Here is an 88,959-nt window from a genome sequence, read left to right on the forward strand (position 1 = left end):
TAACCATAGACGGTGGTGTTGAACTGGTCGTTGCTGCGCAGGGTCATCAGTCGCAGCACGTCATGCCCGACGTCCGGCATGTCGAGGTCCTCGTCGAGTGCCTCCGGCGTGACGAAATTGGCGCGGCCGGTATCGGTTTGCCATTCGCGCCGCTTGGCGGGCAGGTCGCGCTGGAAACCGCCCGGCTCCCACATGCGCGTCTCATAATCGTGGAAATTGTCGGGCAGGGTGTAGGCGATCTCCCGCCGGATTTCGGCATAGTCGGTCATATAATCGTCCCACCGCACCTTGGGATGGGGCTCGAACACCTGCTTGGCCAGTTCGCACAGCAGACGGATCTCGCTGATGAGATGCGGTGAAGCGGGCGTGCGAAGCCCGCGATTGCCATGGACGCAGCCGGAGGTGTCCTCCATCGACAGCGCCTGCTGCCCGGCCGCCGTCTCGTCGATCTCCAGCCGCCCGATCACCGGCAGGATATAGCTGATCTCGCCGGGGAGCAGTGCGGTGCGGTTGAGCTTGGTCAGGACATTGACGGTCAACCGCATCCGGCGCCAGGCGGGCTCCATCCGGCCCTGGTCGGGGATCGCGCGGGCGAAATTGCCGCCCAGCATGAAGAACGCCTTCACCCGGCCATCGAGGATCGCCTCGCATGCCTCGACCGTGTTGTACCCCGCCTCACGCGGCGGCTCGAAGCCGAATTGCTCGCCCAGACGGTCGAGGGGGAACAGCTCGGGCCTTTCGGTGACGCCGACCGTCCGCTGGCCCTGGACATTGCTGTGGCCGCGCACGGGACAGATGCCCGCACCGGGCCGCCCGATATTGCCGCGCATCAGGAGAAGGTTGACCAGCATCTGCACCGTCTCGACCCCCGCGCGATGCTGAGTCAGGCCCATGCCGTAAATGCCGATGGTCGACGGCGCATGGGCATAGATGAGCGCGGTCGCTTCGAGATCGGCACGATGCAGCCCCGAACGCCGCTCCAGTTCGTCCCAGTCCTGCGCCCGTAACCAGTCGGCGAAGCGTTCGAACCCGTGCGTGTGCGCGTCGATGAAGGCGAGGTCCAGGATAGGTGGCCCACCCGCCGCCAGGGCGTCGTCGTGCAGCGTCAGCACCGCCTTGCAGATGCCCGCGATCGCCGCTAGATCGCCGCCATTCTTGACCTGATGATAGTCCGAGCTGATCCGCGTATCCTTGCCTGTCAGCATCTCGGTCGGGGATTGCGGGTTCAGGAACCGCTCCAGTCCCCGCTCGCGAAGCGGGTTGAAGGTGATGATCGGCACCCCGCGCTGGCTGGCTTCCTGAAGCGGGTGGAGCATGCGCGGCGAATTGCTCCCCGGATTCTGGCCGAAGAACATTAGGCAGTCGGTTTTCGCAAAGTCCCCCAGATCGACCGTGCCGACCCCCTGGCCGATGCTGGCGGGCAGGGCGACCGAGGTCGTTTCATGGCACATGTTCGAACTGTCGGGCAGATTGTTGTTGCCATAGAGCCGGGCGAACAACTGATAGAGATAGCTGCCTTCGTTCGACAATCGGCCGGAGCTGTAGAAGACGGTGCCGTGCTGCTTGTCGTCCACCGCGCGCAGTTCGTGGGCGATCTCCGCGATGGCATGGCCCCAGGATACCGGCACATATGTGTCGGTCGCGGCGTCGTAGCGGAGCGGATGGGTCAGGCGGCCGGGCTGTTCCAGATGGTAATCGTCCCACCCCAGCAACTCGCTGACGGTGTGTTCGGCGAAAAAGGCGGGTGTGCAGCGGTGCGCGGTCAGTTCCCAGGCGACCGCCTTCACGCCGTTTTCGCAGAATTCGAAGGGGAGCGGCGTGGCGGGCTTTACCCAGGCGCAGCTGTTGCACTGATAGCCATCGACCTTGTTATGCCGCGACAGCGCGACGCTGGCGCTGCCCAGCACGCCCTCCCGGCGCAGGATATTGCCGACCGAGCGCGCGGAGCCCCATCCACCGGAGGGGAGGCGATACGGCTTGTACGTGGCTTTCATCGGGCATCTCCGGCCGGGGCGGCGGGCGTTTCCTTGCGAAACATTCGCCGGGTCTTGTCGTTAACCCTGTGGCGGCGGCGGCTATCCCGAATTTGATCTAAGATACGGATTTAAAAAGGAGAAATGCCATGACGGTCGGTCGCGACTATATGCTGAAAAAGACGACGGGTCCTTCGGCCCCCAAATTCTTCATCGACACGCAGATCGTGCCGCGACTGGTCAACGCCGTCGGGCGGGGAGAGGTGCTGCTGGACCGTTCGGCGGTCCGCCTTGGCGTTCGGCCCTCGATCCTCGTTGCCGGGGCGGCGAGTGCCTTGGCCTTGCTAATTCTCGGCACCCGGCGTGGGCGGCCAGCAGCGATCGAGCAAGCGCAGCCGAGCCAAGCAACAGGCTGATCCATATTGAAACCGGGAACTGCGCCTGTCCCCCGATATTGAAGGAGAAAACACAAGGATCATAGAGTGATAGGCGAAATCGAACAGCGGCCGGAAGCGGCCCAGGGCTCAACCGGACCGGCCAGGCAGCGCGAGGGCCTGTTGCGCCTCCTGCAATTGCTGGAGGCACGCGACTATCAGTTCGTGACGCCGACGCCCGCCACCCATGCGCGGGTGCTCGTCAATCGCGGGGATCGACCCGCGAACGATGTGCGGGACATATTGGGCTGGAGCCTGCCCTTCTCGCCGTCGGTGTTGGATGCCGAGCTGCGTGCCGCCTTGGACGCTGCGGAGATGCTGGTCGAACGCGATGACGGGTGCCTGCAAGCCACATTGCGCGTGTCGCGCGTCGAGGGGACGCTGTTCCTCCATTCCGCCTATCCGACCACGGCCACGGACTCGGTGTTTCTGGGGCCGGACAGCTATCGGTTCGCCAGGCTGATCATCGGGCGGATGGATATGGGTGCGCGGCGCATCCTCGACTATGGTGCGGGGGCCGGGGTCGGCGGGATCGTCGCGGCGCGGGTTGCGCGCGGTTCGCATCTGACGCTGGCCGACATCAACCCGCGCGCGCTGTTCCTGGCGTCGATCAACGCCGAACATGCCGGTGTCGCGCACAGCGTCGCAAATGTGTCGGCGCCAAAGGAGCTGACCGACTCCTTCGACCAGATCGTCACCCATCCGCCCTTCATGATCGACGCGGATCGCCGGGCTTACCGCGACGGTGGCGACCTGTATGGCGGCCAGCTTTCGCTCGACTGGACGCTTCAGGCCCTGGCACTGCTCAAGCCCAGGGGACAACTGATCCTGCATACGGGCGCTTCGGTCGTCGATGGGCAGGACGTGCTGCGCATGGCGCTGGCCGAGCAGCTGCCCGCGACCGGCTTCGAGGTCGACTATTCCGAACTCGACCCCGACATCTTCGGCGACGAGCTGGAAAAGCCGACCTATGTCGATGTCGAACGGATCGCGGCGGTGGGGTTGGTCATACGGCGGGTGGGACTCTGACGTCCCCCCTCATGCCGTCTTCTGGATCAGCGGTTCGATCCGCAGGTTGACGATGTCGCAATTGGCCGATCGGCTGAGGACGAACAGGATCGCATCGGCGACATCCTCGGCAGGCAGCATCCGGCCTTCGGCGACAGCGGTCTGTTTCTCCTCCGCGCTGCATTCCTGCATGTCGGTGTCGACCGATCCGGGCTGGATCACGCTGACCCGGATGCGCTTGTCCGCAACCTCCTTGCGCAGCGTCTCGGCAAAGGCCTGGATGCCCGCCTTGGTCGCGGCATAGACGCTTTCGCCCGCCGCCTTGATCTCGGTGCTGATCGATCCGACGAACAGCAGATGGCCGCCGCCCTGCTCCTGCATGCGCAGGATCGCGGCGCGGGCGCAGGCGAGATAGCCGGTCAGGTTGGCGTCGATCACATAGCGCCAGTCCTCCTCGGCCATCTCATGGATCGGCTGCGCGCCGAGTGCGGCACAGGCGACCAGCATGTCGATGCCCCCCAGCCGGTCGTCGACCGCGGCGAAGACCCGGTCGATGCCGTCGCGCGTCGCGGCGTCCTCGACGATCCCGATCACGTCGCCGTCGATCCCGGCCAGCGCGGCATCGAGCGCATCCTGATGCCGTCCGAAGGTCAGGACGCGCGCGCCCTCGTTCGCCAGCGCCTTCAGCGCGGCCCGGCCGATGCCGGTGGTGCCGCCGGTCAGCAGGATGCGGCGGCCGGACAACATGGTGGGGTTCTTGGTCATCGGTTATTCCCAGGTCAGGATCAGGCGGCCTTGCGCGGGCACGCAATAATCGACGCGGTCGGTGCTGACGGCATCGGGGGCGATCGTCTCGCCGCTGGCGGTGGTGACGCGGCTGTCGGTCAGCGTGCGTCGCTTCAGCCGGACGAGGCGCAGCGAGGCGGTGCGCGTCTCACCCCCGTCGAGCACGATCGACAACGCATGGTCGCCGACCCGCTCGACCGCGCGGACCAGCATGTCGCAATAGAGGCGGAACGGCGCGCCCTCGACTTGGTGGAAGGCGCTGGTGGCGAAGATGAACGCCGCGCCTGCGCCGTACACCTCCTGTCGCACCTGCCCGGCGGGCTGGCCATCGGGATAGAGATCCTCCAGCGGGAAGGAGAGGGTCTTGTCGATATGGCCGTTGGCCTCGCGCTGTTCCGCGGCAATGGCTTCGGGAGGCAGCGCGTCGGGATAATAATACCAAGCACGCGACAGGGCATGGCGGCAATATTCGCCGATCAGCATCCGCGCCTCGGGGTCGAGGTCGGGGCCGCCATCGTCCAGATAACGCTCGAACGCGACATAGCTGTCGAAGCACTCGTACATCGCCATATAGGGCGCGTCCTGAAGGCAGGTGACCGCCAGGAACGTCTCGTAATGCGCGGCATGGCCGATGCGGCTGTCCCAGATCACCGCATTGTGCAGGAAGCTGGCGAGATAGACATAGCTCTGCTCGCGATAGGCGTCGCGATTGGTGATCCGCCACAACCGCATGCAGGCGGCGGCGCCCCAGGCGGTCAGATTGGCCTGGTAGTTGAGGTTGAAGCCCAGCCCGATGGCGGCATCGATCGCGGCGCGCGCTTCGTCGAGATAGGTCTTGTCATCGGTCAGCTCGAACGCCTGGAGCATGACCCAGGCATAGATGCCGCCGACATCGGTCTGCCCGCGCCCGTCGACGGGGGCCTCCTTGGTGATGACCGAGAAGTCGGTGACGTCATATTCGATCGGCCAGCGATAGTCGAAATGCCGCGCGACCCGCACGCCATAGTCGATCGCCTTCAGGAACAGCGCGCGCGCATCGTCATCGCCGCCCAGCGCCAGCGTGCCGAGGTTCAGCAGGGGGTGATAGAGATACCAGCTGTCGACCGCATCGGCATTCTTGTCCTTGCCGACATTGGGCAGATAACGGCGGAACGTGCCGAGCTTTTCATCAAAGAAACGTGGCAGCCCCGCCTTGAACGCCGCTTCCAGGGGATGCGGCTCGCCCCGCCAATCGCCCCATCGGCGGAGCGCGGCGATGACCGACATCTGCACCATGATGTCGGGATATTCGGCGCCCGTATAGGGGTGGACATAGCGGTGGCCGTAATGGCGGATCGTGGCGTCTGGCGCTTCGTCCAGATCGCGCGCGGCCCGCTCGGCGCGGTCGATCCAGTCGCGATAGGCGACGGGGGGCGGATCGAGCAGGTCATAGGCGCTGCCCAGCATCTGCACGAACTGGCGGGCGGACTCGCGTTCGTGCGGGGGTGCATGGTGGCGGAAGACCAGGATGGTGTCGGACAGCGTGACGCTCTCGCCCGCCGGCAACGCGACCTCGGCGGGATCGGCATCGGCATCGGGGAGGGGCAGCGCATAGCCCAGCTCAGGCCAGTTCCCCGCCACCGCCTCGCGCGGGACGGTGCCGGTCGTGCGGAAATAGTCGTTCGAAGCGGTGAAATTCTGGATGTAGAGGACATTGCCAAAGGCGGGCGCCTCGATGCGAAAATAGAGGAGGCCGGTGTTCAGCCCGCGCTGCGACGCCTCGACCACGCCTTGCGCCCGCAGGGGATCGTCGCTCGCGCCAAGGGGATAGAGGTCGCGCGGGGCGGGGGGCAGCACCATCGGCCGGGCCGGAGTGAAGCAGGTCGTGATGCGCAGCCGCTCCACCGCCAGCCGGTCGGCGATATAAGAGATGACATGCTCGCCCATCGCGCTGGTCAGGCGGAGCTGGGCAACCTCGCCCTTCTCGGGCGGTAGCACCGCACAGTCGAAGCTCATCGGTATATAGGCGGCCCGCACCGCCAGTCCGCCTGCGCTGCCCTTGCGGCGCACGATCGCGAAGACCGATGTCGCGGTCCGGTGGAGCCGGATGATCAGATCGCCGACGGTGAAATCGGCCAGCGGCGCGGGTTCGTCGCGTAGCAGGTCGCGCAGGTCGAGCAGATGGGGGCTGATCGCGGGCGGCGCTTCGGCCGTCGCTGTTCGGGGCATGGCATCACTCCGAAAGGGGGACGGGGATGAAGGCCAACCCCCTCGGAAAGAACGGAGTTCCGGGCAAATGGCGTTCCGCTAAACTGGGTCAGTGCATTCGTCCCGCCCGCGCCGCTTGTGCGCGTTTCAGCCGGATGCGGGTGCGGGCATCGCGCAGGAGGGCGCCGGGCAGGTCGGTCGCGGCGCGTAGCCCCGCGACCGAGGATATGTTGCGGATGCTGCGCCGTGTCTCGTTCAGCACCTGCCCGACCATGGCCCGCCGCTCGATCTCGCCCTGCTCGCGCACCAGCGACAGGCGGTGGATGGCATAGAGGCCGATCAGACCCGCCAGCAGGAAATAGAAATCCCAGGCGGTCAGCACGATCGGCAGGGTGAAGATGCCGTTGGGGCTGCGCCACCGCGCCACCAGCTCGAACTGGCGCGCGGCGAAGAACTGCGCCAGCAGCCCGCCCAGGATCGGCGCGATCCCGGCCGCGATGGCGGTGGTCATCGCATTGGCCGCGACATAGGCGGTGGCGGACCCCTTGGGCGACAGCTTCAGCGCGATATTGGTGCTGGCCAGCGTCACGCCCGCAATGGTCGCGCCCATGACGAGGTGAAGCCCGATCAGCCACAGCTTCACCGCCCCCCGGTCGCCCAGCTGAGACGCGCCGATCATCGCCACGATCGCCAGGATATAGGCCGGGGCGCACACCGCCAGCACCGACTTGTTGGCGAACCGGTCGCTAAGCCGCCCCCAGAGGCGGAGTGCGAGGATATTGGCGACCTGGCTGGCGACGCTGAGCAACAGCACGAAGCTGACCGCGAAATGCAGCTGGCGGACGATGAAGACGGTGAAGAAGGGCGTCGCGAGGTTGATCGCGAACTGCCAGCTCGCCACGAAGACCAGCAACCGGCGGAAATTGGGGTCGCCCAGCGGCTGGGCCAGCAAGGCGCGCAATGCGATGGAGCCGGGGGCGGGGGGCATCAACGGCTCGGGCATCATCGCGACGATCCGCGCGCTGATCAGCCCGGTGACGCAGCCGCTGGCGAACATCGCGGCGAACACCATGTCCCGTGCAGGCGATCCCGCTGGCGTCCAGTCCAGCGCCAGCGCGGCGACCAGCCCCAGGATCAGGCTGATCGCGGTCAGCCACACCGTCCGCCGGGCAAAGACGTCGCCCAGCCGATCGTCGGGCGCGAGGTCGCGCATCCATGTATTCCAGGCGCATCCGCCGACCGCGCCCAGTCCGCAGAGCAGCATCTGCGCGCCCAGGAAGATCAACAGCGCGGTCGTCCCGCTGAAAAAGGCGAGCACCGCCATCACGGCCAGCATCGTCCGCCCGACCAGGCTGGACAGGACCGCGATCCGCTTGCGCCGCCGCCATCGCTCGACCAGTTGGATAGCGGGCAGTTGCAGCAATTGCGCAAGGAACGGCATCGCCGCCAGGATGCCGACCATCACGTTCGACGCTCCCAGATGCAGCGCGAAGGCGGTCAGGATCACCCCGCTGGTCAGCGCGGCGGCGCCACCCGAAAACCCCGCCTCGACGACGAGCAGCCGCAAGCCGCGTTCGCGGTCGGCGGTGGTCAGTTCGGCTTGCGGGTCGAGAGTCATGAGTGCCGGGGCAACGTTCCGTCGGCGACCCCGGTTTCTGCCGACCAACATAGCACCTGATCTATATCATTGAGTTTTCTGGGTATTGCGGGCGTTTGTACGCCACCATCCGGGCATTTGCGGGTTTGTTGGCGCATGACTCCTCACGTGCCGCCCGATCTCCGCATCGCTCTGGTCCTGGCCGGGGGCAATGCGTTGGGCGCCTATCAGGCCGGGGTCTATGAGGCCCTGCATGAGGCGGGCATCTCGCCCGACTGGGTCGTCGGCACCTCGGCCGGAGCGATGAACGGCGCGATCATCGCGGGCAATGCACCGGCGGATATCCTGTCGCGGCTGTCCGACCTGTGGCGGCCGGACCGCACCGGCGCCATCGGCGCTTTCGCGTGGGACGGGATGATCGACAGCTGGCGGCGTAGCGGTGAGGTGATCGCAACGCTGTTCGGCGGGCGACGGGGCCTGTTCGCGCCGCTGGGCACCGCCCTGGCCGAGCGTGATACGCCCGCGCTCTATGACACGACGCCGCTGGCGCATACGCTGGCGCGTCTCGTCGATTTCGAGCGGCTGAATGACGGCAGGGTCCGCTACATGGTGCAGGCGGTCGCACTGGATACCGGTGCCGAGGTCGTCTTCGACAACGGGCGCGACAGGATCACGCCCGACCATATCCGGGCCAGCTGCGCCATGCCGCCTGCCTTTCCTCCGGTCGCGGTCGACGGGGAACTCTATGTCGATGGCGGCTTGGCCGCCAATCTGCCGCTCGACCCCATGCTGGCCCTGCCCGGTGACGGGCCGCTGCTGTGCATCGCGGTCGACCTGTTGCCATTGGCGGGCCCGCGCGCACCGACCATCGGCGGCATGATCAGCCGGACGCAGGATCTGGTCTTCGCCGCACAGTCGCGCCGGACGCTCACCCGCTGGCAGGACCATTATGCTACCGCTCCCGAGATGGCGCAGGCATCGGTCACGCTGGTGCAGCTTCGCTATGCCGAGCAGCAGGACGAAGTCGCGGGCAAAGCCTTGGACTTCTCGCCCCGTTCGGTGCGGGCGCGCTGGGATGCGGGCTTGCGCGACGCTCGTGCGTTGGTCGCGGCGCTCGGGAACGGGGCGATTCCGCTCGGGGGCAGGGGGCTGACATCGACCACCATCGCGGCGCGGCAGAAGCCGCTCGCCGCCCATTCGGGAGACATGCCGTGAAAGCCGCCCGCAAGACCGCCGATGGCCGTTTCGAGATCGCCGAGGTCGAGGAACCCCAGTTGCCTGCCGACGACTGGGTCAAGGCGCGGGTGCGGATGGCGGGCATCTGCGGCACCGACCTGCGCCACTGGGAAAAGGCGGAGGAGGAACTTCACTGCTGCATCATGGGCCATGAACTGGCGGGCGAAGTGGTCGAGGTCGGCCCGGCGGTCAGCCGCGTCGCGATCGGCGACCGGGTGCTGGTCGAATCCGTGCTCGGCTGCGGTCATTGTGACTGGTGCCGGGTGCAGCAATATAATCGCTGCCCCGATCTCTATCCCACCCGCCGCGCCAGCGTCTCGCGCGCCTATGCCGAATATGTCGTCGGACCGCAGCACAAGTTCCACCGCCTGCCCGACAATGTGGGGTATGACGATGCCGCGCTGCTCGACACCTATGCCGTGGCGTTGCACGCCCAGCATCTGTCGGGCCTGACCATCGGGTCGCGCGTGGCGATCATCGGGGCGGGGCCGATCGGGCTGGGCCAGCTGATGCTCGCCAAGGCCAGCGGTGCGACCGTGACGATCATCGACAAGATGCCGCACGCGCTCGCCCTGGCCGAGCGGCTGGGCGCCGACCATACCCTTCACCCGGACGACGAGGACCCCGAGGCAGCGATCTTCGGCCAGACCGACGATCGCGGCGCCGACATCGTATTCGAATGCGCGGGCGGCGAGTCCATGCCCGACACGCTGCCGCTCGCCACGCGGCTGGTGCGGCGCGGCGGCAAGGTCGTCATCGTCGGCGGTTTCGACGCAGGCGCCATCGCCATCCCGCTGGAGTGGCAGCGTATCCAGATGTCCGAGATCACCCTGATCCCCAGCGCCAGCTTCGCCTTTCACGACATCCATGCCGAACAGGTCGAGGTGCTCGACCTGGTGACGCGCGGGTTGCTCAAGACGCAGGAGCTGATCACCCATCGCTTCCCGCTCGACCAGATCAACGAGGCGTTCGAGGCGGCGCAGGATCGGGCACGGACGGGAGCGATCTTCGTCGGACTGACCATATGACAGCCATGGACGTTTAGACGGATGTTCGAATATCTTTTTCACGTAACAGGTTAGCAGGCTGTCCGGCGACGTGTCGGACGTGATCTTCTGGTCTTTTGCCAGACCTGATCAGCGAGGCGGAGAGATGGTGGCACAAGATCGAAAGGATGTGCCGCCATGGCCCCATGGCGAAACGGGAATGGCGGTCCGCATCCGCGATCGGGCCTGGACCGAGACGCCATTGGGGGCCATCGGACATTGGCCGCAGAGCCTGAAGACGGTGGTCGATCTCATGCTCGCGTCGTCCAGCATGATGAGCCTTGTCTGGGGTGAGGAGGCCATCCACCTCTATAATGATCGCTTCACCGAACTTCTGCGCGAACACCATGTCGACGCGCTGGGACAATCCGCCTTTCAGACCTTTGCCCGGTCGCGCGATGTTTTTGCGGCGGACATCGCGGCGGGAATGGCGGGCAAGTCGGCACGCCTTCAGGCGCAGCGCTATCCCGTACAGCGCAACGGCCGGCTGGAGGATGCGTGGTTCGACGTCGATTATGCCCCCGTCCGCGATGAGGCGGGCAGGGTCGCCGGTGTCCTGTGGACCTTGCGGGAAACGACCGCGCAAGTCCTGGCCGAGCGCACCCTGCGCGAAAGCGAGGCGCGACATCGACTGCTGATCGGAAGCTGGGCGCAGGCGGTCTGGGAAACCGATCCGGACGGCGTCGTCGTCACCGACAGCCCAAGCTGGCGGGCCTATACCGGCCAGACGGAGACGGAATGGCTGGGTTATGGCTGGCTCGATGCCATTCATCCCGACGATCGCGCCTATGCCGAACGCCAGTGGCGCGAGGCGATGACGATACGGGGGCTGGTCGATGCGGAGTTTCGGCTCCGTGCCCCGGATGGCGGCTGGCGCTGGACCAATGTTCGTGCCGGTCCCGTCCTCGATGCCGAGGGGCACATCGAGAAATGGGCGGGGATCAATATCGACATCGACGCGCGCAAACGCGCCGAAACGGCCCTGCGCGACAGCGAAGCCAAATATCGCGCCCTCTTCGAATCCATGGATGAAGCCTATGCCGTGGTCGAGGTCCTTCGCGATGACCATGGCCGCTGGGCCGACTTTCGCTTTGTCGAGGTCAATCCCGCCTTCCTTCAACATACGGGCATGCCGTGGCCGGTCGGCCAGACCGCGACGGAATTGCTGGGCACGCCGAACCCGCATTGGACGAAGCTGTATGGCCAGGTCCTCGATACCGGCCGCTCGATCCGCGTCGAGGAAAGCGAGCCGACCCTGGATCGGCTGTTCGATCTCAATATTTTTCCGCTCGACACCGGGCTTCATCATGTCGCTGTCCTGTTCACCAACATCACCGAGCGCCGCCGTATCGAAGAACGCGTAAGAGCCAGCGAGGCATGGTTGCACCTGCTGGTCGAGGGGATACCGCAGCTGGTCTGGCGCTCGGCCGAACTGGGTCAGTGGAGCTGGGCCAGCAGCCAGTGGCAAGCCTTTACAGGGCAGAGCCTGACGGCCAGCATCGGTCGCGGCTGGCTCGATGCGGTTTGTTCGGACGATCATGATGCCGTCCTGCGCGCATGGGACGGGGCGTCTTTGTCGGGCCGTATCGACGTCGAGTTCCGGGTCCGGCGCGCGAGCGACGGCGCCTATGTCTGGCACCATATGCGTGCCATGCCGGTGCGTGACGATGCCCGGCGCATCGTCGAATGGCTGGGCACGACGACCGATGTTCAGCAATTGAAGGAATTGCAGGAACGCCAGTCGATCCTTGTCGACGAACTCCAGCATCGGACCCGAAACCTGATCGGCGTCGTGCGGTCGATGGCCGACAAGACGGCGCGGTCCAGTGGCGATCTATCGGACTTCCGCTTGCGCTTTCGTGACCGTCTGGAATCGCTGGCGCGGGTACAGGGGCTGCTGTCCCGGCTTCATGACGTCGATCGTGTCATGTTCGACGATCTGATCCGAACCGAGCTGTCGGCGATCAACGGCGGCCTGGACCATGTCACGCTGACGGGACCGACCGGCGTGCGCTTGCGCTCGTCGACCGTCCAGACGCTGGCGATGGCGCTCCACGAACTGGCGACGAATGCGGTAAAATATGGCGCTCTGGGACAAGCGACCGGGCACCTTGCGGTGACATGGTCGCTCGAGCCCATGGGCGATGATGGGCAGCCCTGGCTCCATATAAATTGGCGGGAAAGCGGCGTCGCCATGCCGCCTGCCGGATCGGCCCCGAAGGGTACCGGCCAGGGCCGCGAATTGATCGAGCGGGCGCTTCCCTATCAACTGCGGGCGCGCACATCCTACCAGCATGGCCCGGACGGCGTGCTCTGCGCGATCTCACTGCCAGTTTCCGCGAGCAAGGAGGTGGGGGCGTATGGCTGAACGAACACTAAGCGGCTGTCATATTCTGGTGGCGGAAGACGAATTTCTGATCGCCGACGATCTGCGGATCGAACTGGGCGAGGCTGACGCGGTGGTGCTGGGCCCGGTCGGCACGCTCCGGGAGGCTTTGGAAATGGCCCGGTCCGAACGACGGATCGACGGGGCCATTCTCGACGTCAATCTTGGCGGGAACCTGGCCTATCCGGTCGCCGACATCCTGATCGAACGCGGAATACCGCTGATCTTCACGACGGGATATGATGGAGGGGCCTTGCCGACCCGCTTCGCAACCGTGGCCCGCTGCGAAAAGCCGACAACCATCACCAGGATCGCGCAAGCGATCGGGCGGGTGATCCATCGGGAATGACCTCACTACGGGAGAGCAGCTCGGTTTTCGCTTCGATCCATGGAATCCGAAACTGGCCTGTCACCCATATTGTGGGGTACATCGCAGCCCCGATATCACGAGGTGCAAGTCGCATGATGTACAAAGCCCTGACCATCGCGGTGCTGTTGTCGCCCCTGACCATCGGCGTCGCCCAGGCCGAGCCCGATCCGGGCAAGAAGGCCTGCGTCGCCGAGGCGCGGCGGCTGTGCCCGATGGAGATGAAGTCGATGAGCCGCAAGAAGGTCGAGGCCTGCATGATCCAGAAGATCGATCAGACCTCGCCCACCTGTCACGCCGCGATGCTGCGGATCAAGGCCGAGCGGGAGGCCGCTACGACCCGGCGCTGAGGCCCAGCGCACGGTTCTCCGCGCCGATCCGCACATACAGCATCGCCGCGTTTAGGACGGTGAACAGCGCGGCAATGCCGACCAGTCCGAAGGTGAGGGGCAGCACCGCGATCTCGGCGGTGACGACCGCGTAATTGGGGTGGCGCAGGAAACGGAACGGCCCCCGGGCGACCAGCGACGCGCCCGGCAGGACGATGATCCTCGTCGTCCAGCGCGGACCCAGGGTTGCCAGCACCCAGATCCGCATCCCCTGCAAGACGGCGAAGACCAGGAGCAACGGCCAGGAGACCGTCCGGCCGCCCACGCTGAACCACAGCGCGACCAACCACGCGGTATGCATCGCGACCATCACCGGATAATGGCTCGCCCCATATTCGCGCGCACCCGCCGCCATCAGCCGGGCGGTGTTGCGCCGTGCGATGACCAGCTCGCTCAATCGCTGGAGCGTGACGAACGCCATGATGGCATAGGGCAGGATCATCGATTGCACTCCAGGACCAGCGAAGAGGCGGTAAAGCCTGGCCCCAAGGCGCTCAGCAGAGAGCGGAGCGGCAGGCCTTCCCGGCGATAACGGTCCAGCACGAACAGCACGGTCGGCGCGGACATGTTGCCATGGTCGCGAAGAACCGCACGTTCCTGCGCCAGTGCGCCATGCTCCAGACCAAGGGCGATCTCCAGCGCGTCCAGCACGCGCGCCCCGCCGGGATGGCAGATGAAACGGTCGATATCCGACAGGGCGAACCTCTGCGCCTTCAGCATGCCGGTTACGGCCTGACGCATCTCGCGCTCGACAAAGGTCGGGATCGCGCGGTTCAGGACCACGGCCAGCCCCGTCTGCTCGGTGCGCCACCCCATGATGTCGAGCGTGTCGTTCCAGCTGTGTTCCGCGCTGCCGACGATCTGGGCAAAGCCTTCGTCGCCGGTTCGCAGCAGGCACGCCGCCGCGCCGTCACCGAACAGCGCGGTGGAGATCAGGTCGGCCTTGTCCGCGCCGTTGGTCCTCAGCGCCAGGCTGCACAGTTCGACCGTGACGAACAGCACCGTCGAACCCGGCCGCGCGCGGGCCAGATCGGCGGCAAGCGCCAGCCCGGTGGCGCCGCCCGCACAGCCCAGGCCGAAGACCGGCACCCGCCGCACATCGTTCCGGAACGACAGATGCGCCATGGCCCGCGCCTCCAGGCTGGGCGTGGCGATCCCCGTCGAGGAGACGGTGACGATGGCATCGACGTCGCCGGCTTCCAATCCGGCCTCCTCCAGCGCGCCACCGGCAGCGGCGACGAACAGGTCGAGCGCGACGTCGAGATAGGCGGCGCTCCGCTCCTCGAACGAGCGGGGCGTATGATACCAGTCGAGCGGCATGGCCAACTGGCGCTCGGCGATGCCCGCATGGTCGAAGACGGGCGCCAGCCGGTCGAAATCGGCAAAGCGGTCGCCGATCAACGCCCGCGCCGTGGCGAGGGCCTGATCCTGGGACAGTCGATGATGGGGCGTGCGTGTCGCAAGCGACAAAAGGGCAACCGGTTGAGACATGCACCGTCCGAGTAGCCGGTCAACCGGCGGAAATGGATACCGGAGCGCAACGATCCGCGTCGCGGCTTGTTCAACCTGTCGAAAAATACAGGACGGGGTCGACGGATGGCAGGCGTAGCGACGATATGACACCCGCGACTGCATCGCCCGCCTCCGAGCCGGAGACGGCCGGGTTCGCCGCCTGGGGCGGCTTCACCTTCATGTGCCTCGGCATGTTCATGGCGATCCTGGACGTGCAGATCGTCGCGACCTCGCTGCCGACGATCCAGGCCGCGCTGCGTATCGCGCCCGACCGGATGGTCTGGATCCAGACCGCCTATCTGACCGCCGAGATCGTCGCGATCCCGCTGACGGGGTATCTGACCGACGTGCTGGGGATGCGGCGACTGTTCGTCGGCGCGGTCAGCCTGTTCACGCTGGCCTCGATCGGGTGCGCGATGAGCGGTAGTTTCGAAAGCCTGATCCTGTGGCGGGTCGTGCAGGGCTTTTCGGGCGGCACGCTGATCCCCATCGTGTTTTCCGCCGTCTTCCTGCTGTTTCCGGTGCGGGTACAGGGGCTGGCGACCACCATCGCCGGGGTGGCCGCCGTTCTGGCCCCGACCATCGGGCCGATCGTCGGCGGATGGGTGACGCAATCCTTTTCGTGGCACTGGCTGTTCCGCATCAACATCGTGCCGGGTATCGTCGCGGCGCTGGGCGTGGCGTGGCTGTTGCGCGGGCAGGCGGCGGTCGAGCGATCGGACACGCGCCGTAGCATCGACATCGTGGCGCTGGTCCTGCTCGCCGCCGCGCTCGTCGCGTTGCAGATCGGGTTGAAGGACGCGCCGATGCGTGGCTGGGGCGATGCGCGCGTGTTGGGCTTGCTGGCCGTCTTCGTGACCTGCGGGATCGGGTTCGTCGTACGGACATGGCGCGCGGCGGTGCCGCTGGTCGAACTGCGCTGCTTTGCCGACCGCAATTTCGCGATCGGATGCCTGTTCAGCTTCGTCTTGGGGTTTGGTCTGTTCGGCTCGACCTATCTGATGCCCTTCTTCCTGGGACTGGTGCGCGAGCATGGCGCGCTGCGCATCGGCCAGATCATGCTGGTCACCGGCATCGCCCAACTGGTGAGCGCGCCCATCGCGGTCTGGGCCGAGCGGCGGGTCGACCCGCGCTGGCTGACCGCCTTCGGCTTCGGCTTGTTCGCGATCGGCCTGCTGATGAGCATGAGCCAGACCGCGCAGACCGATTTCCACGCGATGATCCTGCCCCAGGTGGTGCGGGGTGCGGCGATCATGTTCTGCCTGTTGCCGCCGACCCGCATGGCGCTGGGCCGGTTGCCGCGCACGCTGGTCGCGGACGGCAGCGGGCTGTTCAACCTGATGCGCAATCTGGGCGGTGCGGTCGGGCTGGCACTGGTCGACACGATGATCTTCAGCCGCGCCGCGACCGAGGGGCGCCATATCGCCAGCCGCCTTCAGGCGGGTGACCTCGACACGGCGCTGCGCATCGGCATCCCCAAGGACGCCTTTCTGGAACAGCGCGGCCAGCCGCTCGACGATTTCGCCGTCGAGATGGTGCGGCCGCTGGTGGAAAAGGCCGCGCTCGTCCCCGCCGTCAACGCGGCCTGGGCGATGTGCGGGGTGCTGACCGCCATCGTCCTGCTCGCGGTCCTGTGGGTCCGGCGTACCCCCGTCGAATGACGCGGAGTATCCGACCCCTAAGGGCCCGACGCATTTCCCATTATCGATCGGGGTCGACACCGGCGTCGCTGGACGCGTTGCCGATCAGTATCTCCATGGCGTGACGGGCGGCCCGCCCGTCGCCTTCGATCAAAGCGGCGTACACCGCATGGTGATCCGGCATAGGGTCGCGATACTGACGGCGCTCGTCCCTGGCGAAGCGGGTCGTCCACTCGACCGCCGCCGCGATCGAAGAGGACAGGGTCATCAACGGCTCGTTCCGCGTGGCCTCCAGGATCGTCAGGTGAAAGGCCTGATCCGCCGCCCGCCCGGCAGGGTCGAGCAGGCCATAGCGCTCCATCTCTCCCAGGGCATGGCCCATGCGTGCCAGCTGCCGCTCGTCACGCCGCCGGGCCGCGAACATGGCGGCGGACGGTTCGACGATGCTGCGCAGTTCGAAGATGCTGGCGATGAATTCGGGCGTCGGTCCCCCCTCGAACATCCAGCCCAGGACGTCGAGGTCGAGCATGTTCCACTTGGCCCGTTCGGTCACCCGCGTGACACTCTTCACGCGGTTGACGATAAGACCCTTGGCCGCCAGGATTCGCAGCGCCTCGCGATACGCCCCGCGTGAAACGCCGTTCTCGCTGCTGTAGCGCTCTTCGCTGACGAGCGCAGTGCCGGGGGCCATCCTGCCGCTCACGATCGCCACCCCCAATTCATGGGCAATCCCCCCACGTATGTCGGTCGGGCGGCTTTTGCGAACGAAGTCAGGGGCGTCATCGGCAGTCATATCAACACCATGATGACGACAGCCGGTATGCGTCAAGCGCGACCGCTGTCGGGTCCAATGTCTTACAAGATTGCGAACGGATAAGATACGATAAAGTCCCAATTCTTTGTCGTTGTGAAATCTGGTACTACAAGTTATGGTTGCGGCGTGAGGCGGTGGCATACCGCTTGGGGAGAGGGGCTATGGCGAGGCAGGGGATAGGTGTCGCGCTGCTCAAGGCGATCGTGCGAAACGGAACCGCGCCGCTCCGGTTTGCGGTTCGTACGGCGTCGGAAGGCGCAGTGGAGCCGTTCGCCGCCGCTGAGCCCTATTCCCGCCAGTCATCACGCTTTCGCAGCGGACCTTCGTGTCCCCGTTCGATCCCCAACGCCATTATGGAGATAAGGTCATGAGATATTTCAGCGGCTTGTCGGTCGCCATGAGCGCGTTGCTGATGTCCGCGCCGTCGCACGGGCAGTCTGCCCCGGCGGCGGTGGCGGCGCCACGACCCGTGGCCGTCTCGGTGGATGCGTCCAAGACGGTCGGGGCGTTGCCGCCGTCGTGGCGGTTCTTCGGAGCGGACGAACCGAACTATGCGACGATGAAGGACGGCGAGAAGCTGCTGGTGCAACTGGGCGACCTGCGGCGCGGCGAGGTGTATTTCCGGGCGCACAACCTGCTGAACACCGGCGACGGCACACCGGCGTTCAAATGGGGCAGCACCAACATCTATCGGGAGACCAAGGACGGCAAGCCGATCTATGACTGGACCAATATCGACCGCATCATCGACACCTATATCGCGCGGGGCGTGAAGCCGTACCTCCAGATCGGCTTCATGCCGGAGGCGATGTCGACGGCCCCGGCGGGGACGCCGTACCGGCACAACTGGCGTCCGGGCTTCGACTATAAATACATCATCACCGGCTGGGCCTATCCGCCCAAGGATTATGACAAGTGGCGCGAGCTGGTCTATCAATGGACCCGCCACAATGTCGAACGCTATGGCCGTGCCGAGGTCGAACGCTGGTATTTCGAGGTCTGGAACGAACCGAACGGAGCCTATTGGCAGGGCACGCCGGAAGAGTTCTACAAGCTGCACGACTATGCCATCGATGGCGTTCGCCGCGCGCTACCCACGGCGCGGGTCGGCGGCATGGATTCGGCGGGTCCCGGTGGCAGCTTCATGGACGGCTTCCTGCGCCATGTGACCAGCGGCAAGAATTACGCGACCGGCCAGGTCGGAACGCCGACGGACTTCCTGGCCTTCCATGCCAAGGGGGACCCGAAGTTTGTGGACGGCCATGTCCGCATGGGTCTCGACGTTCACCTTCGCGGCGTGAACGGCGGCTTCGACAAGACGCTGTCCATGCCAGCGCTGGCGTCCAAGCCGGTCGTGATCGGCGAAAGCGATCCCGAGGGCTGCGCGGCGTGCCCCGGCCTCAAGAACGGCTATCGCAACGGCACCATGTATTCCAGCTATACGGCGGCCAGCTTCCCGCGCATCTGGGCCCTGGCGAAGCGGCGCAACGTCAATCTGGAAGGCGTGCTGACCTGGGCGTTTGAGTTCGAGGACCAGCCCTGGTTCGCGGGGTATCGCCAGCTGTCGTCCAACGGCATCGACCTGCCCGTGCTCAACATATTCCGCATGTTCGCGAAGCTGGGAACCGACCAACTGGCCGCAACGAGCGATGCGGAGCTGCCGCTGGACGAGGTCATGGCCAAAGGCGTGCGGGGGCAGGCGGATGTCGGCACGCTCGCCACGCGGACCAAGGACGGCCAGGTCGCAGTCCTCCTGTGGCACTATCACGATGACGACGTGCCCGGGCCGAGTGCGGCGATCCGCCTGACGATCCGGGGCGTCCGTGGCCGGGCCCCGACGGCGACGCTGTTCCGCGTCGATGAGGACAACGCCAATGCCTTTTCCGCCTGGAAGAAGATGGGGTCGCCGCTGAATCCCAACGTCACGCAATATGCCGCGCTGGAGAAGGCATCGGCGATGCAGCCGCAGCCCATCACCCTGACGTCCGAGGCGCGCGACACGGTTACCACGTCGATCACGGTGCCCAGACAGGGCGTCGCGCTGGTCGTGTTGAATGCGCGTTGATACCCCGATTGCCACACGGTCATGGGGGATCGCGCTGCTGGTGGCGACGGCGATCGCCATCAGCTATCTCGATCGACAGACACTGCCCTGGGTGATCGGGCATATCCAGAAGGATATCCCGATCGGCAACCAGACCAAGGCGCTGCTCGATTCCGCGTTCCTGGCGACCTATGGCTTGATGTATCTGGGGGGTGGCTGGCTGCTCGACCGGGTGGGAACGCGGGTCGGCTTCGTGGCGATCATGGCGTTCTGGTCGCTGGCCTGCGCCAGTCATGGGCTGGCGGGCGGGGTGGTGGCGCTGGTCGCCAGTCGGCTGCTCCTGGGCATCGGCGAGGGCGGGGGCTTTCCCGCCGCCACACGGGCCATTGCCGAGCGTTTCACGCCCCGCGCCCGTGCGACCGCGATGGGTATCGTGAATGCCGGGACATCGGTCGGCGCGGTCATCGCCCCGCCGCTGATCGCGTTGCTGCTCGCCCAGGCGAACTGGTTCGGCCTGGCGAGCTGGCGCTGGGTGTTCTTCGTGACCGGCGCGCTGGGGCTGGTCTGGGCGGTGTCGTGGGCCGTATCCTATCGCGATCCGCTCCCGGAGGCGGCTGTGCCGGACCATCCCGCGAAGGCGCCGACGGTTCGTGCGCTTCTTGCCCGGCGTGAGGTCGCCGGTATCGTCGGTGCCAAGTTCCTGAGCGACGGCGCCTGGTATTTCTACCTGTTCTGGCTGCCCAAATATCTGTTTGAGGTGCATCATTTCGACCTCAAACAGGCCGCGACGCTGGGCTGGATTCCCTATGCGGCGGCGGGGGGCGGCAGTATCGGCGCAGGCTGGCTTTCGAGCCGACTGCTCGCACGCGGCATGTCCGTCAACGCCGCCCGCAAGATCGCGCTGGCCGCCTGCGCCGCGTGCATGCCCTGGGTGATGCTGGTGCCGCAGGCGCAAACGGTGGGGATGGTGCTGGCCATCTTCAGCCTGGCCTTTTTCGGCCAGCAGGGCTGGTCGACCCTGGTCATGACGCTGCCGACCGACATGATCTCGCGCGCGGCGCTGGGGCGTCTTGCGGGATTGGTCGGCATGGGCGGCGCGTTCGGCGGCATCGTCATGGGCCAGGCAGCGGGGTGGGCGCTCGACCATGGCCATGGCTATGCCCCCGTGCTGGCGGTCACCGCCTCGCTCCATGTCCTGGCCTTCGCGCTGATCTGTCTGGCGGTTCCGCGCATCCAACAACTCGATCGTGAAGGAAACACCGCGTGAAGATCACCGAAGTCCGCACCCGAGTCGTGCAGTGGAAGGGCCGCACACAGGCCCTGCCGCCCCATTTCTGCACCAATCCGATGGATGCCGTTTCGCCCATGCTCTCGCCCGAGACGATGGGCAGCTTCACCTTCCACGGCTGGCTGATCGTCGAGATATTCACCGATACCGGGCTGGTCGGCATCGGCAATGCCGCGCTGGCCCCGATGGTCGCCAAGCAGATCATCGACGGTGCGCTGGCACCGCTGTTGATCGGCTGCAATCCCTGGGACACCGAGTTCCTGTGGCAGCACATGTACCGTAAGACGATGGCGTTCGGGCGCAAGGGCGTGGTGATGGCCGCGATCTCCGCCATCGACATCGCGCTGTGGGACCTGATGGGCAAGGACGCCCGGCAGCCCTGTTTCCGCCTGATGGGCGGACGCACCCGGCCGCATATTCCCGTCTATGCCAGCCGCCTCTATTCCGTGCCGCTCGACGAGCTGGCCGAGGAAGCCCGACGCTATAAGGCGCAAGGCTTCGGCGCGATGAAGCTGCGTTTCGGCTGGGGCCCGGACGACGGTGCGGCGGGTATGGCACGCAATGTCGAGCTGGTGCGTACGGTGCGCGAAGCCGTGGGCGATGAGATCGACGTGATGGCCGATGCCTATATGGGCTGGAGCCTCGACTATGCGAAGCGGATGATGCGGCTGATCGAGCCGTTCAACCTGCGCTGGCTGGAAGAGGCGATCATCCCCGACGATATCCATGGCTATCACGAGCTGCGCCGTTTCGGATCGACGCCGATCGCGGCGGGTGAGCATGAGTTCACCAGCTATGGCTTCCGCCAGCTGATCGAGGCTCGCGCGCTGGATTACATCCAGTTCGACACGAACCGCGTCGGCGGCCTGACCGCCGCCCGCAAGATCCAGGCGCTGGCCGAGGCGCATGGCATCCCGGTCGTACCGCATGCCGGGCAGATGCATAATTATCACGTCGTGATGGCCAGCCTGAACTCGCCGATCGCGGAATATTTTCCAAAGGTCGACGTGGAAGTGGGCAACGAGCTGTTCTGGTATATTTTCAAGGGCGAGCCCGTCGCGCAGGATGGCTATATCAGGCTGTCCGATGATCTTCCCGGCCTGGGGCTGGAGATCGACGAGGCCGCACTCCTGCAATTCGAGGTGACGCAATGACGATCCGCAATGTGGCCCTGCTGGGCCTGGGCATCATGGGCGGCGGCATGGCGCGCCAGCTGCTGGAGGCGGGGTTCCACGTCACCGTGTGGAACCGCTCGAAGGACAAGGCCGCCTCGCTGGCAACCGCCGGGGCGTACGTTGCCGAGACACCGGCCGATGCGGTGGCGCAGGCGGATGTCGCGGTCGGGATGCTGTCGAGCGACGATGCCTCCCGCGCCGTTTGGCTGGACGCGGGGGCGCTGGCGGCGATGCGCCCCGGCAGCATCCTGATCGAGGCGAGCACGCTGACGATCGACTGGGTGCGCGAGCTGGCCGCCGCCGCCAAGGGGCGCGGTATCGGCTTTCTCGATGCGCCGGTCACGGGAAGCAAGGTGCAGGCTGCGTCGGGGCAGCTGCGCTTCCTCGTTGGGGGTGCCGCGTCCGATGTGGAGACGGCCCAACCCGTTCTGGCGGCGATGGGCAGCGAAACCATCCATCTGGGCGATACCGGCAGCGGCGCGCTGTTGAAGCTGGTCAACAATTTCCTGTGCGGCGTGCAGATCGCCAGTCTGGCGGAAGCCGTCGCGATGATCGAGCGGAGCGGGTTGGATGTCGACCGTGCGGTCGGCCTGCTGGCCAGTGGCGCGCCGGGCAGTCCGTTGCTGGGTGCGGTCGCGGGGCGGATGCTTCAGCGTGCCTATGACCCGCAATTCCTGATCCCGCTGATGGCCAAGGACCTGTCCTATGCCCAGGCGGCGTTCGATGCGCAGGGTATCGATCTCGCCAGCGCCGCTGCGGCACGCGCTCGGTTCGAGGCGGCTGCTGCGGCCGGGCGGGCGAACGAGGATATCGCCGCCGTCGTCGAGCCGCTTCGCCCCCGGCATTCCTGACACCCGTATTCCGCGTCTTTGCCAAGGATTTCATCTCCCGTGCTTCATCGCATCCCACCCCTCGTCCTGCCGCTTGCCACGCTGGCGATGACCCTGACCGCCTGCGGCAAGGCGGAGGAAAACGGCCCCACGGCAAGTTCCGCGGAAGCGCCGGTCAATTACGGGAACGCCAAGCCCGCGACGTCCAAGCCGTTCCGTACCGAGGCGATCGCGACGTTCGACGATCCCTGGGCGCTCACCTTTGTCGGCAACGACCGCATGCTGGTCACCGAAAAGCCGGGCAAGCTGTGGCTGGTGACGAAGGCGGGGGCCAAGACCCCGGTCGGCGGCGTGCCGGTGGTTCATCATGAAGGGCAGGGCGGCCTGCTCTTCGTGATCGCATCGCCGACCTTCGCACAGGATCGTCAGGTCTATCTGACCTATGCCGAGCCGGGCGAAGGCGGCGACGGGCTGGCCCTCGCGCGCGCGACGCTGATGGAGGGGGCAGGGGGCGCCTCGCTGGCGGACCTGTCGGTGATCTGGCGGCAACTGCCGCGCGGGGCGGGCGGACAATTCGGCGGCTATATCGCCTTTTCGCCGGACGGCCAGCATCTGTTCCTGACGGTGGGCGAGCGGCAGCGTTTCACCCCGGCGCAAGACCCCGATCAGGCGCTCGGAAAGATCCTGCGCCTGACCCTGGACGGCAAGCCCGCGCCCGGCAATCCGGCGGCGGGCAAGACCGGCGCGACGAGCATCGGCATCATCGATCCGCCCGAGGATACGGTCGCCGCCGCCACCGCCAAGGTCCGGCAGGCGACGATGCCCGCGCCCAACCTGACCCCGGCCGAAACCTGGGTGAGCGGCCTGCGCAATCCCTACGGCCTCGCCTTCGACGATCAGGGGCGGCTGTGGGAAACCGAGATGGGGCCAAAGGGCGGCGACGAACTCAACCTGATCGAACCCGGCGCCAATTACGGCTGGCCGCTGGTCTCCTATGGCGACAATTACAACGACAAGCCGATCCCGCGTCCCGACGCCAAGCCGCAGTTCCGGCAACCGGCGCTCTATTGGAACCCGGTCATCGCACCTGCGGGCTTCACCTTCTATCGGGGCAACATGTTCCCCGAATGGCGGGGTTCGGCCTTTGTCGGCGGGCTGGGATCGAACCTGCTGGTGCAGATCACGTTCGACGGCATCAAGCCACGGGAAGCGGCACGCTGGGACATGGGGGCCCGCATCCGTTTCGTGACGGCCGGTCCGGATGGCGCCTTGTGGGTGTTGGAGGATGGCGATGGCGGCCGGTTGCTGCGATTGTCGTCGCGACGCTCGGCGTAAGTCGCCGGATCGTCGGGCCGGAGGAAGATCGCCCGGCGGTCTTACCCGCGCTTGTTGATGGGCACCGTCCGTTCCCGCTTTTCAGGGCGGGGCGGACGGTCGTCATTCCCCGCTGCCCGGCAGCGGGCTGGGACGTGCGACCCGACAGATGGTCCGTCCTGTCATTCTGCAACCGGTCGCGGTCATAGGCATTCTGTTCCATGAGCACGGTGCCGATAGTGATCGATTAATGAAATCTGTCAGGCCCGAAAAATCGCTTGGACAGCATGTTGTCCGATGCGGCACCTTCGCTCCCATAGGAACACCGGTTGGAAGAGGACACCGACATGGCCGATTACGAACAGCCCAAGGGCAGCGGTTGCCCGATGGGCGGCAAGGGCGGCGGCGAGGTCAAGGCGCGGTCGCTGCTGGGGCGGACCAACAAGGACTGGTGGCCCGATGCGCTGCCGATCGACATGCTGCACCAGCACGGCATCTCGCCCGATCCGATGGGCGAGGATTTCGACTATGCCGAGGCGTTCAACACGCTCGACTATGCCGCGGTCAAGGCGGACCTGCTCGCGCTGATGACCGACAGCAAGCCCTGGTGGCCGGCGGACTATGGCCATTATGGGCCCTTCATGATCCGCATGGCCTGGCACGCCGCCGGCACCTATCGTGTGACCGATGGGCGCGGCGGGTCGTCCTCGGGGCAGCAGCGTTTCGAGCCGCTCAACTCGTGGCCGGACAACGGCAATCTCGACAAGGCGCGGCGCCTGCTTTGGCCGATCAAGCAGAAATACGGCAAGCATATCAGCTGGGCCGATCTGTTCATCCTGGCGGGCAATGTCGCGATCGAGAGCATGGGCGGCCCGACTTTCGGCTTCGCGGGCGGCCGCAAGGATGTCTATGCGTCGGAGGGTGACACCTTCTGGGGCGCCGAGGAGCTGTGGGTCGACGAAGGTGCGCAGACCCGCATCACCGAGGAACTGCCCGAGCTCGAAGGACCGCTCGCCGCGATCCAGATGGGCCTCATCTACGTCAACCCCGAAGGTCCCGGCGGCAATCCCGACCCGCTGACCTCGGCGCGCGACATGAAGGCGACGTTCCAGCGCATGGCCATGAACTCGGAAGAGACGGTGGCGCTGACCGCCGGTGGCCACGCCTTCGGCAAGGCGCATGGTGCCAAGCCTCCCACGGGCTTCAAGAACCCCGCCTCGGAAGCGATCCACCAGCAAGGTCTCGGCTGGCTGACCGACAGCGAGGAGATCGGCCGGGGCCATATCACGACCTCGGGTATCGAGGGTGCCTGGTCGAACAATCCGACCCAGTGGACCGGCGACTATCTGCGGCTGTTGTTCAAGTACGACTATGAGCTGACGCAGAGCCCGGCGGGTGCCAAGCAGTGGACCCCGGTCAACCCTGATCCGGAGGACATGGCCCCCGACGCACGCGACCCGAACAAGCGCGTGCCCACGATCATGACCACCGCCGACATGGCGTTGAAGATGGATCCCGAGTTCCGCGAGATCGCGCTGCGTTTCCGCGACGATCAGTCGGCGCTCGACGATGCGTTTGCCCGCGCCTGGTTCAAGCTGACCCACCGCGACATGGGGCCGAAGATCCGCTATCTCGGGCCGGAAGCTCCCGAAGAGACGCTGATCTGGCAGGATCCCGTGCCCGAAGGCACGGCACCGTCGGATGCGGCCGTGGCCGCGTTCAAGGACGCGGTGCTGTCCAGCGGATTGACGGTCGCGCAACTGGTCAAGACCGCCTGGGCCTCGGCGTCGACCTATCGCCGGTCGGACCATCGCGGCGGCGCCAACGGCGCGCGCATCGCGCTGGCCCCGCAGAAGGACTGGGCGGTCAACGAGCCCGAACAGCTCCAGACGGTGCTGGCCAAGCTGAACGAACTGCGCGGCGACATGTCGCTGGCTGACGCGATCGTGCTGGCGGGTTCGGCGGCGGTCGAGAAGGCGGCGCGTGATGCCGGGTTCGACGTCAGCGTCCCGTTCCTTGGCGGTCGCGGCGATGCGACGCAGGAATGGACCGATGTCGAAAGCTTCAAGTGGATGGAGCCGCAGGCCGATGGTTTCCGCAACTATCTGAAGACCCGCAACCCGGTGAAGACCGAGGAGCTGCTGCTCGACCGGGCGGCGCTGCTGGGCCTGTCCGCGCCGGAGATGACCGTGCTGGTCGGTGGCCTGCGCGTGCTGGGCGCGAATTTCGGCGATGCACCGGAAGGCGTGCTGACCGATCGTCCGGGTCAGCTGACCAACGACTTCTTCGTCAACCTGCTCGACAATGATACCTTCTGGGATCTGGTCGATGCGTCGAGCGACGAGAAGTTCATTGGCTATGACCGTGGCGGTCGCCAGGAAAAGTGGCGCGCGACGCGGACCGACCTGATCTTCGGCTCCAACTCGCAGCTGCGCGCGACCGCCGAGGTCTATGCCGAGAACGGGCATGAGGAAAAGTTCGTGCGCGACTTCGTGCGGGCCTGGGTGAAGGTGATGAACGCCGATCGCTTCGACGTGACCGCCAAGCCGGTGTCGGCCAACCAGGCCAGCTAAGCCCGTCGATTGCCTTGCGGGGGCGCGGTGCACCGGACTTGGGTCCGGGCACCGTGCCCCTTTTTCGTGCCCGCTACGCCGTCCGATAGGGGAGGGGCGAAGAAACGGCTTCGTGCGCGTCGATGCGAATGCTATCCCGAGGTTCGATCAGAGGATGATATGACGCAAATTGCTGGTTCCGGCGACTATGTTATCGATGAGGTGCAGAAGATCGTCCGGGCGCATGTCCCCGGGGCGACGTGCGCGCTGCTGGACTATGGCAAGCGGATCGGATGCGGTGAGCTTGACGAGCATGGCAATCTTCACGAGGTGCGGTGGTTGCGCCGCGAACTGGACGACGAACAGGTCGCCAAGGACGCCGAGCGCATGGCGCGCCTGATCGCCGAGGCTAACGGGTCAATCCCGACGGATCGCTAGGCGGCGATGGCATAGCGTCGGCAGTGTTCGAGATAGCCCGTTTCGTGACTGCCGGAGAGCGTGACGACGCTTTCCCAGAGCCATGACGGCGTGTCGAGCGTACCGCTCCGATCCGCTTCGATCATCGCCAGCCATTCGGAGCGGGCGGCCGCGTCCATCTGACGCGCATGGGCGGTTCCGACGACGAAAGCCAGATGCCGGGCGGCGCGAACCGCCTCGCCCTGGCTGAACTGATCGACCTCCAGTTTCATGTCGTGCGGGGTCAGTTCGCGGATGAAGAGCGAGCGGTCCAGCATCGTGACGGGCATCATCCGCTCGCCGAGATAGGGGGACAAATGGCGGGCCGCGGTCACCACCCGCTCCGCAGGGTCGCTCGGCATTTCCGCGCCGGGCGCTGCGGGGGCGATGGGATCGGTCGCCTCCTTCAGATCGACCAGCGCGTACGACCAGTTACCCTTGCGCGTCCGGAGCGCCACGATCGCGGCGTAGCGCAGCAGGCCGAGCGAACTGCACCCCTTCATCCAATAGGCAGCGTCGACCAGCCGGACTTCGCGGTCCTGCGGCTTGCCCTTCAGCGACAGCACCATGGCACCGACCCGTTCGTCGGCGAACAGCGCGGTCAGTGCCTCGCGTTCGTCGGGCGACAACTCCCAGAATTTCTTGCCCAGCGGGATAAGCGGTTCGACCGCGTCCAGCCTTTCCTTGGCCAGATGGCGCCAGCGCCGACCCAGGGCCTCACGCTCGACGCTGCGGACGATCTCGGAGTCGAGGTCGGGATCGTCGCGATCGGGACCGCGAAAGGCCGTGGCATAGCCTTCGACCATCGCCTCCATCATGCGCATGGTCACGACACCGGGCAGGTCGGAGCCGCGCGCCGCCGTGGCCAGCGACAGGCCGAGCCGGATGAGGTCATGGGCGGGATTGCCGATTACGGCTTGGTCGAGATCGCGGATCTGGATTTCCACCGAGCCACGGCCATCGGCGACCGGCCCCAGATTGCCCAGATGGCAGTCGCCGCAAATCCAGATCGCCGGTCCCTGGGGCACCCGCCGCGCCGTCTTGGACGCTGCCAGCCATTCGTAGAATTTCGCCGTGTTGCCGCGGACATAGGCATGGGCGGATCGCGCCATCTTCAGCGTACGACGGGCTTCGAGAATGGCATTGCGATCGGCGGGAAAGGGCATGTGTGACGGGACCTCGAACGAGTTACTTCACGACAACGTGACGGCGCGCCGAAAGTAACAAAACATTGCTGGCGGCGCGATTTGGGCTGTCGCCACATAAGCGATATCGGGCCGGCACAAGCACCGGCTTGCGGTACGCTATATCGTATCATACAGCGGCGGCTTCATGTCGGTCCCCTTTGAAAGTGCTGCCTTGCAGACCAAGCGTGCTCCCCTTCTCGGCCTTTTGCTGCTGACGACGGCAGGCAGTCTGAATGCGCAGCAGCCCGCGCGCCTGCCGCCGACACTGCCATGGTCCGGGAAGAGCGAAGCCCTGGTCGCAAAGGCGGGCGATCCCTGGATCACCCCGGTCGAGGCATCGGGTTTCCGGACGACGCCGCGCTATGCCGAGGTGAGGGCATGGCTCGCACGTCTGCAAGCGGCGTCACCCTTCATCCGCGTCGAGACGTTCGGCCAAACCACCCAGGGGCGCGAGATGATCTATGTCCGCGCCAGCAAGGGGGGTGCGGGCAAGCCCGTCGTGCTGGTGCAGGGCGGCATCCACTCGGGCGAGATCGACGGCAAGGATGCCGGGCTGATGCTGCTGCGCGATATTGCGCTGCGCGGGAAGGACAATCTGCTCGATCAGGTCGATCTGGTGTTCGTGCCGATCTACAATATCGACGGGCATGAACAGAGGAGCGTCTACAACTATCCGCATATCCGGGGCCCGGCCGAAAAGGGGCGGGATGCCAATGCGCGTAATATCGACCTCAATCGCGATTACGCCAAGCTGGATGCGCCGGAATCGCGCGCGATGATCGGCCTGATCCGCGCGCTCGACCCGATCCTCTATATCGACTGTCATGTCAGTGAAGGCTTCGACATGCAGTATGACGTGACCTTCACCTATGCCGGTTGGGGCACCTATGCGCGGCACCGTGCCACCGCCGACTGGCTGGAGGGTCGCTTCGGTCCGGCGGTTTCGACCGCGCTGACGGCGGCGGGGCATATTCCGATCATCTATCCCAGCCCGATCGATACGCGGCACCCGGAAAAGGGCATACGCTACAGCCCCGAAGGGCCGCGCTATTCGACCGGCTATGGCGATTTCATCGGCATGCCGACCGTGCTGGTCGAGAACCATATGCTCAAACCCTATCGTCAGCGCGTTCTGGGGACCTATGTCCTGCTGGAAGCCGCGCTGAAGGTCGCCGCCACCGATCACGCCCGTATCGCCCAGGCCAAGGCCGCCGACCGGGCGAGCCGCCCCACCGAGTTGCTGACACGGTGGAAACCCGCCGCCGCGCCGATCGGCTGGATCGAGAATTTCAAGGGCGTCGCATTCGACACCTATCGATCACCCGCCTCCGGGCGCGACGAGCAGCGTTGGCTGGGCAAGCCGATCACCTTCCGGATGCCGATCATCGGGCAGCAGCCGGTCGAAATCGTTCGCCTGCCCAAGGCCTGGTGGATTCCGCCCGAGCAGACCGAGGTGATCGAACGGCTCCGCCTGCACGGCATCCGGTTCGAGACAATACAGGCGCCGCAGATCCGCAAGCTCGACCGGGTCGAACTGATCGACCCGAAGCTGTCCCAGCCCAATGAGGGACGCTATCCGATCACCGCACGCTTCGCCCATGCCAGTGTCGAGCAGGAGATGTCGGCGGGCAGTGTCCGTGTTCCGGCCGACCAACCGCTGGGCTTGCTGGCCGCCGCCCTGTTGGAACCCGAAAGCCAGGACTCGTTCCTGGCCTGGGGCTTTTTCCCGGAGATGCTGGCACCGGCGCCCAATACCGACGCCTATGTGCTCGCCGCTCTGGGAGAGCGACTTCTCGACACTGATGCCGATGTGAAGCGTCGCTTTGAGCAGAAGATCAAGGAAGAGCCCGCCTTCGCCGCCGACGCGGACGCCCGGCTGGCCTGGCTTTATGCCGAGGCCGGGCCGGGGCATCCCTATCCGCTTCGTTACCCGATCGCGCGCGAGGTGGACTGACGCGCGGCGTCAGACCGCGCGCGCCCGCTCCTCGACGATACGCTCGAGCATCGACAGCGGCATCGCGCCCGCTTCCAGCACGTCGTGGAAATGCTTCAGGTCGAAACGGCTGCCAGCGATCGCCCTGGCCTTTTCGCGGGCCCGCAGCCAGGCGGCATGGCCGATCTTGTAGCTGCAGGCTTGGCCGGGCGAGACGCAGTAGCGCTCAACCTCGCGCTGCGAACGGCCGGGGGCGAAGCCGACCGTGTCGACAAGATATTTGGTCGCCTGGTCGTGCGTCCAGCGCTTGGTATGGATGCCCGTATCGACCACCAGTCGCGCGGCCCGGAACAGGAAGGACTGGAGATAGCCCGCGCGTTCGACGGGTGAGGCATAGCCGCCCAGTTCGTCGGCCAATTGCTCGGCATAAAGCGCCCAGCCTTCGAGATAGGCATTGAAGAAAGCGATCTTGCGCAACGGATGGGTCGGCGCACGCTGGGCGGTCGAGATCTGAAGGTGATGGCCCGGCACGCCCTCATGATAGGTCAGGCTGGGCAGCGTGTATTTCGGCCAGTCGTGGACGTTCTTGAGGTTGATCCAGTAAATGGCGGCGCGCGAACCATCGAGCGGGGCGCGGAAATAATAGCCGTTGGGCGCGCCGTCCTGGATTTCGGGCGCGACGCGGCGGATTTCCAGCGCGGCATTGGGCGGGTTCGTGAACGCCTGGGGCAGGCGGGCCTGCATCGCCTTTACGCTGGCGTTGAGACTGGCAAGCAGTTCGGCGCGCCCGGCGTCGTCATCGGCGTATAGCTGCGCAGGCTGGCGGTTGAGCTGATCGAGGCGCGCACCGACGCTGCCTTGGGTCAGACCCTGGCCGCGCAGGATCGTGTCGAGCTGGGCGGTCAGCTCGGCGACCTGCTGCAGGCCCATGCGATGCACCGCATCGGGTGACAGGGTGGTGGTGGTCGCCTGGGCGAGCGCCGCGGCATACATCGCCTCGCCATCGGGCAGCGCCCATATGCCCGCGGCGCTGCGGGCCGAGGGGCGTAGCGAGCGCAGCAGGGCGATCTGGCGGTCGAGCGCGGGATAGACCTGTTCCGCCACGATCCGGGTCGCGCGCGCCTTCCAGTCACCGCCGATATTCGCCGCGTCGGTGCGGCGGGTCAGCGCCTGGACCAGCTGGCTGTTGGCGGCGGCGGGCGACCGCAGCTTCGCCATCTGGCCCAGCGCGAGGTCGAGTGAGAAGTCGGGCGCTAGGCGGCCCTTGGCGGCTTCACGCCGCTGCACGTCGGTTTCGTTGTCGAGCTGACGCCCCATCAAGGCGAGCCGGTCGAGATAGGCCTCGGCATCGTCCGCGGTCTTCACCGGATGGGTCGAGGCCAGAAAGTCGGGCAGCGAGAAATACACGCCGTCCTGCTGCGAGATCGGATAGGGTCCCTGGGGCGAGGACAAGCCGAACTGCTCCGGGCCGATCATGTTCGACTTGATGTTGTAGAGCACGACCTCACGATCGATCCGCGCCTGGGGCGATAGGGAGGCGGGGTCGACAGCGGTGACGAGTGCAAGCGCCTTGCGGCTGCGGGCCAGGTTCTTGGCGATCGCGCCATAGCTGTTGTCGCCCAGCTGGTGGCGAAGGTCGGCATTCCGGCCGGTGTCCAGACCCAGTGAGGTCGCGAATTCGGGCGACTCGCGCACCGTCTCCGCCAGGACCTGATCGAAGGCGGTGTTCAATCGCGCGTCGCCAGGCGACTGCGCGAAGGCGGACCGCACGGGCAACATGGTCAGCCCGGCGGTGGCCGCGCCGGACATAATGAAGTTGCGACGATCCATGCCGTTTTTCCCCGTTATAAAGCTATTTACGGGAAGCTAGGCGACAAAGTGGCTGCTGGGCAAGCGGGCATATGATGCGGATCGTCCGTGTAAATACCTGCCCTCTCCCCTCTGTGAGGGGCGAGGGAGGCGCGCGTTTGGAGGGCCGATGGTCAAACGCCCGTATGACCACGCACCATGAATGCCCGTCAGTTCGCTGCCGCTGGCTGCTTCGGCTTGACGTAGCGGTCGAGCCAGTCGGTCATCTGCCACAGTGTCTCCTCGGTCGATTCCAGCGCGCGATAGCCGTGCGGTTCGTTCGGTAGGACGACATAGCGGACGGTCGCGCCATTGCCCTTCAGCGCGGCGTACATCCGCTCCGACTGAATGGGGAAGGTGCCGCTATTGTCGTCGGCACCGCCATGGATGAGCAGGATGGGCGCCTTGATCCGGTCCGCATAGGTGAAGGGGCTCATCTCGGTATAGGTCGGCGTCGCTTGCCAGTATGTGCGCTGCTCGGCCTGGAAGCCGAACGGGGTCAGGGTGCGGTTATAGGCCCCTGATCGCGCGATCCCGGCGCGGAACAGGTCGGTATGGGCCAGCAGATTGGCGGTCATGAACGCGCCATAGCTATGGCCGCCGACCGCCATGCGGGTCCGGTCGGCAACGCCCAGCTTCACCACCGCGTCGACCGCCGCCTGGGCATCCTCGCGCAGCTGTTTGACATAGGTGTCGTTCGCCTCCGCGCCGCCCTCGCCGATGATCGGCATCGCCGGATTGTCGAGGATCGCATAGCCCTGGGTCAGCAGGAACAGGTGGCTGATCCCGCGCGGCCGCACGAAGCGATTGCCCTGGTCGACCGTCTGTCCGGCGACCTTGGCGTCGGTATATTCGGCCGGATAGGCCCAGAGCAGCGTCGGCAGCGGCCCGTCGCGCTTCGCATCGTAGCCGGCGGGCAGATAGAGAGTAGCCGACAGCGGCACGCCATCGGCGCGACTATAGGTGATCGTCCGCTGGGTAACGCCCGCGAAGACGGGGGCGGGGTCGGCAAAGGCGGTGATCGCCTTCGCCCCGCCGCCCTTGACGGTGCGGATCACGTAATTGGGGGCGAGCGTCGCGCTCTCCCGCCGGGTCAGGATGCGCGGGCCCTTGTCGTCGAGCATCGCGACGACCGGTTCGTAATAGGGGGCCTTGGCGGTCCAAAGCCGCTTCTGCTCGCCACCGGCCAGCGTCATGGTGGCGAGGAACGGGAAAGCCCCCGCCTTGGTCGCGCCGTCGCCGGTGACATAGATGCCGTCATGTCCGGGCGTGAAGCGCATCACAGGCTTGCCCGCCGCATTCTCCTCCAGGATCGGGCGGCCCGGATCGCCATATTGATCCTGATAATTGCGGGTCAGCAGCATCCGGCTCTGCCCCGGCCGCGACGGTGCAACGGCCAGACGGTGCTCGGTGCGGCTGCGCCATTCACGGTCGACGACCATGGCGAAGCCGTCATCGCCCCACATCGTCATCGCATAGCGCGCCGGGGTCTGGGCCAGTTCGACCGGCGGCGCGTCGAAAGGCGCGGCCTGCATCATGACCTTGTCGTGGAAGGCGATCTTCACGCGCGGGTTGCCGCCGTCCAGCGCCTCGGCCCAGACCAGGGTCGCGGGCGCGTCGGACCGCCATTCCGCCTCACGCGGGCCCTTTACCGTCGCGTCGAAATCGACCGGCAGGTCGTCGGCGAGCGGGCGGTCGACGAGCGTCTTCACCGGCTGTCCATCGATGGTCGAAACCGCGATCTCGGTCGGAAAGAAACGGGCGGGCAGCAGATAGGAATAGGGCCGCTTCAGCCTCTCGGTCAGCAGGTAGCGGCCATCGGGCGAGACGCTGAAATCACGGATCAGGCCGGGCGTGCCGATCGGCCGTGCGGTGTCGTCCAGGCCGATGCGGACGAGCTGTCCGGTAAAATAATGGTCGAACAGCGCCTCGTCATGCGCGTCGCCGAGCAGATCCTCATAGGTGCGCGCAGCCGATGTCCGGCCGCTGCTTTCCTGCACGATCGGGCCGGTCGGCGTCGTCGCGGCGGCGGGCGGAGACCCACGCCCGGCGGGAACCGTATAGGCGACCAGCGACCGGCTGTCCGGCATCCAGACGAACGGCGTGCCGAAGGCGCCGTTCAGCCCCCGTGCGACCGCCCGCGCCCGGCCATCGCGCTCGGCGACCCAGAGCGACAGGCCGTCCGCACCTTGCGCATAGAAGGCGAGGCGGCTGCCGTCGGGCGACCAGTCCGGCGACGCGAAGCGCATCCCGCTGGGCAACTGGACCGCAACGGTCCGGCCGCTGCCGATGTCCTTGAAGCTCAGCGCATTCAGCCATTGGACACGCACTTCGGCCTGGCCATTGGTCACGGGATCGATGCGATAGCCGCCGAGGCGCAGGATCGGCTTGGACAGATTGGCGATCGTCGGCAGGTTCTCACGACCCAGGATCGCGAGCGTGCGGTGGTCGGGGCTGACCGCGACGGCCGGGGTCGGCGGGTTTTCCAGCGCCTTGGCAATGGCATCGGGTGCGCGGTGATAGGTGGTGCCGGGCGTCTGCGCATGGGCAGTGGTGGCAAGCAGCAGAGCGATCAGGCAGGCACCAGCGCGCATTCGTAACCCCTTATGATGAATGGCGGATCATGTGCCACGGCCGCGTCGGGCCTGCCAGTCCTTTCGGGGTTTGCGGCAAGGCCAGAGGCGATAAGCATTTGCATGCGGCGCATAACCGCCTAGACGGCGCCATCCCCGGGGGGCCGCTGATGCGCGGTTGAGAGATGGGCAGCAGCCCATGACCCGCTGAACCTGATCCGGGTCATACCGGCGTAGGGAGGGTACGCGGCTCTTCCGTCGTCCCTCCGTGAAGTGGACGAAGAGACGATGCCGGTTGTGATTTCGCGCGATCAGACGATGATCCGCCTTGGGGCCCTGATGCTGTCCGCCGCGTGGCCGGTGACCGCCTTGGCGCAGCAAGCCCCCGATGCCTCTGCGGATATCCGCGTGATCGGCCACCGCGATCCCGAAGGCCTGCTGCCCGATCAGACCGCGCCCAATGCGGTCAGCGAGGTCGCGACCGACTTCATCGTCAAGCAGGCCCCGACCCAGAACGCCTTCCAGCTGGTCAACCTGCTGCCCGGCGCGAACGTCGCGTCCAGCGACCCTTACGGCCTGTCGACCAGTTCCAGCCTGACACTGCGCGGCCTGGGGCAGGACGAGATCGGGGTGCTGATGGAGGGCGCGCCGCAAAACGATATCGGCTATTATTACGCCTATCCCTCGCAATTCGCCGATACCGAGAATCTGCGTCGCATCGCGCTGTCGCCGGGATCGGTGGATCTCGATGCGCCGACCGTCGTGGGGGCGGGCGGTTTGCTGTCGCTGAGCCTCGACGATCCCAAGGCGACGCGGCAGCTGCTCGCCGACCTGGCGCTCGGTTCCTATGCCATGCGCCGTGTCTTCGTCCGGGTCGATACGGGGGAGATCGGGAGCACGGGCCTGAAGGCGTTCGTCTCCTATTCCAATACGCGCGCCGACAATTGGCGGGGGGCGGGATATGACACGCGCCAGCATGTCGATGCCAAGCTGTTGCGCGAATGGGGGAATGGCAACCGCGCCAGCCTGGCGCTGTCGTACAACGACGCCAATTCCTCCGCTTACCCCAGCCCGACGCTGGCAGAGTGGCAGGCGCAAGGGCGCAGGTTCAATTACGACGCGCGCTATACGCCGGGCGATACCGATTACTGGGAATTGTACCGCGCGCCGTTCCGCAATCTCTATGCCTCGGCACCGGTGCATCTGGTGCTCTCGGACCGGCTGACCTTTGACAGCACGAGCTATCTCCAGTTCGGTTATGGCAATTCGCCTTACGGCACGCAGCTGGCGACGACCGGCAACTTCCTGGGCAATGAGGAACTGACCCAAGCGATCACCTTGCCCGGGGCGGTGGACGGCGTGGCGACGGTGCTGGGCAATTACACCGGCGACCAGATGCGGGCCGGGCAGGTCGCCAAGCTGACTTTGCAGGCGGGCATCCACCGGCTGACGGCGGGGCTGTGGTTCGATTACGGCACCGACCGGGTGACCCAGACCTATACGTCGGTCGATGCGGACGGCCGCCCCGCCGACCGCTGGGGCTATCGTGCCCGTGCGATCCGCACCGCCGATGGCCGTCTGCTCGCCTATGAGAACCAGCGTACCGTTACCGTGACGAAGAGCGTGTTCCTAGCCGACAGCATCGCGCTGACCCCGCGCCTGACGGTCGATATCGGCTTCAAGGGCGTCGACCTGCTGCGCAACGGGCGCAACTATCTGCCGGGGCCGCAGAGCGCGGTCCGGCGCAACAGCTTCGTCGCCCTGCCGCGTGCTGCCGTCCACTACGCCATCGACGACCGGCAGCAGCTGTTCGCCAACATCACCACCAATTTCCGCACGCCCAACGAGTTCACGCTTTACGACAGCTATTATGGCGGCGTGGTCACAACGCGCGGCACGGATGCGCTGAAGAACGAATATTCGGTGTCGCAGGAACTGGGCTATCGCTATATCGGCCCCAGCCTGTCGGCGTCCGTCACCGGCTTTCACTATAAATTTCGCAACCGCCAGCTAGCGACCGTGATCGACAATGGCGGTGCGCTGGTCAATTCGACGCTGAATGCCGGGGGGCAGACCTCTTACGGCGTCGATGGCGAGATCGACTATCGCCCCGCCAAGGGCGTCAGCGTCTATGTCTCGGGCGAGTATCTGCGCACGCGGATCGACGACGATCTGCCGGTGGGCACCGACTTTCTGCCGACGCGGGGCAAGCGCGCGGTGTCGAGCCCGACCTTCCAGATCGGCGGCGGCGGCACCTATGACGATGGGCTGTTGTTCGGCAGCATCGCGGGCAAATATGTCGGCCGCCAATATGCCACCTTCATGAATGACGAGAGCATTCCCGGCTATGCGACGCTGGACCTCGCGGTCGGCGTGCATCTGGCCGATTGGCTCGACGGCAAGCGGACCGATTTGCGAATGAACGCAATCAACGTCACCAATCCGCGTGTCCTGGCGGGTGTCCAGGCGGTGACCACCAACGCTCGCGATACGATCGGGCGCGGTGGAACGGTCATTACGGGCAATGCGCCGGGCTATTATGTCGGCGGCGGTGCGGCGGTGGTCGCCACCGTGTCGCGCGCCTTCTGAGGATGAGCGGGGCAGGCGATCCAGGCGGGGCACACCGCGTGCACGGCATGGGGCTGGCGATGGAAGCGCCCACCTGGCCCGCCATCACACCCGACGAAGCGGCGGCGGTGCTGGCGTGCTTTCCAGATGCACCCGCGATCGAAGCGCTGCACTGGCATTCGCCGCGCCCCTTTTCCGCTGCGACGCTGATCCATACCGGCGGCGATGCGCTGCTCCTGAAGCGGCATGATCGCCGGGTGCGGAGCGTGGCGGGACTGGCGGAGGAGCATGGCTTCATCGCCCATCTCGCCGCCGCCGGAATGCCCGTGCCGGACCTGTTGCGCACCGGGGAAGGGATAAGTGCGATCGCGCGGGGCGACTGGACCTATGAGCTTCACCGGCGGGCGCCTGGAGAGGATCTGTATCGGGACTGTTTGTCCTGGACGCCCTTTCAGTCCCATGGCCATGCCCATGCCGCCGGGGTCGCACTCGCGCGGTTGCATCGCGCTTCCGAAGGTTATGCCGCTCCAGCGCGCATCGTGCAGCCTCTGGTCGGCAGCCTCTCGATCCTGTCCGCCGTCGATCCGATAGCGGCGGCTCAGGCCTATGTCGATGCCCGGCCTGCGCTCGGGGCGTTTCTCGAAAAACGGCCATGGCATAATGCCTTGGCGCCGCTATTTGCCACGTCGGGCGAAGGGCTTGCGGCTTTGCTGGCCCTGCAAAGGCCCTTGTGGACCCATAATGACTGGCATCCCTCCAACCTGCTTTGGGCAGCGGACGGCCAGGTCGAAACCGTGTTCGACTTCGGGCTGGCCGACCGGACCTGTTCGGTGCACGATCTGGCGACCGCGATCGAACGGACGGCCTTTGCCTGGCTGGAGTTGGGGAAGGGGCGGGCCGACCATATCGCCGATCCCATGGCCGCGTTGTCTCTGATCGCCGGATATGAAACGATCCGCCCGCTCGATGCCGTCGCGAAGGAGACGATCGTTCGGCTCCTGCCGCTGGTGCATATCGAGTTCGCCTTGTCCGAGATCGACTATTTTGCCGGGGTAGTTGGTGATCCCGATGCGGCCTTGCTCGCATGGGACGGGTATCTTCTGGGCCATGCCGACTGGTTTCAATCGGCCGCGGGTCGGGAATTCCTCGCCTGTCTTCGCGCGGGGCTGGCCCTGTCATGACGGCACTGGAGATCGCGGCGGTCGCCATCAGCTTCCTGGCGATCTGGCTGACGGCACGGCGCAACGTCTTCTGCTGGCCGCTGAACCTCGTCGCCTGCGCGCTGTATTTCAGGCTGTTCCTCGACGTGCGGCTCTATGCCGACATGGCGCTGCAGGCGGTGTTCGGCATCGGCATCGTCTATGGCTGGATCGTCTGGCGCCGTAACCGGAACGCTACCGGCGCAGTCGTCGTAAAGCCTTTGACGCGCGCGAAAGCCGGGGCGGGTCTGGCGATCGGCGCGCTGGGGGCGGTGGCGATCGGCTGGTTCACCAGTCGCCACACCGATGCGGCGCTGCCATGGCTGGACGCGACGCTCAGCAGCTACAGCCTCGTCGCGCAATATTGGACCGCGCGGCGGCACCGCGAGAATTGGCTGCTCTGGATCGCGGTCGATATCGTCTATGTGGGCATGTTCCTGTTCAAGGGCCTGATGCTGACGGCAGGGCTGTATGCGGTGATGATCGGTCTTGCGGTCATCGGCTATCGCGAATGGCGGCAGACTGCGTCACGCCACTGACGGATGGAAGGAAGGGCGCGGACCTGTTGCCGCGACCATCGCTTGGTGCAACAACGATCCCATAACAGGGAGAGGTTGTAAGATGCCGATTTCAATCAGGAAAATATCCGCCGTCATCGCCTCGATGCTTCTGGCGTCGACCGGCGCGATGGCGCAATCGGGCGACGTTCCTACTGGTCCCGGGGCCACCGACTTTGCGAGCGCCAAAGAGGTTCGCGCGCAGATCGCCGCGATGCTGGGCGATATGAAGCCGGGCCAGGGCTTCGCATGGCGTCCGCTGGTCCGCGACGGCGCGCGCGTCGCGGCGATCGAGATATGGAAAAAGCCCGGCCGTCCGGCGGTTCATCCGGCAGAGGCGGAATATGCCATCGTGCTGGAAGGTGCCGGTACGCTGATCTCCGGCGGCACCCTCGTCGCCCCGGTCGAAAACCGCGCCGATCTGGTCGAGGGGGAGCGGATCGAGGGCGGGACGACGCGCCCGCTACGGCCCGGCGACGTAGTGCTGCTGCCAGCGGGTGTGCCGCACTGGTTCGGGATCACCGGCGATCGTCTGGTGCTGCTGGGGACCAAGCTACCCGCCCGGTGAACCGGGGCGGGGCGTATGGCGTCACGGAATGTCGCTGCGTCCTAGACGAAACGGACATCGGCGGCGCGGAACCGTGCCTCTGCCTCGTCGATCGTCGTGCCGTTGTCGAGCGGCATGCCGATCGCCCGTGTGTGATCCTTCAGGATGACGGCTTCAAAGCCTTCGCGCCGGGCATCCAGGGCCGACCAGGCCACGCAAAAGTCATAGGCCAGCCCGACAAACACGCATCGCCGGACCTGCTTGTCCCGAAGATAGCCTGCAAGCCCGGTCTTCGTCGTCTGGTCATTCTCGTAAAAGGCCGAATAGGAATCGACCTGCGGATTACTGCCTTTTCGGATGATCAGGTCGGCACGGTCGATCGCGCCTTGCACGCCGGGATGGAATTCGGCCCCGGTTGTTTCCTGGACACAGTGATCAGGCCACAACACCTGTTGGCCATAAGGCATTGAAATCCTGTCAAAGGGCTGTCGACCGGCATGGCTGCTTGCAAAAGACAGATGGCCCGCGGGATGCCAGTCCTGCGTGATGACGACATGGCGAAAATGCGAGGCGAGTGCGTCGATGCCCGCCATGATTTCGTCGCCACCCGCTACGGCCAATCGACCGCCGGGACAGAAATCCATCTGCGGATCGACGATGATAAGGGCGTCTGACTCCATGATGGCTTGATCGTCTGTCAGAGGCCGGCTTCCCATCTGCGTCTCCCTTGCAAGCGGAAGCGGTTTAGGATCAGTGGAACCCTATGGCCAGCGTCGGCGCGACATGGCCATAGGGTGGAAGATAGCGAAACCGAAGCGTGGTCAGCTCGGATGGGCGGCGCTGATGATCGCGGCTTCTTCGTCCTCGATAGGCATCACGGTGTTATCGCCGGGGGACATGCCATCGGCACCTTGGCCCAACGCTTCGTCCGCCGATGCGGCGTCGTCGTTGGCCAGTTCCATCTGCTCATAGGCGATTTCAAGATCCTGCACGCCCGATCCGGTCGGCTGGATAGGCAGATCGGCAAAGCTGGCAGGTTCTGGGGCTGTAGGGACTTCCTGGGACATGACCTTCTCCTTCTTGCCCGGGACCAACGCACGGTCTGCGATTTCGAAGCAGGCTCTCCCGGCTGGCAGGGATTAGGGCCATCACCAGCCATTCGGCAGGAGCGATCCTGGGCTGTGACGGGCGGCACCTATTGCGGGGGGAGAGCCCCATGCCGAGGCCAAATCATTAATCCATGTTGCATATAAGCAAAAAGTCGGCTCTCAAATGGTGGTTTGTACATCCGATCCGGATCTATGTTCATGGTTGATGCAACAGTGTTGGCCAGCCTGTACGAAGCTGGCGGCTCGCCCGAAAAATGGCCGGACATGCTCGACCTCATCGCGGGGTCGGTGGGCGCGCGCGGGGGTATCATTTTCTCGGCGACGGACGGTACCGGGTTCCAAATGGCGTCGCCGGGCGTGGCCGAACTCTTTGCGGACTATGTCGCCGAAGGATGGATGGACAGGAACGAGCGGGGTGCGCCGCTGGTCCATCAACGTTCGCCGCAATTCGTGACGGATACGGACGTTCGCAGCCTCGACGATATCGCAACGATGTCCGTCTACCAGGACTTCTTCAAACCGCGCGGCGCCTGCGCGGGGGCCGGGACGCTGCTGCAGGGCGCGCATCACGACATGCTCGTGATGACGATCGAGGCGTTTGAAAGCCACGAGGCCGCAAGGGCCGCTCTGCCGCATCTGGATGCGCTTCGTCCGCATATCGGCCGGGCGATGAGCCTGGCGTCGCAGATCCAGAATGCCCGTGCGCAGGGGCTGGTCGACGGGCTGGCGCTGATCGGGTCGGCGGCGGCGATCGTCGGGGCGAATGGTCGGCTACGAGCCACCAATCAGGCGTTCCGCGACCAGTTTGGATCTTTGGCCTCCGATCATCACGCAACACTGTGCTTCGCCGATCCGCACGCAAATGCTGCCTTGAAGACCGCACTTTCGATGCCGGGTCGGCTCCGCCATCAGGCGGGATCGATCGTCGTGCGTGACAGGACGGGCACACCGATCCAGGTCATGCATATCGTCCCGCTGGTGCGCTCCGCGCGCGACCTGTTCGAAAGTGACGGACTGCTTCTGCTGACCGCCGGCGGTGAAAACCGGGCGATCCCGGGCGCGGATCTGCTTCGCCTATTGTTCGACCTGACCCCGACCGAGGCGCGGCTGGCGCGTCATCTGGCGGAGGGCGTCGCGTTGCAGGATGCGGCAGCGCATCTGGGTATGACCTACGGCACCGCCCGCGTGCATCTGCGCGCGGTATTTCAGAAGACGGGGGTGCGGCGGCAGAGCGAGTTGGTCGGCCTGCTCGGCCGGTACAGCTCGCCCTTCGCATAAGGCGTCGGCTTCACCGGCCGAGGATGGACGGGGCCGAAGCGAGGATGCTCCAGCCCCGCAAGCCGATTAGTCCGAACCGAAAATGTCGCGGGTGAACAGCTTTTCGGGGCAGTCCGCCAGTTCCGGTGCGTTGCGGTTGGCGATGATGACATCGCATTCCGCCTTGAACGCATCCAGATCGCGCACGACGCGCGAGCCGAAGAACTGGTCTTCTTCCAGCGCGGGTTCGTACACGACGACCTCGATGCCCTTGGCCTTTACGCGCTTCATGATGCCCTGGATCGAGGACTGACGGAAATTGTCCGAACCGGCCTTCATCGTGAGGCGGAAGACGCCCATCTTACGCGGGCGGCGGGCGATGATCTGATCGGCCAGGAAATCCTTGCGCGTGCGATTGGCGTCGACGATCGCGCGGATCAGGTTCTGCGGGACTTCGGAATAATTGGCCAGCAGCTGCTTCGTATCCTTGGGCAGGCAGTAGCCGCCATAACCGAAGCTGGGGTTGTTGTAATGCGTGCCGACGCGCGGATCGAGGCCGATGCCCTCGATGATCTGGCGCGTGTCCATGTTCCCGGCGATCGCATAGCTGTCCAGCTCGTTGAAGAAGGCGACGCGCATCGCAAGATAGGTGTTGGCGAACAGCTTGATCGCCTCGGCTTCGCGCGCGTCGGTGAAGAGGATGGGGGCATCCTTCTTCTCGGCGCCTTCCAGCAGCAGGTTCGCAAAGGTGCGCGCCCGCTCCGACCGTTCGCCCACGATGATGCGCGAGGGGTGGAGATTGTCGTACAGCGCGCGGCCTTCGCGCAGGAATTCGGGGCTGAAGATGACCTGCTCGGTCTTCAGGCGCGCGCGGACGTCGTCGACGAAGCCGACGGGGATGGTCGACTTGACGACAATGGTTGCGTTCGGCGCATGGACCGTCGCCTGCTCAATGACCGCCTCGACCGAACTCGTGTTGAACTTGTTGGTGTCGACGTCATAATTGGTCGGCGTCGCCACGATCACGAAATCCGCACCGGCCAGCGCCTGCGCCGCGTCCGTGGTCGCGGACAGCGAAAGCGTGCGGTTGGCCAGGAACTCTTCCAGTTCGGTGTCGATGATCGGCGACTTGCGGTCATTGACCATCGCGACCCGCTCGACCGAGATGTCGACCGCAACGACGTCGTTGTGCTGGGCGAGCAATACGGCATTGGACATGCCGACATAACCGAGGCCGAAAACAGCGATCTTCATTCGTCAAACCCCATAAGCTGGACCCGTTCAGAGCCTTTGCCGCTTGGGACTAGCCGTGCGGCGCCCCCCCGGACAACCCCCTATGGACGCCCGACACCTCCACAAACTGCCCTTGGGTGGGACGGTCGCGAAAAGAGCACCGTCCACCTGTCCCGCAGGCCCTGGAAAAATGCCATGCTGCAGTGCGATGAAGGGTTGACAAGCCGGTAAACGCCTCATTTTTTAACCCATGAGGGCCTGTTTTTGCGTCATGGACGGTTAATTACCAGGTTTTTAGGCTTGGCATCGGCATTCCACCGTGAGACGATGTTGCAGCGCAAAATATCTATTCGGAATGAGGCGCTGCGGCTACATTCAACGGTATCAACAGAAACCAGAGCAGGTGGGCTGTCATGGAAATGCGGACATTCCAAGGCGAAGCGCCACGGCAAAGGGTCAAGCGTTTGAATATTCCGGCATCGATTCTCCGTTTTCGCGCGCTTGTCGCCCTGATCTTGATAGACTTGGCCTGCCTGTTGGGCGGCTTTGTTGCGGCGGTTAGTCTGCGAGTGGCCCTGGCGGGACATACGCGCTGGGGTGTGGCGATTGCGACGCTGGTAGCCGTGTACTTCATTACGTCCTTTTCGATCCGCGCCTATGACCAAGACAATCTCCAGAACCCGCGCTATGCTGCATCGCAAGGCGCCAAGGCATTGCTGCTTTCTGTCTGCGCCGTCATCCTGTTGGCCTTTGTGTTCCGGGCGAGCGAGGATTTTCCGCGCGCGGTGATGGCGCTGGGCGCGCTGACCGGCACCATCCTGATCGTTAGTGCACGCTATGCTTTTGTCCGGAACATGACGTCGATCATCGGCGGCAATCCGTTCACGGTGATGCTGCTACGCGACGGCCAGGCCCCGGTGCCGGATGGCGACTTTTCGCAGGTGGTGGAGACGGGCGACCGCTTCGACCCCGATCTGCACGATCCCATCATGTACGACCGTCTGGCGCGACTCGTCGCCAGTGCCGACCGCGTGGTCGTTGCCTGCCCGCCTGAGCGTCGGATCGCCTGGGCCAGCGCACTCAAGGGTACCGGGGTGCAGAGCGAGATTTTCGTGCCCGAACTGTCCAAGCTGGCGCCGCTGGGCATTTCGTCCTGCGCCAACACGCCGACCATGATCGTGACGGTCGGGCCGCTGGGACTGTTCGACCGCTTCCTCAAGCGGCTGTTCGACATTGCCGTTTCGGGGCTGGCCCTGTTCCTGCTGGCACCCGTGCTGGGTATCATCGCCGTGGCGGTCAAGGTGACCAGCCCAGGCCCGATCCTGTTCCGTCAGGTTCGCATCGGCTGGGGCAACGAGATGTTCCACATCCTGAAGTTCCGCAGCATGTATGTCGAGGGCAGTGACGGGGCGGGCAACCGTTCCGCCTCGCGCGACGACGACCGTATCACCAAGGTCGGCCGATTTATCCGCATGACCAGCATGGACGAGCTGCCGCAGATCATCAACGTGCTGAAGGGCGACATGAGCATCGTCGGCCCGCGCCCGCACGCGCTGGGTTCGCGCGCCGCCGAGAAGCTGTTCTGGGAAGTCGATGGCCGTTACTGGCATCGCCACTCGGTCAAGCCGGGGCTGACCGGCCTGGCGCAGGTGCGCGGCTTCCGGGGTGCGACGGTGATCGAGGACGATCTGCGCAACCGGCTCCAGGCCGATCTGGAATATTTGGAGCATTGGTCGATCTGGCGCGACCTGCGCATCGTGCTGCAGACGTTCCAGGTCCTGCTTCACCGCAACGCATATTGATGGTCATGCGAGCCCCGGTTTCGGCCGGGACGCTCCAGGCATGATGGCGCAACGAAAAGGCGGCTCCGGTCCATGACCGAGGCCGCCTTTTCGTTTGTGGGGCCCCGCGATGCTGACGTTCGGCCGGGGCTTCCTTGCAAGATGATGTGACAGGCGATCAGGCTTCGCGGAGGGGCATCGGTCCGTGCGAAGGGCAGGCGCGTCGCCGTGGATAAAACGCCACGACACCGCTGAACCTCCACCCAGCAAAGGCCGGGGCCCAGTTGCGGCACTATATGAAGAATGGGAAGCGTCTTCCCGACTGGATTGCGGCCCCCGCCGGGATGGTCAGGCAGGATTGCGGGCCCCCCGATAGGGACCCAATTACCCAGCCGATCCCCGAGCCTTCAGCCCTTCATCTTGGACGGGGCATATTCCTGATAGGCGTGACCCAATATGCCCATCGTCAGGCCCGCCCCGCGCAGCAGATGGACCATCGCGCGCCCGCCCCAATAGGGCGAGACCAGCATGGCGGGCGACATGGCGGCGCCCAAGCCCATGCGGACGACGCCGCGCGCCAGTTGCTTGGCCTTTTCGGCGTTTGTCCCCTCGATCCGGGTCGCGACGGCGAAGGTGTTGCCCAGCCGATATTGCCGCTGGCGCTGCCACTTCATCGTCAGTCGGTTGACCGGGAACATGTCGTAGACCAGCGCTTCGCTCGACCAGTGGATGCGGATGCCGCGCCGAAACGCCTGGTTGAAGAACAGATAATCGCTGCCGCCGGTGAACCGCATCCGCGCATCGAAGCGCAGGTCGAGCGCGCGGAACCGCGCCAAGTCGAACATCACATTGTTCGACGCCGCGAAATTCAGCTTCTCGCCTTCGCGATAGCGCTTGCGGTCGTAGAGCTTGCTGCGACGAAGCCAGTCGTCGACCGGCCCCTCGAACACCGGCTCGATCGGGCCATAGACGCAGTCCGCGCCCGTCGCCGCACGGGTGCGCAGCATCGAGTCCAGCCAGCCATCCACCGGCCACTCGTCATCGTCGAGGAAGCAGAACAATTCGGTCGTCGCAGGCGCGCTGTCCATCGCCCGGTTGCGTGCGATGGGAATGCCCTGTTGCGGCTCGATCACGTAATGCAGGTCATATTCGGGGTGATCGGCATGGGCCATCACCGTATCGCGGCTGCTGCCGCCTGCGTCATTGTCGACCACGACGATGCTTAGCCGCCAGGGCCGCGCCGGATCGCGATGCTGGTTCCGCATGACGCGCAGCAGCTTGTCGATCCCCTCGGGTCGCTTGAAGGTGAGAACACCGAGGGTGACGTGGACGGGGGCGGTGTCGGCCATCGTCCTCAGCGCCCCAACAGCGATTTGGCCGCGCCGGTCAGCCGCTTGCGCACCACCTGCGTCGTCAGGTTCTGCCGCGTCCAGCCCATGCCGCGTGCCTCGCGCGCCACCCGGTCGATTTCGGCCAGCGTGTCGGTCAGCCCCAAATGCGCATCGGCGATGCCGCCCGTCACCAGGCTCTTCCCCATGCGGCCCAGCCCGTCGAAACGCCGGGCGAGGTGCAGACCGGTCGCCATCATGATCTGCGGCTTCAGCGACTTGGCGCGGTCGGTATTGGTGTAGCGGTTGGTGGCGTGCAGCCGCTGGAAGGTCAGCGGCGTCTCGACGAGCATGCCCGGCGCCAGATAGGCCGCCGCGAACTTCAGGTAATTGTCGCTCAACACCACGTCGTCGGCGAGCGGCATCGGCAGGATCTGCGACAAGATCGAGCGGTGGAAGGTCAGGCCGGAGGTCGGCACGGGCAGGGTGGGGAAGCCCCCGGCGCGCATCGTCTCACGCTTGTCGATCGGGGTGAGCACAACCGGATCGGCGATGCCCGCATCCTCTTCGTTGGTCACGCGGTCGAAGCACCAGCCGACCTTGTGGCTCGAATAGATGGCGGCGACCTGCGCCAGCTTGCCCGGCAGGAAATAATCGTCCGCATCCAGCATCATGAGGATGTCGCCGCTCGATGCGGCAAAGCCGGCGTTGAAGCTGGACGCCTGACCGCCATTGGCCTTCAGCACCGGCGTGATCGCATCGCCATAGCTGGCAATCACCGATCGCGAGTCATCGGTCGACCCGTCGTCGACGACAATGATCTCATACGCCGCATGGTCTTGCGACAGCACGCTGTCGATACAGGCCCGCAGATACTGCGCGTAATTATAATTGTTGATGAGGACCGACAGCTTCATCATATCTCCTCGCACGTCCCCATAATCTATCGCCTGATCGCATTAGCATGGAAATATGCGACGCCGCGATGACGAACCCGTGCCGATTTACAAATTGTCACGCGACCGGATCAATCTCTTCGTCCGCGCCGATCCGGCCATATCGCGAGATGATCCGCAGGTTGCTGCGGATGACGCGCGCCGGATTGCCCGCGACCAGCGAATTCGGCGGCACATCCTTGGTCACCACCGAGCCCGACCCGATAACGCATTCGTCACCGATCCGGATGCCCGGCAGGATGATGCTGCGCGCCCCGATGAAGCAGCGACGCCCGATCCAGGTATCCAGATACAGGCCGCGCGTCAGGTCGTGGGTCAGGATCGCGGCGTCGAAGGCGACATAGCTTTCTTCGCCGATATGCAGACCCTTGGGGTTCGTCCGGTCGAACTTGGCTGACAGTGAGAATTGCGCGGTCGGGTGAATGTCCATGCCCCAGAAGCGGACATACCAGAAACGCTTCGCCTCGACGAAAACGTTGCGCAGTTTCTTCAGTCGGTTGAGCCCCCATTTGGGTTTGGCTCCGGTGGTACGCGCCACGGTTATTTCCCCCGATGGTCCGCGAGGACGCGGTCATAATAGTCTTCGAGCAGGCGGGTCTGCGCGACAAGGTCGAACCGCTCCGCCACCCAGGCCGGGGCCCGCTCGTGAAAGGCGCGCCAGCGGTCATGATCGGACAACAGGCTGGCCAATGCCGCCGCCATGGTTTCGACGTCGCGCTCGTCGGCGAGCAGGCCGGTCCGGCCTTCCTCCACCGCCTCGCCGACCCCGCCCGATCGGAAGGCGATCACCGGCGTGCCGACGGCCTGCGCCTCCAGATTGGCGATGCCGAACGCCTCAGCATGGCCATTGTCGAGCGTGACGCTGCCATGCAGATAGATTTGCGCCTGACCCAGCTCGGCGCGGATCGCCTCCTGGCTCAATCGCGCATGGTGCGTGACCTTCGGCAGCTTCGAGCGGGCATAACGCAGGGTTTCGTCCGCCTGCGGACCGTCGCCGATCATCACATAATCGACCGGAATACCCTGGGCCGCGACCTGCGCCAGCGCGTCGATCATGTAGCGATAGCCCTTATATTCGACGAACCGCGCGATCGACACGACCCGGCCCGGCACGCGCGGGCTGGGATCGGGACGGAACAAGCGCGTATCGACGCCGATATAGTGGCGGAAGATCGATTCCGGCGAGAAGCCGAGGCTCAGCAGCCGTTCGCGGATGAAGTCGGACACCGCAATATTATAGCCGCCCGCCTTCGCCATCCGGGCGCGACCCTTAGCGAAGAAACGGACCTGATTGAACCCGCCGGGCTTTTTGGGATCGCCGCGATAGGTGGCGTCGAAACCGTGAAAGGTCGTGACCAGCGGCCGCCGCAGCGCCTTGGCGAGCGGACCCAGCACATAACCATTCTTGCCGAAATGGGCATGGATCAGGTCGGCCCCGGCCAGCGGCGGGAAGAGGGCGGGGGCCGCGATGCGCGGGATCTTGAGCAGCAGCGACCCCCCCTTCATCGCGGGCGAGGCGTCGATGGCATGGACCGGCAGGTCGGTCTGGCCGCCATGGCCCTGATCGATCCGCTTGCCCACCAGGAAGCGCGGCGCATAGCGTTCGTAACCGCGTGCCTGTGCCAGGACAAAAGCCTGGCTGGGCGGCAGGAAACGCTCGACGAAGATCGCGACCTTCCGGCGGTCGCCGGTCGCCTGGGTCATGTCGTTCATCGCTTGCTCCGTGACGAACCCGTTTCCCGCAGTGCGCCCGCCAGCGCGTCGAGCGCGGGCAGGGGGGTCAGGTCTTCGTCATACAACAAAGCGCGCGCACGGCAGCCATGGCCCTGGCGCGCTTCCGCCTTCGAGAATTTCTCGCGCAGGCCCCAGGTCGTGACCCCGCGCAGCGTGCCCGTCGCGGCGACGGTGCGCACCATGTCGGCAAAGACCTGGCCATAGATATCGCCCTGCGTCGCCGCTGGCGGCAGCCGATGCGCGAAGCGGCACGATCCGTCCATCTCGGTGATATAGGCGCCCATGCCCAGCTTGCCGACTTCGCGCAGGAACGCGGTCAGGGCAGGGGCGTCGAGCTGGTCGAAGCCGGGGCGGAAATGCGCCTGCAGACCGATGGCATGAACCGGAACGCCCGCCCCGCGCAACTCGCGCAGCAGGTCGAGCATCATGGCGCGACGGGCGTCGTAATTGGCGCCCGCCTTTTCCAGATGCGTTTCGTTGATGACCAGAATCGCCTTGGGATCGGCGCGGTGCGCGCGCTCGAAGGCCTCACGGACATGATCCTTGCCGAGCAGGCGATAGAAGACCGACGGACGCCACTGCGCCGCGTCATAGTCCATCACCTCGTTGACCACATCCCAGGCATAGGCGCGCCCGGCGAAACGACCGACGGTCGCATCGATATGCCGGTTCATCGCCGCCCGCAGCTCGTCCGCGCTGGTGATCGCATCGACCCAGGCGGGGACGCGATACCAGACCAGCGTATGGCCATAGAGGCCCGCACCGATCTCGCGCGCGAAGTCGGCGATCTTGTCCGCATCGTCGAACTGGATCACGCCGGGCTGTTTCTCGGTGCCCGTCCATTTCAGCGCATTGCGTGGTGTCAGCGACGAGCAATGACGCTGGAACAGGCGGCGCATGGCCGGATCCTTCAGATCCTCCGGATCGATCGCGGCGCCGAAGCGGATGCCCCGCCCAAGCAAGCGCAAGGCGACGTCATCGGCGGCCGATGCCCGCAGGCCGAATGTCATGGCGGCGGCACCGCCCCCTGCCAATATGCCCCGGCGCGTCCAGCCCGCCATCACCGAGCGCCCGCGCTGCGGATGACGGAATCGAGATGCTGCATCAGCCGCTGACGCCCCTCCGGCACCACATCGGTTCCGGGTGGCGGGGCGAGATCCTGCGCGAGCAGCGCGTGCAGTTCCTCGCCGGTGCGGGCGACATAGAGGCCGGGCCGCCCTTCGAGCTGGCCGACCGTCGCCATCTGGTGGTCGTTGCGATGTTCGCCATGCGCCACAAGGCGCGGGAATAGGATCACCGGGCGACCGACACGCTGGCAGGTCAGGATGGTGCCGATCCCGGCATGGGCGACGACGACGCGCGCCTTGGCGAAATAGGCATCGACCTCGATCGGGCGGATGCGCGCGCTCCATTCGATGTTGCGCGGCGTGTAGGTCGAGGCGCCGGTCTGGGCGAAGACCGGCTCGCCGAGCGAGGGCGCGATAGTGTCGATCGCCTCGATCAGCCGGTCGAAGGGCAGCTGGGTTCCGACGGTGACGAAGATCACAGCACGCCTCCGACATGATGGGGGCCGTCCGGCTTGGCGACATGCGACCATTGGGTCAGCCATTCGCTGGCGACCCATTTCGCCAATGTCCCACTTTTGGACAGTTTCTCGACATTGGCGACGCTGTCGATCCACACCGTCCGGGCTCCGATCAGCCGTCCGGCGAGCAGGCAGAAGAAGCCCGGTGCCGCGCCGGTCGAGATGATGACCTTGGGCCGCAGGCGGAACACGGTCACGAAGGACCGGATCAGGCATTTGAGGCTCGGCCAGGGGGCGTCGAGATTGCAGTCGGGCAGAATGATGCCGTCGGTGATCCCGGCCTTGGCCAGCAGGTCGGCCTCGGTCGTGGCGAAGCGGGTGGCGTGGGTTTCCAGCATGCTGCGCAGCAGCATCATCTGCTCCCAATGGCCGCCCTGCGACGCCACCGCGAGCACGCGTATCGCCGTGCGTCCAGCGTCCTGTGCAGCTCCCGATGCCATCACGCTATCTCCCTCGTGCAGGCGGGAAAACGTCCGCCCGGCCGCCCGCAACGTGCAGGCTCTATCGGGCGGTAGCCTATATCATGAACGGTGCCACCTGCAAAAATGACACCGTCCTGGGACAGTTGCGGTGCAGCAAAAAAGCGACCGCCATGGCATCCTTCGATGCGGAAAGGTTGTCCTATGATGGTTCGGCCGGTCGCTGCGGATCGTTACGCATCTGCTTGCGCCGGGTGGCGATTGGCCGGTACACAGCCCCGGATATTCATCGCGACATCCCGGCAAGCGGGACGGAGACACGATTATGAACCCGCTGGTGCCTGTCGATCAGGACTCCGCCAAGATCATCGACTTCGGCGCGGTGCTGAACGCGGTCCGTCGGCGTCTGATCCCCATCCTGATCACCATGGTCATTGTGCTCGGCCTGACCGCGCTGAGCTACAAGATGGTCACGCCGCGCTACAGCGCGGAGGGTCAGGTCGGTATCCAGCGCACAAACGAAGAGATCGTCAATGCGCAGGAGGATCAGCGGGTACAGCCGTTGACGACCGACTCCTCGTCGGTCGACACCGAAGTCGCGCAGATCCTGTCGCCCGAAACGCTGGGCCGCGTCGTCGATCGGCTGGGCCTGGCGAAGAACCCGAATTTCGTGGGCACCGATCCGCTGAGCCCGGCGGACGCCCGCAACGCCGCGATCCGTGCGATTGCCGGGGGGCTGACCGCGACGCGTGACGGCACCTCCTATGCGATCAACGTCAACTACCTCTCGACCGACCCGGTGATGGCGGCGAAGATCGTCAACACGACGATCGACGAATATCTGACCCGCCAGCAGGTCGAGAAGCGCGACGAGCGCAACAAGGAAATCGCGCTGCTCGCCTCGCGCATCAACGAGGCGCGCGGCCAGTTGCAGGGGGCCGAGACGGAGGTCGCCCGCTTCCGTGCCGCGACCAACCTGGTCGACATCCAGAACCAGAGCACCAACGCCCAGCAGTCGATCGCGGTACTGAACCAGCAGCTCGCCGATGCGCAGGCGCAGCAGGCGGTGGCCGAGGCGCGCAACACCGCGCGCAGCGCCAGCAGTGCCGGTGCCGGTTCTGCGGTCGTTTCGCCGGTGCTCCAGCAGCTGCGGACCGAGGAGGCGACGCTCAGCGCGCAGCAGGCGTCGCTGTCGGAGCGTTATGGCGACCGTCATCCGCAGGTCCTCGAAACCAACCAGCGGCTTCAGGAAACCCGTCGCCAGATTGCGGCGGAAACCGCGCGCGTCCGCCAGAGCCTCTCGGCCGAGGCGGATGTCGCCCGCCGGCGCACCTCGTCGATCGTCTCGTCACTGGGCGCGCAGAAGGGGCAGCTGCTCCAGGGCAACGCCGCCTCGGTTCGTCTCGCCGAACTCGAGCGCAAGGCGACGACGCTCAAGAGCCTCTATGAGGCATTGCTGGAGCGGTATCAGCAGGCGATCGCGCGTCAGGGCACCGAGCGCAGTGCCGGTTACGTGATCGCCCGCGCCGTGGCGCCGACCGCACCCGTCAGCCCCAAGAAGGTCGTCTTCGCGGGCGGGGGCCTGCTCGCGGCTCTGCTGGCGGCGTCGATGGTCGCGGCCGGTCTGGAACTGGCCGAGAACGGCTTCAGCACGCGGCGTCAGGTCGAGCGGGCGTTGGGCCTGCCGGTGCTGGCCTCGGTGCCGGACCTGCGCACGTTGAAGCGCGACCGGATCAAGTCGCCGACGCCTGCCACGATCAGCCAGCATCTGATCGATCATCCGGGCAGCGTGTACAGCGAATCCTATCGCTCGATCCGCACCGCCCTGAAGGTCGGACGCGAGGAGCAGGCGGCGCGCGTCGTCGCCATCTCGTCGGCCCTGCCCGCCGAGGGCAAGACCTCGACCTCCTTCTCGCTGGCCCGCTCGTCGGCGCTGGCGGGCCTGTCGACCGTGCTGGTCGATTGCGACCTGCGTCGCCAGGCAACCAGCCGCCAGATGGAAGGCGCGATCCAATATGGCCTCGCTGACCTGCTACGCGGCGAAGCGACGCTGGACCAGGTGCTGGTGCGCGACAGCGCCAGCGGTGCCTTCCTGCTGCCGCAGCGTCCGTCGACGGCCGAAAACGACTATGACCTGATCGCCTCCAGCGCGATGCAGCAGCTGGTCGATCAGCTGCGTGAGCGGTTCGACCTGGTGATCCTCGACACCGCGCCGCTGCTGGCGATCGCGGACTCGCGGGCAATCGCGTCGATGGCCGATGTCGCGCTGGTGGCGGTGCGCTGGCGCAAGACCCCGGCCCCGGCCGTCCGGCTGGCACTGGACCACCTCGCCATGGCCGAAGCGCGGATCGGTGGCATCATCATGACGATGGTCGACCTGAAGGCTCAGAGCCGCGCAGGGGCGGGCGACGAACTGCGTTATTACAAGAAATATTCCAGCTACTATAGCTGATGACGAGCGCCGGGAGCCGGGTCGAAGGACCCGGCTCCCGGCAGGGCCTGCGCGGGATGCGATGGTCCTTACAGGAGCGGAATGCCGCAATCGGTCTCTTCCGCAGATCAGTCGGCGAACAGGAGGCCCGGAGATTTCCGCCTCTGCCAGTATCCCGACATCGCTCTAAGCCTGTTCCAGCCCCGGGCATTTGTCCCGGACCGCTGTTGCGAACGCGACGGCTGACCGCACCCTGAAACTCCAAGCCAGAGATTGGCGCTTGGCCGTAGGCCCAAAGAGGGGCCGAAGATGGCTGCTGGGTGAGCCCGCCGAAGTCCACGATGGCGGCGGCATGTTCGCGCGCAACGGGCGTGATATGGTCGAGGGCCAGGATAACATCATCTCGGTCAACATGAGCCCCTCCCCTTCAGGGGAGGGGTTGGGGTGGGGCCTTTCCATGAATGCCGCGCTTGCGGAAGCGCCCCACCCCCCGGCCCCTCCCCTGAAGGGGAGGGGTGGGCCTATTCTAATACGTTGTACCGTCCGCGAGCCTGACGGTGCAGCAATCGCACGCGCACGACCGTCACGTGCGATAGGTGCTGGCGGATGACAAGCTGGTAGCCGTCGCCAAAGGCGATGACATGACCGAAGCAAGGAGAGGCGGGGTGAGGAGTTTGCGACTCACCGCCGCCGCTCTTCACCACGATAGCGTGATCTCCAGTGGCTCCACGGGGAGAGGAGCGTCCGTACGCCCCCGGCGTTACGCCTGACCCAAGGCCTGGACCCGCTGTTCCTCGGCACGTTGCAGGATCTGCCCCGCCGGGCCGAAGGCGGCCATCGAACCCGCCTGCAGCTGCATGATATAGTCGACCCGGTGCATCAGGGCGGGGCGATGGGTGACGACGATCACGATGCCGCCTTCATCGCAGACATCCTCCATGACCTGGGCCAGCATCTTCTCGCCATCGCCGTCCATGTTCGACGTGGGGTCGTCGAGCAACAGGATGAAGGGCTTGCCGAAGACCGCCCGCGCCACGGCGATGCGCTGACGCAGACCGGCGGGAAGCAGCTGGCCGCCACGTCCGACCTGGGTTTCGTACCCGTCGGGCAGGCGCAGGATCAGGTCGTGGACATGCGCGCGCCGGGCGGCGGCCAGCACGGCCTCGGTCGGGGCGTCGGCGTCGAAGCGCGCGATATTCTGCGCGACGGTGCCCTCGATCAGTTCGACCTGCTGGGGGACATAACCGACGAACTTGCCCAGTTCCTCTTCGTCCCATTGGTCCAACGCCGCGCCGTCCATGCGGATGACGCCGCGGGCCAGCGGCCAGATACCGGCGATCGCGTTGAGCAGCGCGGTCTTGCCCGCGCCGGTCTGCCCCATGATCCCCAGCGAGTCGCCCGCCGCCAGCCGGATGCCGACATTGTTGACGACGGGGCGCTGGGTGCCGGGCGCGAAGACATAGACCTGCTCGGTGGTCAGCTCGGTCTCCGGGCGCGGCAGCAGGGTGGTGATATCGCGCAGCGGCATCTGGCGGAGCAGCAGGTTCAACCGCTCCCAGGCCGAGCGCGCGCCGGTATAGTCGCCCCAGCCGGTCACGGCCAGTTCGACCGGCGCCAGGACCTGATAGAGCAGCAGCGCGGCGATCAGCGCGGTGCTCCAGGCGGCCCGGTCGGTGAAGGCCAGCGCCGCCCCGATCGTCAGCAACAGGATGAACAGAACGAGCCGGAAGCCTCGCGCCGCCCCGACCAGCCCGACCGAGCGGCCATGCAGCGCACGCTCGGCCAGCAGATCCTCCTGCGACGCGCCGATCCAGCGCTGGCGCAGGCGACCCTCCATGCCCATGGCGCGGGCGACCACGGCATTGCGGCGGCTTTCCTCCGCCACCATCCAGCGTAGGGGCCGTAGTTCGTCCAGCGTCTCGGCCTTCTGCCCTGCCGACCGGCCAAGGAGCCAGGCCATCAGCCCGAGCACGATCATGGCGGCCAGCCCGACCAGGCCCACCCAGGCGTGCAGGGCGAACAGCATCAGGAGGGAGAATGGCGCGACGCAGAGGTCGATCAGCGCGGACGGGATCGGGCCCATCAGGAAGGCGCGCAGGCGATTGGCGTCGTGCAGCGGTCCCAGTCCGTCGCCATCCGGCGCCCCGACGCGCGCGACATGCGACACGCCGTCATGGACGCGCGGCGCCAGACGCTGGTCGATCGCACCCGCCACATCGAAGAACAGGCGCGACCGCAGGCTGTCGAGCAGGCCGAAGACCCCGTAAAGGACGAGGCCGAGGAACAGCAGCCCCCACAGGGTCGCGGTGTTGCGACCGGGTACCGCGGTATCCGCCAGCACGCCGACCAGCAGGACGCCGAGCATCAGAATGACCTGAAGCGTCATGCCGATGCCCAGGGCGCCCATAACCCCGCGACGCAACGTGGACGAGATCATCGTGCCGTCGTCCTGCACCGCCGACAAGGTCGATGTACTCTCACCCCAGATTACGCGTGCCATATGCGGTTCATTCCTCTTTACGGCGGGGCTCTACCATGGCCCTGCCGTCTCCGACAGCGGTTGCGACGGGATATCCGGATCGGTTTGACACGATCCGCCGCCTTCCTCTAGCGGCGATGGCTCTGGGCAAGGGGCATGGTTGCGATGCGGCGTTGGTCATGGATCGGCTGGACGTTGCTCGGCATGGCCTGGGCATTGATCCTGTGCGCGCTGCTGGGGCGGTATTGGCCGGTTGCGGATGCCTTCGCTTCGTTTCTTCCCTTTGCCGGGGTGCTCGCCCTCTTTGCATTACCGATGGCGCCGCGCCGTGCGCGATGGGGTTTCGTCGGGCTAGGCATCGTGGCGCTGGGACTGGTCAGTTGGCCGATCCTGCGCGAAATCGGCGCGCGACCGTCCGCGATCGAGCCTCCAGCTGGCGCGGAACGGCTGGTCGTCGTTACCCATAACCTCCATGGCGGCGTCACCACGCCCGATCGGGCGGCCGCGGTCCTGCGCAATAGCGGCGCGGATGTCCTCTTGCTTCAGGAAGCGCGGCAGGCCGGGCCATTGCTGGCGCAGCTGGCGACGGATTTCCCCTATCGCAGCCACTGCCAGGGTTGCGAACTGGCCATCCTGTCGCGGCGGCCGATGGGGCGGGTGCATTGGCGGCTGACGAACCGGGCGGGCCAGATCGTCGGACCGGCGCTGTTTCGCGGCGATGTCACCTTGCCCGGCGGCGCTGTCGTCACGGTCGCGACGGTCCATGCGCCATGGCCCTATCCGCCGCAGCCCCAGACACGGTTCCGCCGCAGCCTGATCGATGGAATCCGCGAAACCGGCAGCGATCGTATGGTCCTGAGCGGTGATTTCAACCTGACACCCTGGGGCCATGGCATGGCCGAGCTCGATCACGGCCTGTCGCCGATGCGGCGGATCACGCGGGCGTTGTTCAGCTTTCCCGCCCGGATGGCGGGGCGGGACTGGCCGGTTCCGCTATTGCCGATCGACCAGATTTTTATCGGTCGCGACATCCGGGTCGGGCGGGTCGATGTGTTGCCCTATACCGGATCGGATCACCGCGCGATCCGTGCCGAACTTTATGTATCAGGGCGGCCCGCACCGTAGCCGCCCCGATACCGGTCGTATCAGCGACCGAACGTCCGATCCTTCAGGAAGGCGATCTTGCGCCGCATCCGGTCGGCAGTCATCCGCATCTTGGCGCCGCGCGTCGGCTTTCCAGCGAAGCGTGCGCCGCCAATCGTCGAGCCGCGATATTCCTCCATGATGGGGAAGGGGAAGAGGCAGAGATTGGGGATGCCGCTTTCCCAGAAACGGTCCATCTGATCGTCCACCGGCCGCACCGCGTCGGTATAGAGGTCGAGGAAACGCTGGGCCCCCTTACGGGTGATGAAATAGCCCTGGGTGCCATAGGGCTTGCCATAGAGCCGCACGACATAGAGGTCCTGCGCGGGCCAATTGCGCCGCCACGGCAGATGCGGCGAGGGCTTTTTGTAGAAAAGGCGCAGATAATCAACGCCTTCGGCCGCATAGTCGACCTCGCATAGCAGCTTGATCGCCGCCCAGTCGGCAATGACGTCATCCTCCAGCACCAGATACTGGTCGGCGTCTTTATCCGTGACCAGTTGCCGCCACAGTGCGGCGTGGCTAGAATAGCATCCCAGTTCGCCGGGCTGGAGCGGGCGCCCATGTTCGCGGATCGCGGCGGCTTCGTCATACCGCAGGCCTTGCGGCTCGCGGTGCGCGTCGAAGAAGGACCAGTCCAGCCCGGACTTCTCCGCATTGCGGGCGAAATTCTCCCGCCGTTCGGTCGCGGTCGTCAGGCTGACGACATGGATAGGGGTCCGTGCCATGGGGCGCTCCTGTCGGTCTGATGGGGCTTAGCGTCTGGGCGGCTTGGCCGGGGCGGTCGGCGTGCTCGGCACCTGCACCGGCGGAGCGGGCGGCACCTCGAGCGGCGTGACCGCGCTTTCGACGCGGAACGCCCCCGACGGATCGCGGACCGGGCGTTCGCGACCGATCACATTGCCTGTGGTCAATCCGTCGAGCCCTGACAGGATCGGCGTCAGCAGCGGGATGTCGCCCTTGCGCTTCACGCGGTCGAAATTGGCGTTCACGTCATAGGCGGGCAGGCCGGAGATCAGCTTCGGAGCCTCCAGATTGCCCATCGCCGACAACAGCCGTGCCCGTGCGATATATTCGCTGGCCTCCGCCGTGGCATAGCTGGTGCGGATGTTCAGCAGGTCGCGCGCCAGGTCGAGCACGTCCAGGGTCGTGCGGTCGCCCGCGCGTTCTTGGATGACCGCGCCGTCATAGGCGGCCTGCGCCGCCGCCGACGCGTCGCGCAGATGGATCAGCGAAGCGAGGGCGGCGCGATGCGCGTCCCAGGCCTCGGCCACCGACTGCCGCGTCTCGCGCAGCGCCGCGTCGACCAGGCGCCAGTCGGCGTCGTTCTGCTGCCGCGCGCGCTCGATCGACAGGCGGCGCGTACCGGAGTCGATCAGCGGCATGGTGACGACCACCGACGAGCGCAGATCGGTGGTGCGCAGCTGGTTCTGATAGATGTTGGTCGGGCCGTAGGTGCCGCTGCTTTCCAGCGAGATGTTCGGATTGCGCTCGGCCTGGGCCTGCGCGATCTGGGCGCGCGAAACCTTTTCGCGTGACTGGGCGCCGCGGATGATCGGGCTGCCATTCTCGGCCATGGCATAGGCGGCGTCGAGCGACGGGACACCGAGCGCCAGCTCGGGCGGGGTGGTCAGTGCGCCGGGCAGGCCGCCGGTCGCCTGAAGGAACAGCGACTGGCTCGACCCCAGCTGGCCTTGCGCGTTCAGCAGCTGGGCACGGCCGAACTCGACGCGGGTCTGCACCTGTTGCAGATCGCTCGACGTGATGTCGCGCACCGCAAAGCGCTTCTGCCCGTCCGAGAATTGCCGTTCCAGCAGCGACAGGTTCTGGCGGGCCAGCTCGACGATGTTGCGGTCGCGGATGACCGACACATAGGCCGAGATGACGCCGAACATCGTCGATGCCTCGACGAGGCGCAGCTGTTCGCGCTCCAGCGCGACCTGCGCCAGCGCGTTCTGCTCGGCGGAGGCGCGACGCCCGAAGCTCGTCACCGGCTGCGAGAAGATGATCTGCGCGGTGCTCGAGAATCCCTCGGGCCGGTTGTACAGGCCGGGGAAGATTTCCGCGCGCGTCCGGGTGAACTGGTGCGAACCCTGCAACGTGACCTGCGGCCCGTAATTGGAGCGAGCCAGCGGGTAGAGCGTGTCGACCGACTTCAGCGTCGAGCGCTCCGCCACCAGCGTCGGGTTGCTCCAATAGGCGCGGGCGATCGCATCCTGCAGCGTGGTCAATGTCGGCGTCGCATTCGCCGCGATCGTCCCCTCGGGCGTTTCGCGCGGCAGTTGCGGCTCCAGCGGCTGCGGCATGCCCGCCGCCGTCGGAACCTGTGCCATCGCCACGCCCGATGCCGACCCCAGAAGGGCCAGCATCGTCAATCCTGCGCCCAGATTCAGCGCCGTCCCCCTGAACACGGTCATTCCCCCACTCCGTCGCGCATTATATCAATTGTCTCGGAAAGCCCGCTCGAACTGGTCGCGCAGGGGCTTGGTGATGTAAGAGATCATCGTGCGGTTGCCCGTCTCGATGAACACTTCGGCCGGAACGCCGGGACGCAGCCGCATCTCGGGATAACGGCGCATTTCGGCATCGTCGATGGCGACGCGGACCGGGTAGAAGGCCTGCTTGCCCTCCGCATCGGTCGAGCGGTCGGCCGCCACGGTCACGACCTTGCCATGGATTTCGGGCGTCGCGGTCGAGTTGAACCCGCTGAAGCGGATGCGTGCCTGCTGCCCGACATGGACCTGATCGATGTCGGTCGGCGAGACGCCTGCCTCGACCATCAGTTCGTCGCTGTCGGGGACGATCTCCATGATCACCTCGGCCGGGCGGACGACGCCGCCGATGGTGCTGAACTGAAGCTTGTCGACCACCCCGTCATAGGGGGCGCGCAGGACGCTGCGGTTCTGCGCATCGACCGCCGAGACGCTGCGCACCTGTTGCTGGTTCAGCGTGTTGTTGAGCTCGGCCAGACGGGTGCCCGCTTCCGAACGGCGGGTTTCGCCCAGCTGGATGATCTGTTCGCGCGCCTCGGTGATCCGGGCCTCGGTCGAGGCGATATTGGCCTGGAGCGCGCCGACATTGCCCTGAAGATCGGCGGCAGTGCGTTCCAGCTGGTTGCGGCGGCTGATCGTGACCAGCCCCTTGTCCCACAGGTCCTTCACGCCCTGACGCTCGGGGTCGATCAGCGCCGTCTGCTTGTTGAGCGCGTTGATCTGCGCACGATAGGCGCCGATCTGCTGCTCATACTGGCGGACCCGCGATTGCAGCTGGGCGATCAGGCCCGCCTGCTCGGTGCGGCGGATGTTGAACAGCTTGCGCTCGTCCGCCATCGCGCGCTGTGCGCCTTCGCCGCCCTTCAGCAGCTCTTCGGGGAATGCGATGTTCGCCACACCCAGCCGTTCGGCCTCCAGTCGCGCGCGCTGGGCGAGCAGCTGGTCGACGCTCAGGCTGGAGTAGCGCGCATCGGCGCCCGTCACTTGATCGTCGAAGCGCATCAGGATCTGGCCCTTGCGGACCCGCTGGCCGTTCTCGACCAGGATTTCGGAGATGACGCCGCCGCCCGGATGGGCAATCCGCTTGATCCGGCTCTTCACGCCGACCTGGCCCGGCGCGATCACCGCGCCGCCGATCGGGATCAGCGCGCTCGCCAGGCCGAAGCCTAGCACGAGGACCAGAATGGCGATCAGCGCGACGCGGAAATGCCGACTGGCACTGCGCACCGGATCATAGGAGACGGACTGTTCCTCGATGATCGCCAGGCGCGATCCGGGGCCGCCGGTGGTGACGATGCCGTTCATGACTTGCTTTCCTCAAGGGTACGCTCCGGCGCCGCTGCTGCCGCCGCCTGGGGGATTGCCGCGCGGGACAGGTGTTCCATCACCTGGTCGCTCGGCCCGAATACTTCGATCCGCCCGTCGCGCAGATACATGATCTTGTTAACTTGGCCCAGTACGCTTGGACGATGGGCGATGACGACGACGATGCCGCCGCGATCCCGCACGCTGCCGATCGCCGCGGCCAGCGCGGCCTCGCCCTCGGCGTCGAGGTTGGAATTGGGTTCGTCCAGCACGACCAGGAAGGGATCGCCATACAGGGCACGCGCCAGGCCGATCCGCTGCCGCTGCCCGGCGGACAGTTCGCGCCCGTCATCGGTCAGCTGGGTGTCATAGCCGCCCGGCAGGCTGGTGATCAGCGCATGGACGCCCGCCGCCCGTGCCGCCGCGATGATCGCGTCCGACGTGGCCTGAAGGTCGAAGCGGGCGATGTTCTGCGCGATGGTGCCGCCGACCAGTTCCACCGATTGCGGAAGATAGCCGAGCGACCGGCCCAGATCCTCGGGCCACCACTGGTCGAGCGCCGCGCCGTCCAGGCGGACCGCGCCCGCCTGCGGCTTCCACAGGCCGATCAGCGCGCGGCCGAGCGTGGTTTTCCCGGCGCCGCTGGGGCCGATCAGGCCCAGCGCGTCGCCGGGATTGAGACGGAACTGGACGCCGTGCAGGGTCGTGCGCTGCGTGCCCGGTGGGCCGACCACCAAATTCTCGACCAGCAGGCTCTGGCGGGGCGGGGGCAGGCGGATCGCGCCCGGCTCGGTGGCGGGCACGCGGGCGAGCAATTGCTTCAGCCGCGCCCAGCCCTGCCGCGCGCCGACCAGATTGCGCCAGTTGGCGATCGCCTGATCCACCGGGGCCAGCGCGCGGCCAGACAGGATGGACGAGGCGAAGATCACGCCGCCGCTCGCCTTGCCGCTGATGACCAGCAGCGCGCCGACGCTGAGGATCACTGATTGGAGGAGCATGCGCAGCATCTTGCTGAGGCCGCCCAGCTCGGCGCTCTGGCGCGCGACGCGGTTCGACAGGCCGACATAATGATCGTTCACCCGTTCCCAGCGCTCGCGCATCCGGTCGCGCATGCCCAGCGCGGCGAACAGCTCGACATGGCGGATATTGCCCTCGGCCAGCGCGTTGCGGACCGACGAAATCTGATGGAGATCGTTGGCGGGCTGCTTCATCTTGCGGTTGGTGATCAGCGTCAGGCCGAGCAGGATCAGTGCGCCGACCAGCGTGGTGACGCCCAGCCAGACGTGCAGCATGAACAGGATGCCCAGGAAGAACAGGATCCAGGGCAGGTCGATCATCGTCGCCACGCCCGAGCCGCTGATGAACGACCGAATCTGGTCCAGATCGCGCATCGGACCCAGCCCGTCACCCTGCTGGACGCCGCCGTTCAGCGAAATCTGGCCCATCGCGGTCTGGACACGCCGCGACAGGGCGCGGTCCAGGCCGTTGCCGACATCCGACAACATGCCCGCGCGCAGATTCTCGAAAAAGCCCTGAAAGGCATAGGCCAGCGTCACCATGACCAGCAGGCCGACCAGCGTAGGGATCGATCGACCCGGCAGAACCGAGTCGTAGACCAGCATCATGTAGATCGAGCCCGCCAGCAGCAGCACGTTCAGGATCGCGCTGACCGCCACGATCATCCCGAATACGGATCGGTATCGGCGCATGGCCGCCCGCAGATCGTTTTGTCCCCCGTCGGCAGTACGCAAAAGTCGGCCCTTCCTTACGCCTATGCTATAGGCCGCACCGGAGACTCCGATACGATCATGGAGTCAGGATATAGCCCCAACTCGTTAACGGGCTGATGCCCCCCAGGCGTCCGCTCAGGCGGATTCGTGGTTTTGTTTCTGCAACTTCCCACAGGCCCATAAAGATGCGAGTTCGGATGGGCTTTATTTATGTGCCGTTTTGATACGGCGTTGCATGCGGGAGGAAGCGCCTCTGGGTCAGGCGGGCCTGCGGCGCAGCTTGCCCACCATATTGGCGGCCTCACGCTCTAGTCCTTCCGGACGGCCCATGACGATCCACAGAATCACGCGCGCGCCGATATAGGCGATGCCGCCGACCATCACGCGAAGTACGAGGTCCTGCGCCAGATCGTACCCAGCGAATAGACGCCACCCGGTTCCGGCGACCCACCAGACCGCCAGCGCCATGGCACAGCAGCTGATCAGAGTAGGCAAATGGGTGCGCAGTTGCCGCATCAGGCTCACCCCGGCCAGGCGCTTGGCAAGCAGCATGGCGATGGCGATCTGGTACAGCCCGGTCAGGACCCGCGCCGCGACCAGACCCGGCACGCCCCAGATGACGGCTCCCGCGATCATCAGCGGAAGGCGGATGCACAACACTTGCAGGTCGCGCATGAAGAGCAGGCGGACCTGCCCCATCGCCATGCCCAGCGGGGTGACGAGCCCGGCAATGCCCTGAAGCCCGAAGATCACCGCAAAGGCCTGGATGATCGGTACGGCGGGAAGCCATTTGGGATTGAGGAACAGCGGGACCATGGGCTGGGCGACCAGCGCGAAGCCGACACCGACCGGCACGCCCAGCGCGACGAGCAGGCGGTCGGCGCGGATATAGGCGGCGGCCAGGCGCGGCTTGTCATGCTTGATCGCGGCAAAGGCGGGGAACAGCGTCTGGATCAGCGGCAGCGTGGTCTCACGGGTCGCCAGATTGGCCAGATTGAAGCCGACATTATAATAGCCGAGCACGGTCGGCGTCGCGATCTTGCCGACCAGCAGCTGATCCGCGCGCCAATTGAGCGCGTTCACCAGCTGCGACGCGCTTGTCCAGACCGAGAAGGACAGCAGGGTGCGCCAGCTCGCCAGCGAGAAGCGGGGCAGGCGGGGAAGGATGCAATAGGAGGCGATGACGGTCGCGGCATACATGCCGACGATCCCCGCGACGATCGCCCAATAGCTCTGGAAATACCAGGCGACGGCGACCGCGACGATGACATTGGTCATCTTCGAGGCGGTCGACAGCACGAATTCCTGCCAGAAGACCAGCTTGCGCTGGAACACCGCCAGCCAGGGATTTGCCAGACCCGACAGCGCCGCGCCGCAGCCGAGCACGATCATGATCGGCACCAGCCGCTGATCGCCATAAATATGGGCAACCAGCGGCGCGGAGGCGGACAGGACCACCGCGATCGTCACGCCGCGCAGCATCGACAGCGTCCAGGCCGAATGAAAATCCTGGTCGGTCGGATCGTCCAATCGGATCAGCGCCTGGGACAGCGACATTTCGGTGATCGAGGTAACGATCTGCATCAGGGTCGCGGCGATCGCGACGAGGCCGAAATCGGCGGGGACGAGCAGGCGCGCCAGCAGCACGGTGCTGACCATGCCCGACAGGTTGACCACCAGCCGCGCGGCGGAGAGCCACATGCTCCCCTTGGCGATCCGCTTACCCACACCCCCGGCTGCCTGACTCATACCGATCCCATTAGCTGTGCGGCGGCCGGATACCGGGCCGCCGCCGACAAACACGCGTCCTTCGGGCCGCCGTTACCGGGTCAATCGGCGCTTTCCTACAGGATAAAACCGAACATATAGAGAACATCGTCCCGAACGACAGCGTCCGGGCGATCTTGGGGGGAGAAGAATGATGGCCGATCCGTTCAACAGCGACAGCCTGAATGCACCGGCACGCGCGCCCTTTGGCATCGTGCCGAGCGATACGGTCGCGCTGGCCACCGTGCCGAAGCGGATTTTCGTGGGTACGGGCGGGCATGTCACCTTGCGCGGGGTCGATGGCGCGGGGGACGTCACCTATCGCAACGTGGCAAGCGGGGTCTATCTGAACGTCCGGCCCAGCTATGTGCGCGCCACCGGCACGACGGCGGCCGATCTGATCGGGGAGGCCTGAGCCATGGCGCAGGATTATGCGGGCAATCGCCCCGCCTTCGGCAATCCGCGCATGTCGGGCGATCCGGACCGCTATATGTTCTGGGCGTCCGGCGCGCGCATGCCGTCGGGCGCGCTGGTGACGGCGCAGGCAGATACGCGCTTCGTCATGACCAAGCTGATCTTCGGATCGCCGCAATATGCGATCGACCATCTGCGGCTTCATTATTCGGGCTTCGCCTGTACCGAGGGCAGCAACAGTCCGCAGGAGACGGTCCTGCCGGGCAACGCGATGACGGTGCACGGCGTCTGGGTTTCGGTGAATGGCGGCCCGGCGACGGCCTGTCGCTTTGCAGGGGCGGCGGACCTGTCGGTGGCGAGCGGTTCGACGGGCGCCTGGACCGACGACCTGTCGCTGGCCGTCCCGCCGGAATCGCTCGTGACCGTCTACACTCTATATTCCACGGCGGCGGGGGAGCGGCAGATCCCGGTCTATCAAATCACCTCGCGGCGGGGAGAGCGGGTCTGGGGGGCGGATAATGCCGCCGCGCTGGTGGCCCTGATCGGGAGCGACACGGCCAGCACCGCCTCGCTCGATAGCATGAGCTTTCCGGCCTATTATGGGCCGGACTTCATGGTCGCGAAGGGCTGGGACGGTCGCCCGGTGCCGCTGATCGTCTGCGACTCCATCGGCGAGCGTCAGGCGGATAGCCCGCTGGCGGCCGATGCCCGGCGCAACATGGGCTGGCTGCGGCGCTGGCTGGACCGTGCCGGACCGCTCGGTCGGACCCCCCATGCGGTCATCGGCCTGCCCGGCGCGGCATCGAAGCGGGAATTGATCGCGGCCAATGCATCGCGACGCTGGGATATCATCGACCAGATCGTTGCGATGAACGGCGGGCGGCGGCCTTTCACCTGCATCCTGAACCAGATGGGACGCAACGACTATGACAGCGGCGGCTATGCGGTGATGCGCGCGAACTGGAAGGCGCTGAACGATCGTATCCTCGTGCGGCATCCGGGCACGCCCATCGTCGCGGTCGGGCAGGTCATTCATCCCAACTCGACCGACGGCTTCCGGACGCTTGCGGGGCAGGGCTATCAACTGGGCGGAGAATGGCCGAACGGGCTCCGTTACCAGTTGGAGGCGGACAAGGCGGCAGGCATGGACGGCACCGTTGCCGCCTATATCGAAGTCGTGCGTCCAGCCGGGCTATCCGACACCCAGGGCAGGTGGCCCGAGCCGTTCTTCGTGACCCAGCTGGCGCAACAGGCGGGAACGGACGGAACGGCCACGTACGACATGATCACGCTCGTCGACGCGCCGGAGATCGGCGATACGCTGCAATGGACGTCCGGCGCGACGGCCGATATCGCGACCGTCGTGGCGATATCGGGCCAACCGGGCGCCTGGTCTTGCAGGCTTCACTATGCGGGAAGCCGGACCGTCGCCCCCGCCGGAACCGAGGTCTTTGCGCCGAATGCGAATGACGGCGTGAACTCGCCACGGACGGGCACCCATCCCAGGCCACGGATGATCCGTCATATCGCGGCATCAGTTCCGCAGCAGGACAAGGCAAAGCTGCGCTGATTCGGGTAAAATTTCATTTGAAAGCCATCAGCCCGTCATTTTCTTCAAAATGGCGGGTTTTTGGGTGATTGAAATAGTTACGATGAACTGCGCGATTTTCACGATGAATGGAGTCGGCTTTCGGAACTTTGTTATCGGCCCGCGTCAAACCGACCCTTTTGACAACCAGCGGCCATAAGTCTCGACCATAAAAGCCAATTTTAAATTTATTTTCATCCCGGGGCGGGTTTGGGCGGATTCGGCCTTAGCCTGACCCTATCGATTCAGTGTTTCACCGTAATGAATGCCGCAGACGGCGATCTCCATCGCCGGACAATTGAGCGCGAAATGGCAGAAATGCGCGACTTCACGGCGTATTGAAGTCTGATCGCTCCTCGACCGGTGCTTTTGGATACCGGATATCATGGTGATGATCCCGAGCTCGGCGCATCGGGAAAAACGGACGAGAACGCGGTTTCAATTCTACGGTTCCGTTGGCTGATCCTTACAGCACGGCCGGGCGCCTCGCCCCAGGCCGGATCGCTTCACTTCGGGACAGTTCGAAATTGCGGGGAAACATTCGCTCTTCCTCTGGTTAACCGGGCGCTTACCATATGGGGCAGTAGAGAGGCGGCACGCTGCCACATCGCTAAGCATTCACAGTTTCAACACGCAAAAACAGGGATCATCACCATGGCGAAGCCCATCTTCAACGACCAGACCATGAAGCTGAACGAGACGACCCGTTCCATGACGGGCAACATCCTGCTGAACGGTGGCGCGACCGACGCGGATGGCGACGCCATCACCGTGGCGCGCGTCGATGGTGCGTACATCGCGGGCTCGATCGGCGGCGGCAAGGGCGTCAACGTCATTCAGGGCCAGTATGGCACGCTGACCATCGCCCAGGACGGCACCTACACCTACGAGCTCAACAAGGGCGTCAACTTCGTCGCTGGCAGCACGATGGTCGAAGACTTCACCATCAAGATCCGTGACGGCCAGGGCAATTACGATCAGGGCATCATCAAGTTCGACGTCATGGGCATGGCCAACCAGCGCCCGGTCGCGATTGACGACTTCGTCACCACCAATTCGACCGTCGCTGGCGGCAACGTCCTGGCGAATGACAGCGATCCGGACGGTGATACCCTGCATGTCGGCGGCGTGATCGACCTCGCCACCAACACCAACTATCACATCACCGGCCTCGGCAATGTCGAGATCAAGGGCGTGTACGGCACCCTGACGATCAACGACAAGGGCGTCTTCTCCTATGTCGTCGACCAGACCGATCCGGACACCATCGCTCTCAACGGCAATGCAGGCGTCGAAAAGTTCGCCTACAAGCCGCATGACGGCCAGAACGGCCAGGGCAACAACACCGACTATGCGATCCTGACGATCGACTTCAACGTCGCGCCGGGCGTGTAATCGGGCGTCGCTCGCCACCCCGGTGGCGAGCGAATCGATTGCAATGCAAATGTTAACGCCGGCGTCCTTCGGGACGCCGGCGTTTCATTTTTGCGGGCCAAAAAGGCGTTATCGGCGGATTAAAGACACGGAAAGGTATCTTAACGTGCCGCCGAAAGTCCGAAAAATGGTCCATAAACACAGCGATTTAACGTATACAATGCGTTAACCCTTCCATGTAACCGACCGTTTCCGGAGTCATCGCCACTACCGTCTCATCGGGAAGATCACGGCTTCCTTCCCCGGAGACGACGGAACATGACGACCTATTATGTCGATGCTGCCAACGGTTCGGACAAGAATGCCGGCACCAGTGCGGGTGCGGCGTTTCAGTCGGTTGCGAAGATTTCGAGCATCAAGCTGCAGGCGGGCGACACGGTTCTGCTGGCGCGCGGCAGCAACTATGCGGACATGCTGACCATCAACGGTTCGGGGACCACCGACAAGCCGATCACGATCGGCGCCTATGGCACCGGTACCGACCCGACCTTCACGGGCAAGCAGGGCATTTACGGCACCAAGACGGCGAACATCGTCATCAAGGACCTGACCTTCTCGACCGGCTTCAATGCGATCTATGCCGCCCAGGCCGAGAACTGGGTCATCGATCATGTCTCGCTCATCAATGCCGGTACCGCCACGGGTACAGGCAGCATCTCGATGAAGACGAGCAAGAACGTCACCATCTCCAACAGCAAGTTCGACCATGTGTCGAACGACGGCATCTATGTCGTCGACATGACGGACCTGACCATCGTCAACAACGTCATGTCCAATCTGGTGGGCGGCACCGCCGACGGCATCCAGGTGACCAGCTCGTCGAACGTCAAGATCAGCGGCAACAAGATCGACCAGTCGACGTCTCCCGACTCCACCAAGGGCGGGATCATGGTCAACTCCAGCTCGAACGTCGTCGCCTCGGGCAACGAAGTGAAGGGGGGCAGCTTCGGTGTCGCGATCAATGGCTGGAACGTCCAGATCACCGACAACAAGCTGAGCGGTCAAAACAAATATGCGTGGTCGTCGGCGATCATGGCCAGCGCCGGTATCGATATCGGCAACTACACGATCTCAGGCAATGAGGTCGTGGGCTCGAATTTCGGCGTGGCGCTGACCGGCTTGTCGCGTGACGGCAATGTCAGCCGCAGCAACATCCAGATTGCGAACAACACCTTCGTCAGCGTCGCCAACGCCGCGCTGAAGATCGACAAGGAAGCCACCGGTGCCTTCCACGACAATGTCGTCGTCGACAGCAAGCTGACCCAGATCGCGGGCAACGGCCTGAAGAGCGTCTTCGATGTCAGCGGAAACCTCCAGACGACTGCGGCGAACATGTCGGCTGACGTCAAGGCGCAGGCCAGCACGGTCGCTAAGGCACAGGCCGATGCCGTCGCCAAGGCGCAGGCCGACGCGGTGCTTAAGGCCCAAGCCGATGCCGCCGCCGCCAAGATCCTGCAGGAAAGCTATTCCGAGAATCTGAACAAGATCCAGAAGATCGGGGTCAACGCCGATCGTTATGCGATGGATGTCTCGGGTACCAAGATGTCCGGCAACATCCTGGATAACGACATCAACGCCGCGGGTAACAAGCTGGGGCTAAGCACCGTCGGCGGTTCGCGGATCGGGGCACAGGGTGTCGACCTGAAGGGTGCTTATGGAACCCTGCACGTCGACAGCAACGGCCACTTCACCTACGCGCTCGACACCGGCGCCCTGGCCAAGCTGAAGAACGTCGCGACCCCGACCGAGAGCTTCCAGTACAAGGCCAATGACAGCGGCAAGGTCGTCACGTCGAGCCTGACGATCGACCTGTCCGCCTATGTCGGCACCCAGGACGTAACGAGCGCGGCGGCAAAGGCCGCGGCAAAGTCCGGTGCGCCGGTCCTGAAGGCCAAGGCAGTCGACGATTTCTATAAGATCGGCGCCGACAGCCATGTCGTGACGGGCAATGTCTCGACCAACGACATCATGTCCGACGGCAGCATCCTTTCGCTGCGCACCGTCGGTGGACAGACCGTGTCGAAGGGCGCGATCGACCTCAAGGGCGCGTACGGCACGCTCCATATCGATGCCAGCGGTGCGTTCACCTACACGCTCGATGCCGATGCCAATACCCGGATGGTTGCCGACCACAAGACGAGCGATAGCTTCGTCTACAAGGCGGCCCATGGCGGCAGCTATGATCAGGGCGCGCTGGTCATCGACCTGACCCCGCACCTGACGGCAGGTGACCTGCTGGTCCTCTGATACCCCCTCGCATCCGGGAGGGTTCGGAAGGATCCCGACCCGTTTGGTCAGGACGAAATGGCGGGCGGCCGACACTATGTCGGTCGCCCGTTTCTGTTTCGCGATGGCCTGCAACGTCCTGAAATGGTTCGTGTGGCATAGCGGCGCGCGTCAAAGGGGCGGTTTCTATACCATTTGGGATATGCCCCTCGGGTTCGTCGAATGTCATGACGCCGGGATAGGGCAAGCGATTGAAGTGTTGGACGTCTTGCCTCTGGGCACAACGATGCAGGGCATAGGCGGTACGACGCGGTAATGGGGTTGGGATTCAGAGCCGATATCGAAGGTTTGCGGGCGATCGCCATTCTGGCGGTCGTGCTGTTCCACTATGACGTCGGTCATCTGGCCAACGGCTATGTCGGCGTCGACATCTTCTTCGTAATCAGTGGCTTCCTCATTACCTCCGACATTTGTCGCCGGGTCGATCAGCGGCGGTTCAGCTACCTCGATTTCTATCGGCGTCGGGCTCGTCGCCTGGTGCCGGCGCTGGTCGCAGTGATCGTCACCGCGACGCTGTTCGCTATGGTCTTCATGACACCGTACGAGCTCAAGGTTTACGCGGTCACCGCGATTTCGACGATATTCGGCATATCGAATTTCGCATTCCTGGGGTTCGTCGACTATTTTTCCCCAAAGGCGTCCCGCCAGCTGCTGATGATGGCCTGGTCGCTGTCGCTGGAGCAACAATTCTATCTGGCGTTGCCGCCCCTGATCGTCGGGATCATTCCCAAAGGCCCTCGCGCGCTGGCGAAATTCTTTGCGGTCATCATTGCATTATCCTTTGCGGCGGCGGCGGCTTTCGAATGGTATCGACCTGATGCGGCCTTTTATCTCCTGCCGTTCCGCGCCTGGGAGTTTGCTGCGGGCGCATGGTTGGCGACCGTTGATTTGACCGGCAACAAGAGGCTGGCCTCGTGCCGGTTCGCCAATGGCTTTGCGGCGCTGGGAGTTGTCCTGCTCGGATCGGCTCTGGTTATCACCTACCCCGTTTCGGTCGTCGTCCTTCGATCGCTGGCCGTGCTGGGCAGCATGGCGTTGATCGCCGCGCCTCGTTCTGTGCTGAACCGCTATGGGCTGGGGGCGAAACCCGGCGTGGTGATCGGGCGATATTCCTACTCCTGGTATCTGTGGCATTGGCCCCCATTGGCCGCGATGAACCTGCTTGGCATCGACCTGGGGTCGATGACGCGCATCGGTTTCCTGATTGGGACCTTCGCGATCGCGATGATCAGCTATGCGCTTGTCGAACAGCCCTTTCGCCGCAGCCGTCCGGCCTCTTTGCCATCGATGCGGTGCTATGGTGCCGTGCTCGGGGCGGTCGTGATCCCGCTGGGGGTAATCGATCTGAGCGGCGGGCTCTCGCGTCTCGCCTCGCCCGCGCTGAGGGAGGCGGATGGGGACGTGCGGAGCGCCATGTCCAATCCCTGCCTGACATCCTATGGCGACTCCACGCCCAGCGAGCAGCTGTCGTGCCTGCCCGTCAGCGGCAGACCCGCCGTGGCGGTCGTGGGGGACAGCCATGCCAATTCGCTGGTGGCGGGCGTGCGGCAGATTGCGGAGCGACGCTCGCTCGCCGTCTATCAGATGACCAAATCGTCATGCCAGCCTATCATCGGCTATAGCCGCGTGCTGGACCGCTATCCGATGCATCATCGCGAGTGCGCGGCGTTCATGGCGCGCGTCCTGTCGACCGTCGCCGCGCATCCGGAAATCCGGATATTGGTCCTTGCGGGATATTGGTCGTCCTTCGTCGCGCAGGACCGCCAGACCATGGTCGATCGGCCCAGCGACCCGGCCCAGCGTGCGGCGTGGATGGTCCGCCAGCGTCAGACACTGGCGGTCGGTTTGCGCCGTACGGGGGAGGTGCTTCGCAAGATGGGCCGCCAGGTGGTCATCGTGCAGGACGTTCCGCACTTCGCGATCGATCCCTATGGCGTCGCACTGGCCGATATCATGCCCCAGCGTGCGCTGGTGTCGAACTGGCTGGACGCCGATCCTAAGCACGAGGGCATAAGCGATGATCGACTGCCTCGGTCACGGGTCATTCCCGATCAGGCCCGTGGCGTGCTCGCCCATGTCGTACGACAGGTGCCGGGCGTCACGCTGTTCGACCCGACTGTGGGACTGTGTAACGAAGCCGGATGCCGGTTCCGCCATGCGGGGCACATCCTCTATGGGGACGCCCATCATCTGTCGCGCGCAGGGGCCATTTACGCCACCCGCACATTGAGTCTTCCGAATTAACCGGTCAGCGCGGCGTAGGGCTGGCCACCCAGCCGTTCCAAGTCTGGCCGTCGTCGACTGAGTTCCTGCGCAGGCGACCATTGGTAGCGGCAGCAATACAATAGAGCGCGAGGACCAGGATCGGCCAAGAGGGCTGGGGACCTAGCATCTGCCCTGCTTCGCTGGTCGAGACCAGCAGGACGAGAACGATGGCTGCTACCGATTTTTGCAACGGGCGATAGTCGGGCTTCGTCACATTCACGAGCAGGACGGCACGAAAAATCGCCCCCAGGACGATCGACAACCACACGATCAATACGGGAAAGCCGGAGTTCAACACGATTTCGAGATAGGTATTGTGCGTAGATCGGGGCCCCCAGGCGATCGTTGTCGTGAACTGCTGGAAATACGCCGTCTGGCGGAACATCGCGAAACCATGGCCCAGCCAAGGCTTGTCCAGCGCAACGGGCCAAAGCGTCTGCCATATCTCGGCGCGACCGGACAGGGTGACGTCCTTGCCGAACTGCCCTGCGACCTCACCTAGCAGTGCGGTGCCCGCGCCCCCGGCAAGCAAAATGGCAAAGACCAGGGCGCCACCGAAGGTTATCGCTCGGATGCTCCGCTGTTCGACGCGGCTCAATATGTTGATCATGACCAACACGCCGGTTCCGACAATCAGCAAGACGACAGCCGTCGATGACTTGGACAGAACGGCGCCGACCATGGCCAGTCCGCACAAGCCGACCTGCAGCAACCGGTCCCAGCGGCGAATGTTGATGTCCGGCGGAACCATCATCACGAAGGTCATCGCGCAATAGGCGCCATACGCGTTCTTGTGCACGAACATCCCGCGCATGGCCCCGTTCAGCGATCCGCTCATGAAGGCGATATGCGGAAATAGGGCGGCGTAAAGGAAGTTGATGACGAGCAGGACGCCCATCACCTTGCGCAGCAGTTCGAATGCGCCCCGCGCGCCGTAAAATGCGCGAAGGTAGATCATAGGCAATGCCAAGATGATGATCTGGACAAGTCCGCGTAGCGACATTTGGGGGTTGGCTGACGTCACGATCGAGCCGAACAGAAACACTCCGAGCAAGGCGACCATGGGGCCCATCTCGACGATGGCCCGAGCGGCCATGCGGGGCAGGGTGAGGGTCGTCAGCGCGAGGAGCGGGACGAGCGAATACAGCACGAGCTGCATCAGGAACGGGTCGTTCAGCGCATTGTCGCCCTGCGACGTGGGATACCCATACCACATCTGGGTGCTGCGATAGATGGCGATGATAGCGGCCGGGATGATGCAGTATCGGCCGACAGCCTGAATCATCCGCGACGCGTGCGCGTCCTCGCGCCGACGCCAGGGGGAATTGGCGACCGCGACGGCCCCGTCCTGCAAGCGTTCAGGCAATCCAACCTCCATGGCCTGCGATCGTCATCGATCCGTGTTCTCCGGCCGGGACCGATATGCACCGCGCCAGCGCGGCTGATGGCGTCCCGGCGGCGATCATAGGCGGAATGTGGCGCTGAGCCCGACCTGCGCGTCTTCCGGGCCGAGGTCCAGATTGAACCCGCGATCGGTGCGCCGGAGGTAGCTGACCTGCGGGCGGACGGTCCAGTGGCGATCCAGCAGCCAGTCGGCACCCAGGGTGACGCCGGTCGCCGAAGCGCGACGCGTATCCTGGACATAATCGGTGAATTGCTGCCGCAGGCCAACCGACAGGATCAGATTGCGCCGTATTTCTTCATCGACCCGCAAATTTACGGTGGTGAACAGGGCCGCACGCACGCCACGCTGCGCGACCGTTCGCAAATCCCGTTCGCCCGACAGCGAGATGGTCGTCCGATCCCGCACCAGCCAGTCGATCTGGGTATCGAAGGTTAGGCTGGAAATGGATGGTGCGGCAGGGTCCTGAAAGTCGACGCGAATGATGCCGACCCCGGCATGGCCCCGGATCAATTGGGTCAGTGCCCCGCGCAGGCCGCCGGTGAGAGTGTAGACATCGGCGTTGCTCAGCCGGATGGCGTCAGCGGTCTCGAACCGCCGCCGTTCGAAGTTGAATTGACCGTAGAGAGTCCGGCCGCCCAGCACTTCCTGTTCAAGACGGGCCTGACCCGTATAGCCCGTGAAGTTCCGGAAACGCTGGTCCGTCACTGCGCCCGTGAGCGTCCGATTGTCGCGAAAAGCGGTGCGGTTCACACCGCCCTGAGCACTCAGGCGGGTCGAGCCATATTGAACCTGCGCGCCCAGTAGTCCGCTCGTAAAATCATAGAGGGTCGGCAGCGCCAGGCTGGAGACTTCCTCCACCGCGCCGCGCTCCAGCTGGATACGCTGATGCGACGCCTCGCTGTTGAAGGACAGATGCGAGTCGGCGTCATAGCGACCGGCGCCGATCAGGCGATAGGTCGTCGTATTCTCGCTGGTGTACTGACCATATTGGCGCCGCCGGACGAAACCGCTCAGCACCGCGCGGTGGCGGCCCCAATCGGACGCGGCGTCGAATCCGCCGGTCAGATGGGCGAAGACGTCGTTGCGCGGATTTTCCTCGGCATAGACATTGGCGTCATAGGCCACGCCGGTGTCGATATAGGGATGGATGACCATCCCGCCCGCACGCAGGCCAGGTGCGTCATAGCCGGGGCGCTGGCGCAGGCGCACCGTCGTCCCCGGCAACCGCGATGCGGCCAGCGCCCGATCGGCCACGCGCTGCGTCGGCAATTCGGTCTGCTGGGTCGAGCCGGTGGGCAGGGGGATATAGGCCGGGACGGGAACGGTCGCGCCCGATTGCAGGCGCTCGCGGGTGGCTGCATCCACCGGATCGACATTATCCGGCCGTACCGTGATCGGGCGGCCGGTCTGGGGATCGACGGCACGCGGCGGCAAGGGGGCTGGCGGCAGCGGGGCCTGCGGGTCCCGCATGGGATCGCTTTGCGGCGGCAGCGTCAACCGCCCCGGCCCGGAATTCGGCGCGGTCGAGGTGGTCTGCGCCGCCACCGGCACCGCGACGGAGGTCAGCAGCACCAGCAGAGCGGGAGCGGAAATGAAGGAGCGAGACACCGGGGCAGCCCTTAGAAATGGACCTCGGGCACCTGGATCGTATCGCCGGGGCGGATCTCGACATTGGCGTCCGCATCCACGCTGTAATAGCTCTGCCCATTGGCGCGCCGCAGCAGCAGGCGACGTTCGTTCGCGCGGTAGGTATAGCCGCCCGCCACCGCGATCGCCGCGGTCAGGGTCGTGCCTTCGCGCGCCGGATAATTGCCCGGCCGCTGGACCTCGCCCAGGATCGAGAAGGTGCGGAAGTCATAGACCTCGACCGAGACGCTGGGATTGCGCACGAAGCCCGAACCCAGGCGACGGGTGAGTTCTGCCTCGACCTGGGCGCGGGTCATGCCCTTGACCGGCACTTCGCCGACCAGCGGCATGGTGATGGCGCCGGTGCCGTTGACCGAGAATTCGCCGCTCAGCTCCGGCTCGCGATAGACGTTGACGCGCAGCTTGTCGCCGACGCCCAGCGTATAGGGCTGGTTGGCCTGGCCATATTCCGATGCGGGCAGCGGTGGGGCCGGTGCCGTCGCGCATCCGCTCAACACGGCGCTGCTCGCCAGCATGGCCAGCATGGCAGGGCGAAGGCCGGCAAGCCGCTTGATGATCGACATGGTGATCCCCTTGGTCCGTTTGATGTCGCAAATGGCATATTTCACCATCCCGTCACAAGGCGAAGTGCACAGGCTGATTTATGGATAACATCGGGTTAACCAGCCGGATTAAGTCCCGTCTAAACACGGTGGCCTAAGGCGGTTCCCATCGACACCAACCGTTTGGGGTTTGCCATGCGAAACAGTCTAGCCCGCAAGGTCACGGCGGACGCGCCGACCGGCACCGAAGCGGCCACGCCCGCCCAGGGCACGGCCGCGTCGCCCGCCGCCTCGCCCGTGCACGCCTTGCAAGAGCGTCTGTGGGAAGAGTTCGACCCCAGTCGGGAACGGATCGTGCTGGCCAGCTTCAGCAACAAGCAGCCGGCCAAAATCGAGTCCCTCCACCGCCTGCGAGCCCCGGCCTTGATCCTGGTCGGCGGCGTCGGCGGCTGGGCATTGTTCTTCGCCGGATCGGTGCTTGGCCTTTATTGATCCGCTTTTCGCACCGACCATTCCCACTCCCTCGTTTGTCCCGTATCGAGACGTTGCCGCTTATGTCGTCGGTGTCATCTTCGCATGACCCCGGCGGCGCGGTGGACGGTTCGGACGGGGCCGAATGCGACCCCCTTCAGAAGGCATTGGCATGAATCTGGCGAAGACCGCATATGATGTCGCCGAATATCGTAGCGAAGAGCGGATCCCGCTGGATCGTCGCGGCGTTCTGCGCATCGGCGGTGACCCGCATCCGCATGACGTCGTTGTCCTCGACCTGACCCGAGAGGGTTGCCGCATCGAGACCGACCTGCCGGTGGTGCACGGCGCGACGATCGAGATCGGCCTGGCCAATATCGGCCGCGTTCAGGCGACGGCGGTGTGGCAGAGCATCGGCAATCTGGGGTGCCTGTTCGACCGGCCTTTGCCGCCCGGCGCGGTGACGGCGGCGCAAGGGCCGACCAATATCCTGTCCTTCACGGCCGACCCCGTGCCCGCCGCCGAGACGAGGACGGTGCACAAGCTTACGACCCGTACCCGCCTGGCGATCCTCGGCGGGGCCTGTGTCCTGTCCTGGGGCGTGATCTGCGCGGCGGTCCTGGCCATCAGCTGAGCCGCCGTTTCGGGCGAGCGCGGTCCGTCGGAACCGGCTCGCCCCTTACACCATGACCGATAGCAGATCGTCGACGCTGCCGGTCGCAAAGGCGGTGTACTGGTCGCCAATGGCATAGGGCAGCAGGATGTGGCGCTTATGAAGCAGCGCGCCGCAGCTATAGGTGACGTTGGGCACGTAGCCGCCGCGCTGTTCCGCCGACGGGAACAGGATCGGCGAATGCGTACGCGCAAGGACCTTGGCCGGATTGTCCTTGTCGAGCAGACATGCACCCACGCAATAACCCCGGACCATGCCGACCCCGTGGGTGAAGACCAGCCAGCCCTCGTCAATCTCGATCGGTGAGCCGCAATTGCCGATCTGGACGAACTCCCACGGATATTGCGGGCCCATGATCCGCATCCCTTCGTCCCAGATGTGAAGGTCGTCCGAATAGAGCAGCCACAGATTCACATTGTCCTGCCGCCCGATCATGGCGAAACGGTCGCCGATCCGACGTGGAAACAGGGCCATGCCCTTGTAGCCCGAAAGGCGGCCGGTCAGCGGCCGCATCTCGAAACTCTGCTCGTTGATGCCGCGCAGCAGTTCGCACCGGGCGGTCTGGCCGTCAAAGGCGGTATAGGTGCCGATGACGCTGCGCACGCCGTCATGATCGGTGAAATGGACCAGCCGCAAGTCCTCGATGCCGCTTCGCTGGGTGGGCAGGATCGGGAAGATCACGGTTTCTGAGATATCCTGGCTGTCGTCGGCGCGCATCCGAACCCATTCGCCGTCCTCGCTGTCGATACGCGGAGGAACACCCTGCGAACTGGCCGCATCGACGGTCAGTCCCGTCGCGCCGTCCCAGGTGCCGGTGCGAAAGGTGACGGACGAGATATGCCCTTCTCCGACGCCGCGCAGCGACAGGAGGAAGCGGATGCTCTGGTCGTCCGGGTCTTGGTCGGGCAGGGTGACGATGCTGGGATTGAACAGCGCGGCGGACTCGAAGGCATATTCCTGGCTGAAATAAGCCCCCAGCAGCAGGCGGTCGCAATCCCGCTCGACCCCTATGTCGCCAATGTCCGCCTTGATCTGGTCGAAACGGCGGAGGAACACATTGTCGACATTGCGGTGGCGCTGCCTCATCGCGTCATGGAGCAAATCGAGCATCCGGTCGCGTGTCGCCGGATCGAGTGCCATGACGTGCCGGGCGACGCATTCGGCCCTGCTGGGCTTGCGGTCGAACGCCTCGGGATAGTCGAAGCGGAACGGGCGGATGACGGTACGCGAGGGATCGGGCTTCAGTTCGACATCGAGCTTGGTGAAGACATCTGCGGCATTCATGCGCTTTTCGCTCCTGTGCGTCCATGGCGGGGCTGACCCGTCTGTCCGTCCAGCGCATGGGCGCAGTCTTGCGTTCCGTTTCGTTTCGTTGCCTTAGAAGGCGATCTGGACGCGGCCGATCAGGGTCTGGCCATGATCGTTCGCGCCGCCGAGCTGGGCGGGGTTGGCGATGGTCCAGTCGATCGCGTTCAGCTGTAGCCGGACGAAATTGTTCAGATACCAGTTGATGCCCAGCGTCAGTGCGGTTCCCCGTCCGGCGGTGGGATTGTCGCTGTAGTCCAGCTCCTCGTAACGGGTGGCAAGCTCGATCGCGCCGCGCCCGCCCGAGGTGAAGGGACGCAGGACCTTGGGGCGGCTCCACACGCCGCCGCGCGTCAGATAGGGCGGGGTCTCGCCGGTCAGGAACCAGCCCGCCTGCACCGCCCAGGCCGATTGATCGGTCGCGGTCCCTGCGCGGTTCTCGATCCGCCGCGTGCCATATTCGCCATATGCCCAGAGCGACTTGTGGAAGGTGCCCAGCTCGAAACCATAGCCTGTGCCCGCCGTCGCGCCGGTGAAGGTGCCGGGCAGAATCCGCAGATTGTCGTTGAAGAAGCCGCCGACCGCGATGCTGCGCGTCGGGCGGGTCGCGTCGGCGGCGATCGTCTCGCGAAAGCCCCAGACGCCCAGATGGACCAGCCAGTCGGCGGTCTTGACCGGGTTCCAATGCGCGCGCCCCGCGATGGTCAGGCCGTCGCTTTGCGTGCCCGGATTGCTGATGTCGTCGCCCGACACCTGCACCCCGACATGCCAGCCATCGCCATAGATGCGGGCGGCCGCGCCCAGCCCGAAAAAGCCGCGCACCGGGATGATGCCCTGGCCGACGAAATTGCGTTCGAGAAACGGGACCGAGATGGTGCCGCTCGACCCGTCCAGCCCGCGATCGTTCAGCCGATTGCCCAGCGCGAACTCGGCCTGCTGTCCCAGAAAGCCAGTGGTCCAGGCAAGATAGGCGGATTTGATCGCTGGGTCATTGTCCGCGAAATCGCCCTCCAGCAGATAAGAAAGGTGCGGGCCGATCGATCCCTCGAAACCCAGGCGGAGCGAGCGGGCGGTGGTGGCGGTGATGTTCCGGTTCGGGTGCGCGCTGCCGGTCGTGGCGGCGGCGTCGACCAGGATGCGGCCGCGCGGCCGGAAGGAGAAGCGGCCATCCGCGCTCGTAAATTCGGGCGTGCCCTTCGACCAGTCGACATGCACGCCGTCCTTCTGCGCCTTTTCGATCCGCGCCAGCCGTGCGTCGAGCGAGGGCGGGTGCGCGTCGCTGGGCAGCGACTGGCCGAGCGGCGCGGGAGTCCGGGCCGCCTGCGGGGCCTGCGCCGCAATCTGCGGCGGGGCGGAGGGATGCGCGTCGCTGGGCAGCGGCTGGCCGAGCGGGGCGGCGGCGAGCGCCTGGGGCTTGCCGCCTTCGACCGCCGCCAGCCGGGCTTCCAGCCGCTCGATCTGCGCCTGTTGCTGTTCGACGAGGCGGGTCAGGCGCGCGACATCGTCATTGCGTTGTGCTGGGGCGGGGGCGGGGGTGGTTTGCGCGGCGACCGGCAGCGGCGCGCACAGGCCGATCGCGAGCAGGGCTCCACGATACATTTCGGCATCCTCTCAGGGGTGGGCGAGAGGCTTCTTGGCCGCCGCCTCGAATTGTTCAGGAAGGGAAACCGCCGCACCCCCTTCAGGAGTGCGGCGGTTCGGGGATCAGTCGGCGCTGCGGCGCATGCGCGACCCGATCAGCAGCGCGAGTAGCGAGAGCAGTGCGGCGGCGGCGCACCAGGCACCGGGGATCGCCTTGTCACCGGTCGCACCGATCAGCGCGGTGCTGATCGCGGGCGTGAAGCCGCCGAAGATCGCGGTGGCCAGGCTATAGGCCAGGCTGAAGCCGACGGTGCGGACATGCGCCGGGATCGCCTCGGTCAGGTACACGATGAACGCGCCGTTATAGGTGGCATAGATGGCGGCGAGCAGCAGCTCGACCGTCAGCAGTCGCCCGAAGCTGGGTGCGGCGACCAGCCAGCTCATCAGCGGATAGGCGAGCAGCGCGCCGAGCAGCGTGGCGGTGATCAGCAGCGGCCGACGCCCGATCCGGTCCGACAGCGCCCCCATGACCGGCAGCAGAACGAAGTTGGTGACGCCGACGCAGGCGGTGACGAACAGCGCGGCACCGGGGGTCAGCGACAGCACCTTGTTGCCGAAGGTCGGGGTATAGGCGGTGATCATGTAGAAGAAGACGGTCGTCATCACCGCCATCAGCGCGCCCTGAAGCACCACGCCCCAGTTGCTGCCGATGGTCCGCATGATCTGCGACAGCGGCGGATGCTCCTTGCGCTTCAGGAAGACTTCGGTCTCCTCCATGTGGCGACGGATGACGAACAGGAAGGGGATCATCACGCAGCCGATGATGAACGGGATGCGCCAGCCCCAGGCCTGCATCGTCTCGGGCGACAGGCTGGTCGACACGATCAGGCCGATCAGCGCGGCGAAGACCACCGCGGCCTGCTGGCTGGCCGACTGCCAGGAACAGAAGAAGCCCTTGCGGTTCGGCGGCGCGATCTCGTTCAGATAAACCGACACGCCGCCGACCTCGACGCCCGCCGACAGGCCCTGGACGAGCCGTCCGAGCAGGATGATGACGGGTGCGGCGACGCCGATCTGCGCATAGGTGGGCGTCACCGCGATGGCGAGCGTGCCCAGCGCCATCAGGCCGAGCGTCAGCAACAGGCCCTGCCGCCGTCCATGCTTGTCGATATAGGCGCCCAGCACCAGCGCGCCGACCGGGCGCATCAGGAAGCCCGCGCCGAAGGTCATCAGGGTCAGCATCAGCGAGGCGAACTCGCTGCCGGTCGGGAAGAACGCCTTTGAAATGTAGGTGGCGTAATAGCCGAACACCATGAAGTCGAACATTTCCAGGAAGTTGCCGCTGGCAACGATGAAGATCGACTTGAAGGCGGACTTGCGGCGCTCGGCCGAGACCGGGGATGCGGTATCGGCGGCGGGGGGGAAGGGCATGGTGGAGGTGTTCATGGCTTGGCCTTTTGCGAGGCGGGTTCCAATCCGCTGTCGCGGATGATCGGATAGGCTTTGGGCGAGGACAGATAGGCGATCAGCGCGCGGGCCTCGGCCTGACGCGGCGACCAGGCGACGACGCCTGCCGAGAAGGGCGTCACCTTCTGCAACGAGTCCGGGATCAGCCCGACGATGCGGATGCCCTTGACGGTCTTCAACTCGCTGAGCTGCTGGAAGCCGATCTCGGCTTGGCCGGTGGCGACGATCTGGCCCACCGGGGTGGCGGGGATCATCCGGCCCTTGGGGCGCACCTGATCGGTGACGCCCAGCCGGTCGAGCATGGTCGACTGGATATAGACGCCAGACGCGCTGTCCGACCATGCTACCGACTTGGCGTTGACCAGGGTCGAGCGCAGCGCATCGGGAGTGGAGATGTCGGGGGCAGGGGCTCCCGCCTTCACCGCCATGGCGATCTTGGACAGGCCCAGATCGACTTCGGTGCCCTTCGCGACCAGACCCTGATCGGCGAGCTTGTCCAGTCCGCTGCGCGCGAGGATGACGACATCGGCGTCCTCATGCCGGGCCAGCCGGTTGGGGATCGCCTGCGGCGTGTCACCCATCGAGGGGCCGTGCTCGGCAACGATATGGACGCCGGTGTCGCGCTCATATTTCGCCGCCAGTGCGTGGAAGGCGGCGGTGAAGCCGCCCGACGTCACGACGTGCAGCTCGCGGACTTTGGCGGGCTTCGTATCGCGGGCGAGGGCGGGTGCGCTGACGGCGTTCAGTCCCAGCAGCAATGCCAGCCCCAGCGCGGCGCGGCGGGGCATTACGGTTCGGAACCTTGGAGATCGGGCTTTCATCATACCTCTCTTCTGGCCGTCCCGCTCGCTCGCGGGTTCTAGTCGTTGCACTGTCTTGTCGTGGCAGGGGCTTGAGCCATCGTGCCTCACGCGGCACTAAGCCTCACGCAGGGCGCGTCGATCAAATGCAATGATCGGTCCGCTTGATGCGTTTCGTGCATATATTGGGAGCGGATCGGGTCTTGCGCGTCTTGCGGCACCTTTATGTTCAGATGCTGATCGGCATCGTCGCCGGGACGCTGATCGGCGCGCTGGCCCCGGCGTTCGGACGCGATCTGGGGCCGCTGGGCATCGCTTTCGTAAAGGCGATGCGGATGATGGTGCCGCCGGTGCTGTTCTGCACCATCGTCGAGGGGATCGTCCGCCACGGCGCCGCGCGCGACACGGGCGCCACGGTGCTGCGCAGCCTGATCGTCTTCCTCGGCATCACCATCGCCGCGCTCGCCATCGGGCTGGGCGTCGCGGCGCTGATGCAGCCGGGGCGCGGCCTGCCGCTGCCGCCATATGGCGAGGCGGTGGCCGAGGTGGAGCGGCAGCTGGCCGGGCGGCACATCACCGGGCCGGGCGATTTCCTGGTGCGTATCGTGCCCGATACGCTGTTCTCCGCCTTTACCGCGGGCGATGTCCTGCCGGTATTGTTCGTTGCCGGGCTGGTCGGGTTCGGCCTGCTTCGCATCGGTGAGGCGGGCGCGCCGATCGTGCGCGGGATCGAAGCGCTGACCCGGTTGCAATTCGCGATCTTCGGCTTCCTGATCCGCGCCGCGCCGGTGGGGGCGTTCGGGGCGATCGCCTATACGGTCGGCACCTATGGCGTCGGGTTCATCGGCTCGCTGGGGCTGTTGTTCGCGACACTGGCGCTGGCGTGCGGTCTCTTGATCGCTGCGCTGGTTCTGCTGGTGTGGATCACCACGGGGATTGGCGGCGGCACCCTGCTGCGCGTGTTCCGCGACGAAATCCTGATCGTGCTGGGCACCTCCTCGACCGAGGTGGTGCTGCCGCGCCTGATCCTGAAGCTGGAGGCGCTGGGCGTGCCCCGCAGCGTGGCGGGACTGACCGTTCCTTTGGGCTATTCGCTCAATCTGGCGGGCACGGCGGTGTATCTGGTCGTCGCGACGCTGTTCCTGGGCGAGGCGCTGGGCATCGCGCTTACCCCGGAGCGGGTCGCCGTCTATCTGGGCGTGATGCTGATCACCTCCAAGGCGGCGGCGGGGGTGACGGGCAGCGGTTTCTCGGCGCTGTTGCTTACCCTGTCGCTGCTGCCCGATATTCCGGTCGGGGCGGCGGCGATGCTGATCGCGGTCGACCGTTTCCTGTCGGAAATCCGCGCGCTGACCAGCGGCACGGCCAATGTCTCGGCCTCGTTACTCGTCGCGCGCTGGGGCGGGACGCGGTTCGGCAGCCCAGGCATCGGTGAGCAGCCCCATCAGCCGTGACGCGGCCGGGGACAGCGTGGCGGAGCTGCGGCGCAGCACGCCGATGGTGCGCGTGACCTCAGCGCCGCGCAGCGGCCGCCAGACCAGATGGCGCGCGTCCGGCCCCTCGCACGCCAGGCGCGGCAGCACCGACGGGCCCAGTCCCGCCTGCACCAGCGCCAGCGCCGAGGTCAGCCGCGTCACCTCGTAGAACCAGCGCAACTCGATGCCCGCACGCGCCAGCCCGGCGTCGAGCGCGGTCCGGTTGCCGCTGCCCGGATGGACCGTCACCAGCCGCAGCCCGGCCAGATCGCTCCAGGCCGGATCGGCGAGATCGGCCAGCGGATCGTCCTTTCGGCAGACCAGGCCATAAGGATCGTCGGTCAGCGGCTCATAGACCATGTCCCCGTCCGACGAGACGGGCAGGGTGATGGCGAACTCGGCCTGTCCCGTCCGCACCGCCTCGGCGCATTCGGTCGCCGACAGATCGAGCACGCGCACCCGGACGTTGCGATAGTCGCGGCCCAGCGCTTCCAGAACGTCCGGCAGGAAACGCACCGTCGCGCTGGGGATGCTGGCGATGGTCAGCCGTCCCGCCTGTCGCTCGCCCGAGGCCATCATGCCGAGCAGCGATTCGTCCAGTTCCTCCAGCAGACGGCGGAGTAGCGGCAATATCTCCTTGCCCGCCGGGGTCAGCCGCACCATCCGCGTCGTCCGTTCCAGCAGGGGGGTGCCGACCGTCGCCTCCAGCTTCTGGACACGGCGGCTGATCGCCGGTTGCGACAGGTTCAGCTGCTCGGCGGCGCGCGGGAAGCTCTTGCCGTCCGCGATGGCGACGAACACCCGTATGTCCAGCAGCTCGAAATTCATGGAAGCCATGAGGGACGGTAACAGCACCGACCGGCGCTAGGCCAGCCGCCGCCTGCCGCACGTCCGACCGACTCGCCGCAAAGCCCGCATATTTCTGCGCGACGCGTCCGGATTTTTTGGTTAGCGTCGCTGCCGCTGATTCCGTCTTCGATCGAGTAAGCTGTATGCGTTTTACCACGCTTTCCCGTCTTCTCCTGATGGGCATTGCGACCTGTTGCGCTATTCCCGCCCCGGCCTCCGCACGGTCGCTGGAACTCGTCGAGCTCCAGCGCGACATGAACGCGCTGCTGGCTGGCCGGTCGGGTGAATATGGAATCGCGGCGATCGACCTGGACGACGGCTCGACCGCGATGGTCAATGGCGGAATCCCCTTTCCGATGGCAAGCACGGTCAAGCTGGCCATTGCGGGCGCCTATCTGGCGGAGGTGGACCAGGGCCGACGCAGCCTGAACGACATGGTCAACGGCCGCACCGCCGCCAAGGCGATGGAGGCGATGATCGTGCGCAGCGACAATCTGGCGGCCGACCAGATGTTCGCCACGCTCGGTGGCCCGGCCAAGGTCCAGCAATGGGTCTTGTCGCACAACATCAGCGGGATGCGGGTCGACCGCACCATCGCGCAGCTGCTTCGCGAGCGCGGGCATCTGGCCGATATCAAGGATGTCGCCACGCCGGTCGCGATGGTCCAGCTGCTGAGGATTCTCGACAGCGGGACGGCACTCTCCAGCCAGAGCCGGGCCTATCTGCTGGGCCTGATGCGCCAATGCCGGACGGGCACCCGCCGCATCCGCGGGCTGCTTCCGGCCGGGACGTTGGTGGAGGACAAGACGGGCACGCTCGACGGCATCACCAACGATGTCGGGTTCATCACCATGCCCGACGGTCGCCGTGTCGCGATCGCCGTCTTCGCGCGGGGAGGGCGGGACCGCCAGCCCGTCATCGCGGAAGTTTCCCGCATGATCTACGACCGTTTCGCCGACAGCGTCCGCAACGCGGTCGCCGCCTTCATGCGGTTGCGGTGAACGGCTGCGTTATGATTGTCGAGGCGGGGCAGAGGGATAGCGGGCCTATCATGGTGCGCGGATGAAGAGTCCCTGCATCAGCATATGCCGTTTCGATGGCCGCACCGGCTGGTGCGTGGCGTGCGCCCGGACCCTGCCGGAATGCCGGGAGTGGAAAAAGGCCCCGCGCCCCCGGCTTCTGGCGATCAGCAAGGCACTGCCGGCGCGGCTGGCCAAACTGGACGCGCGCGGTATCCGCGTGGTCGAGGATGCGTGACCATCCTGCCACGACCGCCCCGTAGTTCAGTATCTTGTCACCTTTGCCTGCCATCATCTTCCATCAAGGATCGCCGATGCGTCTTCCTCTAGCCCTTCTGCTCGCCTCGGCCGTCGCGTTTCCGACGCAGGCGGCGGTGCATCGTTATCTCGGCCTGACGATGGCGCCCTCGGGCAACGAGGTCGCCGCGATCGAGCCGGGCGAGAACAACCATCCCGGTATCGTCGTGCGTTCGGCGCGCGACGGACGCGTGGTGCGGCGGATCGATCCTTGCACGACGTGCAGCTATTCGGGGCTGACCTATGCCCCGCAGGGCGACGGCCTGGCCTTTCTGGCGCGGGACGGCGGCGTCGCCACGCTGATGATCGCGCGCGGTGACACGGTACGGCCAGTTGCGACCGTCGAGGGCCTCGCCTCGACCCCGCGCTTCTCGCCCGATGGCAAGCGGGTGGCGATGCTCATCACACTGGGCGCGACGAAGGATGTCGGTGCGACCCAGGCGGGCGCGCGGCAGGTCGGCGAGATCGGCGTCGCCAATGACGAACAGCGCCTCGCCATCGTGGCGGTCGGGGAGGGGGCACCCGCCAAAGCCGTGCCGCTGTCGCCGCAGGGCCGCTACATTTACGAATATGACTGGACGCCCGATGGCTCGGCTTTGGTCGTGACCTCGGCGCTGGGCAATGGCGATGCGAACTGGTGGGTGGCGACGCTCGACCGGGTGGACGCGACGACCGGCGCGGTCACGGCGATCGCCAAGCCCGCCACCCAGTTGAACATGCCGCGCGTGTCGCCGGATGGAAAGACCGTCGCCTATATCGGCGGGCTGATGAGCGATTTCGGCTCGATCGGCGGCGATGTCTGGACGGTGCCGCTTGCCGGGGGCACGCCGGTCAACCAGACCAGGGGCCAGCCGATGACCTTCACCGCGCTGACCTGGACGAAGGGCGGATTGCGCGCGGCGACGCTGCGCAACGAGCAGATGGGGGCTGTCGCTCTGACGCCGGGCCAAGCCCCGCGTCCGCTCTTCGCCCGGCCCGTGGGCCTGTCGGCCGGAGACGGCAAGATCGCATGGAATGCCAAGGGCGACATGGCGGCCAGCGTCATCGAGGACTTTACCCATGCACCAGCTGTCTATGCGGGGCGCGCGACCGATCTGCGCCAGATCACCCATGACAATGACGCCCAACAGCCCGCCGTTCAGGCGCGCAGCGTGACCTGGACGAACGAGGGCTTCACCGTCCAGGGCTGGCTGCTGTCGCCGCTGACGGCAAAGCCCGATGCCAGGGCGCCCATGATCGTGCAGGTCCACGGCGGCCCCAGCGCCGCCAGCACGCCGCGCTTCATCGAAAAGGGATTGGCCAGCGCGTTCGAGGATGCGGGCTATTACCGCTTCCTGCCCAATCCACGTGGCTCCTATGGGCAGGGCGAGGCCTTTACCGCCGCGAACAAGCGCGATTTCGGCGGCGGCGACCTGCGCGACATTCTGGCCGGGATCGATGCGGTCGAGAAGCTCGCGCCGATCGACGACGCCCGGCTGGGCCTGACCGGCTGTTCGTACGGCGGCTTCATGGCGATGTGGGCCAACACGCAGACCAATCGCTTCAAGGCGATCGTAGCGGGGGCGGGCCTGTCCGACTGGGTCAGCTATTACGGGACCAACGGCATCAACACTTGGATGATCCCGTTTTTCGGCAAGTCGGTCTATGACGACTATCGGGCCTATGAGGATGTCTCGGCGGTCTATCACGTCAAGACGGCGCGGACCCCGACCTTCATCTATGTCGGCGAACGCGATATCGAGGTGCCGCCCACCCAGTCGGTCGAATGGTGGAATGCGCTAAAGAGCCAGAACGTGCCGACCAGCCTCGTCATCTATCCCGATGCCGGACACTGCGTGCCGACCCAGGCCCCCGACGTGATGAAGCGACAACTGGCATGGTTCGGCAAATATTTGGGCCAGTCATCCGCTAACTAACGTATTATAAGGCCGAAACTGTCGCGCACGGGACAGTTTCGGCAAGGGGCGCGATCGGCGTCCGGGCTATTCTCGACAGGCAGCATGGTGCTGCATGTCGAGAGTATCACCGATGACCGCTTATGACCCCAAAATGGCGAACGACTTCCGCGATGGCCGCGCCTCGCTCATGTCGGATACCGTCCGCGCGCTCAGCTTCGAGCAGCTGGAAACGCAATATGACGACGCCGCCCACACGCTCTGGACCGCGATGCGCCCGCGTGAGCGGCCCAGCTTCAATCCCGATCTGCTGAGCGATTTCGAGCGCTGGCAGGACGGGATCGTGCAGGCGGTCGACAGCGGCACGCTGCCGATCCGCTATCTCGTGCTCGGCTCGCGTTTTCCCGGCGTATTCTCGCTGGGCGGCGATCTCGACCTGTTTGCGCAGGCGATCCGCGACCGCAACCATGACGCGCTGGCCCGTTACGGCCATCGCTGCGTCCGCATCCTCTATCGCAACATGCGCGGACTGGAACGGCCGATCATCACCATCGGCCTGGTCGAGGGGGACGCGCTGGGCGGCGGGTTCGAGGCGCTTCTGTCCTTCCACGTCGTCATTGCCGAACGGGGCACCAGCTTCGGCCTGCCCGAAACGATGTTCGGCCTGTTCCCGGGCATGGGGGCGCATTGCTTTCTGTCGCGGCGGCTGGGCGCGGCGAGGGCCGAGCGGATGATCCTGAGCGGCCGGACCTATAGCGCCGAGGAACTGTACGAGATGGGCCTCGTCCATGGCCTCGCCGAGCGGGGCGAGGGGCGGCACATGGTCGCCGACTATATCCGCCAGAACGAGCGGCGGCACAGCGCCCATTGCGCCATCTACGAGGCGTCGCGGGCGGTCAATCCGCTGCCGCTGGAGGAGCTGGAAGCCGTGGTCGACCTCTGGGCCGACGCTGCGCTGCGGCTGACCGAGGGAGACCTGAAGCGGATGGAGCGGCTGGTCGCCGCGCAAAGCCGTTTGCGGGACAAGGCCGTAGCCTGATCAACCGGCCCCGGGCAGGCGAACCGCTTGTCCGGGGCTTCGCTCGCCGATGGCGGCCTCGGCGAACAAGGCGGCCACCTCCGCGGCGGGCATCGGCTTGGCCAACAGATAGCCCTGCACCGCATCGCACCGCGTCCGGCGCAGCTGGTCGAGCTGGGCGGGCGTCTCCACTCCTTCGGCCACCGTCCGCATGCCGAGCTTGGCGGCAAGTTCGACAATGGTCTGCACGATCGCGATCGAGGCGGGGTTATGCTCCAGATCCATTACGAAGGAACGGTCGATCTTCAGTGTCTGAAACGGAAATTGGGTCAG

The 88,959-nt window shown here is 65.6% G+C and carries 71 protein-coding genes and 1 riboswitch (2 of these 72 only partly in view); of the genes, 36 read left to right on the forward strand and 35 right to left on the reverse strand.

The window, feature by feature from the left end:
• On the reverse strand, positions 1-1,994 hold the 5' portion of the coding sequence (locus ACWKSV_RS03370) for an FdhF/YdeP family oxidoreductase (protein ID WP_076715863.1). 334 nt of this gene lie to the left of the window's left edge; the window shows 1,994 of its 2,328 coding nt (coding positions 1-1,994); it begins with the start codon at positions 1,992-1,994; its stop codon lies off the left edge, out of view.
• A gap of 128 nt (positions 1,995-2,122) precedes the next feature.
• On the opposite strand from ACWKSV_RS03370, the gene ACWKSV_RS03375 reads away from it, so the two are divergent.
• Entirely contained in the window at positions 2,123-2,389 is a 267-nt protein-coding gene (locus tag ACWKSV_RS03375) for a hypothetical protein (RefSeq protein ID WP_076715864.1), read from the forward strand.
• Positions 2,390-2,455: 66 nt separating this feature from the next.
• Positions 2,456-3,436: a methyltransferase gene (locus ACWKSV_RS03380; protein WP_083706632.1), complete on the forward strand. Its 981-nt coding sequence runs from the start codon at positions 2,456-2,458 to the stop codon at positions 3,434-3,436.
• Between the two features lie 9 nt (positions 3,437-3,445).
• Here ACWKSV_RS03380 and ACWKSV_RS03385 read toward each other — a convergent pair whose 3' ends face one another.
• From ACWKSV_RS03385 to ACWKSV_RS03395, 3 genes are all read right to left on the reverse strand, one after another.
• Positions 3,446-4,180 (reverse strand): SDR family oxidoreductase, encoded by a 735-nt coding sequence (locus tag ACWKSV_RS03385; RefSeq protein WP_237243325.1) that lies wholly within the window; start codon positions 4,178-4,180, stop codon positions 3,446-3,448.
• Positions 4,181-4,183: 3 nt separating this feature from the next.
• A complete protein-coding gene (locus tag ACWKSV_RS03390) occupies positions 4,184-6,409 on the reverse strand; it encodes a hypothetical protein (protein ID WP_483666891.1) in 2,226 nt (741 codons plus the stop codon).
• An 88-nt stretch (positions 6,410-6,497) separates the two neighbouring features.
• Positions 6,498-8,006: an MFS transporter gene (locus ACWKSV_RS03395; RefSeq protein WP_076715866.1), complete on the reverse strand. Its 1,509-nt coding sequence runs from the start codon at positions 8,004-8,006 to the stop codon at positions 6,498-6,500.
• A gap of 135 nt (positions 8,007-8,141) precedes the next feature.
• On the opposite strand from ACWKSV_RS03395, the gene ACWKSV_RS03400 reads away from it, so the two are divergent.
• The 5 genes from ACWKSV_RS03400 to ACWKSV_RS03420 all read left to right on the forward strand — a co-directional run bounded on the left by ACWKSV_RS03400 (position 8,142) and on the right by ACWKSV_RS03420 (position 13,370).
• Positions 8,142-9,200, forward strand: a complete 1,059-nt coding sequence (locus ACWKSV_RS03400; protein ID WP_076715867.1) for a patatin-like phospholipase family protein — start codon at positions 8,142-8,144, stop codon at positions 9,198-9,200.
• Entirely contained in the window at positions 9,197-10,249 is a 1,053-nt protein-coding gene (locus tag ACWKSV_RS03405; protein WP_076715868.1) for a zinc-dependent alcohol dehydrogenase, read from the forward strand. The genes ACWKSV_RS03400 and ACWKSV_RS03405 overlap by 4 nt, the downstream gene beginning before the upstream one ends.
• A 178-nt stretch (positions 10,250-10,427) precedes the next feature.
• Complete coding sequence (locus ACWKSV_RS03410; protein ID WP_076715869.1) at positions 10,428-12,635, forward strand: PAS domain-containing sensor histidine kinase; 2,208 nt, start codon at positions 10,428-10,430, stop codon at positions 12,633-12,635.
• 28 nt (positions 12,636-12,663) lie between these two features.
• Positions 12,664-13,002 (forward strand): response regulator, encoded by a 339-nt coding sequence (locus ACWKSV_RS03415; RefSeq protein WP_237243327.1) that lies wholly within the window; start codon positions 12,664-12,666, stop codon positions 13,000-13,002.
• Positions 13,003-13,115: 113 nt separating this feature from the next.
• Positions 13,116-13,370 (forward strand): hypothetical protein, encoded by a 255-nt coding sequence (locus ACWKSV_RS03420; RefSeq protein ID WP_076715873.1) that lies wholly within the window; start codon positions 13,116-13,118, stop codon positions 13,368-13,370.
• Here ACWKSV_RS03420 and ACWKSV_RS03425 read toward each other — a convergent pair.
• Both ACWKSV_RS03425 and ACWKSV_RS03430 read right to left on the reverse strand, forming a co-directional pair.
• Positions 13,354-13,851, reverse strand: a complete 498-nt coding sequence (locus ACWKSV_RS03425) for an isoprenylcysteine carboxyl methyltransferase family protein (protein ID WP_076715877.1) — start codon at positions 13,849-13,851, stop codon at positions 13,354-13,356. The two genes, ACWKSV_RS03420 and ACWKSV_RS03425, sit on opposite strands and share 17 nt — an antisense overlap.
• Positions 13,848-14,900: a type III polyketide synthase gene (locus ACWKSV_RS03430; protein ID WP_076715878.1), complete on the reverse strand. Its 1,053-nt coding sequence runs from the start codon at positions 14,898-14,900 to the stop codon at positions 13,848-13,850. The genes ACWKSV_RS03425 and ACWKSV_RS03430 overlap by 4 nt, the downstream gene beginning before the upstream one ends.
• Before the next feature lie 125 nt (positions 14,901-15,025).
• Between ACWKSV_RS03430 and ACWKSV_RS03435 the strand changes: the two genes are divergently transcribed.
• Entirely contained in the window at positions 15,026-16,582 is a 1,557-nt protein-coding gene (locus ACWKSV_RS03435; RefSeq protein WP_076715879.1) for a DHA2 family efflux MFS transporter permease subunit, read from the forward strand.
• 40 nt (positions 16,583-16,622) lie between these two features.
• Here the strand turns inward: ACWKSV_RS03435 and ACWKSV_RS03440 are convergent, their stop codons facing one another.
• Complete coding sequence (locus ACWKSV_RS03440) at positions 16,623-17,354, reverse strand: FadR/GntR family transcriptional regulator (protein ID WP_076715880.1); 732 nt, start codon at positions 17,352-17,354, stop codon at positions 16,623-16,625.
• A gap of 388 nt (positions 17,355-17,742) precedes the next feature.
• Here ACWKSV_RS03440 and ACWKSV_RS03445 point away from each other — a divergent pair, with 388 nt between their 5' ends.
• From ACWKSV_RS03445 to ACWKSV_RS03475, 7 genes are all read left to right on the forward strand, one after another.
• A complete protein-coding gene (locus tag ACWKSV_RS03445; RefSeq protein WP_076715881.1) occupies positions 17,743-19,440 on the forward strand; it encodes a GH39 family glycosyl hydrolase in 1,698 nt (565 codons plus the stop codon).
• Positions 19,430-20,686, forward strand: coding sequence for an MFS transporter (locus tag ACWKSV_RS03450; RefSeq protein ID WP_191864628.1), 1,257 nt, complete (start codon positions 19,430-19,432; stop codon positions 20,684-20,686). The genes ACWKSV_RS03445 and ACWKSV_RS03450 overlap by 11 nt, the downstream gene beginning before the upstream one ends.
• The gene (locus ACWKSV_RS03455) at positions 20,683-21,861 is read left to right on the forward strand and encodes an L-rhamnonate dehydratase (protein WP_056432666.1); all 1,179 of its coding nucleotides are present in this window, start codon (positions 20,683-20,685) and stop codon (positions 21,859-21,861) included. Before ACWKSV_RS03450 ends, ACWKSV_RS03455 begins: the two co-directional genes overlap by 4 nt.
• Positions 21,858-22,733, forward strand: coding sequence for an NAD(P)-dependent oxidoreductase (locus ACWKSV_RS03460; RefSeq protein WP_076715882.1), 876 nt, complete (start codon positions 21,858-21,860; stop codon positions 22,731-22,733). Before ACWKSV_RS03455 ends, ACWKSV_RS03460 begins: the two co-directional genes overlap by 4 nt.
• Before the next feature lie 39 nt (positions 22,734-22,772).
• Positions 22,773-24,047: a PQQ-dependent sugar dehydrogenase gene (locus ACWKSV_RS03465; RefSeq protein ID WP_237243331.1), complete on the forward strand. Its 1,275-nt coding sequence runs from the start codon at positions 22,773-22,775 to the stop codon at positions 24,045-24,047.
• Between the two features lie 326 nt (positions 24,048-24,373).
• Positions 24,374-26,599 carry a catalase/peroxidase HPI gene (katG, locus tag ACWKSV_RS03470; protein ID WP_076718095.1) on the forward strand — a complete coding sequence of 742 codons (2,226 nt, stop codon included), beginning with the start codon at positions 24,374-24,376 and terminating at the stop codon, positions 26,597-26,599.
• A gap of 159 nt (positions 26,600-26,758) precedes the next feature.
• Positions 26,759-27,016: a hypothetical protein gene (locus ACWKSV_RS03475; protein ID WP_076715883.1), complete on the forward strand. Its 258-nt coding sequence runs from the start codon at positions 26,759-26,761 to the stop codon at positions 27,014-27,016.
• Here ACWKSV_RS03475 and ACWKSV_RS03480 read toward each other — a convergent pair.
• Entirely contained in the window at positions 27,013-28,200 is a 1,188-nt protein-coding gene (locus tag ACWKSV_RS03480; RefSeq protein WP_076715884.1) for a DUF2252 family protein, read from the reverse strand. The two genes, ACWKSV_RS03475 and ACWKSV_RS03480, sit on opposite strands and share 4 nt — an antisense overlap.
• Positions 28,201-28,366: 166 nt before the next feature.
• Here ACWKSV_RS03480 and ACWKSV_RS03485 point away from each other — a divergent pair, with 166 nt between their 5' ends.
• Complete coding sequence (locus tag ACWKSV_RS03485) at positions 28,367-30,175, forward strand: M14 family metallopeptidase (RefSeq protein WP_076715885.1); 1,809 nt, start codon at positions 28,367-28,369, stop codon at positions 30,173-30,175.
• Between the two features lie 9 nt (positions 30,176-30,184).
• Here ACWKSV_RS03485 and ACWKSV_RS03490 read toward each other — a convergent pair whose 3' ends face one another.
• Positions 30,185-31,984: a DUF885 domain-containing protein gene (locus ACWKSV_RS03490; RefSeq protein WP_076715886.1), complete on the reverse strand. Its 1,800-nt coding sequence runs from the start codon at positions 31,982-31,984 to the stop codon at positions 30,185-30,187.
• 188 nt (positions 31,985-32,172) lie between these two features.
• Positions 32,173-34,596 (reverse strand): S9 family peptidase, encoded by a 2,424-nt coding sequence (locus ACWKSV_RS03495; RefSeq protein WP_191864629.1) that lies wholly within the window; start codon positions 34,594-34,596, stop codon positions 32,173-32,175.
• 126 nt (positions 34,597-34,722) lie between these two features.
• A riboswitch (TPP riboswitch) is annotated at positions 34,723-34,832 on the forward strand.
• Between the two features lie 82 nt (positions 34,833-34,914).
• Here ACWKSV_RS03495 and ACWKSV_RS03500 point away from each other — a divergent pair.
• From ACWKSV_RS03500 to ACWKSV_RS03515, 4 genes are all read left to right on the forward strand, one after another.
• Positions 34,915-37,164 (forward strand): TonB-dependent receptor, encoded by a 2,250-nt coding sequence (locus ACWKSV_RS03500; RefSeq protein ID WP_237243610.1) that lies wholly within the window; start codon positions 34,915-34,917, stop codon positions 37,162-37,164.
• A 59-nt stretch (positions 37,165-37,223) separates the two neighbouring features.
• Entirely contained in the window at positions 37,224-38,324 is a 1,101-nt protein-coding gene (locus ACWKSV_RS03505) for a phosphotransferase enzyme family protein (RefSeq protein WP_237243333.1), read from the forward strand.
• Positions 38,321-38,881, forward strand: a complete 561-nt coding sequence (pnuC, locus tag ACWKSV_RS03510) for a nicotinamide riboside transporter PnuC (RefSeq protein WP_076715891.1) — start codon at positions 38,321-38,323, stop codon at positions 38,879-38,881. The genes ACWKSV_RS03505 and pnuC overlap by 4 nt, the downstream gene beginning before the upstream one ends.
• A 124-nt stretch (positions 38,882-39,005) precedes the next feature.
• Positions 39,006-39,467, forward strand: coding sequence for a cupin domain-containing protein (locus ACWKSV_RS03515; RefSeq protein WP_083706635.1), 462 nt, complete (start codon positions 39,006-39,008; stop codon positions 39,465-39,467).
• 41 nt (positions 39,468-39,508) lie between these two features.
• Here ACWKSV_RS03515 and pncA read toward each other — a convergent pair whose 3' ends face one another.
• Both pncA and ACWKSV_RS03525 read right to left on the reverse strand, forming a co-directional pair.
• Complete coding sequence (pncA, locus tag ACWKSV_RS03520) at positions 39,509-40,126, reverse strand: bifunctional nicotinamidase/pyrazinamidase (protein ID WP_076715893.1); 618 nt, start codon at positions 40,124-40,126, stop codon at positions 39,509-39,511.
• Positions 40,127-40,267: 141 nt separating this feature from the next.
• Positions 40,268-40,513 (reverse strand): hypothetical protein, encoded by a 246-nt coding sequence (locus ACWKSV_RS03525; RefSeq protein ID WP_156884256.1) that lies wholly within the window; start codon positions 40,511-40,513, stop codon positions 40,268-40,270.
• Between the two features lie 240 nt (positions 40,514-40,753).
• On the opposite strand from ACWKSV_RS03525, the gene ACWKSV_RS03530 reads away from it, so the two are divergent.
• On the forward strand, positions 40,754-41,833 hold the full coding sequence (locus ACWKSV_RS03530) for a helix-turn-helix transcriptional regulator (RefSeq protein ID WP_156884257.1): 1,080 nt from the start codon (positions 40,754-40,756) through the stop codon (positions 41,831-41,833).
• Positions 41,834-41,899: 66 nt separating this feature from the next.
• On the opposite strand, the gene ACWKSV_RS03535 is transcribed toward ACWKSV_RS03530, so the two are convergent.
• Positions 41,900-43,066 (reverse strand): nucleotide sugar dehydrogenase, encoded by a 1,167-nt coding sequence (locus ACWKSV_RS03535; RefSeq protein ID WP_056432635.1) that lies wholly within the window; start codon positions 43,064-43,066, stop codon positions 41,900-41,902.
• A gap of 548 nt (positions 43,067-43,614) precedes the next feature.
• Here ACWKSV_RS03535 and ACWKSV_RS03540 point away from each other — a divergent pair.
• Positions 43,615-44,847 carry a sugar transferase gene (locus ACWKSV_RS03540; protein ID WP_483666892.1) on the forward strand — a complete coding sequence of 411 codons (1,233 nt, stop codon included), beginning with the start codon at positions 43,615-43,617 and terminating at the stop codon, positions 44,845-44,847.
• A 386-nt stretch (positions 44,848-45,233) separates the two neighbouring features.
• On the opposite strand, the gene ACWKSV_RS03545 is transcribed toward ACWKSV_RS03540, so the two are convergent.
• From ACWKSV_RS03545 to ACWKSV_RS03575, 7 genes are all read right to left on the reverse strand, one after another.
• Positions 45,234-46,175 carry a glycosyltransferase family 2 protein gene (locus ACWKSV_RS03545; RefSeq protein WP_076715896.1) on the reverse strand — a complete coding sequence of 314 codons (942 nt, stop codon included), beginning with the start codon at positions 46,173-46,175 and terminating at the stop codon, positions 45,234-45,236.
• A 5-nt stretch (positions 46,176-46,180) separates the two neighbouring features.
• The gene (locus ACWKSV_RS03550) at positions 46,181-47,074 is read right to left on the reverse strand and encodes a glycosyltransferase family 2 protein (protein ID WP_076715898.1); all 894 of its coding nucleotides are present in this window, start codon (positions 47,072-47,074) and stop codon (positions 46,181-46,183) included.
• A gap of 94 nt (positions 47,075-47,168) precedes the next feature.
• Positions 47,169-47,648 (reverse strand): acyltransferase, encoded by a 480-nt coding sequence (locus ACWKSV_RS03555; protein WP_076715902.1) that lies wholly within the window; start codon positions 47,646-47,648, stop codon positions 47,169-47,171.
• A gap of 2 nt (positions 47,649-47,650) precedes the next feature.
• The gene (locus tag ACWKSV_RS03560) at positions 47,651-48,823 is read right to left on the reverse strand and encodes a glycosyltransferase (RefSeq protein ID WP_338469036.1); all 1,173 of its coding nucleotides are present in this window, start codon (positions 48,821-48,823) and stop codon (positions 47,651-47,653) included.
• The gene (locus ACWKSV_RS03565; RefSeq protein WP_076715908.1) at positions 48,820-49,905 is read right to left on the reverse strand and encodes an endo-1,4-beta-xylanase; all 1,086 of its coding nucleotides are present in this window, start codon (positions 49,903-49,905) and stop codon (positions 48,820-48,822) included. Before ACWKSV_RS03565 ends, ACWKSV_RS03560 begins: the two co-directional genes overlap by 4 nt.
• A complete protein-coding gene (locus tag ACWKSV_RS03570) occupies positions 49,905-50,390 on the reverse strand; it encodes a glycosyltransferase (protein WP_076715914.1) in 486 nt (161 codons plus the stop codon). Before ACWKSV_RS03570 ends, ACWKSV_RS03565 begins: the two co-directional genes overlap by 1 nt.
• Positions 50,387-50,869, reverse strand: coding sequence for a glucuronosyltransferase (locus tag ACWKSV_RS03575; protein ID WP_076715915.1), 483 nt, complete (start codon positions 50,867-50,869; stop codon positions 50,387-50,389). The genes ACWKSV_RS03570 and ACWKSV_RS03575 overlap by 4 nt, the downstream gene beginning before the upstream one ends.
• 304 nt (positions 50,870-51,173) lie before the next feature.
• Between ACWKSV_RS03575 and ACWKSV_RS03580 the strand changes: the two genes are divergently transcribed.
• Positions 51,174-53,300, forward strand: coding sequence for a GumC family protein (locus tag ACWKSV_RS03580; RefSeq protein ID WP_076715917.1), 2,127 nt, complete (start codon positions 51,174-51,176; stop codon positions 53,298-53,300).
• Between the two features lie 739 nt (positions 53,301-54,039).
• Here ACWKSV_RS03580 and ACWKSV_RS03585 read toward each other — a convergent pair.
• On the reverse strand, positions 54,040-55,779 hold the full coding sequence (locus tag ACWKSV_RS03585; RefSeq protein WP_156884258.1) for a type I secretion system permease/ATPase: 1,740 nt from the start codon (positions 55,777-55,779) through the stop codon (positions 54,040-54,042).
• Between the two features lie 144 nt (positions 55,780-55,923).
• On the opposite strand from ACWKSV_RS03585, the gene ACWKSV_RS03590 reads away from it, so the two are divergent.
• Positions 55,924-56,883: an endonuclease/exonuclease/phosphatase family protein gene (locus ACWKSV_RS03590; protein WP_172839652.1), complete on the forward strand. Its 960-nt coding sequence runs from the start codon at positions 55,924-55,926 to the stop codon at positions 56,881-56,883.
• 20 nt (positions 56,884-56,903) lie between these two features.
• Here the strand turns inward: ACWKSV_RS03590 and ACWKSV_RS03595 are convergent, their stop codons facing one another.
• From ACWKSV_RS03595 to ACWKSV_RS03615, 5 genes are all read right to left on the reverse strand, one after another.
• Positions 56,904-57,629, reverse strand: coding sequence for a glycosyltransferase family 25 protein (locus ACWKSV_RS03595; protein WP_076715923.1), 726 nt, complete (start codon positions 57,627-57,629; stop codon positions 56,904-56,906).
• Between the two features lie 27 nt (positions 57,630-57,656).
• A complete protein-coding gene (locus tag ACWKSV_RS03600) occupies positions 57,657-59,318 on the reverse strand; it encodes a TolC family protein (protein WP_076715924.1) in 1,662 nt (553 codons plus the stop codon).
• Between the two features lie 24 nt (positions 59,319-59,342).
• The gene (locus tag ACWKSV_RS03605; protein ID WP_056432597.1) at positions 59,343-60,698 is read right to left on the reverse strand and encodes an HlyD family type I secretion periplasmic adaptor subunit; all 1,356 of its coding nucleotides are present in this window, start codon (positions 60,696-60,698) and stop codon (positions 59,343-59,345) included.
• Positions 60,695-62,407, reverse strand: a complete 1,713-nt coding sequence (locus ACWKSV_RS03610) for a type I secretion system permease/ATPase (RefSeq protein ID WP_076715926.1) — start codon at positions 62,405-62,407, stop codon at positions 60,695-60,697. The genes ACWKSV_RS03605 and ACWKSV_RS03610 overlap by 4 nt, the downstream gene beginning before the upstream one ends.
• A gap of 279 nt (positions 62,408-62,686) precedes the next feature.
• A complete protein-coding gene (locus ACWKSV_RS03615; RefSeq protein ID WP_076715927.1) occupies positions 62,687-64,177 on the reverse strand; it encodes a lipopolysaccharide biosynthesis protein in 1,491 nt (496 codons plus the stop codon).
• A gap of 172 nt (positions 64,178-64,349) precedes the next feature.
• Between ACWKSV_RS03615 and ACWKSV_RS03620 the strand changes: the two genes are divergently transcribed.
• The 5 genes from ACWKSV_RS03620 to ACWKSV_RS03640 all read left to right on the forward strand — a co-directional run bounded on the left by ACWKSV_RS03620 (position 64,350) and on the right by ACWKSV_RS03640 (position 72,161).
• Positions 64,350-64,610: a spike base protein, RCAP_Rcc01079 family gene (locus ACWKSV_RS03620; protein ID WP_076718104.1), complete on the forward strand. Its 261-nt coding sequence runs from the start codon at positions 64,350-64,352 to the stop codon at positions 64,608-64,610.
• Between the two features lie 3 nt (positions 64,611-64,613).
• On the forward strand, positions 64,614-66,179 hold the full coding sequence (locus tag ACWKSV_RS03625; protein ID WP_056432589.1) for a hypothetical protein: 1,566 nt from the start codon (positions 64,614-64,616) through the stop codon (positions 66,177-66,179).
• Positions 66,180-66,851: 672 nt separating this feature from the next.
• Positions 66,852-67,592 carry a cadherin-like domain-containing protein gene (locus tag ACWKSV_RS03630; protein ID WP_076715932.1) on the forward strand — a complete coding sequence of 247 codons (741 nt, stop codon included), beginning with the start codon at positions 66,852-66,854 and terminating at the stop codon, positions 67,590-67,592.
• Between the two features lie 297 nt (positions 67,593-67,889).
• Positions 67,890-69,878, forward strand: coding sequence for a right-handed parallel beta-helix repeat-containing protein (locus ACWKSV_RS03635; RefSeq protein WP_076715936.1), 1,989 nt, complete (start codon positions 67,890-67,892; stop codon positions 69,876-69,878).
• Between the two features lie 294 nt (positions 69,879-70,172).
• Positions 70,173-72,161, forward strand: coding sequence for an acyltransferase family protein (locus tag ACWKSV_RS03640; RefSeq protein WP_076715952.1), 1,989 nt, complete (start codon positions 70,173-70,175; stop codon positions 72,159-72,161).
• A gap of 4 nt (positions 72,162-72,165) precedes the next feature.
• On the opposite strand, the gene ACWKSV_RS03645 is transcribed toward ACWKSV_RS03640, so the two are convergent.
• From ACWKSV_RS03645 to ACWKSV_RS03655, 3 genes are all read right to left on the reverse strand, one after another.
• Positions 72,166-73,560, reverse strand: coding sequence for an O-antigen ligase family protein (locus ACWKSV_RS03645; RefSeq protein ID WP_083706636.1), 1,395 nt, complete (start codon positions 73,558-73,560; stop codon positions 72,166-72,168).
• 84 nt (positions 73,561-73,644) lie between these two features.
• On the reverse strand, positions 73,645-75,159 hold the full coding sequence (locus ACWKSV_RS03650) for an outer membrane beta-barrel protein (protein ID WP_076715957.1): 1,515 nt from the start codon (positions 75,157-75,159) through the stop codon (positions 73,645-73,647).
• A 47-nt stretch (positions 75,160-75,206) separates the two neighbouring features.
• Positions 75,207-75,797, reverse strand: a complete 591-nt coding sequence (locus ACWKSV_RS03655; protein ID WP_076718106.1) for a polysaccharide biosynthesis/export family protein — start codon at positions 75,795-75,797, stop codon at positions 75,207-75,209.
• A 174-nt stretch (positions 75,798-75,971) separates the two neighbouring features.
• Here ACWKSV_RS03655 and ACWKSV_RS03660 point away from each other — a divergent pair, with 174 nt between their 5' ends.
• Positions 75,972-76,268 carry a hypothetical protein gene (locus tag ACWKSV_RS03660; protein WP_076715960.1) on the forward strand — a complete coding sequence of 99 codons (297 nt, stop codon included), beginning with the start codon at positions 75,972-75,974 and terminating at the stop codon, positions 76,266-76,268.
• A gap of 151 nt (positions 76,269-76,419) precedes the next feature.
• Positions 76,420-76,881, forward strand: coding sequence for a PilZ domain-containing protein (locus ACWKSV_RS03665; RefSeq protein WP_056432566.1), 462 nt, complete (start codon positions 76,420-76,422; stop codon positions 76,879-76,881).
• A gap of 45 nt (positions 76,882-76,926) precedes the next feature.
• On the opposite strand, the gene ACWKSV_RS03670 is transcribed toward ACWKSV_RS03665, so the two are convergent.
• The 4 genes from ACWKSV_RS03670 to ACWKSV_RS03685 all read right to left on the reverse strand — a co-directional run bounded on the left by ACWKSV_RS03670 (position 76,927) and on the right by ACWKSV_RS03685 (position 82,061).
• Positions 76,927-78,204 (reverse strand): glycoside hydrolase family 130 protein, encoded by a 1,278-nt coding sequence (locus ACWKSV_RS03670; RefSeq protein ID WP_076715962.1) that lies wholly within the window; start codon positions 78,202-78,204, stop codon positions 76,927-76,929.
• Positions 78,205-78,297: 93 nt separating this feature from the next.
• The gene (locus ACWKSV_RS03675) at positions 78,298-79,824 is read right to left on the reverse strand and encodes an OprO/OprP family phosphate-selective porin (RefSeq protein WP_083706637.1); all 1,527 of its coding nucleotides are present in this window, start codon (positions 79,822-79,824) and stop codon (positions 78,298-78,300) included.
• A gap of 105 nt (positions 79,825-79,929) precedes the next feature.
• Complete coding sequence (locus ACWKSV_RS03680) at positions 79,930-81,252, reverse strand: MFS transporter (RefSeq protein ID WP_269466543.1); 1,323 nt, start codon at positions 81,250-81,252, stop codon at positions 79,930-79,932.
• Positions 81,249-82,061: a substrate-binding domain-containing protein gene (locus ACWKSV_RS03685; RefSeq protein WP_082442083.1), complete on the reverse strand. Its 813-nt coding sequence runs from the start codon at positions 82,059-82,061 to the stop codon at positions 81,249-81,251. Before ACWKSV_RS03685 ends, ACWKSV_RS03680 begins: the two co-directional genes overlap by 4 nt.
• 179 nt (positions 82,062-82,240) lie before the next feature.
• On the opposite strand from ACWKSV_RS03685, the gene ACWKSV_RS03690 reads away from it, so the two are divergent.
• Positions 82,241-83,527 carry a cation:dicarboxylate symporter family transporter gene (locus tag ACWKSV_RS03690; protein ID WP_083706638.1) on the forward strand — a complete coding sequence of 429 codons (1,287 nt, stop codon included), beginning with the start codon at positions 82,241-82,243 and terminating at the stop codon, positions 83,525-83,527.
• Here ACWKSV_RS03690 and ACWKSV_RS03695 read toward each other — a convergent pair.
• Entirely contained in the window at positions 83,456-84,385 is a 930-nt protein-coding gene (locus ACWKSV_RS03695; protein ID WP_191864632.1) for a LysR family transcriptional regulator, read from the reverse strand. The two genes, ACWKSV_RS03690 and ACWKSV_RS03695, sit on opposite strands and share 72 nt — an antisense overlap.
• Before the next feature lie 188 nt (positions 84,386-84,573).
• Here ACWKSV_RS03695 and ACWKSV_RS03700 point away from each other — a divergent pair, with 188 nt between their 5' ends.
• The 4 genes from ACWKSV_RS03700 to ACWKSV_RS03715 all read left to right on the forward strand — a co-directional run bounded on the left by ACWKSV_RS03700 (position 84,574) and on the right by ACWKSV_RS03715 (position 88,647).
• Positions 84,574-85,398 (forward strand): serine hydrolase, encoded by an 825-nt coding sequence (locus tag ACWKSV_RS03700; protein ID WP_076715969.1) that lies wholly within the window; start codon positions 84,574-84,576, stop codon positions 85,396-85,398.
• A gap of 61 nt (positions 85,399-85,459) precedes the next feature.
• Entirely contained in the window at positions 85,460-85,654 is a 195-nt protein-coding gene (locus ACWKSV_RS03705; protein WP_042491430.1) for a DUF1289 domain-containing protein, read from the forward strand.
• Between the two features lie 76 nt (positions 85,655-85,730).
• Entirely contained in the window at positions 85,731-87,629 is a 1,899-nt protein-coding gene (locus ACWKSV_RS03710; protein ID WP_191864633.1) for a prolyl oligopeptidase family serine peptidase, read from the forward strand.
• A 112-nt stretch (positions 87,630-87,741) separates the two neighbouring features.
• A complete protein-coding gene (locus ACWKSV_RS03715; RefSeq protein WP_076715972.1) occupies positions 87,742-88,647 on the forward strand; it encodes a crotonase/enoyl-CoA hydratase family protein in 906 nt (301 codons plus the stop codon).
• Here ACWKSV_RS03715 and ACWKSV_RS03720 read toward each other — a convergent pair whose 3' ends face one another.
• A protein-coding gene (locus ACWKSV_RS03720) for a putative bifunctional diguanylate cyclase/phosphodiesterase (RefSeq protein ID WP_191864634.1) crosses the window boundary here: on the reverse strand, positions 88,648-88,959 show its 3' portion. 1,647 nt of this gene lie beyond the right edge of the window; only the last 312 of its 1,959 coding nucleotides appear in the window; the start codon falls outside the window, past its right edge; it ends in the stop codon at positions 88,648-88,650. It lies immediately after the preceding gene.

The organism is Sphingomonas sp. SphC10 (assembly GCF_057004845.1).

Bases quoted from the DNA above. Each gene is read 5' to 3' on its own strand.
- ACWKSV_RS03655 (WP_076718106.1), bottom strand. From the start codon at position 75,797: ATGTCGATCATCAAGCGGCTTGCCGGCCTTCGCCCTGCCATGCTGGCC.
- ACWKSV_RS03485 (WP_076715885.1), top strand. From the start codon at position 28,367: ATGTCGGTCCCCTTTGAAAGTGCTGCCTTGCAGACCAAGCGTGCTCCC.
- ACWKSV_RS03660 (WP_076715960.1), top strand. From the start codon at position 75,972: ATGCGAAACAGTCTAGCCCGCAAGGTCACGGCGGACGCGCCGACCGGC.
- ACWKSV_RS03665 (WP_056432566.1), top strand. From the start codon at position 76,420: ATGAATCTGGCGAAGACCGCATATGATGTCGCCGAATATCGTAGCGAA.
- ACWKSV_RS03595 (WP_076715923.1), bottom strand. From the start codon at position 57,629: ATGGCACGGACCCCTATCCATGTCGTCAGCCTGACGACCGCGACCGAA.
- ACWKSV_RS03575 (WP_076715915.1), bottom strand. From the start codon at position 50,869: ATGGCATCGGGAGCTGCACAGGACGCTGGACGCACGGCGATACGCGTG.
- ACWKSV_RS03710 (WP_191864633.1), top strand. From the start codon at position 85,731: ATGCGTCTTCCTCTAGCCCTTCTGCTCGCCTCGGCCGTCGCGTTTCCG.
- ACWKSV_RS03610 (WP_076715926.1), bottom strand. From the start codon at position 62,407: ATGCGCCGATACCGATCCGTATTCGGGATGATCGTGGCGGTCAGCGCG.
- ACWKSV_RS03715 (WP_076715972.1), top strand. From the start codon at position 87,742: ATGACCGCTTATGACCCCAAAATGGCGAACGACTTCCGCGATGGCCGC.
- ACWKSV_RS03590 (WP_172839652.1), top strand. From the start codon at position 55,924: ATGCGGCGTTGGTCATGGATCGGCTGGACGTTGCTCGGCATGGCCTGG.
- ACWKSV_RS03440 (WP_076715880.1), bottom strand. From the start codon at position 17,354: ATGACTGCCGATGACGCCCCTGACTTCGTTCGCAAAAGCCGCCCGACC.
- pncA (WP_076715893.1), bottom strand. From the start codon at position 40,126: ATGGAGTCAGACGCCCTTATCATCGTCGATCCGCAGATGGATTTCTGT.
- ACWKSV_RS03425 (WP_076715877.1), bottom strand. From the start codon at position 13,851: ATGATCCTGCCCTATGCCATCATGGCGTTCGTCACGCTCCAGCGATTG.
- ACWKSV_RS03475 (WP_076715883.1), top strand. From the start codon at position 26,759: ATGACGCAAATTGCTGGTTCCGGCGACTATGTTATCGATGAGGTGCAG.
- ACWKSV_RS03550 (WP_076715898.1), bottom strand. From the start codon at position 47,074: ATGATGAAGCTGTCGGTCCTCATCAACAATTATAATTACGCGCAGTAT.
- ACWKSV_RS03600 (WP_076715924.1), bottom strand. From the start codon at position 59,318: ATGACCGTGTTCAGGGGGACGGCGCTGAATCTGGGCGCAGGATTGACG.
- ACWKSV_RS03560 (WP_338469036.1), bottom strand. From the start codon at position 48,823: ATGAACGACATGACCCAGGCGACCGGCGACCGCCGGAAGGTCGCGATC.
- ACWKSV_RS03630 (WP_076715932.1), top strand. From the start codon at position 66,852: ATGGCGAAGCCCATCTTCAACGACCAGACCATGAAGCTGAACGAGACG.
- ACWKSV_RS03700 (WP_076715969.1), top strand. From the start codon at position 84,574: ATGGGCATTGCGACCTGTTGCGCTATTCCCGCCCCGGCCTCCGCACGG.
- pnuC (WP_076715891.1), top strand. From the start codon at position 38,321: ATGACGGCACTGGAGATCGCGGCGGTCGCCATCAGCTTCCTGGCGATC.
- ACWKSV_RS03385 (WP_237243325.1), bottom strand. From the start codon at position 4,180: ATGACCAAGAACCCCACCATGTTGTCCGGCCGCCGCATCCTGCTGACC.
- ACWKSV_RS03670 (WP_076715962.1), bottom strand. From the start codon at position 78,204: ATGAATGCCGCAGATGTCTTCACCAAGCTCGATGTCGAACTGAAGCCC.
- katG (WP_076718095.1), top strand. From the start codon at position 24,374: ATGGCCGATTACGAACAGCCCAAGGGCAGCGGTTGCCCGATGGGCGGC.
- ACWKSV_RS03505 (WP_237243333.1), top strand. From the start codon at position 37,224: ATGGAAGCGCCCACCTGGCCCGCCATCACACCCGACGAAGCGGCGGCG.
- ACWKSV_RS03495 (WP_191864629.1), bottom strand. From the start codon at position 34,596: ATGCGCGCTGGTGCCTGCCTGATCGCTCTGCTGCTTGCCACCACTGCC.
- ACWKSV_RS03430 (WP_076715878.1), bottom strand. From the start codon at position 14,900: ATGTCTCAACCGGTTGCCCTTTTGTCGCTTGCGACACGCACGCCCCAT.
- ACWKSV_RS03490 (WP_076715886.1), bottom strand. From the start codon at position 31,984: ATGGATCGTCGCAACTTCATTATGTCCGGCGCGGCCACCGCCGGGCTG.
- ACWKSV_RS03435 (WP_076715879.1), top strand. From the start codon at position 15,026: ATGACACCCGCGACTGCATCGCCCGCCTCCGAGCCGGAGACGGCCGGG.
- ACWKSV_RS03565 (WP_076715908.1), bottom strand. From the start codon at position 49,905: ATGGCGGGCTGGACGCGCCGGGGCATATTGGCAGGGGGCGGTGCCGCC.
- ACWKSV_RS03615 (WP_076715927.1), bottom strand. From the start codon at position 64,177: ATGAGTCAGGCAGCCGGGGGTGTGGGTAAGCGGATCGCCAAGGGGAGC.
- ACWKSV_RS03675 (WP_083706637.1), bottom strand. From the start codon at position 79,824: ATGTATCGTGGAGCCCTGCTCGCGATCGGCCTGTGCGCGCCGCTGCCG.
- ACWKSV_RS03410 (WP_076715869.1), top strand. From the start codon at position 10,428: ATGGCGGTCCGCATCCGCGATCGGGCCTGGACCGAGACGCCATTGGGG.
- ACWKSV_RS03375 (WP_076715864.1), top strand. From the start codon at position 2,123: ATGACGGTCGGTCGCGACTATATGCTGAAAAAGACGACGGGTCCTTCG.
- ACWKSV_RS03625 (WP_056432589.1), top strand. From the start codon at position 64,614: ATGGCGCAGGATTATGCGGGCAATCGCCCCGCCTTCGGCAATCCGCGC.
- ACWKSV_RS03400 (WP_076715867.1), top strand. From the start codon at position 8,142: ATGACTCCTCACGTGCCGCCCGATCTCCGCATCGCTCTGGTCCTGGCC.
- ACWKSV_RS03620 (WP_076718104.1), top strand. From the start codon at position 64,350: ATGGCCGATCCGTTCAACAGCGACAGCCTGAATGCACCGGCACGCGCG.
- ACWKSV_RS03695 (WP_191864632.1), bottom strand. From the start codon at position 84,385: ATGGCTTCCATGAATTTCGAGCTGCTGGACATACGGGTGTTCGTCGCC.
- ACWKSV_RS03635 (WP_076715936.1), top strand. From the start codon at position 67,890: ATGACGACCTATTATGTCGATGCTGCCAACGGTTCGGACAAGAATGCC.
- ACWKSV_RS03545 (WP_076715896.1), bottom strand. From the start codon at position 46,175: ATGGCCGACACCGCCCCCGTCCACGTCACCCTCGGTGTTCTCACCTTC.
- ACWKSV_RS03445 (WP_076715881.1), top strand. From the start codon at position 17,743: ATGAGATATTTCAGCGGCTTGTCGGTCGCCATGAGCGCGTTGCTGATG.
- ACWKSV_RS03585 (WP_156884258.1), bottom strand. From the start codon at position 55,779: ATGGCACGCGTAATCTGGGGTGAGAGTACATCGACCTTGTCGGCGGTG.
- ACWKSV_RS03680 (WP_269466543.1), bottom strand. From the start codon at position 81,252: ATGAACACCTCCACCATGCCCTTCCCCCCCGCCGCCGATACCGCATCC.
- ACWKSV_RS03640 (WP_076715952.1), top strand. From the start codon at position 70,173: ATGGGGTTGGGATTCAGAGCCGATATCGAAGGTTTGCGGGCGATCGCC.
- ACWKSV_RS03395 (WP_076715866.1), bottom strand. From the start codon at position 8,006: ATGACTCTCGACCCGCAAGCCGAACTGACCACCGCCGACCGCGAACGC.
- ACWKSV_RS03480 (WP_076715884.1), bottom strand. From the start codon at position 28,200: ATGCCCTTTCCCGCCGATCGCAATGCCATTCTCGAAGCCCGTCGTACG.
- ACWKSV_RS03705 (WP_042491430.1), top strand. From the start codon at position 85,460: ATGAAGAGTCCCTGCATCAGCATATGCCGTTTCGATGGCCGCACCGGC.
- ACWKSV_RS03515 (WP_083706635.1), top strand. From the start codon at position 39,006: ATGCTTCTGGCGTCGACCGGCGCGATGGCGCAATCGGGCGACGTTCCT.
- ACWKSV_RS03530 (WP_156884257.1), top strand. From the start codon at position 40,754: ATGGTTGATGCAACAGTGTTGGCCAGCCTGTACGAAGCTGGCGGCTCG.
- ACWKSV_RS03525 (WP_156884256.1), bottom strand. From the start codon at position 40,513: ATGTCCCAGGAAGTCCCTACAGCCCCAGAACCTGCCAGCTTTGCCGAT.
- ACWKSV_RS03645 (WP_083706636.1), bottom strand. From the start codon at position 73,560: ATGGAGGTTGGATTGCCTGAACGCTTGCAGGACGGGGCCGTCGCGGTC.
- ACWKSV_RS03535 (WP_056432635.1), bottom strand. From the start codon at position 43,066: ATGAAGATCGCTGTTTTCGGCCTCGGTTATGTCGGCATGTCCAATGCC.
- ACWKSV_RS03685 (WP_082442083.1), bottom strand. From the start codon at position 82,061: ATGCCCCGCCGCGCCGCGCTGGGGCTGGCATTGCTGCTGGGACTGAAC.
- ACWKSV_RS03460 (WP_076715882.1), top strand. From the start codon at position 21,858: ATGACGATCCGCAATGTGGCCCTGCTGGGCCTGGGCATCATGGGCGGC.
- ACWKSV_RS03500 (WP_237243610.1), top strand. From the start codon at position 34,915: ATGCTGTCCGCCGCGTGGCCGGTGACCGCCTTGGCGCAGCAAGCCCCC.
- ACWKSV_RS03390 (WP_483666891.1), bottom strand. From the start codon at position 6,409: ATGCCCCGAACAGCGACGGCCGAAGCGCCGCCCGCGATCAGCCCCCAT.
- ACWKSV_RS03580 (WP_076715917.1), top strand. From the start codon at position 51,174: ATGAACCCGCTGGTGCCTGTCGATCAGGACTCCGCCAAGATCATCGAC.
- ACWKSV_RS03420 (WP_076715873.1), top strand. From the start codon at position 13,116: ATGATGTACAAAGCCCTGACCATCGCGGTGCTGTTGTCGCCCCTGACC.
- ACWKSV_RS03605 (WP_056432597.1), bottom strand. From the start codon at position 60,698: ATGAACGGCATCGTCACCACCGGCGGCCCCGGATCGCGCCTGGCGATC.
- ACWKSV_RS03450 (WP_191864628.1), top strand. From the start codon at position 19,430: ATGCGCGTTGATACCCCGATTGCCACACGGTCATGGGGGATCGCGCTG.
- ACWKSV_RS03690 (WP_083706638.1), top strand. From the start codon at position 82,241: ATGCGTTTCGTGCATATATTGGGAGCGGATCGGGTCTTGCGCGTCTTG.